The organism is Streptomyces sp. NPDC013187 (genome assembly GCF_042899705.1).
Lineage (GTDB): Bacteria > Actinomycetota > Actinomycetes > Streptomycetales > Streptomycetaceae > Streptomyces > Streptomyces hawaiiensis_A.
The window spans coordinates 277,242-392,584 of the sequence record NZ_JBIBAF010000008.1 but is presented as its reverse complement, the minus strand read 5'-3'; the positions used below and the strand labels follow the sequence as shown (position 1 = coordinate 392,584).

Genomic DNA, 115,343 nt, shown 5'->3' with positions numbered 1-115,343 from the left:
TCCTGGCTCACGGTGAGTGCGCTCATGGCGGTCTCCTATCGGTGCGTCACCGACTCCAGCATGCCGAACGGGATCGGCGAGGGTCCACCGATCCCGTTCACCCGTAAGGGGAAACCCCAGCTCAGGCGATACGTTCCAGCACCACCGGCGACGCCGTGAAGGCCGTGCCCGGGGCGGCGATGTCGTAGGAGCCCTCGACCGACTGCAGGGCGTACTCGAAGCGCTCGGGCGTGTCCGTGTGGAGGGTGAGGAGGGGCTGGCCCTCGCGCACCGTGTCGCCCGGCTTGGCGTGGAGTTCGACGCCCGCGCCCGCCTGCACCGGGTCCTCCTTGCGGGCACGGCCCGCGCCCAGGCGCCAGGCCGCGACGCCGATGTCGTAGGCGTCGAGGCGGCTCAGGACGCCGGAGGACGGGGCCTTGATGACGTGCTGCTCGCGGGCGACCGGCAGAGCCGCGTCCGGGTCGCCGCCCTGGGCCGCGATCATGCGGCGCCAGACGTCCATCGCCGAGCCGTCGGCCAGGGCCTTCGCCGGGTCGGCGTCCTTGATGCCGGCCGCGTCGAGCATCTCGCGGGCGAGCGCGATCGTCAGCTCGACGACGTCCGCGGGGCCGCCGCCCGCCAGTACCTCGACCGACTCGCGGACCTCCAGGGCGTTGCCGGCGGTCAGTCCGAGGGGCGTGGCCATGTCGGTGAGGAGCGCGACCGTCTTCACGCCGTGGTCGGTGCCCAGGCCGACCATCGTGGAGGCCAGTTCGCGGGCGTCCTCGATGGTCTTCATGAAGGCGCCGGTGCCGACCTTCACGTCCAGGACCAGCGAACCCGTGCCCTCGGCGATCTTCTTGGACATGATCGAGGAGGCGATCAGCGGGATGGCCTCGACCGTGCCGGTGACGTCCCTCAGGGCGTACAGCTTCTTGTCGGCGGGGGCCAGTCCGTCGCCCGCCGCGCAGATGACCGCGCCGGTGGTGTCGAGGACGTTCAGCATCTCCTCGTTGGACAGCAGCGCGCGCCAGCCGGGAATGGACTCCAGCTTGTCGAGGGTGCCGCCGGTGTGGCCGAGGCCGCGTCCGGACAGCTGCGGGACGGCCGCGCCGCAGGCCGCCACCAGGGGGGCCAGGGGCAGTGTGATCTTGTCGCCGACGCCGCCCGTGGAGTGCTTGTCGGCGGTCGGGCGGGACAGGGACGAGAAGTCCATGCGCTCACCGGAGGCGATCATCGCGGCCGTCCAGCGGGCGATCTCGCGGCGGTTCATGCCGTTCAGCAGGATCGCCATGGCGAGGGCGGACATCTGCTCGTCGGCGACCTCCCCGCGGGTGTACGCGTCGATGACCCAGTCGATCTGCGCGTCGCTGAGTTCACCGCGGTCCCGCTTGGTGCGGATGACGGAGATGACGTCCATGGCCATGGCTTGGCTTCCTTCCGAGGTTTCCAGAAGCCGTACGGCCCCCCTGAGCCGGTCGCGTGAGCAACTCAGAGGGGCCGCACGGAGGTTACTTGCTGAGGTGCTCCGGGCCGAAGGCCTGGGGCAGCATCCGGGACAGCGGCAGGATCCCCTCGGGGGTCTCCAGCAGCAGATCCGGGCCGCCGAACTCGTGGAGCAGCTGGCGGCAGCGGCCGCACGGGACGAGCCTGTCGCCGTTGCGGTCGACGCAGGTGAAGTGCGTCAGCCGGCCGCCGCCGGTGTTGTGCAGCTCCGACACCAGACCGCACTCGGCACACAGGCCGAGTCCGTACGAGGCGTTCTCGACGTTGCAGCCGGAGATGATCCGGCCGTCGTCGACGAGGGCCGCCACGCCGACCGGGTAGCCGGAGTACGGGGCGTACGCCCGGGACATGGCGTCCCGGGCCACCGCGCGCAGCTTCTCCCAGTCGACGTCCGGGCCGGAGACGGTCACTTGCCCTGCCCCTTCCGGTACGGCAACCCGTCCGCCTTCGGCATCCGCAGCCGCTGCGCCGACATGGCGAGGACCACCAGGGTGATGACGTACGGCGTGGCGGAGACGACCTGGTTCGGGACCTCGTCGGTGGTCGCGTACCAGGCGAAGACCAGGGCGGCGACGACCGCGGTGATCATCGCCGGGGTGTACTTCTTGCGGATCACCAGGAAGATCGCCCCGATGATCAGCAGCAGCGCGCCGAGCAGCAGCAGGGCGTGCACGTTGGCGGAGCCGCCGCGCAGGTTGAGGCTGTCGGTGTAGCCGAACAGGCCCGCGCCGAGGGCGAGGCCGCCCGGCATCCAGTTGCCGAAGATCATCGCCGCGAGGCCGATGAAGCCGCGTCCGCTGACCTGGCCCTCCAGGTAGAAGGGGTTGGCGACGATGGACAGGAACGCACCGCCGAGGCCGGCCAGACCGCCGGAGACGACGACGGCGATGTACTTGTACTTGTAGACGTTGACGCCGAGGGACTCGGCGGCGACCGGGTTCTCGCCGCAGGAGCGCAGCCGCAGGCCGAACGCGGTGCGCCACAGGATCCACCAGGTGCCGGGGATCAGCGCGATGGCGATCAGGGTCAGCCAGGAGACGTTGGTGACCAGGCCGCCGAGCAGGCCGGCGATGTCCGAGACAAGGAACCAGCCGTGGGCGTTGAGGTCCCGCAGGGCGTCGGACAGCCCCGGCACCGTGAAGTTGCCGAGGGAGTCCACCGCCGGGGACTGCTTGGCGGAGCCGCCCGTGTGGCCCTCGAAGGCGAGGGGCGCGAGGTAGCGGGTGGCACCGAGGGCGAGGATGTTGATGGCCACACCGGAGACGATGTGGTTGACGTTGAAGGTGACGGTCACGAGGGCGTGCAGCAGACCGCCGATCGCGCCGCCGAGGATGCCGACCAGGACACCGGTCCACGGGCCCCACTGGAAGCCGGCCCAGGCGCCGAACCAGGTGCCGAGGATCATCATGCCTTCGAGGCCGATGTTGACCACGCCCGCGCGCTCGGCCCACAGACCGCCCAGACCGGCGAGGCCGATCGGCACGGCGAGCTGGAGCGCGGTGGACATCTGGCTGACGTTGGTGATGCCGTCGGCGCCGGTGACGATGCGGACGATCGAGGTGAGCGCCAGGCCTCCGGCGATGACGAGCAGCAGGACGGGCCAGGACAGGCGGCGGCCGGTCGGCGCCGCGGGCTGCAGCGTGGGCTGGTTGACGTCGGTCGCGGTGGTCATCGGCCAGCCACCTCCTTCGTGTTCTGAGCGCCGAGGACGTGTCCGGCGGCGAGTTCGGCGCCGACGCGACGCTGCTGGCGGCGCAGACCCCATTCGCGGACGGCCTCGTAGGAGACGACGACCGAGAGGACGATCAGGCCCTGCATGATGACCGCGATCTCCTTGTCGTAGCCGTGGAAGTCCAGCTCGGGCGAGGCCTTGTCGAGCCAGGCCCACAGCAGGGCGGCGAAGGCGATGCCGACCGGGCTGTTGCGGCCCAGCAGCGCGATGCCGATGCCGAGGAAACCGATGCCGGTGGGGAAGTTGAGGTCGTAGGTGTGGCTGTCGCCGAGCAGGATCGGCAGGCCGGCCAGGCCCGCGATGCCGCCGGAGATCAGCATGGCGGTCAGCACCATGCGCTTGGGGTCGACGCCACTGGCCGCGGCGGCGGTCGTCGAGGCGCCGGAGGCGCGCAGGTCGAAGCCGAAGCGGGTGCGGTTGAGGACGATCCAGTAGCCGATGCCGAGCAGGACGGCCAGCAGCACCAGGCCGTAGATCTCACCGGCGTCGCCCAGGCTGATCCCGGGGATCCAGCCGGACTCGGACATCTCGCCCGTGGTGTTGTTGTTGCCGGCCTTGACGCCGAAGACGTTCGGCAGCCACAGGTAGGCGATCACGGAGGTGGCGATCGCGTTGAGCATGATCGTGGCGACCACCTCGCTGACGCCGCGGGTGACCTTGAGGACGCCGGCGATGCCGGACCAGAAGGCGCCGGTGAGGACGGCGGTCAGGAGCAGCAGCGGGACCTGCAGGGCGGCCGGCAGGTTCACATGGGCGCCGACGACGGCGGCCATCATGGCGCCGAGCTGGTACTGGCCGTCGACGCCGATGTTGAACAGGTTCATCCGGAAGCCGATGGCCACCGCGAGGGCCGCGATGTAGTACATCGAGGCCTGGTTGATGATCAGTACCTGGATGTCGGAGAAGCTCAGCTGCTCGAACATCAGGGCGAACGGCTCGAAGGGGCTCTTGCCCGAGGCGAGCAGCACGATCGCGCTCAGGACGAAGGCCACGGCCAGCGCGATGACCGGTCCGGCCACCGCCAGGAGCAGGCGCTCCTTGTCGAACTTCTTCATCAGCGGGCCTCGTCTTCCGGAGACTCGGGGGCGTCGGCCTTCGAGGTCTCGGGGGTGTCGTCGTGCTCGAGGTGCCCGGTGACGGCACCGGTCATGGCCGAGCCGAGCTCCTCGGGAGTGATGGTGGCCGGGTCGGCGTCCGCGACCAGCTTGCCGTTGTAGATCACGCGCAGCGTGTCGGACAGGCCGATCAGCTCGTCCAGGTCGGCGGAGATCAGCAGCACGGCCAGGCCCTCGCGGCGCGCCTCGCGGATGTGGTCCCAGATGGCGGCCTGGGCGCCGACGTCCACGCCCCGGGTGGGGTGCGCGGCGATGAGGAAGCGCGGCTTGTGGCTCATCTCGCGGCCGACGATCAGCTTCTGCTGGTTGCCGCCCGACAGGGAGGCCGCGGTGACGTCGATGCCGGGGGTGCGGACGTCGTACTCGGTCACGATCCGGCGGGTGTCCTCCTGGGCCGCCTTGGGGTCCAGCCAGACGCCCTTGGCCAGCGGCTTCTCGGTGACGTGGCCGAGGATGCGGTTCTCCCAGAGGGGTGCCTCCAGCAGGAGGCCGTGGCGGTGCCGGTCCTCGGGGATGTAGCCGATGCCCTGTTCCCGGCGCCTGCGGGTGGGCCAGGCGGTGATCTCCTCGTCGGCGAGCCGGATGGTGCCGGAGTCGGCGGCCCGCAGGCCGATCAGCGCGTCGACGAGCTCGGTCTGGCCGTTGCCCTCGACGCCGGCGATGCCGAGGACCTCGCCCGCGTGGATGGTGAAGCTGATGTCGTCCAGGAGGGCCTTGCCACCGGGGGCCGCGAGGCGCAGCTCGTCGACGGTGATGACCGGGCGGTCGGTGACCGTGGACTCGGCCGTCTCGGGCGTGGGCAGCTCGCTGCCGACCATCATCTCGGCGAGCTGACGGGGCGTCGTCTCGGAGGGGACGGCGGTGCCGACGGTGGTGCCGCGGCGGATGACGGTGATCTCGTCGGCGACGGAGAGCACCTCGCCGAGCTTGTGGGAGATGAAGATGACCGACAGGCCCTCGGAGCGCAGTTCGCGCAGGTTGACGAAGAGCGCGTCGACCTCCTGCGGCACGAGCACGGCGGTCGGCTCGTCGAGGATGAGGGTGGTGGCGCCGCGGTAGAGGACCTTGAGGATCTCCACGCGCTGGCGGGCGGCGACACCGAGCTCCTCGACGAGGAGGTCGGGCTCGACGCCGAGGCCGTAGCGCTCGGAGAGCTCCTTGATCTTGCGGCGGGCCTTGGCGCCGATGCCGTAGAGCTTCTCGCTGCCGAGGACCACGTTCTCGAGGACCGTGAGGTTGTCGGCGAGCATGAAGTGCTGGTGGACCATGCCGATGCCGCGGACGATGGCGTCGGCCGGAGAGGAGAAGCTCACCTGCTCGCCGCCCACGGCGATGGTGCCCTCGTCCGGCTTCTGCATGCCGTAGAGGATCTTCATCAGCGTGGACTTGCCGGCGCCGTTCTCGCCGACCAGCGCGTGCACGGTGCCCTTGCGGACGCTGAGGTGGATGTCGTGGTTGGCCACGACTCCGGGGAAACGCTTGGTGATCCCGGCGAGTTCGACGGCGGTCACCGATTCGTTGACCGCCGCTCCGGCCGGAGGGCTGCTGGACGCGTTGATGGCGCACTCTCCTGGGGACGGGGGCCGTCTACGCGCGTAGCGCCCCTACGGCATACAAAGGGGCCGACGCCCCGCGGCGACGGGGCACGAGGAGCAGCTCCCCGTACCCCGTCGAGCGGACGTAACCCCGGGGGTTACCGCCTGCTTCGAGGCAGTCGCTCGTCAGCTGCTCTTGACCTTGATCTCGCCGCTGATGATCTTCTCCTTGGCCGTCTTGATGGCTGCCTGGAGCTCGGCGTCGTCCGCGAACTTCGGGTTGGAGTTCGACAGGCTCACCTCGCCGGACTTCAGATCGCCACGAACGATACCGGTCTCGGGCTTGCCGTCCTCGACCGACTTCGCCAGGTTGTACACCGCCTTGGCGACGTCCTTCATCGCCGACGTCAGGATGGAGTCCTTGTACTTGGCAAGGGCTTCCTGCTGGTACTGGTCGGAGTCGACACCGATGGCCCACACCTTCTCGGTGGCGGCGGCCTCGATGACACCCTGGCCGGACAGACCGGCGGCCGCGTAGACGACGTCGGCCTTCTTCTCGATCTGCCCCTCGGCGGCCGTCTTGCCCTTGTCGGGGCTGGCGAAACCGCCCTCCTCGGCCGTCTGCGTCAGGTACTGCGAGAGCACCTTGACCTTGGGGTCGGTGTCCTTGACGCCCTGCGCGAAGCCCGCCTGGAACTTGTGGATCAGCGGGATGTCCACGCCGCCGACGAAGCCGACGACCTTCGTCTTGCTGGTCTTGGCGGCGGCGACACCGGCCAGGTAGGAGGCCTGCTCCTCGTTGAAGACCAGGTCGGCCACGTTCTTGGTGTTGATCGTGGCGTCGTCGACGATGCCGAAGGTGGTCTTCGGGAACTTCTCCGCGGCGGCCTTCACGGCGGCGGCGTACGCGTAGCCGACACCGACGACCGGGTTGTAGCCCTGCTTGGCCAGGGAGACCAGGCGCTGCTCCTTGTCGGCGTTCGTCTCACCCTCGGTCGGCTCCACGTCGGCCGTCTGGTACCCGAACTCCTTCTTCGCCTGCTCCAGGCCCGCGTAGGCGGCGTCGTTGAAGGACTGGTCGCCCTTGCCGCCGACGTCGTAGGCGATGGCGAGGCCCTTGTCGCCCTTCGAGTCCGACGACCCGGCAGAGGTCGAGGTGCCGCCGCAGGCGGAGAGCGCGAGGGCCAGGGAGGCGGTCGCTGCGCCTGCGACCGTGATCCGGGAAATCCGGCGCATGTGTGGTGCTCCTGTCGTACAACCGAGGTGCACAGCGCCGGACGGTTCAGCTTCAGCGCTGGCTTCGCCGCAGATTAACGCGCGTAGACCTGCCTGAAAACCCCTTCTGTCCACCTTGTTATGCGCCCGTGGCCAAGCCATCACCCGGGCTTGGCCGGGGCGTTGCCGACCGCAAACGGAGAGTGGCGCTGGGTGATCCGATCGCGGGAGAGCCGGGACACGCGAAGCGGGCGGGCACCCCGTGGGTGCCCGCCCGCTTCGGCTGGTCAGACCGGTCGGATCACTCGGTGTTGACCTTGATCTTGCCGTCGATGATCTCCTGCTTGGCCTTGTTCACCGCGTCCTGGAGACCCGCGACCTTCGCGTACTGCGGGTTGGACTCCGACAGGCCCACGCCGTTGACCTTCAGGTCGAAGGTCTGGGTGCCGGTCAGCGGCTTGTCGTCGTGGACCGACTTGGACAGGGCGTAGACCGCGCCGCCGACGTCCTTGAGCGCGGAGGTGAGGATGTAGTTCTTGTACGGCGCCAGGGCGGCCTGCTTGTACTGGTCGGAGTCGACGCCGATCGCCCAGACCTTCGCCTTGGCGGCGGCCTCGATGACACCCTGGCCGGACAGACCGGCGGCCGCGTAGAGCACGTCGGCCTTCTTCTCGATCTGGCCCTCGGCGGCGGCCTTGCCCTTGTCGGGGCTGGAGAAGCCGCCCTCCTCGGCCGTCTGCGTCAGGTACTGCGACAGGACCTTCACCTTGGAGTTGGTGTCCTGCACGCCCTGCTTGTAGCCGGCCTCGAACTTGTGGATCAGCGGCACGTCGACACCGCCGACGAAGCCGACGACGTTGGTCTTCGTGGCCTTGGCCGCGGCGACACCGGCGAGGTAGGAGGCCTGCTCCTCGGCGAAGACGAGGGAGGCGACGTTCTTGCCCGGGACGACGGAGTCCACGATGCCGAAGGTGGTCTTCGGGTACTTGGCGGCCACGGCCTTCATCGCCGGGCCGTAGGCGAAGCCGACACCGATGACCGGGTTGTAGCCCTGCTTGGCCAGCGACGCCAGGCGCTGCTCCTTGTCGGCGTTCGTCTCGCCCTCGGTGGGCTCGATGTCGGCCGTCTTGTAGCCGAACTCGTCCTTGGCCTTGGTCAGGCCGGCGAAGGCGGCGTCGTTGAAGGACTGGTCGCCCTTGCCGCCGACGTCGTACGCGATGGCGACACCGCGGTCGCCGCTGTCGCTGTCGCCGCTGTCACTGCTGGTGCCGCCGCATGCCGTGGCGACGAGCCCGAGCGACGCGACCCCCACCGCGACCCGGGTCAGTTTGGAAATCCGACGCATCTGAAGCTCCCCATTCTCCAAAGCCCCGCAGTGGGTGCTCGGTTCGGCGCACATTAACGCGCGTAGACACTCCTGGGAACGGTTCGCCGCGGGGCCGTTATCCATTCGTGCCGATGGCCGGTTACGCCCTTGTGAACCACGGGATCGAACGGGGTCGAAAGGTGTAGTCGGGAACACGGCGCGTGCCTACCTCGTGACGCGCACCAGGGTGCCGTGCGGCTGCGCCGCTCGCAACCGGAGGGTGTGCGGGTGGCCGGTCGGGGGCCCGGGGGTGTGGCTGCCCGGGGGTGTGGCCGCCCGGGGGTGTGGCCGCCCGGGCCGCCCGGGTCGTGGGGCGCGAGGTCGTCGGGTCTGGAGGGCCCGAGGTCGTCGGGTTCGCGCGGCGCCGTCGTGGCTTTTCGCGCAGTTCCCCGCGCCCCTGACAGGCTCGCCGCGTCCCCGAGGCTCCGCGCGGCGCCGTCGTGGCTTTTCGCGCAGTTCCCCGCGCCCCTGACAAGCTCGCCGCGTCCCCGAAGCTCCGCGCGGCGCCATCGTGGCTTTTCGCGCAGTTCCCCGCGCCCCTGACAAGCTCGCCGCGTCCCCGAAGCTCCGCGCGGCGCCATCGTGGCTCGTCGCGCAGTTCCCCGCGCCCCTGACAAGCTCGCCGCGTCCCCGAAGCTCCGCGCGGCGCCGTCGTGGCTCGTCGCGCAGTTCCCCGCGCCCCTGACAGGCTCGCCGCGTCCCCGGAGGTCCGTGCGGCGCCGTCGTGGCTTTTCGCGCAGTTCCCCGCGCCCCAAAAAAGGCACGACCGCCCCCGCCTGGAAGAAGGGCGGGGGCGTCTCCGAGAGGGACGGCCTAGCGGAGGCCGTTGACCAGGGCCGCTGCTGTGAAGAGTTCCACTCCTACCGTGATGGCCGACTCGTCGACGTCGAAGTCGCCCTGGTGGAGGTCGCGGACATGGCGTTCGCCGGGGGTGCGGACGCCCAAACGGGCCATCGCGCCGGGGACGTGCTCCAGGTACCAGGAGAAGTCCTCGCCGCCGAGGCTCTGCTCGGTGCCCTCGACGGACTCGACCCCGCGCCGGGCGATCATCGCGTCGCGCAGCAGCTCGGTGACGCCGGGCTCGTTGACCACGGGCGGCACGCCGCGCACGTAGTTGATCTCCGACTTGGCGCGGTGCAGGTTGGCGATCTCGTCGATGGCCGCGACCACGACGTCGGGGGCCCGCCGCCACGCCTCCAGGTCGAGGCAGCGCACGGTGCCGGAGAGTTCGGCGTGCTGCGGGATCACGTTCGGCGCGTGCCCGGACTCGACGCGGCCCCAGGTGATGGCGAGCCCGCTGCGGCTGTCGAAGCGGCGGCCGACCAGCGCGGGTACGTCGGTGACGACGCGGGCGGCGGCGGTGACCAGGTCGGTCGTGAGGTGGGGGCGGGCGGTGTGGCCGCCCGGGCCTTCCAGGCCGATCTCCAGCCGGTCGCAGGCGGAGGTGATGGGACCCTCGCGGAGCCCGATCTTGCCGGCGTCCACCCGGGGGTCGCAGTGCACGGCGATGATCGCGCCGACACCTTCCAGCGCCCCGCACTTGATGACATCGGCGGCACCGCCGGGCAGCACCTCCTCGGCGGGCTGGAAGATCAGCCGGACGGGGCGGGGCAGGGCGCCCCGGCGGTGCAGTTCGGCGAGGACCAGACCGGCGCCGAGCACGACGGTGGTGTGCACGTCGTGACCGCAGGCGTGCGCACGGTCGGGCACGGTCGAGCGGTAGGGGCACTCCGCCTTGGTGTCCGGAATGGGCAGGCCGTCGATGTCGGCCCGCAGGGCGAGCATGCTGGGACCGCCGTCCCACTGCTCGCCCTCCACGCCGATGTCACAGACGAGTCCGGTCCCCACGGCGAGGACGCGCGGCTTGAGGCCGGCCCGCTCGAGCCGCTCCTTGATCGCGGCGGTCGTGCGGAACTCCTGGTTGCCGAGCTCCGGGTGCATGTGGATGTCGCGCCGGAACGCGATGAGCTCGGCACGCAGAGCGTCGGGCAGTGCACCGGGGAGCACGGCTCCGCCGGGAAGATCGACCTCGGACTCCAGTGACATCAGTGGCTTCACCCTTTGAAGGGTAGGGCGCCCGGGCGGTCGACCGACCCTGGATCAACAAAACTTCAACCCGATAGGGGAAGAAAATATGATCGCCCGGCGCATAGCTATCAAGTGAGATGGGTAAACTCGCCCGCCTTTTGGGCCGGACCGGGCCATCCACCCCCCGGAGTGTGACTTCGACCACATCGACGCCACCACTCCGGTATCCAACCATCCTCTCCACGGATACCACGCCGTGCGCGGCGAACACCGGCGTGTTCATCTGCCGGACGCGCGCCCCCGCTAGTGTGCGCTTCGTGCGCGCCCCCGAGTTTGTCGAGTCCACGCAGGCCTCGTACGACGCCATCGCCGAGGCCTATGCCGCCGAGCACCCCGACAGCCTGGCCGGAAGACCGCTGGAGCGGGCGCTGCTGTCGGCCTTCGTGGAGCTGGTCCGGGAGCCGGGGGTGCCCGGGCGGCCGCCGGTCGCGGACCTCGGCAGTGGGCCGGGGTACGTGACGGCGCGGCTGCACGAGGCCGGGCTGCCGGTGTTCGGGGTCGACGCGTCGCCCCGCATGGTGGCCCTGGCCCGTAGGACCCACCCGGAGCTGCGCTTCCACGTCGGTTCGATGACCGCCCTGGACCTGCCGGCGGCGGCGCTCGGCGGCATCGTCGCGCTCTACTCGATCATCCATGTGCCGGACGATCACCTGCCGTCCGTCTTCGCCGAGTTCCGCCGCGTCCTGTTGCCGGGGGCGCCGGTGCTGCTCGGCTTCCAGTCCGGGGTCGAGGACGGGCATCTGCGCCTGACCGAGCGCTTCGGGCAGGAGATCTCGCTCGACTGCTACTGGCGCACGCCGGACACCGTCGTCGAGCACCTCACCGGGGCGGGCCTCGACCTCCGCGCCCGCGTCCTGCGCGAGCCGGAGGCCGGGGAGAAGCTGCCGCGCGCGTTTCTGCTCGCGCGCAGGCCGCCGGTGGACGGGGTGCCTGCGGCGGAGGCGTAGGGCCTGCCGTCCGCTCCGGCGGCCAGCCCCGGCCGGGGTTCCTATCCGGCCGCCACCGCTCCCGGTGTCCCGGTCGGGCCCGGCAGGCCTGAGGTGGAGGGTGGGGCGGTGCAGCGTGCCGCGCCCGCCGGTCCCGTGGGGTCGGCCGGCTCAGCCGTGCCCGGGTGCGGCGGGCCCGGAGGAGGCACCGGGGCCGTCGGCGACAGCCGGTGCACGTCCCGGGCCGTTCCCGTCACTCCGGACAGGAAGCCCTGGGCGCGTGGGGAGGCGTTCTCGGTCAGCCAGGCGGGGTCGATGTCGCAGACCGCGACGCGTACCTCCGTGCCGGACAGGGCGAGAGGGAGGGTGTGGACGACGGTGGAGGGGAAGCTGAGGATCGTCCGGCCGATGGGCCCGCGGCGGGCGATCAGTTCGAGGGGGAGTTCGGGGCGGACGATCTCCAGGCCCGTCGCGACCGCGAGGCGGTGCAGCTTGTCCGTGCTCTCGCGGCGGTGGGCGAAGTAGCGGGTGGCGCCGTGGGCCCTGGCCAGGGCGTGGACGGCCTCCAGATAGTGGCCGTCGTCGACCACGCCGGTCTCCACCAGGGACGTGCCGACCAGGTCGGCTCCCTTGGTGATCCGGGGCGGGCCGAAACGGGCCCGGGTCCAGGCGAAGGCGTTGGCGCTTACCGTGACGCCCGGCGGGGTCTCCTCCATCGGCATGGAGGAGAAGATCTCGATGCGACGGCGGTCGCCGGGGGTCAGCCGACGGCGGGCCGAGGCCGACACCGGCGCGAAGACCACGTCCCGCGGGCCGGGGCGGCCGCCCTTGCGGTGCCAGCGCACCAGCCGCTCACCACGGGCCAGCTGCCCGACGAACTCCATCGTCGCCGTGCCGTCGTCGACGACGACCAGGTCACGGGCACGGGTGATCGTCAGCAGCAGCTGGACGTAGCGGGAGAAGGGGTCCCCCAGCACGATCCGGCGTGCCCTGCGGAGCAGGCCGGTCAGGCCACCGATGGTCTGGAAGGGCGCCAGCGGCCCGCCGCGCGCTTCCTCCCAGCGGACCTGGTGCCCCTCGTCGCGGGCCAGGTCGGACATCCGCCGCAGCTGGCCGCGCGTCATCGGGTCGACGGGCGACAGCACCACGAGGGTGAGCCCCACGCCGGGGGCGTGCGCGTGCGCCCACTCCAGCACGTTCAGCAGCTGTACCGGGCTCTCGACGAAGGCGAGAGTGTGGGGGCCGGCGTTCCCGGCGCGGGGGCTCATCGACGTACGACCGTCCCGTCGTAAGGGGGGTTGTGGGGGTGGTGCGTTCAGACGCCGACCGGCTCGCCCGCCGCCGTGGCGATCTCCGCCTCGGCGACCACACCGGCGACGCGGCGCAGCTTCTTCATCGGGCCCAGCTCGGACTCGTAGACCTTCTTGACGCCGTCGCCGAGGGAGGCCTCGATGGTGCGGATGTCGCGGACGAGGCGCGTGAGGCCCTGCGGCTCCACGGAGGCGGCCTGGTCGGAGCCCCACATGGCGCGGTCGAGGGTGATGTGGCGCTCTACGAAGGTGGCGCCGAGGGCGACGGCGGCGAGGGTGGTCTGCAGGCCGGTCTCGTGGCCGGAGTAGCCGATCGGGACGTTCGGGTACTCGGCCTGGAGGGTGTTGATGACCCGGAGGTTGAGCTCCTCGGCCTTCGCCGGGTACGTCGAGGTGGCGTGGCAGAGCAGGATGTTCTCGCTGCCCAGGACCTCGACGGCGTGACGGATCTGCTTCGGCGTCGACATGCCGGTGGAGAGGATGATCGTGCGGCCGGTGGCGCGCAGGGCGCGCAGCAGCTCGTCGTCCGTGAGGGAAGCGGAGGCGACCTTGTGGGCGGGGACGTCGAACTTCTCCAGGAAGGCGACGGCCTCGGTGTCCCACGGGGAGGCGAACCAGTCGATGCCCTTCTTCTTGCAGTAGGCGTCGATCTGGCCGTACTCCTCCTCGCCGAACTCCACGCGGTGGCGGTAGTCGATGTACGTCATGCGGCCCCAGGGGGTGTCGCGCTCGATGTCCCACTGGTCGCGCGGGGTGCAGATCTCCGGGGTGCGCTTCTGGAACTTGACCGCGTCGCAGCCGGCCTCGGCGGCGGCGTCGATGAGCTTGAAGGCGTTCTCGATGTCGCCGTTGTGGTTGATGCCGATCTCGCCGGTGACGTAGACGGGGCGGCCGGGGCCGGCCTCGCGCGAACCGAACTTGCGGATGCGGGAGTTGTTGCTCATGGCGAAGAGTTCCTTACTTGGTGAGGGAATCGAGAGAGGGGCCGAGGATCCAGCTGGCGATCTCCCGGATCGCGCCGTCACCGCCGGGGACGGTGGTGACCGCGCGTGCGGCGCCGCGCACGACGTCGTGGGCGCTCGCGACCGCCACGGGCCAGCCCACGAGGGCGAAGCACGGGAGGTCATTGACGTCGTTGCCGACGTAGAGCACGCGCTCCGGCGCGATGCCCTGCTCCTCGCACCACTGCTTCAGCGCGAGGTCCTTGCGGTCGATGCCGTGCAGCACCGGGAGCTTGAGCTTCCGGGCCCGGGCGGCGACCACAGGGTTCTGTTCCGTGGACAGGATCAGCATCTTCAGCCCGCTGTTACGGAGGGCTGCGATACCGAGTCCGTCCCCGCGGTGCACGGAGACGAATTCCCGTCCGTCGGAGTCGACCAGCACCCGGTCGTCGGTCTGGGTGCCGTCGAAGTCGAGGACGACCGCGTCGATGTCGTCGGCGGTCGGGAGGGCGCCGGGGCGGTCCGCGTCGAAGAGCGGCGCGAGGGCCCGGGCGCGGGCGAGGTCGTGCGGGTCGTCGATCTCCAGCACGCGGGCCGGATCGGTCCGGACGAGTTCGGTGTGTCCGAAGAAGCGGTGCTGGTGCTTGCGGAAGCCCGCCGCGTCCATCGCGTAGGCGGCGCCGGTCTCCAGCAGGTCCTGGGGGCGGTCCTGGCGGCGGGGCCGGAAGGACTTGTCGTGGTTGACGCCGTAGCCGCCGGTCACCTCCCCGGCGGTGGCCTCGGTGTCGGCGTCCCTCCAGATGAACCCGTGGAACGGCGCCACGGTCACCGCGGTGTCGGCGCCGTTCTCGGCGATCGCGCCCGCCACCCCGTCGATGTCCTCGCGGACGATGAACGGGCTGGTGCACTGCACGAGCAGGACCACGTCCACCGGCGCCCCGTGCAGGGCCTCGTGGGCGTCCATGGCGTGCAGGACGGCGGCCTCGGAGGTGGCGGTGTCGCCGGCGATGGCGGCGGGCCGCAGCACGACCTCGGCACCGGCCTCGCGGGCGGCGGCCGCGATGGCCTGGTCGTCGGTGGAGACCACGACGTCCGTCACCAGCCGGGTCGACCGGCACTCGCGCACCGCCCGCGCCACCAGCGGGACACCGCCGACGGGCAGGAGGTTCTTCGCGGGCACGCCCTTGGAGCCGCCGCGCGCGGGGATCACCGCGAGCACGCGGCGCACGGAGGCGCCTCGGCCCGCTTGCGGATGGGACATGGGGTCTACTCCTTGGGCTGGGGTCTCGGGGCGGCTCACAGCTCCCCCATCCGCCGGATGACGGGCGCCACGCGCTGCACGCCGTGGCGGTAGGCGCCGCGCGCCGCCCGGCGCACGATCTGGCGGACCGGTCCGGGGTCCTTGTCGGCGGCGGGCGCGCCGGGCAGCGGGGTGCCGTCCGGGCCGAGGTGGTGGCGGGCGAGGATCCCGGGCAGATAGCCGGGCGCGGTGACGGGGGTGTAGTACGGGGTCAGCGGGGGCAGGCCGCCGGGCCGGTCGAGCAGCTTCGCGATGCGCTCGCGGGCCGCGTCGAAGGCCGAGTCGTAGCTGCCGTCCGCGGCGACGCCCTGCCGGGCGACCCATTCCTCGTCGGGCACGGGCCGGTGCCCGGCGTCGAGCTGGTCCCAGGAGGCGAGGCAGCCGGAGCCCACGAAGTGGTGGTTGCCGAGCGACTCGCGGATGCCGAGATCCGTCAGCACGACGGTCGGGATACGGCGGTGCAGCGACTCCAGGGCGGCCGTGGAACTGACCGTCACCAGCAGGTCGGTCCGGTCCAGGACCTCACCCATGTTGCCGTACACCAGGCTGAAGTTGGCGGGCGGATCGAGGCGCTGCACCAGCTTCTGGTACGGCAACTCCTCGATGTGGGTGGTGTGTTCGCCCGGCTTGGAGCGCAGCTTCAGCAGCACCTGCCGTTCGGGGTGCCTGCGGGCGTGCTGCACCAGCCGGTTCAGCAGGTACGTGCGGTCCTTGCGGCTGTCCGGGACGGAGGGCTGGGCGGCGAAGACGACCGTGTAGGGCCTGCGCCCTTGCTTCGCAGACGGGTCGTGTTCACCTTCGTACGGCGCGCCGCCGAGGAAGGGCAGGGCCACCTCGGTCACCGCCGAGGCGTCCGCGCCGACCCCTTCGTAGACGGCCCGGAAACGGTCCGCGTCCTGGCGGGAGTTGGCGAGGACCAGGTCCGCGCCGTGCCGCAGCAGCAGGCCGTCGGCGAGCTTCTCGTAGACGACACCGACGTAGCCGGTGACGACGACGGGCCGGGAGGCGCGGTGCTCCCAGACGCGCGCCAGGCCGTGCAGCATCGCCTGCACACCACCGCCGACCAGGGAGAGGACCAGGACGTCGTAGGTGCCCTCGGCCATGGCGCGCAGGAACTCGACGGCGGTGACCTCCCGCAGCGAGTCGGCGCGCACGCCCACTTCCTGAAGCTGGCGCGGGGTGGGCGTCGCCCGGCCGCGCAGCAGGAATCCGTCGAGGAGGGGGCCGGCTTGCGCGGCTTCGCGCGGTGCGGCTTCCATGGACGGTCCCGGGGCGATGCGGTCCGCGGTCAGCGCACCCCATTTCCATCGGGTGTCGCTGTCCGCGAGGACGGCGATTCGCGGGCGCTTCGGTGTACTTGCTGGCACGTCGAAGACGCTAGGAAGCGAATCCTAGGTATGGCGGAACCGCGACTCAACGAAAAGTTAACAACAGCCCACCGAGAGCCGAACTGGCCTGCCGGAAGGCGGGAAGTACACGCGGTGCACCGTTCTGACACATTGAGTTCACCCGGTGTACCTTCATCGGAAAGTTCAGCTGCCGGGCGGCCTCCTAACGTTTTGCGGGTGCCTAAGCTTTCCGTGATCGTGCCGTTCTACAACGTGCAGCAATATGCCCCGGACACCCTCAGAAGCCTTCGGTCGAACGCCGACCGAGATTTCGAGTTCATCCTGGTCGACGACCATTCCAAGGACGAAACTCCGGCCATTCTCGAACGAGCGGCCGAGGAGCTTTCGGATGTGGCCCAGGTGCGGTACATCCGCCATGAGCGCAACGGCGGGCTCGCCACCGCGCGCAACACCGGCCTGGACGCGGCGCAGGGCGAGTACCTGACGTTCCTGGACGGTGACGACTGGCTGGCCCCCGGCTACCTCGCCGAACTGGTGTCCGCGATGGACGACTTGGGGTGCGACTTCGTGCGCACCGACCATGTGCAGGCCACCGCGCGCGCCCGTTCCGTGCACCGGGTCCCGGTCGGACGGCGCTGGGAGGCGTTCGACCCGCGGGAGGCGATCCTCCCCGCCCACCGCTCCACCTCCGTCGACTACGCCTACGCCTGGGCCGGCGCCTATCACCGCCGCCTGGCCGACAGGGGCGTGCTCCACTTCACCGACGGGCTGCGCACGGCGGAGGACCGGCCGTGGATCTGGAAGCTGCACCGCGAGGCGGAGTCGTTCGCCGTGGTCAGCCTGCTGGGCGTGTTCTACCGGCGCGGGGTGGCCTCGTCCCTGACGCAGATCGGCGATGTGCGCCAGCTCGACTTCATCCGCGCCTTCGACCAGGTGATCGAGGAGACGGCCGCGGACCGTGACGCCGACCGGCTGCTGCCCAAGGCGGTGCGGACCTACTGCGCGATCATCGCCCACCACCTCTCCAACGAGGACAGGTTCGAACCGGCCGTGGCCAGGCAGCTGCGGTCGATGAGCGCGGCGGCCATCAAGCGCATGCCGCAGGACGCACTCACCGACGCACTGGAGGCCATGGACATGGACCGCTCGTCCAAGCTGCGGCGGCTGCGACGCCGGGTGACCACGACGGGAGCGGCCGCCTGATGCCCGGGACCACTCAGATCTTCTGCGCGTCGACGCTGTACGGCGTCGCCACCCTGGCCGCCGCGATCGACTCCGACCTCTTCGAGGAGCCCGACCGCCGGGTGCTGCTGGTGTTCAACAACTCCGCGACCCCGGAGACCACTCCGGCCCTCGACGAGATGCCCGGCTTCGCGCCGCTGCGCGAGCACTTCGACGAGGTGCTGTCCTGGAACGAGGCCATCCGCCCCTTCCACCCCGGCGCGTGGACGCCGCGCGCCGACGACGTCCCGCTCTTCGAGCGCTACCTGCGGCTGCTGTGGGGCCTCGGCGACGACCGGGTGAGCCTGGTGCTGGAATCCATCCAGGTGGCTCCCGCCCTGACGGTGGCCCAGCTGTTCACCGACGCCCCCGTCGACGTCTACGCCGACGGACTGATGAGCTACGGCCCCACCCGCAACAAGCTCGACCCGCTGGTCGGCACGCGGGTGCGCAGGCTGCTGCACCTGGACCTGGTGCCGGGGCTCACACCGATGCTGCTCACCGAGTTCGGCGTGCCGGCGCACCTGGTGCCGACGCCGGCGTTCCTGAAGGTGCTCGGCGAGGTCACCGAGACCGTGCCCGAACTGCCCGCCCCGCCCGGCGACTCGGCGCTGCTGCTCGGCCAGTACCTCTCCGCGCTGAACATCCTCTCCCCCGAGGAGGAAGAGGACCTGCACGTGCGGATGATGCGGGGCGCCGTAGCCCGCGGCCACCGCACGGTCGTCTTCAAGCCCCACCCGACCGCACCGGCCCGCTACAGCCGCGCCCTGGAGACCGAGGCCGAGAAGCTCGGCGTCGACCTCACGGTCCTGGACACGCCCGTGCTCGCCGAGGTGCTGTTCGACCGGGCCCGGCCCGCGCTGGTCGTCGGCTGCTTCTCGACCGCGCTGTTCACGGCCTCCGCCTTCTACGACCTGCCCGTCGCCCGCATCGGGACCGAGCTGCTGCTGGAGCGGCTGACGCCGTACCAGAACAGCAACCGGGTTCCGACCGCCCTGGCGGACGCGCTGCTGCCCGACCTCGAGAGCGGCCAGGACGGTGACCTCCTGCCGGCCGAGCGGCTGTCCGCCCTCGTCACGGCCCTCGGATTCACCATGCAGCCGCAGATCTACCCGGACCTGCGCCCGCAGGCCGAGCAGTTCCTCGCCCGGCACCTCGGCCCGCGCACCCGGCGCTACTTCAAGAAGCGCCGCCTCACCGCGCTCGGGCTGCCCGGGGGCATTCCGCAGCGACTGGCGTTCCTGCCGCGCAATTCCACGGCACGCCGGGTGGTCCGGCGGGCCCGGGCCCTGCGCAAGGCGGTGCGCCGCTGAGCCGGTCCCGCCCGGGGGCCCGACCGGCCCCGGCGACATCCAGATGAACCCATGGGGACCGGCAGGCGAAGCCTGTCGCCATCGAACGTAATTCCGTCAACTCTCGTCCTAGGGTGACAGGCGCCCGCCCACAGGCGGCTCAGGCGAAGGACATACGAACCACACAGAGGTTTCCAGCGTGACCGAGACGGTCGTCAGCACCCGCAAGCCACAGCCCGGCGTCGCCGTGCTGGTCGAACCACCGGGCGCCACGACCGTCCCACGGCGCAGAAACGACTCCGCCGGGCGGCTGCGCGCCCTCGACGGACTGCGGCTGGTGGCCGCGCTGATGGTGGCGCTGTACCACTACGGCGGGCGCGGTGGTGAGGTCGCCCAGGCCTGGGGCACCTCGCCCCGAGACCAGTTCCCCACCCTGCACACGCTGTTCGCCTACGGCTGCCTCGGCGTCCAGGTCTTCTTCGTGATCAGCGGGTTCGTGATCTGCATGAGCGGCTGGGGCCGTCCCCTGAAGTCGTTCTTCGCCTCCCGCGCCTCCCGGCTGCTGCCCGCCTACTGGGCGGCGGTCCTCATCGTCACGGCGGTGTTCGCGCTGCCGGTGGTCGCCTACCAGGCCGTCTCACCCAGCGACGCCCTGGTCAACCTGACCATGCTCCAGATGCCGCTCGGCGTGGACCGGGTGCTCGGGGTGTGCTGGACCCTGTGGGCGGAGGTCCGCTTCTACGCGCTGTTCGCGCTGTGCGTCGTGCTGCCCGGGGCGAACCGCCAACGGGTGATCATGTTCTGCGCGGGCTGGACGCTGGCCGCGGTGATCGCCGAGAACGCGAACATGCCGCTGCTCGACATCGTCCTGATGCCCGAGTACGCGCCCTTCTTCATCGGCGGCGTCGGCCTCTACCTCGTGCACCGCGACCGGCGGGACGTCTACGGGTGGGGCATCGTGGCCGTCAGCTGGCTGATCGGCCAGCACTACGCGGTGCAGTCGCTGTGGCACGCCCCCGACCCGGAGGCCTTCTCCTACCGCTCCTCGTTCGGGATCGTCGCCGTCGTCACGTTCGGCTTCGTGGCGGTCGCCGCGATCGCGCTCGGTCTGCTGAGCCGGGTGAACTGGCGGTGGCTGACGGTGGCGGGCGCGCTGACGTACCCCTTCTATCTGGTCCACGAGCATCTCGGCTGGGTGGTGATCCAGGCCCTGCACCGCGGTCTGGGGCTGGCGTCCGGGGTGACCTTCGTACTGACGGTGGCGTCAATGCTGCTGCTGGCGTGGTTGCTGCACAAATATGTGGAGAAGCCGCTGACGCCCCGGCTGCGGGCGGCCCTGACGAAGACCCGCTGACGCTGTTCACGGGACGTTCAGCCGGCCGTCGATCGGGGCAACGCTCAGAGAGAAGGCTCGTCCCATGACCCACGCACAAGCGACCGACACGCACCCCGGCGAACTCGCCGACGTCCCCGGCTGGTTCCCGGCCCTGGACCAGACGCTGTTCACCTGGTTCCTCGAACAGCAGAAGAAGTCCGGCATAAAGGGTGACCTGCTGGAGCTCGGCGTCTACCTGGGCAAGAGCGCGATCCTCCTCGGCCACCACCTCCAGGACGGCGAGCGGTTCACCGTCTGCGACCTGTTCGAGGGCGACGCCCCGGACGAGGCCAACAAGGCGGAGTCCTCGAAGTCGTACGCCTCCCTCACCCAGCAGGCGTTCGAGCGGAACTACCTCTCCTTCCACGACACCCTGCCCACGGTGATCACCGGCCCCAGTTCCCTCGTGGACGAGAAGGTGTCCCCGGACTCCTGTCGCTTCATCCACATCGACGCCTCCCACCTGTACGAGCACGTGCACGGTGACATCGGCGCGGCCCACGACATCCTGCTGCCCGAGGGCGTCGTGGTCCTGGACGACTTCCGGTCCGAGCACACCCCGGGTGTCTCGGTCGCCGCCTGGGAGGCCGTCCTCAACCGCGGTCTGCGCCCGATCTGCCTCAGCACACAGAAGATGTACGCCACCTGGGGCGACCCCGAGCCGCTCCAGGAGGAACTGCTGGCGATGCTGCGGCAGCGCTCGGACGTCGGGCTGAGCGTGCAGGAGGCGGCCGGGCACCGGCTGATCCGGACCCGCTCCCGGGGCATGAAGCCACCGGCCTTCCCGCCCTCGCGGCACTACGTGGAGCCCGCACCGGCGGCCGCCCCCATGGCCACCGAGACGCGGGCGGCCCGCCCGGCCCGCCCCGCCCCGTCCAGGGCCCGCCGGCTCGCCAAGGACCTGCTGCCGCCCCTCGTCACCCGGGCCGTACGGCGGGCCCGCGCGAAACGGTCCACAGTGGCGCACGCAGCGGATCGTGCGGGCGCGGCTGGAGGAGCTGGGCGGTGAGGTGGCGTTCGGCCGGGAGGTCGTCGGGCTGACGCAGGACGCGGACGGGGTGCGTGCGGAGTTGGCCTCGGGCGAGGCCGTCACCGCCCGGTACGCCATGGCGGCGGACGGTGGCCGCTCGACCGTGCGCAGGCTGCTCGGCATCGGCATGACGGGCGAGCCGGTCGGCCCGAACCCGACGCTGGTGGCGGTCGTCCGGATCAGCGGCCTGGGCCGGGACGACTGGCAGGTCCTCCCGCCCGGTGCGGGCGGCGGCTTCCTCGCGATCTGCCCGCTGGCCGGCACCGAGGACTTCCAGCTGATGGCGCAGTGCCCCGACGGGACGGCCCCGGACCTCTCATTGGAGGGCGTCCGCAAGGTCGTCGCCGCGCGGTCGCACCTCGCAGCGGGATCCGTGACGGAGCTGCGCTGGGCCTCGGACTTCCGCCCCCCGGGCGGCCCTGGCGGACCGCTTCCGTTCCGGGCGGGTCTTCCTCGCCGGTGACGCGGCGCACGTGCACTCCCCCGCCGGCGGCCAGGGCCTCAACACCAGCGTCCAGGACGCCTACAACCTGGGCTGGAAGCTGGGCGCGGTGCTGCGCGACGGCGCGGACCCGGCCCTGCTCGACTCCTTTACGGGCCCTGCACCGGCCGTGTACGGGCCCGGCCTGTACCTCGTCCGCCCCGGAGCGCTATGAACTCGCAAGCGACAGCTTCACCGCGAACCCGAGGAACAGCGCACCGGCCGCCGAGGTCGCCCCCGCCGACAGGCGCCTGCGTCGGCGGAAGGCGGCGGCCAGCCGGGTGCCGCCGAATATCAGCGCGCTGAGGTAGAGCACGCTGGCGAACTGGGCGAGGGCGCCGAGGACGACGAAGGACAGGGCGGGGTAGGCGTAGCCCGGGTCCACGAACTGCACGAAGAAGGCGACGAAGAAGAGGATCGCCTTGGGGTTGAACAGGCTGACGACGAAGGCACGGCGGAAGGGCCGCTCCTCGGCGGGCACGGACGCCTCGTCACCCTCGGCCCGCTCCCCACGGGTCCGCCACATGCCCCACGCGGCCCGCAGCATGCCGATGGCCAGCCAGGTCAGATATCCGGCCCCCGCGTACTTGACGACGGCGAACAGCACGGCGTTCGCCTGGAGCAGCGAGGCGACCCCGGCAGCGGACAGCGTCATCAACACCGTGTCCCCGCACCAGACTCCGGCCGAGGCGGTGTACCCGGCGCGCACGCCACGGCGGGCGGCCACGGACAGCACGTACAGCGAGTTGGGACCGGGCAGCAGAATGATCAGGACGAGGCCCGCCAGGTAGGTGGGCAGATCGACGACACCGAACATGCGAATGAGTTTCGCACGCGGGTCTGACATCGCCCGGTCGCAGATCAGAAGACGTCGGACGGGACGTACGCCCCCCACACCTCGCGCAGCGCGTTGCAGACCTCGCCGACGGTGGCCCTGGCCTTGAGTGCCTCCTTCATCGGGTAGAGGACGTTGTCCTCGCCCTCGGCGGCCTTCCTCAGCGCGGCCAGGGCCGCGTCGACCGCCGACTGGTCGCGCTCCGCGCGCAGGGTGGCCAGGCGTTCGGCCTGCCGGGCCTCGATGGCCGGGTCGACGCGCAGCGGCTCGTAGGGCTCCTCCTCGTCGAGCCGGAAGCGGTTGACGCCGACCACGACCCGCTCGCCGGAGTCCGTCTCCTGGGCGATGCGGTAGGCGTTGCGCTCGATCTCGCCCTTCTGGAAGCCGTGTTCGATGGCGTTGACGGCGCCACCGAGTTCCTCGACCCTGTCCATCAGCTCCACGGCGGCGGCTTCGACGTCGTCGGTCATCTTCTCGATGACGTAGGACCCGGCGAAGGGGTCGACGGTGGCGGTCACGTCGGTCTCGTGGGCGAGGACCTGCTGGGTGCGCAGGGCGAGGCGGGCGGATTTGTCGCTGGGCAGGGCGATGGCCTCGTCGAAGGAGTTGGTGTGCAGCGACTGCGTCCCGCCGAGGACCGCGGCCAGCCCCTGCACCGCGACGCGGACCAGGTTGACCTCGGGCTGCTGGGCCGTCAGCTGCACCCCGGCCGTCTGGGTGTGGAAGCGCAGCATCAGCGACTTGGGGTTCCTCGCACCGAACTCCTCACGCATCACCCGCGCCCAGATCCGCCGCGCCGCACGGAACTTCGCCACCTCCTCCAGCAACGTCGTGCGGGCCACGAAGAAGAACGACAGGCGGGGCGCGAAGTCGTCGACGTCCATGCCGGCCGCGACCGCGGTGCGCACGTACTCGATGCCGTCGGCGAGGGTGAAGGCGATCTCCTGCGCGGGCGAGGCACCCGCCTCGGCCATGTGGTAGCCGGAGATCGAGATGGTGTTCCACTTCGGGATCTCGGTCCGGCAGTACCTGAAGATGTCCGCGATCAGCCGCAGTGACGGCTTGGGCGGGAAGATGTAGGTGCCCCGGGCGATGTACTCCTTCAGCACGTCGTTCTGGATCGTGCCCGTCAACCGGTCCGCCGGGATCCCCTGCTCCTCGGCCACCAGCTGGTACAGGAGCAGCAGCAGGGCCGCCGGGGCGTTGATCGTCATGGACGTCGAGACCTGGTCCAGCGGGATCCCGCCGAACAGCACCCGCATGTCCTCGATCGAGTCGACGGCCACCCCCACCCTGCCGACCTCGCCGTGGGCGATCGGCGCGTCGGAGTCGTGGCCCATCTGGGTGGGCAGGTCGAAGGCGACCGACAGCCCCGTCGTGCCGTGGGCGATCAGCTGCCGGTAGCGGGCGTTGGACTCCGCGGCCGTGCCGAAACCGGCGTACTGGCGCATGGTCCAGGGGCGGCCCGTGTACATCGACGGATACACACCACGGGTGTACGGGTACGCCCCCGGCTCCCCCAGCTTCTCCTCCGGATCCCAGCCCTGGAGGTGCTGCGGACCGTAGAGCGGCTCGATGGGCAGTCCGGACTCCGACTCACGCGCCATGGTGGGTTGCCTCCCGCAGAGCAGTGACCTCGCTCACCACCATGCCCCCTGGTTCGCGACGGGTCACGCCCGGGGAACATCTCAGGTGACATCCGGGCGTGCCGGTGAGACGAGCGGGGGGCCGTGTGCGTAGTACGGGCATGGGGAGAGCGTTCGTAGCGGGAGTCGCCGTACTGGCCGCGCTGACCGGCTGCACGGTGCAGACGCCCGACGGCGAGGGCAAGCGCCGCTCGCCGGTGCACATCGAGCTGCCCGGCAGCACCCCGTCCCCCGGCAGCACCCCGTCCCCGGGCCGTACGCCGGCCGGTGGCGGCGCCACGCCGCGTTCCGCGCCGCCTTCGGGCGACGGCAAGCCCCGCGCCGCTCCCACCCCGCCCCGCGTGCTGTGGTCACGCGGCGACACCGGCCGCGACGTCCGGGAGCTCCAGGCCCGGCTGCGCCAGGTCGCCTGGCTCTTCGAGGGGCCGACCGGGACGTACGACGAGCCGACGCAGCGGGCGGTCAGCGGCTTCCAGGGCAAGCGCGGGCTGCCGCGCACCGGGAGGGCCGACGCCGTCACCTGGCAGCGGCTGCTGGGCATGACGCGCGAGCCGGGCCGCTGGGACCTTTATCTGATGGGCGGCCAGTCGGCCGACCCGCCGGACGCGCGCTGCCGGTCCGGCCGGGTGCTGTGCATCGACAAGACCAGCAGGACGCTGCGCTGGATGGTCGACGGGCGGACGGTGTCGACGATGGCGGTCCGCTTCGGTTCGCGGGGCACGCCGACCCGGGAGGGCGTCTTCTCCGTCTACTGGAAGTCCCGCGACCACGTCTCGACGCTCTACGACTCGCCCATGCCGTACGCGATGTTCTTCAGCGGCGGCCAGGCCGTGCACTTCTCGGCGGACTTCGCCGCCCGGGGCTACGCGGGCTCCTCGCACGGCTGCGTCAACGTACGGGACGAGGCGGCGATCGCACGGCTGTACGCGCAGGTCCGCAACGGCGACAAGGTCGTCGTGTCCTGGTGACAGCGGGGAGAGGAAGTTGGGGCGCGGGCGGGACCGGGGGAACGTGTCCCGCCCGCGCTCAGTGCACGAGCCGTAGGTACGGGGGGAACCCCGGCTCTGTGCGACGGCCGATGACCAGTCGGCTCACTCATTACTGCGCCGGGGCGGCCGAAAACGTCACACCCATCGGCCGAACCATTCTCACGGGATACGAAACCCCAGGTCACAGCGGTGCGAGAGGGGTTCTGTCCGTCCGGAGCCGACCGCGGTCCGCGCCCGCACCGTCGTCGTCACCTTTCCGGGACCGCTTCTGCGCCTTCGGGTCGGCCTGCTGGTCGGCCTTCCGCTCGGCCTTGCCCTGCTTCCCGTCCTGCTTCCCGTCCTGCTTCCCGTCCTGCGTGCGGTCCTGCTTGCGGTCCTGCTGCCGGTCCCGGTCCGCGCCCTTGCCCTGGTGGTGTCCCTGGTCCGCGCGGTCGTCGTTGCGGGGCTCCTTCGAGCGGGGACCCGCCGAGGACAGGACGTCCTTGCAGAACCTCCACACCCGCAGGTCGCCCGCCGCGTCCCGCAGGGCTCGCCTGCGGTCGGGGTCCGGCCGTTTTCCGTCGCGCAGGTCTCGGCAGGCCGCGGTGATCTCGCTTCGGTGGCCGCCGGAGCGGTCCTTGTGCTCGTCCGGCGCCGGGGCGGCGTCGTCGCGCTGCTCGCCCCGGCCCTGAGGAGGGGCGTCGTCAGGTGCGGAACCGCCCTGAACGGCGTCGCTCGGCGACGGAGACACCAGCGGGCGCTCCGGAGGGGTGACGGGGGCCGAGACGGAGGCGCCGGGCTGGGGCTCGTCTTGCCCGAACGGCGCCCTCAGGACTCCGGTTCCGGCCGCGAGGGCGACCCCGCCGGCCATGCCGACGGCCAGCGCGGCGGCCATGGCAAGGCGTACGGGGCGGGCCCAGCGGGGCGGCGAAGCGGTGCCGGTGCCGGTGTCACCGGGGGTTCCGATCCGGACCAGCCCTGCGTCGGCGACGGGGGCGGCGGCCTGTCCCCCGGTGTCCGTACGGGCTGCGGCCGCGTCGGCGCGTTCCGCGCGGACCTTGCGGAAAGCGGCCACCGCGGCGGCCTCACCGGGAAGTTCATCGCTGGTCAGCGGGGGTACGGCGGACAGCGCGCCGAGGGCTTTGGCAAGGTGTTCGGCCTGCTCCCGGCCGGCGCCTTCGACAGCTCCGGGTGGCTCTCCGCTCAGCAAACGCTCCGCCGTTTCGCGGTCCAGCCACCTGTACTGCTCGTCGGCCATCACACATCCTTCTGCGTCCGCGCGACGCTGTGCGTCACACCTGCGGACGTCACCGCACCACCGCGCGGTTCTCTCTGGGGCGGCAGGGCGTCGAGCACCCCGGCCGATTCCGGATCGGCCTGCGGGTCGTCGCCGAGCAGTTCGGCGAGCCGCTTCAGGCCCCGGTGCGCCGCCGTACGGACCGCGCCCGGGCGCTTTCCGAGCGTCTCGGCTGCGGTCTTCGCGTCGAGCCCCACCACCACACGCAGCACGACCGCTTCGGCCTGGTCCTGCGGCAGCCGGGATATCAGAGAGAACGCGCCGTTCGTGGCGAGCGCCTCGATGGCCTCGCCGGCGGTGTCCGACTCGGCGGCCCGGCCGGTCAGCTCGGTCTCGTCGCCGCCGATCGCGGGCCGGCGCCCGCGCATGCGTATGTGGTCCAGTGCGCGGTTGCGGGCGATCCGGGCGGCCCAGCCGCGGAAGCGGTCCGCGTCGCCGGTGAACCGCTCCAGATCGCGGGCTATCTGGAGCCACGCCTCGGACGTCACGTCCTCGGCGTCGGGGTCGCCGACCAGCGTCCGTACGTAACCGAGCAGCCGCGGATGCACGGTGCGGTACACAGTCCGGAACGCGTTCTCGTCTCCGTTCTGTGCCGCGCGCACCGCGGCGGTCAGCTCCGCGTCGTCCCCCAGCACCGCACCCCTTATGCGCCTAAACCGGCGCCGCTTTCGCGGACCGGGTTCTCGCCGTCGTGGTTCCTCAATCATTGGTCGCGGTATCAAGACCGCAGGTGGTCGCGGTGGTCGTACCGCCTTCGCGTTGGCGCGAATGGCACGTTACGACCTGAAACCACTCCCCGTCCATGTCCGTCCAGGATGCAACTAAGCCGTGACGCGGAGGGGTGTGACAGAAAACGCACACCGGGCGCTGTAGGGAGTACGGGCCGCCGCGCGGCCCGTGCCGCGCGACGGCCGGGGCCTCTCCTGTGGGGGGTGGCGGCCTCGGCCGTTGCCATGGCGGGGAGCGGGAGGGTTCGCGGCATCACTCTTGCCATGACGGACCGCCTTCGCAAAGTCCGCTACGGGTGACGGCCGTTGGGCCGGGAGCGCTTGTCCTCGCTCCGGCTCTTGCCCGCGCCGGTGTCCGCGCTCTGGTCCGACTCGTGGTTCGACCCGTTGCCCGCGCCGTTGTTCGCGGTGGGCGCGACGTCGTTCCCGGCGGCATCGCCGTTCCCGGAGCCACCGTCCTTGTCCTGCGGCTCGTCCAGTTGTCCGGAGCAGTACGCAGTGACGTTGCTCTCACCGCCCGCGGCGGCCACGAGACGCCGCCAGGCCGACGCCTCCATCGCCTTGCCCCGTTGCCGGACCTCCTCGTAGGCGCGGCACTGCGCCTCGGTGTCCTGGGCGGGGGCCGGCCGCCCGGAGTGCGCCGGGGCCGAGCCGGGGCCGGCGCCGGGGCTGTGGCTGCCGCCGGGAGGCTGTCCCGCCGGGTCGCGCGGGGTGCTGCTCGGGGCGGGCCTGCGCTCCGGTGTGTCCTTCGTGCCTTCCTGCGGCGATCCCGCCACGCCGATCGCCGCCACGGCGACGCCGCCCAGCGTGAGGCTGGCGAGCAGCACGGAGAGTGTCGTCCTCAGGGACCGCCCCAGGTGACGCCGCTCGCGGGCGCGCCAGTCGTCCCGGCGGCGGGTACGCGTGCGCAGGGCCCCGGCGTCGCGGGCGGCCAGGAAGGCGGCCACGGCCCGCTGCTCGGCCTCGGCGTCGACACCGTCGCGGACGAGGGAGGCGACGAGCAGCGCCTCCACGCCGGAGTCGAGGAGGGCATGGCGGGAACCACGGCCGGAAAGCCCGCCGTCGCTCGGCCGTTCACCCATGTCCGTTTCCGTCCCTGCTCGATCCGATCGATCCCGTTGCCACTCCGGCACCGGGCCCCAGTACGTCCCGCCGGTCCGCCCTGTTCAGGGCGCCGAGCCCGCGCGACCCTGCGCGGCCACCAGCGAAACCACCGGTTCCGCTACGTCGACTCACCCAGCGTCCGGGGAGCCTCATCCGTCACTCTCTCCGCGCCCAGTTGCCCGGCGAGGCGTTTCAGACCCCGGTGGGCCGCCGTGCGTACGGCACCCGGCCGCTTGCCCAGGACCCGCGCGGCGGCAGGGCCGTCGAGGCCGACCACGACCCGCAGCAGCACGGCCTCGGCCTGGTCCCGCGGCAACCCCCGGACCAGCTCCAGGGCGTGGGCGGTGGAGATGGCCTCCAGCGCCTGGTCGTGCGTGCTCTGCGGTCCGGGCAGTTCCAGGACGTCCTGCTCCAGCGCGGACGAGCGCGGCCGTACCCGCTGCCGGCGCAGGTGGTCCAGCGCCCGGTGCCGGGCGATGGTGGCCGTCCAGCCGCGGAAGCCGGCCCCGTCGCCCCGGAACCGCCCGAGGTCCCGGGCGATCTCCAGCCAGGCGTCGGACGCCACGTCCTCCGCGTCGTCCCCGACCAGGCCGCGCAGATAGCCGAGCAGTCCGGGCTGCACGAGCCGGTAGGCGGCCGCGAAGGCCGCCTCGTCACCCTGCTGGGCCCGCGCGACGGCCGCGCCCAGTTCCCCGTCGTACGCCTGCCCGCGCCGGGGCTGTGCTCCCTGACCCAAGTACCGTCCTCGTCCGTGCCGAGTGCGCGCCCTCCCACGGTGATCAGCGCCGGTCCGCGCGGAAGTGTCACAGCGCGTCAGGCGGCGGGGGCGACGACCGTTCGGGTCAACCCGGCCCGCCGTCCTCGGGAGCCCGGCCTCGCGGAGGTTTCGGCCAAGTGACGTACCGGGGAGCTCTGCTCGCGATGCCACCGCTCACGAAAGGCGAGCGCCGTATGACACACCGCCTCCTGCGCACCGCCGTCGCCACCGCCCTGGCCCTCGGTGCCCTCGGCCTGACCCAGCCCGCCCGGGCCACCCCCTCGGACGGTGTGCACACCGTCCCGGTACCGGACGGCGACCCCCACGACAGGTCCCTCGCGCCGCGCACCACCGAGCCGTTCAGCCTGATCGGCATCAGCTGGGACGACCCGGACGCGGTTTTCGACGGCACCGCCCAGGTGCGCACGCGCTCCCGGGAGAGCGGCGCGTGGACCGCGTGGCGCCCCCTGGACACCGAGGGCCGTACGCCCGAGACCGGCCCCGACCGCGACCGGGCCGGCGTGCGCGGCAGCACCCAGCCGCTGTGGACCGGGCCCTCGGACGGTGTCCAGGTGCGCGTGACGGGCTCGCGCCTGCCGGAGGGCCTGCGGGTCGAACTGGTCGACCCCGACGCCGCATCGGACGCCGTGCACACGGCGACCGTCGAGCCGGACGTGGCCGGGCCGGCCGCCGGCCCGCTCGCGGCCCCGCGTCCCACCGTGACGTCGCGCTCCGCCTGGGGCGCCGACGAGTCCCTGGTGAAGGACCCGCCCACCCTGACGGGCGACACGAAGGCGATGTTCGTCCACCACACGGCGGGCACCAACGACTACACCTGCTCCCAGTCGGCGTCGATCGTGCGCGGTGTGTTCCTCTACCACGTGCAGAGCAACGGCTGGAACGACATCGGCTACCACTTCCTCGTCGACAAGTGCGGCACCGTCTTCGAGGGACGTGCGGGCGGCATCGACAAACCCGTCCTCGGCGCGCACACCTACGGGTTCAACACCGCCACCAGCAGCGTCTCGGTGCTCGGCGACTACTCCACGGCGGCCACGAACGCCGCCGTGCGCGAGTCGGTCGCGAAGGTCGCGGCGTGGAAGCTCGGCCTCTACGGCATCGATCCGACCGGGTCGGTCGTGCTGACCGCCGGCGTCGACAACGGCAAGTACAAGCTGGGCCAGAAGGTCACGTTCCACCGCATCTCCGGCCACCGCGACGGCTACCCGACCGAGTGCCCCGGACAGAACCTCTACGACGACCTGCCCGAGATCCGCACCCTGGCCGCGAACGCCGCGACGACGGCCGCGCCCGCCGCCGAGCCGCCCGGCGGCCCCCTGGACGAGGGCGCGGTCGTGGGCGCGGTCGAGGGTGTGATCGAGGGCGCGGTCGAGGGTGCCAGTGGGGACGTCCGCGCCCGCTGACGCTAACGCCGGGGCGCGGCGCTCATCGCGTCCCGGCACAGCAGCCGCAGCGATCCATGGCCTCCGTAGCACCGGCGGGCCTCGTCGATGGGGTCCCACAGGCGCCCGTCGGGGGTGCGGATCCAGTGGTCTCCGCCGGTCGCCCACCACTCGGCACCGGTCTGACGCGCCATCACCTCACCCGCGTACGCGCCGAAGCCGCGCAGCACCTGCTGGACCGCCGCGTCGGGCGCTCCCTCCCGCCGTATCCCCTCGATCATCCGGTCGATGCTCCACAGGCTCTGCGCCGAGTAGTCGAGGCGCAACCGTGCTCCCTCGCGCATCGTCGCCACTGTGTCCGCCGCCCATCGCAGCGGCTTCGCAGCCGCCGATGGCCTGGTCTCCGCTTGAGTCGTCACATCCGGGAAAGCGCTGCGGCGAAGCGTTTCGTCACCCGGAATCGGCGGCTTCCCCGAAGCGGCGCAGGACCGCCCCACCTCACCCAAGGGACAGTCACAGGACTCTTCCAGGAACGGGGTTTAGGGATCCTTCAGGCCGCGCGACCCGGACGGGCATGGTGAAAGGACTCCTCAGGCCGGCCGGGCCGTCGGCGGCGACGCCCTTCAGCCCCGCTGCCGGCTCCGGCGGGACACCACCGCGCGCAGGACCCGCCGCCCCTCGACCGACAACTCCAGGGCCCGGCGCAGGCCGGCCGGGCCATGTCCGGCCAGGACCTCCAGGACGATGACCTGGCGGCGCAGTTCGGCGGCGACGAGGGGCGACATGCCCTCCGTACGGCCCTCGCGGCGGGAGTCGACGGACGAAGCCTCGTCCGCGGCGGTGTCCAGGAGCCGGTGGATCTGGAGGGAGGCGACAGAGCAGGCGTCGGCCCACACCCGGACCGCGGCGGCGGACCGCTCGGCGGGAGCCGCCTCGAGCATCCGGCGGGCGAGCACGACCGCCTCGTCCCCGGCGCCGGCCGTGTCCAGCTTGCCGCGCGCCTGCTCCAGCCGCTCGCCCCACTCCTGGGCACCGGCGCCGTCGCTGAGACTCGCCCACACCGGCCTGAGGACCTCGTCGTCGCCGCCCAGCAGGGGCACGCACCGATCCAAACAAGCCAGCCCGCTCGCGGCCAGCCCGCGTTCGTCGGCCTGTGCGATCAACTCCACCAGGCTCATCCACGCCTCCCTCCGCGGGCCTTCTCCGGGGCCCGATCAGGCCGCTACCAGCCTCGCCCCTCACGGAACCCGCACTTCCCCTTACTGCGTGCGACGGCCCCGGAGTGTCACAGGGGCACCACGCCCAGTCTGTCGAGGAAGCGGAACAAGAGGTTTTCGGCCAGAGGATCGGGGTCTGAAGTCAGTACGGCCACGAGGGCGTCGGCGTTCACCTCACGCCCGGCCTCGGCGGCCCAGCGCACGGCGCGCTCGGCGGCGTCGCCGGGGTCCAGGAAGTAGTCCTCCAGCGTGAGGCCCTCCCGGCCCGCCCCCAGGTACCCGGCCATCGCGGAGCGCGCCAGGCAGGTCGTCCACGTCCCGCTCTCCGGCGCCGCGGCCTCCAGCACGACGCACTCGCTGTTCATGACGTACCCGAAGAGCGCCGGCGCCCCGGTCTCCCGGGCCAGGGCGTTCATGTTCCCGATGTCGCCGTCGCTGCTCGGGTACTCCCACACCTGCCATCCGCCCGGCGTCGAGGCGCGCTGCGTCGGACCGTCCCCGGCCCCCGCCAGCGCGTCCAGCTCCGGCAGCGGCCGCTCCCCCCGGCCCACCACGAAATATCCCCAGTAGCCCATGTCCCGGTCCCCCCCGGCATGTTCGATTGCGGTCGCGTCAGAAGACCACCACAGCCGTACGGGAGTTCGCAGCCGTATGGGCCAATTCGTGCCGGGTCAGCCGAGCCTGTCCGCCAGCGCCCGGAACTCCGCCCAGGACAGCTCCGGCTCGCCCGGGTCCCAGAGCTTCTGGACGGTCGCCCGCAGCGGCATCCGGATCCCGGCCGCCACCTGGTCCTCGGTCTGGGAATTCGCGAGGTCGCACCACACCGCGAAGGATCCGCCGAGGATCTGCCCGTCGTAGCGCGCCGGGACGGCCGCGGTGCCGCGCAGCACCCGGGGCGTCCACTGCTCGTAGATCCGCTGCCCCGTCGGGTAGACGAAGGTCTGCGGCTCGCCGAGCACGTAGTACAGGAACTCGTCGTTGTAGTTGATCACCTTGCGGCCCGCCTCCAGGTACTCCAGGGGAGCCCGGGCGCCGATCTCCTTGCCCGTCCAGTAGGCGACCTGGATGCCCTTGGCGGCCTGGACGGAGGTGCCGCGGAAGAAGCCGTCGTTCCACGCGCGCGGGACGCGCTGATGCTTGCGTACGGTGTCGGCCCGGTCGTTCAGCCAGCCGGTGGTGAGGTCGGCGACCGTCGCGCCGGAGCCGTACCTCTCCCGGGCGGCGGCGGCCAGCTGCGGGAACGACGCCTCCGGGTTCGACCGGGTCAGCGCCTGGTACTCGTCACCGCCGAGGTGCCACGGCCCGCCGGGGAAGAGGTCCGCGTACTCGTTCAGCAGGTCGTCGACGATCTCGGCGCTCTCGGCCTTGGAGATGTCGATGGCGCCCTGCACCGGCGAGCCCTGCGCGCTGCGCAACTGCAGGTCGGGGTGGGCGTCGAGGACCGCGCCGAGGTGCCCGGGTGAGTCGATCTCGGGGACGATCGTGATGTGCCGGCTCCGCGCGAGGTCGATGATCTTGCGCACCTGGGCCTTGGTCAGGTGCTGCTGCGAGACGATCTCGGGATGGGAGGAGGACTCGATCCGGAAGCCCTGGTCGTCGGAGAAGTGCAGCCCCAGCTGGTTGAACTTCAGGTCGCCCAGTTCCCGGATCCGGTCCTCGATCCAGCCGGCCGTGAAGTTCTTGCGCGCGATGTCCAGCATGAAGCCGCGCTGCGGCTTGGCCGGTTCGTCCTTCACGACCCCCTCGGGGGCCGTGCCGCCGTCGTGCGTCTCCTGCTTCAGCGTGCGGGTGCCGTAGAAGACCCCGGCGTCGGAGGGCCCGTTGATCTCCACCCGCCCGTCGCGCACGGTCATCACGTACGACTCCGGGTTCGCTCCCTCGTCGCGGTTCAGCCCCAGCCGCAGGTCCCCGGCCCGCTTGTCGCTCTTCTCGCCGGCGTACGCCATACCCAGCTCGCCGGCGACCAGCCGCCCCTCGTCGGCCAGCGCCGGGTCGTCCACGACCACCCGGTTGCCCTTCTCGGGCTGCCAGCCCGGACCGCGCGCCGGCTCGTGGTCGCGCACGGCGGGGATGGTGCGGGGCGTCTCGGACAGGGGGTAGGAGCGGGTCGGGCTGGGGGTCGGGGCCCCCTCCGACGCCTGGTCCCCGGGCGCGGCCGCGGTGGCCCCCTGCGAGGATCCGGCCTCCGAACCGGTGGGCCCGCCGTCACCGCCCGAGGCCGCCCAGAGCCCGAGACTCACCCCGGCCGCGACCACGACCAGGGCTACAGCCATGGCCACGACCAGCACCTGCCGCTGTTTCTCCTGCTTCGCCGAAGTCCGGCGCCTGTGCTGACTCACTCAGCCAACCTAAAACCCCGGGCCGCCCCGCGCGCGTCCACCACGCGTGCCGAAGCTCTCCCTCCCGGGTGAAATTCGTGCATCCTTCGGACACGTCACGGTCGTACTCGATAGCGTGACGTCACATCTCTCACAACTTGCCCTGCCGACACACGTGACGCCCACGAGGACCCACGCTGCCCGCGCACCATCTCCCAGATCTCCCCGGCCGACTCGACATACCGGTGGAGCACTTCAACGCCGCCTCCGAGGAGGACCTGGAGCAGGCCCTCCTCTCCTGCCTGCGCAGCCTCCGCTGGGCCCGGCGCGTCGCGGACCACCGCCCCTACCCGGATCTGGAATCCCTGCTGGCCGCGGCGGACGAGGCCGCTTACGACCTGGCCTGGCCCGACCTCACGGAAGCGCTGGCGGCCGAGCGCCTGCCCCCGCTCCCGCCGGACACCTACTCCGCTGCCCACACCGCCCTCAGCGCGGCGCACGCCGCCTACGAGGCCCGCTTCGGACACGTGTTCGTCATCTGCCTGGACGGCCTGTCCCCCTCGGAGACCCTGGACCGCCTCCTGGAGGCCATCCGGTCACGATTGACGAACGATCCGGAGGAAGAGCGAGGGGTGGTGGCCGACGAACTCCGGCGCCTCGCGAGGGAACGGTTGATCAGCGCCCTGAGGGGCGCGGGGCCGTGTTGACTTGCGGCTACCGCCGCGTGGGCGCGAGCAACCACTGACGACTCGCACCCGGCGTCCCGGAAACACCCCCCGCCCCCTGAGCCGCACTAGCCCACCAGTACCTCATTGCGTGCCAGTTTGATCACACCCAGGGACCCCGGCGCAGCCCGGCCGCAGCGCCTCGCTACGATGCTGGGGGCCGGTGGACCGTACCCGGCCGGGCCCGACCGACACACCAAGCCGGCGCGGCCCCAATCCCCGCTCCCGGAGGAAACTTCCGTGCCGGCTGGAACGCTGTACCGCGGCCGGGAAGGAATGTGGTCCTGGGTGGCTCACCGAGTCACCGGCGTCCTCATCTTCTTCTTCCTGTTCGTCCACGTGCTGGACACCGCTCTCGTCCGTGTGTCCCCTGAGGCCTACGACACCGTCGTGGCCACGTACAAGACGCCGATCGTCGCGCTGCTGGAGTACGGCCTCGTCGCCGCCATCCTCTTCCACGCGCTCAACGGTCTGCGCGTCATCGCTGTCGACTTCTGGATCAAGGGCGCCCGCTACCAGAAGCAGATGCTCTGGACCGTCGTCGCCCTGTGGGTCGTGCTGATGCTCGGGGCCATCTACCCCGTCCTCGGCCACGCCGCTCGTGAACTGTTCGGGAGCTGACGCCAATGTCCACGTCTGAGAAGACCGCCGCCGGCGTCGGCCCCGTCGAGGGCGGCGCCGTCTACACCGTCGACAACCCGGCGCCCTTCATCGAGGCCCCGCGCCAGCGCACCAAGAAGACCCCGAAGAGCACCCGGGGCAACTTCGAGCTGGCCGCCTGGCTCTTCATGCGTCTGTCGGGCGTCGTGCTGGTCGTCCTGGTCCTCGGCCACCTGCTGATCCAGCTCGTGCTGGACGGCGGCGTCTCCAAGATCGGCTTCGCCTTCGTGGCGGGCCGCTGGGCGTCCCCGTTCTGGCAGGTCTGGGACCTGCTGATGCTGTGGCTCGCCATGCTGCACGGCGCCAACGGCCTGCGCACGGTCATCAACGACTACGCGGAGCGCGCGAACACCCGGCTGTGGCTCAAGGGCCTGCTCTACACGGCCACGGTGTTCACCATCCTGCTGGGCACGCTGGTGATCTTCACCTTCGACCCGAACATCCGCTAGGCACGGGGCTGCGAGAATCATGAAGATCCACAAGTACGACACCGTCATCGTCGGCGCCGGTGGCGCGGGCATGCGCGCGGCCATCGAGTCCACCAAGCGCAGCCGCACCGCGGTCCTGACGAAGCTGTACCCCACCCGCTCCCACACGGGCGCCGCGCAGGGCGGCATGGCCGCCGCGCTGGCCAACGTGGAGGAGGACAACTGGGAGTGGCACACCTTCGACACGGTCAAGGGCGGTGACTACCTGGTCGACCAGGACGCCGCCGAGATCCTGGCGAAGGAGGCCATCGACTCGGTCCTCGACCTGGAGAAGATGGGCCTGCCGTTCAACCGCACACCGAACGGCACCATCGACCAGCGCCGCTTCGGCGGTCACAGCCGCAACCACGGCGAGGCCCCGGTCCGCCGCTCCTGCTACGCGGCCGACCGCACCGGCCACATGATCCTCCAGACGCTGTACCAGAACTGCGTCAAGGAGGGCGTGGAGTTCTACAACGAGTTCTACGTCCTGGACCAGCTGATCACCGAGGTCGACGGCGTCAAGAAGTCGGCGGGCGTCGTGGCGTACGAGCTGGCGACCGGCGAGATCCACGTCTTCCAGGCGAAGTCCGTGGTCTACGCGTCCGGCGGCTGCGGCAAGTTCTTCAAGGTGACGTCCAACGCGCACACGCTGACCGGTGACGGCCAGGCGGCCGTCTACCGCCGCGGGCTGCCGCTGGAGGACATGGAGTTCTTCCAGTTCCACCCGACCGGCATCTGGCGCATGGGCATCCTGCTGACGGAGGGCGCCCGCGGTGAGGGCGGCATCCTCCGCAACAAGGACGGCGAGCGCTTCATGGAGAAGTACGCGCCGGTCATGAAGGACCTCGCGTCCCGTGACGTCGTGTCCCGCTCCATCTACACGGAGATCCGTGAGGGCCGCGGCTGCGGTCCCGAGGGCGACCACGTCTACCTCGACCTCACGCACCTCCCGCCGGAGCAGCTGGACGCGAAGCTCCCGGACATCACGGAGTTCGCCCGCACCTACCTCGGCATCGAGCCCTACACGGACCCGATCCCGATCCAGCCCACCGCGCACTACGCCATGGGCGGCATCCCGACGAACGTCGAGGGTGAGGTCCTGGCGGACAACACCACGGTCGTCCCGGGCCTGTACGCGGCCGGCGAGGTCGCCTGCGTGTCCGTGCACGGCGCCAACCGCCTCGGCACGAACTCGCTGCTGGACATCAACGTCTTCGGCAAGCGCGCGGGCATCGCGGCCGCGGAGTACGCGCAGAAGGCGGAGTTCGTCGAGCTGCCGGAGAACCCGGCCGAGCTCGTGGTCGAGCAGGTGGAGCGGCTGCGCGACGCCACCGGCAACGAGCGGGTGGCGGAGCTGCGGCGCGAGCTGCAGGAGACCATGGACGCCAACGTCATGGTGTTCCGCACCGAGCAGACGATCAAGACGGCGGTCGAGAAGATCGCGGAGCTGCGCGAGCGCTACAAGAACGTGGCGATCCAGGACAAGGGCAAGCGGTTCAACACGGACCTGCTGGAGGCCATCGAGCTGGGCAACCTGCTCGACCTCGCCGAGGTCATGGCCGTCTCCGCGCTCGCCCGCAAGGAGTCCCGCGGCGGTCACTACCGCGAGGACTACCCGAACCGCGACGACGTCAACTTCATGCGGCACACCATGGCGTACCGCGAGGTCGGCGCCGACGGTTCCGAAACCGTCCGTCTCGACTACAAGCCGGTCGTCCAGACCCGCTACCAGCCGATGGAGCGTAAGTACTGATGGCTACCCCTGTTCTGGACAAGGAAGACGCGGCCGGCAAGCCCGAGCCCGGTTTCGCCGACTCCCCCTACATCACGGTCACCTTCCGCATCCGCCGCTTCAACCCGGAGGTCGCGGCGGAAGCGGTGTGGGAAGACTTCCAGGTGGAGATCGACCCCAAGGAGCGTGTCCTCGACGCCCTCCACAAGATCAAGTGGGACCTGGACGGCACGCTGACGTTCCGCCGCTCCTGCGCGCACGGCATCTGCGGCTCGGACGCCATGCGGATCAACGGCAAGAACCGTCTGGCCTGCAAGACCCTGATCAAGGACATCAACCCCGAGAAGCCGATCACGGTCGAGGCCATCAAGGGCCTCACGGTCCTGAAGGACCTCGTGGTCGACATGGAGCCGTTCTTCCAGGCGTACCGCGACGTCATGCCCTTCCTCATCACGAAGGACACGAACGAGCCGACGCGTGAGCGTTTCCAGACGGCCGAGGACCGCGAGCGCTTCGACGACACCACGAAGTGCATCCTCTGCGCGGCCTGCACCACGTCGTGCCCGGTCTTCTGGAACGACGGCCAGTACTTCGGCCCGGCCGCCATCGTCAACGCGCACCGCTTCATCTTCGACTCGCGCGACGAGGCCGGTGAGCAGCGTCTGGAGATCCTCAACGACCGCGACGGCGTGTGGCGCTGCCGCACGACCTTCAACTGCACGGACGCGTGCCCGCGTGGCATCGAGGTCACGAAGGCGATCGCCGAGGTGAAGCGAGCGCTGATCACGCGCCGCTACTGACTCGACCGCTTGCGCTGGAGGGCCCTGTTCCCGGTTTCACACCGGGGCGGGGCCCTCTGGCATATGCCACACCTTCGGGTGACTGAGTCCGGGACGGACACTGGGGCGGTGTCCGACCTACGATGATGCTCTCGACACCAGTTCCCAGGAGGCACCTGATGTCCGCAGCTTCCGTCGAGCAGCCCTTCCACGACGAAGAGCCGGTCACCCTCACGACCATCGCCGACGAGATCATGGAGCGCCATCCGGGCTACCGCGTCGAGATCATCGGAGGCCATCTCCTCGTGACCCCGTCCCCGGACGCACCTCATGCTCGCGCTCTGACCAAACTCATGCGGCCGTTCATCGCGGCCGGGTTGGACGACGGCGAAACCGAAGTCCTCCAGAACGTCGGCCTATGGCTCCCCACCGGCGCCGAGGACTACGCCATCCCCGACCTCGTGGTGGTGGACGCCGACATCGACGACCACCTCGTCGAGAACAACGCCTACGATCCGGCCTGCTTCCGTCTCGTCCTGGAAGTCACGTCCGGCAACTGGAAAGACGACCTCAAGACCAAGGTCGCCGCCTATGCCGAGGCCAAGGTCCCGGTCTACGTCGTCGTGGACCGCAAGCACCAGCGCCTCCACGTCCTCACCGACCCGGCGGGAAGCGGCTACGAGAACCACCGCCCCCACGCCCCCGGCGAGCTGGTTACTCTCCCGGACTCCATCGGCGCGAAGGTGACCCTCGACGCGACGGAGATCCTCAAGGCGGGCCGGCCGAAGACGAGCGACTGAACTGACGGGCGCCCTCTTCGACGTCGACTGGCCCCAGGCCGACCGGGGCACGCCCCATCGACCCGACCAGCTGGGAAGATCTCGACCTCGACACGGACACCGCCGCCATTGCCACATCGGCGTCACCGACACCGTCTATGTGCACGTCCGGCTCCGCCTCCAGCGCGACGCCATCGCCACCCTCGGCACCGCGCTCGGTAGCCCGGAGACCACCGAGACGGCGCGCTTCGACGGCGATGAACCGCCACCCTGCAACGCGCTCGTCCGCTGACGTTGCCGTCTGCCGTCTGCCGTCCTCTCACTCGGTTCAACCTATCCGAGTGAAGAAGTATTACTCGCTGGGATTCTATAGGAAGCTGCGAGATTCTCATCGAAGAACACGATCAGCTCATCGGGCATATACGTGAACCCCTCCCCCTCAGCCGCACCTAGCGCAATAACCAGGCTTGACTTATTGGAAAATCTGAGGCGATACGCCCAGGGCATTTCAGGGCAATCTTCGTTGGGAATGTGCCAGGCAGGGATGATTTCCACAATATCCGCCCCAAGGAACCTCTCCCAATCGACATGATCGCTCACGTCGACAGCGTCCCCTGGCAAGTCGGCGTCCGACTCTCCAGGTTCCCTGAGCTCGATCGCCATCCCTTCGTTGAGACCATCCATCGCCCAGGACAGGGACAGTCCAGCCCCGGTGCTCATGACCAGATCAACGGCCATGTCGACTTCATGAGCACGATCCTCCCTGTGCCCTTCGGGCCAGGTTTCCCCTTGCGGCACTACGTAGCGGACCGCACTCACAGACGCCCCCGCGATCGCACCCCGAAGGTCAGCGAGACTAGCGTCGCCGCGCGCCTTTGCATCCCACGGCTCGATTAGCAACATGCCTAGTACCGCCCGAAGTATTGGAACTGTCCATTTGCGTCGAAGGTCGCACCGATCCCCCGCCCGCCAGCAGGGTCCGGCATGATATATCGCGTTCCGCCCGCGAAGTTTCCAGAATTGACAGCGGACCTTGAGGTTTGCGGATTGGTCGGAATGTCGTCCAACAAATCCTGCCCGGCAGTCTTCAACTCCTTGCCGGGAACCACAGGAAGATCGCCGCGGTTCATATGCTTCTGGTATTCACGCCCTGCATGAGTCGTCTTCCCCTTGGCTGGACGCATTCCACTCTGCGAAAGCGCATCCAGATCAGGGCAGCCTCCGGAGTTATGCACGAGCACGGGAGTATCGCCCGCCAGCACATAGTACGTATGCAGGTCATCAACTGTCAGGTTGTACGTACGTGCCCGCTTCGTGAATGACCGGTTGCCCGTGACGATGACGGTGTCGCCGTCGTCGGTGCGCAGGGTCGTGCCCGGTTTCAGATCGCCTGCTTCGATCCAGTCCCGTTGTGACGGCGACCAGAAGGGGTGCTCGTAGGTGGCGATGAGTTTCTCGACGCCGTCCTCAGTGGCGATGGACAGTTCATTGAAGAACTTGTCACCCTCGGTCCGGATGAGCCTGGTCACCTTGCGGGGGCCGGTCTCACCGGTTTCCGGATCGGTGGCCTGGACCATGTCGCCGACTTCGATGTCTTCGATGTCTTTGCTGGTGCCGTTCGCCATAAGGACGTCGGTACCGGCCAGGAAACATCTAGCGCAGCCGGCCGCCGCCCCCTTGGCGGCCCTGCCTCCGGGGAGGAAGGCGTACGGGAGGGTTTCCCACCGCTTGCCCCGCTCGTAGGACTCGGCGTCGTTCTGACATTTCTTGAAGTTCTGGAGACAGTAGTTGGCGGCGATGCGCTTGGCCTCTGCGACGTCGTCGCTCTTCAGCAGGAACTTGTACGCCAGGCGGCAGCCTTCCCGCCCGAAGCACACGTTGTTGGTGCCGCTCTCCTCGACGATGGGCGTTTGCCAGTACGTCCCGTTCGGGAAGCGGCCGTTGGGACCGTACTCGTAGAAGAGGTCCAGCAGCCGCTGGACGTTGTTCGTGACCGGAGTATGCGTCTGCACCCATCCGGGCTTCGCCTTGCAGCTGTAGTAACAACCACCCGGCCCCGTGCCTCCGCGAGGGACGCCGGGCCCCTTGGGGTTCTGCGGCCCCGTCGGGCCGCCGTCGCGGCGCGGCTCGCTGTGGCCCGTTCCGTCGTCGATCCACAGGCCCGTGGGATCCGAGTGCGACACCGGGCTGTTGTTGGAGTAGGCGTACCCGTTCATCTGCAGCGGGTCGGCTATGTCGATGACCGGGTCGGCCGAGAGGAAGCGGCCCGAGGTCTGGTCGTACTCGCGGGCGCCTATGTGCGTCAGGCCCGTGGCCGTGTCGTCGATGCCGACGCCCAAGTAGCCGCGCTTGTTGGGCCACGTGGAGGGCTTCGCACCGCGGGTCTCGCCGTACGGCTTGAACGCGCGGCGGGTGACCGCCTGGCCGGCGGCGAGGTCGACCGACGTGTTGGCCGTGCCCAGGTGGTCGGTGAGCAGCGTGCTGACCTTGTGGCCCGTCGTCGAGCCGTTGGTCGTCGTGCGGACCACCGACGGCGCGCCGGACTGTGCGTAGGAGCGGGACGCGCGGGTGATCGTGCCTGAGGCGTTCGTCGTCAGTTCGGCTTCGCCCAGGTAGAGCGTCGAGCCCGACGGTGAATTCTCCAGCAGGCGGTTGCCGTCGGCGTCGTAGACGTACGTCGTCTTCTTGCCGTCGTCCGTGATGGAGTCGAGCTTGTTCTCCGGCGTCCAGTCCAGGGTCTGCGTGGTGTTGTACAGGTCTCGGGCTGTGGTGTTGCCCGTGGCGTCGTAGGTGTAGGCGCTGTCCTTGCCGGTGGGCGTGGAGCTGATCCACGTCATCGTGTGCGGCTGGGACTTGTACGACGTCGTGCCGCTGCCTGCGACCGTCTTGCCGTAGCCGTAGGAGTAGGTGACGTTCTTCGTCGCGTCGGCCGGATCGTGCTCCGTGAGCGTCGCGCGGTTGCCGACCCAGTCGAAGGTGGTCGACTGGTGGTAGGCCGTCGCGTTCGTGGCCACCGTGTCCGGGGCCGGGGCTGACGCGGCGAGTGTCGAGGCGAGGGAGTCGTCGGGGGACGAGGCGTCCGATTCCGCGTCCGCGGCGTCCGCGACCGGGCCCGAGGAGGTCGCGTAGGTGGTGCGGTGACCCCACGCGGTACCGTTCGCCGACTTGCAGCCCGTACCGCCGCCGGTCGGCTCGATCTTCGACGTCCAGGCGTGGGCCAGTTCGCCCAACACGTCGTACGTGAAGCACTGGGTGTCCCACGTGCTGCCCGTCGCCTCGCTGAGCTTGCGTGCGTTGGAGGTGATGGTGCCGGTCGCGTCGTAGGAGTAGTAGCTGTCCGTGATGCGGTGCGGGCCCGCCGTCTCACGGTCCGCCACCGTGCGCTGGAGGCGGCCGGTGTGCGGGTCAACGAAGTTGGTGGTCCAGACGCGGTTCGGCTGTGCGCCTGAGACCGTGCGCAGCACCTCGCCGTAGGGCGAGTACGTGGCGTCGGCGGTGTACCAGGTCAGGCCCGAGGTCGACTCCGGCATGCCGTCGCCGTTGTAGCGCGTGACGACCTTTTCCCTGGCCAGGCCGCCGACGGCCGGGAGGGTCACCGACTGGGGCTTGCCGGTGGGCGTGTACGTGTAGGCGTACGCGTAGGTGCCGGCGAGGCCCGCAGTCATGGAGTTGGCCGGGACGACCGTCTCACTGCCTGCGACTCGGTACTCGGAGTCGTATCCCGTGACCCGGTTGACGTAGTCGCCGTTGGCGGTGTGCCGCTTGCTCGTTGCCGGTTGGCCGAGGCCTCCGGGCGCATCGTCGTAGGTGTACTCCTTGACAGGGGTGGCGCTCGCCGAACCCTGCCGGACGTATCTGGGCCTGCCGAGGATGTCGTACTCGGTGTAGGTCTCCTGACCGCGCGCGTTGCGGACGCGGTTCGGCCGGTCCGCAGCGTCGTACCAGGTGTCCGTGGTCCCCGTGTCGGGATCGGTGGCGGACGTCACCCGGCCGCGGGCGTCGTAGGTGTAGGACCAGACGTTGCCGGCCGGGTCGGTGACCTTGTCGCGGTTGCCTCGTGCGTCGTAGCTGTAAGTGGTGGTGCGGCCCGCGGTGGCACTGGAGGCGTCCTGGGTGAAGTGCTTGACGGAGGTGGTCCGGCCGAGGGCGTCGAAGTAGGTGCGTGTGCGAGGGGCCGTGGAGCCGGGCGGGTTCACCGTCTTGCTAACGGCGTCGTAGAAGGTGAAGGTCGCGTACTTGTATCCGCCGCCTTGGTAGACGGAGGCACGGGCCTCACGCTCCAGGCCGTCGTAGCGGTACTGGGTCCAGGACGGGATCAGCGACGTGGATCTGGGCCTGAAGAGCGCCGTGTCCGGTTCACCCTTGGCCAGGTAGGCGCCGGTCTTCTCGGCGACCAGGCCGTGGTCGTTGTATTTGGTGTCGACGATGATCCGGCCGGGGCCGTGGGCCTCGCCCTGCTTCTGGACTTCACGTGCCAGTCCGTCGTAGAGCGTGACCTCCTGACTGTAGGAGCCGTCGTCCTTGAGGGTTCCCACCGTCACCGCGGCGGGCTTGTTCGCGCTGGATGTGGCGATCGCCGGCTGATACGAGACGACGACGCTCGGCGACTTGCCCCCGGAGGCGCGGGAGGCCGTCCAGCCCTTCACGAGACGGCCGAGCGCGTCGTACTCGCTGCGTGTCGTGCGGCCGTTGGCGTCGGTGACCGTCAGCGGCAGGCCCCGGCCGGGGTCGTAGGTCGTGCTGACGGTGTGGCCCTTGGCGTTGATCGTCTTTGTCGTGGTGACCGGGCCACCGGTCTCCGGCGTGTATCTCGTCTCCGAGGTGCCCGCGCCGGGCTTGGTGACCGTACGGACGCGCCCGAGGTCGTCGTACGTGGTCTCGGTGGCGACCGAGTAGGAGGTGCCCGTACCGTCGGTCTCGGCCACGGTGGTGGGCGAGCCCTTGGTCGGCGTCGCCCCGTAGGCGAGCTTGTCGTAGCTGTACTGCCGGGCCGACTTCAGCTGGGTCGCGGGATCGGCGGAGGCGTATCCGGCGCAGGACGTGCCGGTGGTGCGCTCCTCCTTGGGGCGGCCGATGAGCCAGGCCGTCGTGTTGTGCACGTAGGTGGTCTTGGTGCAGGTCTGATCCGAGAAGGTCTCGGCTGAGCCGCTCGGCTTCACGACGGCTGTCTCCACCTGGACGGGCAGGCCGTAGGTGTCGTCCGGCGTCGTGAGGGTGCGTACGGCGCGCCAACTGGAGCCGACCGTCTGGATTTCGTCCGACCGCTTCGTGCCCGTGCGGTGCGCGAGCAGGGGATCGGCGGTCGTCCCGTCCTCGTTCTCGCGGGAGCGGGACGCGGTTTCCTTCGACCAGGGGTAGTTCAGCGTGCGCGTGAGGACCTCGCCACCCGAGTCGGAATAGGTGATGGCCTCCGCGGTCATGCCGGCGTACTGGGGAGCATCGTCCGCGAGGAGGGTGTAGGTGTTCGTGGAGTCCTTGACCGCTCCACCCGTGCCGAGGAAGTACCGTGTCACCGACCGCGACTGGGACTGCGGCACGCCCGGCTCGGAAGTGAGCTTGCTGCCCTTGGTGACCGTGACCTGCCGGTGTCCCCGCCAGTCGCTGTACGTCCGCAGAGCGGGGCGCGTGAACTCGTCGTCGCTCTTGGCCCACGCCGGGCCCGAGTACGAGTACATCGTGACGGTCGGTTTGCTGTGCGAGGTGACCTTGTCCGTCTCGGTCACGGACGCGACGACGTACTTGTTGAACCAGGACTTCGCCGGGGTCTTCTCGTCGCCGTCGGGCGACCAGCGCACCGGGTAGCAGGTGCCGTTGTTCTCGCCCTTGTCCTCGGAGGGTTCACTCGCGCACCCGCCGGTGTATTCGACCTCGATGTCGCCGCCGTGCTCGGTGGAGACCGTCCCGATGCGGGGGCGGGTGAAGGGAGGACGCTGGTCGCTCTTGCCGGAGAGCACCAGGTTGGGCAGCTGGCGGTCCTTCAGCCGGGCACGCAGGGGTGACGAGGCGCCGACCGTGTAGGGGGCGAAGCTGATGCCGTCCTTCGACTGGAGGGTGCCGGTGGTGTCGCCCGGGCCGTACCCGGTGCGGGTGATCGAGTTGAGCCAGAGGCCGGGTGACGTGTCGTACCAGTCCCCCGGGAACGACTGGTGCAGGGTGTACGTGTCCACCTTGCCGAGGCCGGTCTGTCCGGGGCGTGCGGCCTTCGTGGTCACCGTGTCCAGGCGGAGTTGCGTCCAGAACGAGGGGAACGACGGGCAGAGCTTGGAGGTGGACTTGCAGTTGAGGTTGCCCGGCGTGTCCCACCAGGGCCGGTACGCGCCCGGGTCGTCGGTCTTGGCGAAGTTGGCCGCGTCGCACGCCGACTCGGACCTCAGGCACCGCTGCTTCGCGCCGAAGGTGACGGTGGCCGACGGCGTGGTGAGGGTGTCCGGGCGCATGCCGTACTCGATCGAGGCCGGGTAGGCGTAGCGGTCGTACTGCTCCGGCGACTTGAACTTCTTGCGAACGGCGTAGTGGTTCGTCTCCTGCTTCCAGTTGACGACCATCGTGTTGCCGTTGACATCGACGACCTTGTCGAGGCCCCAGCGCCAGGCCTGCTGCTTGCCGGAGCCGCAGCGCGAGTCGGCGAAGGCATCGGCGTGACACGGTTCTCCGGGGTGGTTGCCGAAGACCGGCACGGTGGAGACGGAGGACGTGTCGGCGTGACCCCCGCCGACGCTGTTCTGGCCGTAGTAGTACTTGGTGCCGTCTGTCGTGGTGACGACCCAGTACTCGCCGTTGTTGTCGCCGTTGCTGCCGCCGACGCGGTGCTCGAACCCGCCCTGCAGGACCCTCGTTCCTTCTGTACGGATGCGCGGCCGCCGGCTCTCATATCGCGCCCCCTGAATCTCCACAGGGTGACGACGGATCCCTCATGGGTCATCATCGGCTCGCCCGGCCGCGCCCAGTCGCACGCCGGATTCCAGGGGGAACTACGGGGGAAGGGAACCCGCCCGATGACGCGCAACTGGCGCCTGAGGCCCGGCCGTCGAGGCGGTGTGGTGCTGCTCGCCGCCGCGGTCGCCACCACCGGCATCGTCTACACCGGAGTACGGCCGGACGGCGGTCCCGCTCAAGACGGCCGCGACCACAGGTCGGGCGCGAGCTCCGTCACGGAAGTCACCGCCCTCAAGCAGGCGGCACGGACCGGGAAGCCCGTCGAGGTCACCACCGAGCGCACCGCCCACTCCACCACATGGGCACGGCCGGACGGTCAGATGGCCAAGCAGCTGTACTCCGCGCCCATCCGGGCCAAGGTGGGCGGCGAGTGGAAGAAGATCGACGCGAGTCTGCGTCGCACAGGGACCGGGTGGGAACCGAAGGCCACCAACACCCGCATGGTCTTCTCACCGGGATCCGCTGAGCAGGACGGGCAGCGGGCGTCCCGCTCCACGGCGCGCCGTGTGTCACTGGTGAGGCAGACCGCTGCGGACGTCGCCGAGAATCCGCTGGTCACTCTCTATGTCGGCGGCAGCGGCGAGTACAAGATCCAGCTCACCTGGCCCGGCCCCGTCCCGACGCCGGTCATCGACGGCAACCGCGCGCTGTACCCGGAGATCTTCCCCGGCGGAGACCTCGTGCTCACCGCCGACGACGACGGCTTCGGCCAGCTGGTGGTGCTGAAGAACCGTCAGGCCGCCTCCGACCCGCACGTCAAGCGCCTGGTGTACGGCCTGCACTCCGCCCAGCTCTCCTTCCGCCTCGACCCGGTGACCGGGATCGTCAGCGCCGAGAACGCCGATGACGAAGAAGTCGCCATGTCGCCCACCCCGCTGATGTGGGACAGCAGTGGGCAACCGGCCGTCACCGACGGCGGCGTCGGGGCGACGGCTCAGCCGAGCGAGCCCGAGTCGCCCGGTCCGACGGACCTCGGGGAATTCCCCGATGACAGCCCGGCCCCCAGCGCCGAAGAGGACGCCGTCGAGTCCGACGAGCAGAGCGACACCGACGTGGAGATTCTGCCGTCGGCGAGCGACGGCTCCGTCCCCGAACCGTCCGGGTCACCGCTGCCCTCCGCGCCGGCGGAGACGACACCGGCACCGGCGCCGTCAGGTGCCGCCGCGACCCTGGGTCTGGCCTCGCTGGAGGGCCCCTCTCCGGACTCGCGGGGTGAACTCGTCGAAGCGGATCTTTCCACGGGACAGTGGACGCTCACGCCGGACGAGGACTTCCTCGCCGACCCGGCCACCACCTATCCGGTGTTCGTCGACCCATCGGTCAAGAAGCAGATCCAGAACTGGACCACCGCCTACAACCGCCACCCCAACGCCACGTTCTACAACGGCAAGGGCTTCAACAAGGGCGGCACTCACGAGGCCCGGGTCGGCTTCGAGTCCGACACGTGGGGCACCTCCCGGTCGTTCTTCAACATGTACTTCGACAAGGACCTGAAGGGCACGAAGATCACCAAGGCCACGCTGCGTGTCCTGGAGACCTACTCCTGGTCCTGCAGCGCCCGCTCGATGAGCGTGCACCTCACCGGCGAGATCGACTCCCACACCAACTGGAAGAACGCCCCCAAGCTCCACGACGGCAACAAACTGGCGACCAAGAGCTTCGCGCACGGCTACAAGTCCGGCTGCCGGGACGCCTTCGAAGGCTTCGACGTGAAGAAGGGCGCGCAGAAGGCAGCCGACCGGGGGGACGACACCATCACCTTCGGCCTGCGCGCCCGCGACGAGAAGTCGCAGTACGCATGGAAGAAGTTCCAGGCCAACGGCGATTACCCACCCATCCTCGAGCTGGTCTACAACCGCCGGCCGTCGATCGTCACGAACTCGCTGGACATCGGCCCGGACGGCAAGTGCACCACCACCAAGCCGTACGTCCGCATGGGCTCCGGTGCCCTGACCTTCACCGCGAAGGGCACGGACAAGGACAAGAACCTGGACCACCTCGACTTCGACCTGTGGCCGACCGGGCAGTGGGACTCCGCCGGGGATCTGCTCGGCTCGACCGGGAAGGTGTCCGTCGGGGGCGACACGGGGACGGCCCTGCGGTCGACGAAGGAGTTCTCCACGAGCAAACTCAAGAACGGAACCACCTACTCGTGGCGGGTCCGGGCGATCGACGACGCCGGTACGACGTCGTCGTACTACCCGGTCAAGGCACCCTGCCGGTTCGTACTGGACACGTCCGCGCCTCGACCGCCCGTGGTCACGTCCGCCGACTATCCCAACGCGGACGGCAACCAGAACGGCTTCGGAAACGACGCCGAGGACACCAACTGGTCGGCCAAGAAGTTCGGCACGCCGGGGTCGTTCACCGTGCGCGCGCTGAACAGCGATGTCGTGCGCTACGAGTACGGCTTCAACTCGGCCTCGTACACCGGCAGCGTAGGCCGGACCAACGGCGCGGCGACGAGCGTGAGTGCCGCTCTGTCCGGGGCCAAGCCGCCCGCCGCAGGGCCCAACGTCCTCTACGTGCGTACCGTCGACGGCGCGGGGAACCAGTCGGATCCCACGAAGTACTTCTTCTACGTCTCGCCACGGGATCAGGCCGACAGCCCCGGTGACTTCACCGGAGACAAGCTGCCCGATCTCATGGTCGTCACCGAGGGCGGCAACCTGGCCATGTACCCCTCGCAGGCCGACAAGGACGATCTCACCAAGGGCACCGGTGACCTGGACTACTCGATGGCCGGGGCCTACCGGTCGAACCCCGACAAGGACCCCAACGGCGACGACCTTCCTCCGTATGTCCCGGCGCCGTCAGGGCACTTCAAGGGAGCCCTGATCACCCACAACGGTGACATCTACGGCGGTGACGGCCTCCAGGACCTCGTCGTGCGCCTGTCCGGCAAGCTCTGGGTCTACCCCGGGGACGGCTACGGCGCCGTCAACGTCGACCGGCGACAGGAGATCCTGCTGCCCGAAGGGGCTCCCAGCCCTGCCGGATTCACGCAGATCGTCTGCGCGGGAGACGTCACGGGAGATGGCCGCCCCGACTTCTTTGCCACAGTGCGCAACAGCGCCGGCACCGACGACGAACTGTGGGTCCTCACCGGCTACCACGGCGCGACGGTGGACCAGGCCGTCCGCCTCAACTCCTCCGCCTGGAAGGAGCGCGACCTGGTCATCGCCCAGGACGTTTCCGGTGACGGCGTGACCGACCTCGTCTACCGGTCGGACGTCTCCGGAAAGTTGTGGCTCCGCAAGGGCATCGCCGCTTCCGGTGGCGGGGTCGATCTCGACTCGCTGGCGACAGCGGCGGACTCCTCCGGCGGTGCGGACAACGAGTACGGCGCCTCCGGCTGGGCGAGCAGCGCCAAGCCTCATCTGATGGGCACGCCGAGTGCCAACGGCGACACGGTTCCCGACATCTGGGCCGTCCTGGCCGATGGATCCGTGCGATTCCATGCAGGCGGCAAGACCGCGCTGAGCGGCTCGGGCACGGAGGTCATCGCCCGGGCCGACTACTGGAAGACCCGTATCGGCATCGGGTGACGTCGCTGCGTCATGAACCGGGGTCGACTTCTGCGAAGTCGGCCCCGTTCCTCGTTCACAGCTTGGCCTGACGGTCCCCTCCGGCGCCAGCAGGCCGTTCCCCGCGAAGGCCCGCTCGACCAGGGCCGTCTGGGTCTCGGGGTCGATCCGGCGGGGCTGCGCACCGCGTGCCGTTCAAGACGCGCTCGGTGTCCCGCGCGGCATTGTGTTGAACATGTTCAAAAGTAGGTCTAGAGTCATGCCCGACAGCGTTTTGAACGTGTTCAAGAAGGGTGGGGCTATGGACCGCACGGTCATCGCCTACGTCATCTACCTGCTGGTCAGCATCGGTCTGACCGTCTGGGTGGCCCGGACGCTCAGCCACAACGGGAAGGTCTTCCTCGCCGACGTGCTGCACGGCAACGAGAAGCTCGCCGACGCCGTCAACCACCTGCTGGTGGTCGGCTTCTACCTCGTCAACCTCGGGTTCGTCGCGCTGTACCTGAGCGACGACGAGACCATCACCGACGCGCGCGGCATCTTCGAGGCCCTGTCGACCAAGCTCGGCGTGGTGCTGCTGGTGCTCGGCGTGATGCACCTGGCCAACGTCTACGTCCTCAACCGGATCCGGCGCCGGGGCGCCATGGAGCGGGAGCAGGTGCCGCCGGTGCCGCCGCAGGGCTGGGTCGCCCCGCAGCCGCAGGCCTGAGCGGAGGCCCACGTGAGCACCACCGGCACCGGCACCGGCACCGGCACGACCGGAACGACCGGAACGACCGGAACGAACAGCACCGGCACACACGCGGCCCCTCCCGTCCGCCGGCTCACCGTCCTGTACGACGCCGAGTGCTCCCTGTGCGCGTTCCTGCGCGACTGGCTGCGGCAGCCGAAGCTGGTGCCGCTGGAGCTGGTCCCGGCCGCCTCCGAGGAGGCACGGCGGCGCTTTCCCGGCCTCGACCACGGCGCCACCCTCGACGAGATCACCGTCGTCGGCGACGCCGGGCAGGTCTACCAGGGCCCGGCCGCCTGGGTGGTCACCTTGTGGGCGCTGCGCGAGCACCGGCCGCTCGCCCATCGGCTGAGCACCCCGTCCGGCGCCCGGCTCGCCAAGGGCGCGGTGCTCGCCGCCGCCAAGTGGCGCGGGGCGCAGTGGCACGGGCGGCAGCGCGGCGGGGCGCAGTGGGGCGGCCGGGTCTACCGGCGGGCGGACGGCTGGTCGTACGACCCGGACAGCGGCTGGAGCTACACCGCGCCGGGCTGTGCCGACGGCACCTGCGCCCCCCGGTAGCCGCACCCGTGCTGACGTTAGGCTCTCTTCCCGTGTCCGCGAAGAACGACGGCCCCGACGACGGCGCCCTCCCCACCAAGTCCGAGCAGACCCGCGCCCTGATCCTGGAGACGGCCATGCGGCTGTTCCAGGAGCGCGGCTACGACAAGACGACGATGCGGGCCATCGCCAAGGAGGCCGGGGTCTCCGTCGGCAACGCGTACTACTACTTCGCGGGCAAGGAGCATCTGATCCAGGGCTTCTACGACCGGATCGCCGCCGAGCACCAGGTGGCGGTCCGGGAGATCCTGGACCGCGAGCGCGACCTGGAGGCCCGCCTCGCGGGGGTGCTGCGGGCCTGGCTCGACATCGCCGCGCCCTACCACGAGTTCGCGGTGCAGTTCTTCAAGAACGCCGCCGACCCGGACAGCCCGCTCAGCCCCTTCTCCCCCGAGTCGGAGCACGCGCGCGAGGAGGCCATCAGCGTCCACCGGGAGGTGCTCGCCGGGGCCACGAAGACAAAGGTGCCCGAGGAACTGCGGGACATCCTGCCCGAGTTGATGTGGCTGTCCCAGATGGGACTCGTCCTGTACTGGATCTTCGACCGCACCGAGGGGCGCGAGCGCAGCTACCGGCTGGCCGAGCGCGGCGCCCGGCTCACCGCGCGGGGCGTAGCCCTGGCCCGCTTCCGGGTGCTGCGGCCGCTCGTGCGTGAGGTGCACGAGCTGTTCACGGAGTTCCTGCCGGGGATGACGAACGCCATCCCCGACCCGGCGGCCCGGCGACGCACCGACTCCTGACCCGGCGGCCCGGCGACGCACCGGCTCCTGACCCGGCGGCGCACCGACTCCCGACCCGCGGGGCGGCCGTCGGAGCGGCCCGACCGGCGGGGCGGGCCGTCAGAGCGGCGTGAGGCTCCACAGGCGGAACACGCCCGTGCCGTCCGAGAGGTACTGGCCACCGCCGACGTCCTCGGTGGTGACGACGTACTCCTTGGCCTGCCACAGCGGCAGCACCGGGACGTCCTCTGCGACGGTGTCCTGCACCGAGCGGAAGTCCCGCTCGGCCTCGGTCCGCTCGGCGAAGCGCCGGCTGTCCTTGATGAGCCGGTCGACCGTCTTGCTGCTGTAGCCGGTGTTCATGGCGCTGCCGGTGCCGACGAGCGCGGCGCCGAAGGTGTCCGGGTCGGGGAAGTCGGCGACCCAGCCGACGGCGTACGCGTCGAGCTTGCCGGTCGCCCACTGCTTCTGGAAGGCGGTCCACTCGTAGCCCTTGAGGGTGACCTGGAACAGGCCGCTCGCCTCCAGCTGCTTCTTGATCGCGGCCGCCTCCTGCTCACCGGCTCCGCGCCCCTCGGCGTAGCCGTAGGTGAAGCGCACCGGCAGGCTCACGCCGGCCTTCGTGAGGAGCTGCCGGGCCTTGTCCGGGTCGGGCTTCGGGTAGTCGTCGAAGAACGAGGCGGTGTGCCCGGTCAGGCCTGCCGGGATCAGGGAGTACAGCGGGTCGACGGTGCCGTCGTAGACCGTGGCGGCCAGCTCCTCGCGGTCGATCAGCCAGGCCATGGCCTGCCGGACCTTCGGGTCGTGCAGCGGCTTGCCCGCGCGGGTGTTGAAGTACAGGTTGCGGGTCTCCGAGCCGTCCGCCTCGTAGACGTGCTGGGCGGGGTCGCTCGGGTTGAGTCCGGCGAGGACGCCGGGCGGCAGCTGGTCGGTAGCGACGTCGACCTGCTTGTCCTTCCAGGCGGTGTCCAGGGCCTGGGGGGTCGCGTAGTAGCGCAGGTCGACGGGCCGGCCGGTGCCGCTGACGGCACCCCGGTAGTGCGGGTTGGGCGCGAGGACCGCCTCGTGGTCCTTCGTGTACGAGGTCAGGGTGTACGGGCCCGTCCCGTCGGCACCGGCGTCGGTACGCAGCTTGCCGGCCGGGTACGCGGTGTGGTCGACGATCGAGCCGGCGCCGGTGGCCACCTTGAAGGGGAACGTCGCGTCCGGCGAGGTCAGATGGAAGGTGACGGTCATGCCGTCGGCGTCCACGGAGCCGAGCGTGCCGAGCAGGGACGCCGGGCCGACGGGGGCCTTGATCCTCAGGATCCGGTCGAAGGAGTACTTCACGTCCTCGGCGTTCATCGCCCGGCCGCCGGGGAAGGTGAGGCCGTCGCGCAGCTCGCAGCGGTACGTGGTGAGGTCGCCGTGGACGAACGCGCAGCTCTTCGCCGCGTCGGGCACGGGGGCGGTGCCGCCGGGCGCGAAGGTCAGCAGCGACTGGAAGACGTTGCTGAACAGCGCCCAGGAGCCCGCGTCGTAGGCGCCGGCGGGGTCGAGCGAGGTGACGCCGTCCGTCGTGCCGACCGTGATGGTCTTCCCGTGGCCCTGCGACGGCAGGAACTGCCAAGCGCCCACGCCCGCGGCGGCCAGGACCAGCAGCCCCGCGAGTATCCGTATGCGAACCGATCGCATCGGCTTCGCCCTCCCCAGACCCCTGAAGGCCCTTGTGCGTATGCCACACCCCTTTGCGGCGGGCTCACCCAATCACAGGTTTTTGAGCAGGGGGAAGGGAGATCTGATGAGTTGGGAAAGAACTTACCGATGCGCCGTTCGGTCCGGTTTCACAGCGTTCTCACAGCGTCCCGGCGGTCAGGCCTGCGTCGACGCGAGCTCGATGACGGTGATGTCCGAGGGTGCGCCCACCCGGGTGGGCGGGCCCCAGGCGCCGGCGCCGCGCGAGACGTAGAGCTGGGTGTCGCCGTAGCGGTCCAGGCCCGCGAGGGTGGGGTTGGCGCCGGCGGCGATGAGGTTGCCGGGCCAGAGCTGACCGCCGTGGGTGTGGCCGGAGAGCTGGAGGTCGACGCCGTGCTCGACGGCGTCGTGGATCTGGACGGGCTGGTGGGCGAGCAGCACGCACGCGCGTGCGGTGTCCCGGTCGCCGAGCGCCTTCGCGAAGTCGGGGCCCTGGCCCTCGTCCTCGCCCGCCACGTCGTTGACTCCGGCCAGGTCGAAGTACGGCATCTCCCTGCGGGCGTTCTCCAGGGGGTTGATGCCCAGGCGTCGGACCTCCTCGACCCACTGCTCGGCGCCGGAGAAGTACTCGTGGTTGCCGGTGACGAAGTAGGAGCCGTGACGGGCCCTCAGCTGGGCGAGCGGGGCGGCCGCCGGGCCCAGGTCCTTCACACTGCCGTCGACCAGGTCGCCGACGACCGCGATCAGGTCGGGCTGGGTCCCGTTGATCGTGTCGACGACCTTTTGTGCGAAGCCGCGGCCCAGGACCGGGCCGAGGTGCACGTCACTGACCACGGCGATCCGGTACCCGTGCGCGGCGCGCGGCAGCTTGGCCAGGGGCACGGTGACCCGCTTGACCTTCGGCCCGCGCAGCACACCGTAGGTCCCGTAGCCCACGGTGCCGACGGCAGCGGCCGCGGCGGCCCCGGCGACGACCCGGGAGACGAAGAGGCGGCGGGAGGGGCCTGCGGGAGCGGCGGGGGCGGGGTCCGCGGTGGTGAGCCGCTGGGGCGCGCCCGCGGTGCCGGAGACGCCATCGGTGCTGGTCGTGCCCTGGGTGGCGGGTGCGCCCTCGGTGCCGGGTGCCGGGTCGGTCTGCGGGTGAGGGGGCGTCGCAGGGGTGCCGTGGTCGGGCCGGGAGGCGGCCGCGGGTGCTGTCGCGGGCTCGGGTGCGGGCGTCGCGGCGGTGGGTGCGCCGGTGCCGCTCCCCCGGGCGGCCTGGTCCGTCCGTCTCGCCCGGTGTTCGAGGAAGCGGCGCAGGAGGGGGCGGACGATCTCACCGGCCACCACCGCCAGCAGCAGGTATATCGACAGGGCCAGCCACAGGAAGCCCGGCCAGGCCAGCACCTGCTGGAGCCAGAAGGGGGCGCCGGAGCGTTCGGCGACCAGGGCGGTGATCGCGAGGACCCAGCCGCCCGCGATGAGGACCGCGCCCGCGCGGCGGACGAGACCGGGACCGCTGGTCGTGTCGTGGAACAGGCGGCGCCACACGTACCAGTTGGCCGTCACGACGACGGCCAGGACCAGACTTGCGACGAGTACGAAAACGATGACCACGGTGTCGTGTCTCCCGATCGCCCTATGACGTCCGGCGCAGTGCGCGCAGACCACGCAACCCGATGGCCCCGACGACCGTCCCCAATACGAAGGAGACGACGGCGAGCAGCAGATGCACCCAGAAGTAGGCCGTGGGACGGCCGTCGTCGAAGGCGAGCCCGCTGCCGTCCGCGACCAGGTTCTTGACGAAAGTGATCCAGATGACCCAGCTCCACACCCCGAAGGCGAGCAGGAACCAGGAAACGGGGCGGCTGAGCTTCATGCACCCAGTATCGCCAGGCCGTGTCCGGTTCCGTTCGCGGGGTGGGGGCGGAGGCGGGACTTCCCCCCGTACGGCATGTACGTTTCCGACCGTGCCCGCTCCGAAGCAGACCACCAGGCGATCCCTGCTGGTCACCTCCGCCGTCCTGTCGTCCCTCGCCCTGGCCGCGCCCGCCGCCGTCGCCGCCCCGAAGCCCTCGGGCAGCCCGTCGGCGAGCGCGAGCCCCTCGGCCACTCCCCCGGCGTCGATGTCGACGGTGGGCGGCGCCCGGCTCGGCAAGCCGGGGACGCAGGTGAACCTGGCGAGCGGTGTGCCGGTGCTGCCGAAGGACCTGAGCGCCCGCTCCTGGATCGTGGCCGACGCCGAGTCCGGCGATGTGCTGGCCGCGCACAACGCGCACTGGCGCCTCGCACCGGCGAGCACGCTGAAGATGCTGTTCGCGGACACGCTGCTGCCGAAGTTCCCGAGGGACACCCAGCACAAGGTCGTGCCCTCCGACCTGGCCGGCATCGGCCCCGGCTCCTCCATGGTCGGGATAAAGGAGGACGAGACGTACACGGTCCACGACCTGTGGCTGGGCGTCTTCCTGCAGTCCGGCAACGACGCCGTGCACGTGCTGTCCGCGATGAACAAGGGCGTCGAGAACACCGTGAAGGAGATGAACGAGCACGCCGAGGAGCTCCAGGCCCTCGACACGCACGTCGTCAGCCCGGACGGTTACGACGCCGAGGGGCAGGTGTCGTCGGCCTACGACCTGACGCTGATCGCCCGCTCCGGCATGCAGAAGAAAGACTTCCGCGAGTACGCCTCGACGGTCACCGCGAAGTTCCCGGGCCAGACGAAGAAGGACAAGAAGGGCAAGAAGGTCCGTAAGCCCTTCGAGATCCGGAACACCAATCGGCTGCTGGCCGGTGACGTGGACCTGGACGTCTACCAGGGCATCGCGGGCGTCAAGAACGGCAACACCACCAACGCGGGCGCCACCTTCACCGGCGTCGCCGAGCGCGGCGGCAAGGTGCTGCTGGTGACGGTGATGAACCCGGAGAAGCCCGAGCACAACGAGGTCTACAAGGAGACGGCCCGGCTGTTCGACTGGGGCTTCAAGGCGGCCGGGAAGGTGCAGCCGGTGGGTGAGCTGGTGCCGCCCAAGGGTGCCGCCCAGGCCGGTGACCAGCTCGGCGCGAACCCCTCCGGCGAGGCCGGCGGTTCCGGGGACGGCGGCAGCGGCACGGCCGGGACCGGCGCGAAGCCGGTGGCGGGCGCCCCGGTCGCGGACGGCTCCAGCGGCATGGGGACCGCGCTCGGCATCACGGGTGGGGTGCTGGTGCTGCTCGCGGGCGCCGCCTTCCTCGTCAACCGCCGGTGGCCGCTGCCGGATCTGGTACGCCGCCGGACCCGGCCGTGAGGTTCGGGACCTCGTCCGCCTTGCTCTGCGTCGCCGTCCAGGCGGCGCAGAACAGCACCAGTTTCGAGGTGAAGTTGATCCACAGCAGCAGGGCGACCGGCACCCCGAACGCGCCGTACATGCTCTTCGTCGCCACGCCCTGCAGATAGCCGCTGAGCAGCAGCTTCAGCAGTTCAAAACCGATCGCGCCGGTCAGCGCCGCCACGACCAGGCGGTGGCGGGTCGGCTCGACGCCGGGCAGCAGCGTCAGGACGTAGAGCAGGAGCAGGAAGTTCGCGAGCACGGCGATCAGGAACGCGGCGATGTGCAGCAGGACCCCGCCCCAGCCGCCCTCGTCGATGCCGGCTTCCCCGGTGATCCAGCCGATCATCGCGGAGGCGACGGCGGAGGCGGCGATGGTGACGAGAAGCGCGCCGCCGAGGCCGAGCAGGACCCCCGCGTCCTTGCCGTAGCGTAGGGCGGGGTTCTCCTCGTCCTCGTCGTCGAGGTCCCACACCGCCCGCAGGCACTCGCGCATCGAGCCGGCCCAGCTGACGCCCGTGAAGAACAGCAGGGCGCCCGCGATGAGCCCGATGGTGCCGGCGTTGTCCACGAGACCGGCGATGTCCAGCTGGTCGGAGATGCCGGGGACCTGCTCGGCGAGCTTGTCCTGGAGCTTCTCCTCCTGTCCCGTGCTCAGCGTGGCGGCGGCGATGGTGGCGGACACCGTCAGCAGCGGGAACAGCGCGACGAAACTCCGGAAGGTCATCGCGGCGGCCAGCCGCGTCCACTTCACGCGGTCGAGCCGCTCGTACGACCGCCACGCGTGGGTGATCATCAGCCGCTCCGCCCACGGCCCGATCACCGGGAGTCTTTTCAGCCAGTCCATGATCCGACCCTGCCCTCCGCCCGGAACACCCATGTGCGGGTACCCCAGAACCGCAGGACTGTGGCCAGCGCCATACCGATGACCGCGCCGGAGACGGTGTCCGCGCGCTGCGAGGTGAGCCCGAGGCCGTAGTGACTGACGGCCAGGCAGAGCAGTTGCACGGCGGCTCCGGCGAGGTTCACCGCGAAGAACACGGCGTACGCCCGCAGACCCGGTGCGTGTGCGGTGCGGTACGTGCCGAGGGCGTTGCCCGCGTAGGCGACCGTGCAGGCGGCCAGGAAGGACAGGGACTTGGCGGTGATCGGGTCGACTCCGGCGGGGCCGCGCAGGGCGGTGAACAGGGCGAGGTCGACGGCGTAGGCGAGGAGACCGACGGTGGCGAAGCCGAGCAGTTCCCGGCGGCCCGGGAGGGTGGGGCTCCGCCACGTGCGCGTGGTCACCAGTTGGCCACGGCCAGGCCGTACATCGCCACCCAGGCGATGCCGATGAGTGCGAGGGCGCGGTCGCCCAGGACGACGTCCTCGGGTTCGCCGGCCGTGCCGCGGTCGGCGAAGACGGCGTACCTGAGGATCGCCAGGATGAAGGCGACCATGGAGAGTTGGCGCCACGGCAGCACGCTGGTGTGCGGGACGCCGCCCTCCTCCATGGCCCACAGGCAGTAGCCGAGGACGGCGACACCGGCCGCGAGCTGCCAGACGAAGCGGAGGTAGCCGGTGGTGTACTCGGTGAGCAACGCCCGTGTGGCGCCCGCCTTTCCGGCCATCTGGACGGCTTCCGAGTAGCGCTTGGCCGACACCATGAACAGCGCGCCGAAGCCGGTGGTGATCAGGAACCAGCGCGAGAGCGGGATGCCGAGGGCCAGTCCGCCGACCATGGCCCGCATCAGGAAGCCGGTGGTGATGACGGCGAGGTCGACGACCAGGACGTGCTTGAGGCTGATGCAGTAGGCGAGTTGCATGGCGAGGTAGGCGGTCAGCAGGGTGGCGACGGCGGGGCCGCACAGCCAGGCCGCGGCGGCGGGCGCGAGGACGCCCAGGCAGCCGCCGACGGCGTAGGCGACGGGCACCGGGACCTGTCCGGCGGCGATCGGGCGGTGCCGTTTGGTGGGGTGGGCGCGGTCGGCGTCGGCGTCGCGGGCGTCGTTGACGAGGTAGACGGCGGCGGCGCAGGCGGTGAAGAGGCAGAAGACGAGGGCGAGTCGAAGCAGCGCGTGCCGGGAGAAGAGCTCTCCGGCGGCGGCCGGGGCGGCGACCACGAGGACGTTCTTGACCCACTGCTTGGGGCGCGCGGTCCTGAGGAGACCGGCCAGGAGACCACCCTTGTGGGGTGGTGCGGGCCGCTCCTCGTGGGTGCGCTGCCGCAGGACGGCCGTCTCAGTCATGGTGGGCGCCTTCCCGCATCCAGCGGGCGCCGAGCCGGGCCGTGAGGGCACCGAGGGCCGCGCCGGCGGCGATGTCCGTGGGGAAGTGGACTCCGGCGACCAGCCGTGAGACGCACACCAGGCCGGCGAGCGGCGGGACCGCGTGGGCGCCCAGGGTGCCGAAGGCGACGGCCGCGGCCGCCGCGGAGGCGGCGTGCGAGCTGGGGAAGGAGTGCCGGCCGGCGGTGCGCACCAGGGGCTCGACGTGCGCGGGGCGCGGTCTGCGCACGACCCGTTTCACCCCCATGCTGACCAGGTGCGCCCCCGCGGTCAGTGCGGTGCCGCGCAGCCAGGCGCCGCGTCGCCCGCCGTCGACGGCGGCTCCGGTGAGCCCCGCCGCCAGCCACAGCGCCGCGTGCTCCCCCGCCCAGGACAGGGCACGAGCGGCGCCTGCCACGCGTGAGTCGGTGCCGCACTCCCTGAGCGCCGAAACGATCCGGTGGTCCATGTCGTGCAGGTCGTCGAGGTCGTCCATGTGGACTCACTGTTCACGCCCTTCAGGCCTGAACTCCGGCAATATTGAGCGACATCCCATTAATCACCCATTTCGGGGAGGGATGCCATGTTCGCTAACTATTCGCCCACAGTAGGGCGATACGGTCACAGACATGTCTGCCGACACCGATTCCGACCCGGACGTCATGGGCCTGGACCACACCACCGTCACGGGCTGGGGCCGCACCGCCCCCACTGCCGCATGGGTGGTCCGCCCCCGGACGTACGAGGAGGCCGCGGCGGCCGTCCGGGACTGCGGGGCACGCGGCGGGATCCCCCGGGGCCTGGGACGGGCGTACGGGGACGCGGCGCAGAACGCGGGCGGGTCCGTGCTCGACATGACGGCCCTCGACCGGGTGCACGCGATCGACGCCGACGGCGGCACCGTGCTGTGCGACGCGGGCGTCTCCCTGCACCGGCTGATGGAGGTGCTGCTGCCGCTCGGCTGGTTCGTGCCGGTCACCCCCGGCACCCGCTACGTCACCGTCGGCGGGGCGATCGGCGCCGACATCCACGGCAAGAACCACCACGTCTCGGGCTCCTTCGCACGGCACGTGCTCGCCCTCGAACTCCTCACCGCCGACGGCGAGATCCGCACGGTGGTCCCCGGCACGCCGCTGTTCGACGCGACGGCCGGCGGCATGGGCCTGACCGGCGTGATCCTGACCGCGACGATCCGGCTCCAGCCGGTCGAGACGTCGCTGATGTCGGTCGACACCGAGCGGGCGACGGACCTCGACGACCTGATGGCCCGGCTCGCGGCCACCGACCACCGTTACCGCTACTCGGTCGCCTGGATCGATCTGCTGGCCCGGGGCGCCGCCACCGGGCGCGCGGTCCTCACCCGCGGCGACCACGCCCCGCTGGACGCTCTCCCCGCACGCCTGCGCCGGGACCCGCTCGCCTTCCGGACCCCTCGCCTCCCGGCCGCCCCCGCGATCCTCCCCGAGGGCCTGCTCAGCCGGACGACGGTGGGCCTGTTCAACGAGCTCTGGTACCGCAAGGCCCCTCGCGCGCGGACCGGCCGGCTCCAGCGCATCTCCGGCTTCTTCCATCCCCTGGACGGCGTGCCCCACTGGAACCGCGTCTACGGCCGCGGCGGCTTCGTGCAGTACCAGTTCGTCGTCGGCTACGGCCGCGAGGACGCCCTGCGCCGCATCGTGCGCCGCATCTCCGAACGCCGCTGCCCGTCCTTCCTGGCCGTCCTCAAGCGCTTCGGGGAGTCCGACCCGGGGTGGCTGTCCTTCCCCGTGCCGGGCTGGACGCTGGCGCTGGACATCCCGGCGGGCCTGCCCGGCCTCGGCGCGTTCCTGGACGAGCTGGACGAGGAGGTCGCCGCCGCGGGCGGGCGCGTCTACCTCGCCAAGGACGCCCGGCTGCGCCCGGAGCTGCTCGCGACGATGTACCCGCGCCTCGACGACTTCCGCGAGCTGCGCGACCGACTGGACCCGCACGGGGTGTTCGTGTCCGACCTGGCCCGCCGCCTCAGTCTGTGAGCAACCTCTAGGAGCTGCTGTCATGAAGGACGCCTTCGGCCTCCCCCAGTCCCTGCTCGTCCTCGGCGGCACGTCGGAGATCGCGCTGGCCACCGCCCGCCGCCTGATCGCCCGCCGCACCCGCACGGTCTGGCTGGCCGGCCGCCCCTCCCCCGCCCTGGAGGAGGCCGCCGGGCAGCTGCGCGGGCTCGGGGCCGACGTGCACACCGTCGCCTTCGACGCCCTCGACCCGGCCTCCCACGAGGCCGTGCTCGGCAAGGTCTTCGCCGAGGGCGACGTCGACATGGTGCTGCTCGCCTTCGGGCTGCTCGGCGACCAGGCCCGTGACGAACGGGAGCCGGAGGCGGCGGTGCGGGTCGCGCAGACCAACTACACCGGCGCGGTCTCGGCGGGTCTGGTGTGTGCCCGCTCGCTGCAGTCCCAGGGGCACGGCTCGCTGGTCGTGATGTCCTCCGTCGCGGGCGAGCGGGCCCGCCGCGCGAACTTCATCTACGGCTCCAGCAAGGCCGGCCTCGACGCCTTCGCGCAGGGCCTGGGCGACGCGCTGCACGGCACGGGCGTGCACGTCATGGTCGTACGCCCCGGCTTCGTGCGGACGCGGATGACCGCCGGGCTGCCCGAGGCGCCGCTCGCGACCACGCCCGAGGCGGTCGCGACGGCCGTGGAGCTGGGGCTGCGGCGCCGTTCGGAGACGGTGTGGGTGCCGGGGACGCTGCGCGTGGTGATGGCGGCGCTGCGGCACCTGCCGCGCGGGGTGTTCCGGCGGCTGCCGGTCTGACCCCGAAGGCGGGTCAGCGGATGGGGACGGAGCCGCGCTCCACCCGCCCGGCCTGCGGGGGGACCACCGAACCGCCGAAGGGGAAGTCGCGGAGCTTGCGCCAGACGCCGTCGGCGCCCTGCTCGTAGAGGGCGAAGCCGGTGCAGGGCCACTCGGCCTCGTAGCCGGAGAGCTCCTCGAAGGCGCGGTCCATGGCCGCCTCGTCGATGCCGTGCGCCACGGTGACGTGCGGGTGGTACGGGAACTGCAGTTCGCGGTTGACCGGCCCGGCGGGGTCGCGGACCTGCTGCTGGAGCAGCGTGCAGGCCTCCGCGCCGGCGGCGACCCGGACGAACACCACCGGCGACAGCGGGCGGAAGGTGCCGGTGCCGGACAGCCGCATGGGGAACGTGCGGCCGGCCGCGGCCACCTCGGCCAGGTGCGCCTCGACGGCCGGCAGGGCGCTCTCGTCGACCTCTGTCGGCGGCAGCAGGGTGACATGCGTGGGGATGCCGTGAGCAGAGGCGTCGCCGAAGCCCGCGCGCAGCTGCTGGAGCTCGCTGCCGTGAGGCTCCGGGACCGCGATCGAGACACCGATCGTTACGGTCCCCACGTCGTCTCCTGTCGTGTCAGTGTGGCCGCTGATACGACCACCCGGTTATCGACTGTACGGCCACGACCGGGTTACGGGCAGGCGCAACCGGAGTGATGTACAGCGCTGTTCGGTGGTACGGGGGTGTGCGGGGGCCGGTTCAGTGCTTGGCGGGCAGGAAGCCGACCCTGTCGTAGGCCTGGGCGAGGGTCTCCGCGGCGACCGCGCGGGCCTTCTCGGCGCCCTTGGCCAGGATCGAGTCGAGCGTCTCGGGGTCGTCCAGGTACTGCTGGGTGCGCTCCCGGAACGGCGTCACGAAGTCGACCATGATCTCGGCGAGGTCCGTCTTGAGCGCGCCGTACATCTTGCCGGTGTACTTCTCCTCCAGCTCGGCGATGCTCTCGCCGGTGAGGGTCGAGTAGATCGTCAGGAGGTTGCTGACGCCCGGCTTGTTCTCGGCGTCGTAGCGGATCACCGTGTCGGTGTCGGTGACGGCGCTCTTGACCTTCTTGGCCGTGGCCTTGGGCTCGTCGAGGAGGTTGATGAGGCCCTTCGGCGTGGACGCCGACTTACTCATCTTGATCGACGGGTCCTGAAGGTCGTAGATCTTCGCCGTTTCCTTGAGGATGTACGGCTTCGGGAGGGTGAAGGTCTCGCCGAAGCGGCCGTTGAAGCGCGTGGCGAGGTCGCGGGTGAGCTCGATGTGCTGGCGCTGGTCCTCGCCGACCGGGACCTCGTGGGCCTGGTAGAGCAGGATGTCCGCGACCTGCAGGATCGGGTACGTGAACAGGCCGACCGAGGCGCGCTCGGCGCCCTGCTTGGCGGACTTGTCCTTGAACTGGGTCATCCGGCCGGCCTCGCCGAAGCCGGTGAGGCAGTTCATGATCCACGCGAGCTGGGCGTGCTCGGGGACGTGGCTCTGCACGAAGAGCGTGCAGCGATCCGGGTCGAGACCCGCCGCGAGGAGCTGGGCCGCGGCCAGGCGGGTGTTCGCGCGCAGGTCCTTCGGGTCCTGCGGGATGGTGATCGCGTGCAGGTCGACGACCATGTAGAACGCGTCGTGGGTCTCCTGCAGGGCCACCCACTGGCGGACGGCGCCGAGGTAGTTGCCGAGGTGGAACGAGCCGGCGGTGGGCTGGATCCCGGAGAGCACGCGAGGTCGGTCAGAGGCCATGTTCACCATTCTCTCAGGTCCCGGGGGCCGATCCGGAACCGGCCGGAAACAGACGCAATCCCGTTCGGCCCCGGCGGTGTAACAAGGGTGTGGGGCACGGGAGGGGCGCGGCCCTTGCCGTGTCCGGCGCGGTGCGGACGCGGTACGGACGGGGAGGGGGACCGATGCGGGCACGGGGCCGGGCGGGGAGAGTGCGGGGCCGGGGCGGGGTGGTGCGGCGAGTGGTCGCGGTGGCGGTGGCGGGCGCGCTGGCGGGGTGTGTGGCGGTCACGTCCGCCGTGGCCCTCCCGGTGCGGCCGCGGGACGTCCCGGACGTGGCGATGGTCGTCGCGGGGGGCACGGGACGGACGACGGCGGTGCGCTCGGGACAGCCGGCCTTCGCCCGGCTGTGGCAGCTGCTCGAGCCCACTTTCAGGGGGACGGAGCGGGTGCCGGAGGAGTGGACGGCGGGGAACTTTCCGCAGGTGAGGCTGACGGTGGTCTGGGGGCTGTCCGGGGTCGGCGGCTGGCCGAGCACGAACCGGCCGCCGGGCGGGGACGTGGCCGTCGAGCAGCAGGACCAGCTGGTGGTGGCCGAGGACGGCACACCCTGGGTGCGCTCGGATCCGGCGCCCGCCGTGGAGGACGACGACATCCGCTGGCACCGGGCGTCGCGGTCGCTCTTCGACCGGCTGGACCGGACCCGGCTGCTGGGTGACCTGGAGGGCGGGCCCGTGGCGAGCACGGCCGACGCCGCGGACCCGGACGGGCCGGTGCGGGGTGTCCGCTGGGTGGTGGCGGCAGGGGCGCTGGGGCTCGCGGCCGGTGCCGGCGGCACCCTGCTGATACGCCGCGCGGCGGCCCGGCGGGAAGCCGGACCGCCGCGGGAGGAGCCGCGTCAGGTGCTGATCGACCTGGACGACTGACGGGCCGCGGGCGTCAGCCCGGCCCTGGACCGGGTGACGGGTCGCCCGCGTCAGCCCGGGCCTGGACAGGTGACGGGTCGCCCGCCTCAGCCCGGGCCTGGACGGGTGACGGGTCGCCCTCCTCAGCCCGGGCCTGGACAGGTGACGGGTCGCGGGCGTCAGCCCAGGTCGATCTCCGGGTACAGCGGGAAACCGGCCACGAGGTCGGTGGCGCGGCGGGAGATCTCGTCGGCGATCTTCGCGTCCAGGACGTGGGCCGCCTTGGAGGGGGCGCCCGACTTGGTCGTGCCCGGCTCCGTGGTGGTGAGGACGCGGTCGATGAGGCCGGCGACCTCGTCCATCTCGGCGGTGCCCAGGCCGCGCGTGGTCAGCGCGGGCGTGCCGATACGGATGCCGGAGGTGTACCAGGCGCCGTTCGGGTCGGCGGGGATGGCGTTGCGGTTGGTGACGATGCCCGACTCCAGCAGGGCCGCCTCGGCCTGGCGGCCGGTGAGGCCGTAGGAGGAGGCGACGTCGATCAGGTTCAGGTGGTTGTCCGTGCCGCCGGTCACCAGGGTCGCGCCGCGACGCATCAGGCCCTCGGCGAGCGCGCGGGAGTTGTCGACGATGCGCTGGGCGTAGTCGCGGAAGGACTCCTGGCGGGCCTCCGCGAGAGCGACCGCCTTGGCGGCCATGACGTGCGGGAGCGGCCCGCCGAGGACCATCGGGCAGCCGCGGTCGACCTGGTCCTTCAGCGAGTCGTCGCACAGCACCATGCCGCCCCGGGGGCCGCGCAGCGACTTGTGGGTGGTGGTCGTCACGATCTGGGCGTGCGGGACCGGGTCGAAGTCGCCGGTGAGGACCTTGCCCGCGACCAGGCCGGCGAAGTGCGCCATGTCCACCATGAGCGTCGCGCCGACCTCGTCGGCGATCTCCCGCATGATCCGGAAGTTCACCAGACGGGGGTACGCGGAGTAGCCGGCGACGATGATCAGCGGCTTGAACTCGCGGGCGGAGGTGCGCAGCGCCTCGTAGTCGATGAGCCCCGTGGCGGGGTCGGTGCCGTAGGAGCGCTGGTCGAACATCTTGCCGGAGATGTTCGGGCGGAAGCCGTGGGTGAGGTGGCCGCCCGCGTCCAGGGACATGCCGAGCATGCGCTGGTTGCCGAAGGCCTGACGGAGCTCGGCCCAGTCGGCGTCCGTGAGGTCGTTGATCTGGCGGACGCCGGTCTTCTCCAGGAAGGGCACCTCGACGCGGGCGCCGAGGACGGCCCAGAAGGCGACCAGGTTGGCGTCGATGCCGGAGTGCGGCTGGACATAGGCGTGGCGGGCGCCGAAGAGCTCCTTGGCGTGCTCGGCGGCGAGGGACTCGACGGTGTCGACGTTGCGGCAGCCGGCGTAGAAGCGGCGGCCGATGGTGCCCTCGGCGTACTTGTCGCTGAACCAGTTGCCCATCGCCAGCAGCGTGGCCGGGGAGGCGTAGTTCTCCGACGCGATCAGCTTGAGCATCTCGCGCTGGTCGGCGACCTCCTGGCCGATGGCGTCCGCCACGCGGGGTTCGACGGCGCGGATCACGTCGAGGGCGGCGCGGTAGGCGGTGGAAGCGGTGGAGAGGGGCTCGGCTGACATGTGTGGACCTCCGGACGTTGCGTTCAGCGTTCACGGTACGGCCCAGGCGCACGGCTCTCTCTGCTCGGGCCGCTCCCCGATGGTTGGTCCCATCCCAGCGCGCCAGTCACGGCCCGGGGATCAGCCTACCGGGTGGGCCCGGGGGGCGTCTGCCGGGTTGGTGAGCGTTGCCGAGTGCGGGCGCGTCGTGGCTTGTCGCGCAGTTCCCCGCGCCCCTGGGTGCGTTCCCCTGAGCTCCGTTTACAAGATCACGTGCGGCAGGAAGCGGGCGTACTCGTCGGTGATCAGGCCCGACGACTCGCGGATGCCCAGGCCCGCCGACTCGTTCTCCACTACCCAGGCGCCCAGGACCACGCGGTTGCCGTCGAAGTCGGGGAGGGGGGCCAGTTGCTGGTAGCAGCAGGGCTCGTCGCGGACGGTGGGGGTGGATCCGGGGTCGTGGATCGTGACGCCCGCGCCCTCTCGGCCCAGGAGGGGCTTGGCCACCCAGCCCTCGGTGGACAGGGCGCGGGGGCCGTCCAGGTAGGCGGGGAGCAGGTTCGGGTGGTCGGGGTACAGCTCCCAGAGGATCGCCAGGAGCGCCTTGTTGCTGAGGAGCATCTTCCAGGCCGGCTCTATCCACAGGGTGGAGCCGGTGCCGCCGCCGTTGTCGAGGGTGTCCAGGACGTGGTCCGCGAAGCGGTCGGTGGTGAGCCACTCCCACGGGTAGAGCTTGAAGATGCTGCGGATGAAGCGGAGGCGGTTGTCGACGAAGCGGCCGGAGAGGCGGTCCCAGCCGATCTCCTCCATGGCGATCCAGTCGGTGGCCATGCCCGCCTGCTCGGCCGTCTCCTTGAGATAGGCGACCGTCATCATGTCCTCGCCGAGTTCGTCGGCGGAGGAGTACGCGAAGTACAGGGGGCTGCCGGGCGGGAGGAGGGCGGCCTGCTTCCGCCACGCGTCGATGAGGCGTTCGTGCAGGGAGTTCCACTGGTCCGCGCCGGGGAAGCGGTCCTCCATCCAGAACCACTGGGGGGACGCGGCCTCGACCAGCGAGGTGGGGGTGTCGGCGTTGTACTCCAGGAGCTTGGCCGGGCCGGTGCCGTTGTAGCGGAGGTCGAAGCGGCCGTAGACGGAGGGGAGTTCGGCTCGGCGCTGCCAGGCCTCGGCGACCGTGCGGGCCACCCGGGGGTCGGTGATGCCGAGGTCGGCGAAGCGGTCCTCGGTGACGATGTGGTCGGCCGCCGCCAGGCACATGCGGTGGAGGTCCTCGACGACCTCCTCCAGGGCCTCGATCTCCTCCAGCGAGAAGACGTAGTACGCGCTCTCGTCCCAGTAGGGGCGCAGGGAGTCGTCGGGGTAGCGGGTCAGGGGGTAGATCAGGCCCTGTTCCTCGACGGTCTGCTGCCAGCCGGGGCGGGGCTCCATGGTGCGGCGTTCCATCGCTGCGTCCGCCCGTCAGCCGCCGCCGCTGCCGGAGCCGGAGCAGCCGAAGCCGCCCCGGTCGACGGCTTCGTCGCGGCTGAAGGTGCCGTGATCGGCCCAGCCGCCGCTGACGTCGGCGTCGTAGTACCAGTCGGCGTCGGTGCTCTTGGTCTTGCCGGTCTTCTTGCGGCCCTTGCCGGAGGAAGAGTACGTGCCGGACGAGCAGTTCTTGTCGGCGACGATCTTGTAGCCGTTGATGTAGTCGTAGCTGTCCCGGTCCACGCAGCGGCGGTCCGGGTCGGAGCCGCAGGCGGACAGGGCCGCCGCGAGGACGCCCATGCCGCCCAGCACCACCGTGCTCGAGCGCAGCCGTCGCCGTGTTTCGGCCATGTGCGTGTCTCCCCGTGTCTCCCCGTAGTGCACTGACAGACGGTCAGCCTAGAGATCGGTGAGGACGGGCGCGCATGGCCCCCCGTGCACGACCGCTCGCCTACTGTCAATTTGTGATTTTTGGAATGGTGTGCGCCCTTGGTGCGGCGGTCTGCTTCGGTACGGCGACGGTGTTGCAGGCGATCGCCGCGCGGTCGGCGGCGGCGACCGGGCCGAGCGGGGACGTGGCGCTGCTGTGGCGGGCGCTGCGGCAGTGGCGGTATCTGGCCGGCCTCGCGCTGGACGGGCTCGGCTTCGTGATGCAGATCCTGGCGCTGCGGTCGGTGCCGATCTACGCCGTGGGGGCGGCGCTGGCCGCGAGCCTCGCGGTGACGGCCGTGGTCGCGGCGCGGCTGCTCGAGGTGCGGCTGAGCCGCGTCGAGTGGGCGGCGGTGGCGGTGGTGTGCGCCGGGCTCGCGCTGCTGGGGCTGGCGTCGGGGGCCGAGGGCGACGAGCCGGGGCCGGGCTGGCTGCCGTGGGCGATGCTCGGGGCGGCGGCCGGGGTGCTGCTGCTCGGAGCGGCGGCCGGGCGGCTGCCGGAGCGGGGGCGGGCGCTGACGCTCGGGCTGGGGGCGGGGCTGGGGTTCGGGGTGGTGGAGGTGTCGGTACGGCTGATCGACGGCTTCTCGGCCGGTGAGCTGTTCCCGAACCCGGCGACCTACGCGCTGCTGCTCGGCGGCGGGGCGGCGTTCCTGCTGCTCACCACGGCCCTGCAGCGCGGGTCGGTGACGACGGCGACGGCCGGGCTGGTGCTCGGGGAGACCGTCGCGCCCGCGCTGATCGGTGTGGTGTGGCTCGGGGACCGTACGCGGCCGGGGCTGGGGTGGCTGGCGATCCTCGGCTTCGCGGTGGCGGTGGCGGGGGCGCTGGCGTTGTCGCGGTTCGGGGAGGCACCGGTGGCGGCGGAGGAGAGCGCCGTGGCACAGCGGTGAGGGGCGGCGCTTTCCGGCTGCCGAAAGTCCGCACCTTCGGGGGTGATCTTGCGAACGGCCGGAAAATTGTTTGTTGAATCTTGAACGCGGGGTGAGCGCTTTCCGTAAGGGACGGCGTGACCAGTAATCCCGTCACGGTCACCGTGGCCTATCGCGTGTCTCCGGGCCGTGCGGCCGACTTCCACTCCTGGGGGTGGGCCATGCTGGGCGCGACCGCGCAACAGCCGGGATTTCTGGGGGGTGGAGTACTTGTCGACGGAGGGGCGGAGTGGCATGTCGTCTATCGCTTCGCCAGCGAGGGTTCGGCCCTGGCCTGGGAGAAATCAGACTCTCGGGAACGGTGGGACGCCCGGCTGGAGGGGGTCGCCCGGGAGGCGGAGCGCCGGAGGGTGCCGGGCGCCCGGGCCTGGTTCGACGCGCAGACGCTGACACCCGCGCCGCCCGCGCCGCCGTCGAAATGGAAACTGTGGTTCGTGAATATGAGCGCGGTTTTCCCGCCGGTGCTCCTGTTCAATCTGACGGTTCTCCCCTATCTCGGTGACCTCAATGCGCTGTTTCGCACGCTGTTGCTGTGTCTGTGTGTGACGGCCCTTGTCACCTGGATTCTCATGCCCCGGCTCCAGCGTTTCTTCAGGAAATGGCTGTACCCGTCGCTCCAGGCACTGCGCGGCCGGCACAAACGCCGGGCCACATAGGCCCGCGAACGAACAGAGGGAGGTGGGCGGGTGAAGACCCTGCTCATCGACAATTACGACTCGTACACGTACAACCTGTTCCAGCTGATCGCCGAGGTCAACGGCGAGGAGCCGGTGGTGATCCGGAACGACGCGCCCGTCGAGGGTCTTCCCGACCTCCGGGCGTTCGACAACCTCGTCGTGTCCCCCGGCCCCGGGCACCCGGGCGAGGCGCGTGACTTCGGCATCGGGGGCAGGTTGCTCGCGACCTCCCCGGTTCCGGTGCTCGGCGTGTGCCTGGGGCATCAGGGCATCGCCCTCGGGGAGGCCGGTCTGGTGGGGCCCGCGCCGGAGCCGCGGCACGGGCATCTGTCCACGGTCCGGCACGACGGACGGGACCTGTTCCACGGGCTGCCGCAGCACTTCACCGCCGTCCGCTACCACTCCCTGGCCGTGCGCGAGCCGTTGCCGGAGACGCTGGAGGCCACGGCCTGGTCCGAGGACGGCGTCCTGATGGGGCTCCGGCACCGCAGACGGCCGCTGTGGGGAGTGCAGTTCCATCCGGAGTCGGTCCTCACGGAGTACGGGCACCGCATGCTCGTCAACTTCCGCAATCTCACCGCCGAGCGGGCCGGCAAACTGCGCCCGAAGAACACGGCCGTGCCGTCGCACGAGGGGATCCGGCGGCGGCCCGGCGTCCCGGAGTGCGACACGGGGGTGTGGTGGGCCGGGGCGGCCCCCTCGGACACCGGGCGCCGGCGCAAGCCCGCGACGGCGGCCGTCTTCCAGGTCGCCGCGGTCTCCCAGGCGGCCGCCGTCCCCCTCAGCGCGGCGAAGGCCTCGGGCGAGGCCGCTTCGGCCCACAAAGGCGTCCCGGGCGCAGGACAGGGCGAGGCCGCTTCGGCCCACAAGGGCGTCCCGGGCGCAGGACAGGGCGAGGCCGCTTCGGCCCACAAGGGCGTCCCGGGCGCAGGGCAGGGCACGTCCGTCGGGGTCGGTGTGTCCGGCGGCGTCCACGCGCCCTCCGTCGGCTTCCCCCGGCCCCGTCGTCCCGGGCGGGTCGGGTATCGGCTGCACACCCGGCGGATCAGCGGTGCCGTCGATGCGGAGGCGGTCTTCGGGCGGATGTTCGCGGGGTCGCCGCGGTCCTTCTGGCTGGACAGCTCGCTGGTCGAGCCGGGACGGTCGCGGTTCTCGTTCCTCGGGGACGACCAGGGGCCGCTCGCCGAGTTCGTGCGGTACGACGTCGCCGCCGGGCTGTGTGAGATCGAGCGGGCGGGCCGGCCGGTGCGGCGGGTCAAAGCGAGTGTCTTCGACTACCTCAAGCGGCAGTTGACCTCCCGCCGGGTGGACGCGACCGGCCTGCCGTTCGACTTCACCGGCGGTTACGTCGGCTACTTCGGCTACGAGATGAAGGCCGACTGCGGGTCGGCCAACCGGCACCGCTCCCCCGCCCCGGACGCCGCCTGGCTGTTCGCCGACCGGGTGATCGCGGTGGACCACGAGGAGGGCTTCACCTACGTCGTGTGCCTGGCGGAGGACACCCCGCAGGCCGCGCGGGAGGCCGCCGACTGGCTGGACGGGGTGCTGGCCGGCCTCTCCTGCGTGGCGACGGAGCGGCCGCCGCTGCCGGGGCCGCCGGCCCCGGCCGACCCAGGCGCCGCCGAGCCGTGGCTGGTGCGCGACCGGGCGACGTACCTGGCGGACATCGAAGTCTGCCGGCAGGCGCTGCGGGCGGGCACCAGCTACGAGGTCTGCCTGACGAACGCCGCCCGGCTGCCCGCTCCGCCCGACGCGCTGGAGTTCTACCGGACGCTGCGCCGTGACAACCCGGCCCCGTACGCGGCGTTCCTGAGGTTCGGGGAACTGGAGGTGGCCGGTTCCTCACCCGAGCGGTTCCTGCGGATCGGCCGGGACGGCACCGCCGAGGCCCGGCCCATCAAGGGCACGGCGCCCCGGGGCGACGGGCCGGAGGAGGACGCCCGGCTGCGGGACGCGCTCGCGTCGGACGCCAAGACCCGGGCCGAGAACCTGATGATCGTCGACCTGCTGCGCAACGACCTGGGGCAGGTCTGCCGGACCGGGACCGTACGGGTCCCCCGGCTGATGGCCACGGAGACGTACGCCACCGTGCACCAGCTGGTGTCGACCGTGGAGGGCAGGCTGCGGCCCGGTACGGACGCGGTGGACTGCGTGCGGGCCTGCTTCCCGGGCGGGTCGATGACCGGCGCGCCGAAGCGGCGCACGCTGGAGATCATCGACTCGCTGGAGACGGAGGCCCGCGGCGTCTACTCCGGCGCCCTCGGCTACTTCGGGTGCGGCGGCGGAGCGGACCTCAGCATCGTGATCCGGACCGCCGTCTTCGCCGCGGGCCAGGTGCACCTGGGGGCGGGCGGCGCGATCGTGCTCGGCTCCGATCCGGAGGCCGAGTACGAGGAGATGCTGCTGAAGACGGCGGCCCCGATGCGGGCCCTCCACCGGCACACCGACGACCGGATGCGCCGGCAGCCCCCGCCGGGGCAGAAGGCCGGTGCGGCCGGGGAGGCCCGGCGATGACCAGTCCGCAGGTCACCTTGAGCCCGGCCGGGACCGAAGCGCCCGGGAACCTCGCGGCCCACCTGGCGGAACTCGCCGAGCGGCGCGGTTGGACCGGGCGGACCGCCTTCCACCAGGGGCACCGGGCCTGGACCCACGGTGAGGTGCACCGCCTCGCCGCCCGCGCGGCCACCGTGCTGGCCGGCCACGGGGTGCGCCCCGGCGACCGTGTGCTGCTCGCGCTGCCGGACTCCCTCGCCTGGGTGACGGCCTTCCTCGCCACCGCCCGGCTCGGGGCCGTCGCGGTGCTGGTCAACCCCGAACTCCCGGTCGCCGACCACGCGTTCATGGCCGAGGACACCGACGCCGTGCTGTGTGTGACGGGACCGGGCCTGGAGGGGCGGTTCGCCGGCCGGGCGGGGCTCGGCGCCGACCAGCTGATGGCCCTCGCCCCCGCCGCCGAGCCCGCCCCCGCGCACCAGGTCGACGCGCACAGCCCGCTCTACGTGCAGTACACCTCCGGCACCACGGGCCGCCCCAAGGGCGTCGTGCACACGCACGGCGATCCACGCACGTACCACGACCTGGTCGGGCGGCGGGTGCTGCGGATCACGGCGGAGGACGTCACCCTGTCGGTGTCGAGGCTGTTCTTCGCCTACGGGTTCGGCAACGCGTTCGTCTTCCCGCTGTTCTCCGGCTCGTCCGCCGTTCTGGTCGGCCGGCGGCCCTCCCCTGCGGCCGTCGACGAGCTCGTCGCCCGGCACCGGGTGACGCTGCTGTACTCCGTGCCGTCCGCGTACGCGGCGCTGGTCGCCGAGCGGGGGCACGGGCACTTGGGCTGCTTCGCCTCGGTGCGGGCCGCGGTGTCGGCCGGTGAGGGGCTGCCGGAGGGGCTGGCCCGGCAGGTGACCGCGCTGCTGGGCGCGCCGGTGCTGGAGCAGATCGGCTCCACCGAGGCCGGTCACGCGTTCTGCGCCAACGGCTTCGCCCACAACCACCCGGGCACCGTGGGGCTTCCCGTCCCCGGCTTCGAGGTGGAGCTGCGCGACCGCGACGGGCGGCCGGTGCCGGACGGCGACGAGGGCGAGATGTGGGTGCGCGGGCCGACGGTGACGCCCGGCTATCTCGGCCGGCCCGGGGAGACCGCCCGGATCCTCGTGGGCGGCTGGCTGGCCACGCGGGACCGGGCCCGCCGGGAACCGGACGGCACGTACCGGCATCTGGGGCGGGTCGACGACATGGAGATGGTCGGCGGCATCACCGTCTCCCCGCTGGAGGTGGAGGCCGTGCTGCGCGGCCATCCGGCGGTGCGGGAGGTGGCGGTCGCGGCGGTTCCCGACGGGCGCGGCGTGAGCCGGCTGCGGGCCTTCGTGGTCCCCGTAGGGCCCGTACGGGACGGTCTGGCCGACGAGTTGACCGGCGTGGCGCGCGAGAGCCTCGCCGCGTTCAAGGTCCCCCGCAGCGTCAGCTTCGTCCCGTCGCTGCCCCGTACTCCGACCGGGAAGCTCCGCCGCCATCTGGTCCGCGAGGGCGCCTGGTGAACACCACCACGGAGAGGAACGACCCCATGAGACAGCACCTGCTCGCCGACCGAGGGTTCTATCTGGGGCCGGTCTTCCGGCGTGCTGCCGACCGGCACGGGGCGGTCTTCGTGACCCTCGACCGGCCGCTGGACGTCGCCCCCTCCCTCGGGGTCGACCTGAGCTACACCGTGCTGGCCGAGGTGGTCGAGGAGCTGTCGGGCCGGCTGTGGGAGGCCGGGGTACGGCCCTCGGAACAGGTCGTCGTGCACAAGGCGGACAACGTCGACATCATGCTGCTGACCTGCGCCGTCTCCCGTATCGGAGCGGTGCCCGTGCTGCTGTCGCCCGCGCTGGCCCCGGAGGTGGCGGGGCAGCTCCTCGCGCGGCTGCGGCAGCCCTGGCTGGTCACCGACGCCGCGACGCTGGACGGCCTGCGGGACGTCGCCCTGTCCGGGCTCGTGCGACGGACGCTGTCCGTGGACGACGCACCGCGTGCCGAGCCCCTGGCGAAGTACACCGGCGCCGAACCGCCCCCGCCCGTCCGGCTGCACCCCCGCGAACCCGCCCTGATCACCCACAGTTCGGGCACCACCGGCGTCCCCAAGCTGGCCGTGCACTGCGCGCGGACCATGTGGAACCGGCTCGTGCCGCAGCAGGTCATGGGCCGGCCCACCCGGGGTGAGACCGCCGCGCTGCACATGTCGTTCGTGCACTCGCGCTTCTACCATCTGCTCGGCGTGCTGCTGCACTTCGGCAGCCCGCTCGTGCTGATCACCGACCCGGACCCGGCCGCGGTCGGCCCACTGCTGGTCCGGCACCGGCCCGGCATCGTGGAGACGCATCCCAACACGTTCGTGCTGTGGGAGGAGCTGGCCGGCGCGCCCGGGGCGCCGCTGTCCCGGGTCCGGTCGTACGGCTCGACGTTCGACGCGATCCATCCGCGCACCGTGCGGCGGCTGCTGGACGCCTCGCGGCGCCGTACGCCGTGGCTGATCCAGCTGTACGGGCAGAGCGAGACGGGCCCGGTGGCGTTCCAGGTGGTGACCCGGCGCAGTGCGGCCCGGGCGGACGGCCGCCGGGTCGGGTTCGGGATACCCGGCTTCACCCGGGTCCGGGTGACCGACGCCGAGGGCGCGCGGGTCCCGCCCGGCACCCCGGGCCGGATCGAGGCGCGCACGCGGGGCCGGATCCTCACCTACCTCGGGATGCCCGACCGTTACGGCCGTCAGCTCACCGACGGCTGGTGGGAGATGGGTGACATGGGCTACCGGAACCGGCTGGGCGCGCTGTACCTGATCGACCGTGAGGTCGACCGGATCGACGCGGTGCACAGCAACCTGGAGGTCGAGGATGCCCTGATGTCCCGGCTGGAGGAGTTGCGTGAGGTCGTGATCGTGCCGGGGGCGGACCGCGAGCCGGTGCCGGTGGTGTGCGTGCGCGGCGAGCGGCCCCTGGACCCGGAGCGCTGGCGGCGGGCCACGGCCGGGCTGCCGCCGATGGCAGAGCCCCGGCAGTGGCGCTTCGAGGAGCTGCCGATGACGGCGACCTGGAAGGTGAAGCGGGTGGAGATCGCCCGGATGCTCACCGAGGGTGTACGGGCATGACCCCGGTCGTGGTCGTGGGCGCCGGGCCGGTGGGACTGTCGGCGGCCCTGGCGCTGCGGGCGCACGGCCTGCCGGTCACGCTGCTGGAGGCCGATCCGCAAGGACGTGAACGGCCGGGCAGCCGGGCCCTGTTCGTGCACCGGGAGACCCTCGCCCTGCTGGACGCGATGCTGCCCGGCCTCGCCGCCGAGATCACCTCGTTCGGGCGGACCTGGCACACCAGACGCACCCTCTACCGGGGCCGTGAGGTCTACGCCCGGACGTTCCCGGCCCCGTCCGGCCCGCCGCCCTTCACCAGCCTGCGCCAGACCGACACCGAGCGGTTCCTGCGCGCGGCCTGTGCGCGGACCGGGGTCGACTTCGTGTGGGACGCCCGCGTGACGGGCGTGCACAGCACGCGGAGCGGGGTCCGGCTGACGGACGCGGCCGGGCGGGAGTGGAGCGCTTCCCGTGTCGTCGCCGCCGACGGGGCCCGCTCAGCGGTCCGGCACGCGCTGGGCATCGAGCTGGAGGGCACCCGAGGCGAGGGCTTCCACGTCGTCGTGGACGTCGCCGATGTGCCGGGCGCCGAGCCGCCGTGGGAGCGGGTCTTCCACTACGAGCATCCCGGGGCGGGCGGGCGCAGCGTGATGCGGGTGCCGTTCACCGGGGGTTTCCAGATCGACCTGCAGTGCCGCGACGGGGACCGGCCGGAGGAGTTCGGCACCGAGGAGGCCGTACGGCGCTGGCTGCCCGCGATCGTCGGGGACGGTTACGGCGACCGGATCCTGTGGGTGTCCACGTACCGCTTCGTGCGCAAGGTGGCGGCCTCGTTCACCGATCCGCACCGGCGGGTGCTGCTGGCCGGTGAGGCGGCGCATCTCTTCCCGCCGTTCGGTGCCCGTGGCATGAACAGCGGGATCGCGGACGCGGCGGCCGCCGCCGAGGCGATCGCCGCCGGGACCGGTGAGGCGGTCGCGCACTTCGCGGAGGTGCGGCGCGCGGCGGGCCTGTTCAACAGCGCGGCGGCCGGTACGGCCCTGGATCATCTGCGGCCGCGCCGCCGGGCCGTCCGGGTCAGGCAGCGGGCCGCGGCGGCCCTGGCGCCGGTGCTGCCGTGGTGTGGATCCTGGCTGGAGCACGCGCCGTACGGGCCCCGGCACGGGGCGCCCGCGGTCGCGGGCCGCACGTACTGAGGAGGACCCTCGTGGTGGGGAGACCGGCGGTGGCGCGGGCGGCACGCAGGGAGGAGGACCTCGTGGTGACGGGACCGGTGCTGGCGGAGGGCCTGTGGGTGTGGACACCCGGCGGGGGGCCGGCCCCGGCTGCGGAGCGGACGGACGGGGGACGGCTGCTCGTGGCGGACTCCTGGCTGCTGCGCGAGGGCCGGGTGCGGGCCTTCGCCCGGCACCGGGAGAGGTTCTCGCGGTCCTGCGGTGACTGCGGCGGGCCCGAGCCGCGCCGGCTCGCGGAGTTCTGGCGGGACGTGACCGCCGCCCTGCCGCGCACCGGGATGTGGTTCCCCCGGGTGGAACTGGCGGCGGGGTCCCTGGAGTTGCGGCTGCGCTTGCGGCCCGCCCCGCCGCTCGGCACCGGGGTGCGCCTCTGGGCGGCGGGCCAGTCCGATCCGCGGACCGTGCCCCGCCGCAAGGGCCCGGACCTGGACACCCTGGCCCGGGTGCGCCGCCGGGCCGCGGGCGAGGGTGCGGAGGAGGCGGTGCTGATCGCCCCCTCGGGCGCGGTCCTGGAGTCGGCCACCGCGGGTGTCCTGTGGTGGGAGGACGACACCCTGTGCCTGCCCCCGCCGCGGCTGCCCGTCCTGCCGAGTGTGACGGCCGGGCTGGTCCAGGAGCGGGCGCTGCGCTCGGGGTTCCGGATCGCGCACCGGGAGCGGACCGTGGCCGAACTGGACGGTCGTGAGGTGTGGCTGGTGAACGCGTTGCACGGCATCCGGCCGGTGACGGGCTGGATCGGACGGCCCATGCGGGTCCCTCCGGTGGAACGGGCCGGGGAATGGCGGACCTGGCTGGACGGGATGATGGAGCCGCTGCCGTCCGAGTGAATTGCGCGGGAAACAGCGACGCCGGGTCGCATTCGACCCGGCGGGCTTTTCCTGCTGCCATTTTCAGTTTTTCGGGACCATGCGCGTCGTTATCGCGATGCGGTTGTATGCGTTGATGACGGTGGCCGCCCAGATGAGGGCCGCGATCTGGTTCTCGTCGAATACCGCGGCCGCCTCGGCGTAGACCGCGTCCGGGACCCGGCCGTCGTGGACGAGTGTCACGGCCTCGGTCAACGCCAGGGCGGCACGCTCGCGTTCGGTGAAGAAGGGCGTCTCCCGCCAGGCGTTCAGGGTGTGCAGGCGCCGCTCGGTCTCACCCTGTTCGCGGGCGTCCCTGGTGTGCAGGTCGAGGCAGAACGCACAGCCGTTGATCTGGGAGGCGCGGATCCGGACCAGTTCCAGCAGTTCCGGTTCGAGCTTGGCGTCCTGGGCCGCGGAAACGGCGGCGGCATGCAGGGAACCCATGGCCGCGGAGACGTCGGGGGTGATTTCCTTCAGGGCGACGCGGGATATGGGGGAACGTTCATTCATGGGGTGACCATATCCTTCGGACGGCATTCCCGAGGTGAATTCACGCGTTTATCCTGGCAGTACCGCACACAGCGCTTCCAGGGCCCCCGACCAGGCGTGGTCCGGCGGTGTGCCGTATCCGACGACCAGGGCGTCGACGGGCTCGGCCCGCGCGCCGGGGCGGGTGTAGCGGGCGAGTCCGTGCAGCGCGAGCCCCCGCCAGTGCGCCGCCTGGACCACCGACTGCTCGGTGCCCGGCGGCAGTCGCAGCAGGACGTGCAGACCGGCCGCGATGCCGCTGACGCGGGCTTCCGTGGCCCGGGCCGTGACGGCGGCGACCAGGGCGTCCCGGCGGCGCCGGTAGCGCAGGCGGGTCGCTCGGACGTGCCGGTCGTAGGCACCGGACGTGAGGAACTCGGCCAGGGTCAGCTGGTCCAGTACCCCGCACGTGTCGACGCCGCCCTTGGCCGCCGCGACCTCCTCCGCGAGGCCCGGCGGCAGCACCATCCAGGCCAGCCGCAGCCCGGGCGCGAGGGACTTGCTCGCCGTGCCCAGGTGGACCACCCGGTCGGGGTCCAGGCCCTGGAGCGCGCCCACGGGCTGGCGGTCGTAGCGGAACTCGCCGTCGTAGTCGTCCTCCAGCACCAGCCCGCCGGTGCGCCGGGCCCAGTCCACGACGGCCGTGCGGCGGTCGCGGTGCAGAGGCACGCCCATGGGGAACTGGTGGGCGGGGGTGAGGAGGACCGCGTCGGCTCCCGGCAACCCGGCCGGGTCCGTGCCGAGCCGGTCGAACGGCAGCGTGGCGGTGCCCAGGCCGGAGCCGGTCAGGATCCTGGCGTGCACGTCAAGGCCGTACGACTCGACCGCGACGGTCCGCGCCCCGCGCGCCCGCAGAACCGTGCCGAGCAGCTTCAGGCCGTGCGCGAACCCGGAGCACACCACGATCCGTTCGGGGTCGGCGCGCACGCCCCGGGCCCGGGAGAGGTACCCGGCGAGCGCGGCCCGCAGCTCGGGACGGCCCCGCGGGTCGCCGTAGTCGAGGGCGTGGTGAGGGGCGGCGGTCAGGGCGCGGCGGGCCGCCTTGAGCCACTGCGCGCGCGGGAAGGACGTGAGATCCGGACTGCCGGGGCGCAGATCGTAGGCCGGGCGGGCCGGAGTGCGCGGGTGGGGTGCGGTGCCGGTGGGCGGGACGACCCTCCGCTCGGCGACCCGGGTGCCCGAGCCCTGCCGGGCGGTGAGCCAGCCCTCGGCGACCAGGTCGGCGTAGGCGTCGGCGACGGTGTTGCGGGCGATCCCCAGGTCGGCGGCGAGTGCGCGGGAGGACGGCAGCCGGGTTCCGGGGGCCAGCCGCCCGGAGCGCACGGCCTCACGCAGGGCGTCGGTCAGCCCCCGGCGCAGCCCCGGCCCGGTCGGCTCCACATGCAGGTCGAGGCCCGGAATGGCCCAGGATTCCGCCATGGAAATGGACCATACTCCTGGGCTGCTTGCTTCCTAGAGTCGAGGGCATGACGACGCACACCGACGAAACGACACCCCCGGAAAGCGTGGAGTACGCCCCCGAACAGCCCGCCCGCCTGGAGTGGGCCAAGCACGTGCCCGAGGTCTACAAGGCGATGGTCCGGCTCGACGTGGCGGCCCGGCGGGGCCTGGACCCCAAGCTGCTGGAGCTGGTGAAGATCCGCGCCTCGCAGATCAACGGCTGCGCGTTCTGCCTCGACATGCACAGCAAGGACGCCCTCGCCGCCGGGGAGAGCGTCGAGCGGATCATCCAGCTCGGGGCATGGGAGGAGTCGCGGCACTTCTACACCGCGAAGGAGCTCGCGGCGCTGGAGCTCACGGAGGCGGTGACGGTCCTGACGCACGGTTTCGTGCCGGACGAGGTCTACGACAACGCCGCGAAGCACTTCGAGGAGGCCGAGCTGGCGCAGGTCATCGCCGCGATCACGGTGATCAACGCCTGGAACCGGTTCGGGGTGACCTGCCGTATGGCGCCGGGGCACTACGAGCCGGGGCAGCACAAGTGACGGCCGGGAGGGCACGCACGACGGGCGAGGCCGGTGTGTTCCGCGCCCTGCACCACCACCGGGCGCCCGGCGATCCCCTCGTGCTGCCCGGCCCGTGGGACGCGGCCAGTGCGCGGGTGTTCGCCGAGGCCGGGTTCCCCGCGCTCGCCACGCCCAGCGCCGGGGTCGCCGCCTCCCTCGGGTACGAGGACGGTCAGGTCCCGGCCGACGAGATGTTCGCGGCGGTCGCCCGGATCGTCCGGGCCGTGGACGTGCCGGTGTCGGCGGACGTGGAGGGCGGCTACGGGCTCGCCCCGAAGGACCTCGTGGAGCGGCTGCTGGAGGTGGGGGCGGTCGGGTGCAATCTGGAGGACTCCGAGGACGGGGTGCTCAAGGAACCCCGCGCACACGCCGACTGGCTGGCCGAGGTGCGGGAGGCGGCCGGTGACCGGCTGTTCGTCAACGCCCGCATCGACACCTTCGCCCGCGGGGTCGACGATCCCGAACGAGCCATCGAGCGGGCCGCGTTGTACGTCGCCGCCGGGGCCGACTGCGTGTACCCGATCGGGGCTCCGCCGGAGATCCTGCCGCTGCTGCGGGCCGGGATCCAGGGGCCGATCAACGTGGGGGCGCCGGTCGAGGGTGGCCCCTCACCCGCCGAACTCGGCGCGCGAGGGGCCACCCGGATCACCTTCGGTCCTGGACTCCAGCGGCGGGCCGCCCGGGCCCTGCGGGAGATCGCCGACCGTCTGGCCTAGAGGACGTCAGGACAGCCACTTCTTCCACGTGGACTTGTGGCTGTCCACCCACTTCTTCGCCGCGTCCTGAGGCGTCATCTTCTTGTCGGCGATCATCAGGGAGACCTCGTTCTGGTCCTCGGTCGTCCACTTGAACTTCTTCAGGAACGCCGCCGCCTTGCCGCCCTTCTTCGCGAAGTCCGCGTTGAGGTACTTCTGCAGCGGAGTGTGCGGGTAGGCGCAGGCGACCTTCTCCGGGACGGCGTCGCAGCCCTCCTTGTACGGCGGCAGCTTCACCTCGGTCATCGGGACCTTCTTGAAGAGCCACTGCGGGGAGTACCAGTAGGTGAGGAAGGGCTTCTTCTCCTTGGCGAACTGCTTCATCTGCGTGATCTGCGCCGCCTCGGAGCCGGCGAACACCACCTGGTAGTCCAGCTTCAGGTTCTTCACCAGCGCCTTGTCGTTGGTGACGTAGGACGGCGAACCGTCCATCAGCTGGCCCTTGTTGCCGCTCTCCGGGGTACGGAAGAGGTCGGCGTACTTGTTGAGGTTCTTCCAGTTCGTGATGTCCGGGTGCTTCTTGGCGAGGTACGTCGGGACGAACCAGCCGATGTGCCCGGTGACGCCGAGTTCACCGCCGGGCGCGATCGTCTTCTTGTCCTTGACGTACCGCTGTTCCTGCTCGGGGTGGCCCCAGTCCTCCAGGAGCGCGTCGACGCGGCCCTGGCTGAGGGCGTCCCAGGCGGGCACCTCGTCGACCTGGACGGTGTCGACGCGGTAGCCCAGCTCGTGCTCCAGGAGGTACTGGGCGACGGCCACGTTGGACTGGGCGCCCACCCAGGACTGCACGGACAGGGTGACGGTCTTGGAGCCCTGCGCGTTGGCGAAGGGCGAGGCCTGCTTGGTCATGTCGGCCGCGCCGCAGCCGGTGAGCAGTGCCAGGGAGCTCGCCGCGGCGATCACGGCAGTCTTGCGGACTCGCATGTCACGCTCCCTTCTTCGCACGGCGTTCGGTGGGCTGCGTCACCCGGTCGAGCATCAGGCCGAGGCAGACGATCGCGCCGCCGGCCACCAGACCGGTCGCCAGGTCGCCCTGGGCGAGACCGAAGACGACGTCGTAGCCGAGGGCGCCACCGCCGACCAGGCCGCCGATGACGACGACGGCGAGGACCAGGACGAGGCCCTGGTTGACGGCGAGCAGCAGCGCCGGACGGGCCAGCGGGAGCTGCACCTGCCGCAACTGCTGCCAGCTGGTCGCGCCCAGCGAGCTGGACGACTCCATCGCGGCCGGGTCGACCTGGCGCAGGCCCTGGGTGGTGATGCGGACGACGGCCGGCAGGGCGTAGACGATCGCCGCGGCGACGGCCGGGGCGCGGCCGACGCCGAACAGGGCGACGACCGGGATCAGGTACACGAACTGCGGCATCGTCTGGAACACGTCGAGGACCGGGCGCAGCGCCCGCTCCAGGCGGTCGCTGCGGGCCGCGGCGATACCGACGGCGAAGCCGACGACCAGGGTGACGGCGACGGCCGCGAGGACCTGGGAGAGGGTGTCCAGGGACGGCTTCCAGACGCCGAGGACACCGATCGCGGCCATGGCGAGGACGGCGGTGAGCGCGGTGCGCCAGGTGCCGATGACCCAGGCCAGGGCGGCGACGATCAGCAGGACGCCCCACCAGGGCAGCGCCTGCAGGCCGTCGCGCATCGGGTCCAGGACCCAGGTGGTGAAGTGGCCCGCCCAGTCGGCGGTGCCGCCGACGACGGGGACGCCCGAGTACAGGTGCGCGGTCATCCAGTCGACGGCGCGGTTGACGGGCTCGGCGATGCCGACGACCCAGGACTCGGGCCATTCGAGGCGGCCCGCGAGCCGCCCGGCGACCGCCACGACGACGACGCCGGCCAGGGCGTAGAGCCAGCCGCGTCCGCTGTGCGGCTCGGGTTCGGCGCCGAGCTTCTCCCCCGCCGCGCCGGTGACGCGGTCGAGGACGACGGCCAGCAGCACGATCGGAATGCCGGCGGCGAGCGCGGCGCCGACGTCGACCGACGCCAGGGCCTGGTAGACGCGGTCACCGAGACCGCCCGCGCCGATGACGGCCGCGATGACGGCCATGGACAGCGCCATCATGATCGTCTGGTTGAGGCCGAGGAGGAGTTCCTTGCGGGCCAGCGGGATCCGGGCGGTCAGCAGGCGCTGGCGCGCGGTGGAGCCGAGCGACTCGACGGCCTCCAGCACCCCCTTGTCGGCGCCGCGCAGACCGAGCGAGGTCAGGCGGGCCATGGGCGGGGCGGCGTAGACGACGGTGGCCAGGACGGCCGCCGGGACGCCGATGCCGAAGATCAGCACGACCGGCAGCAGGTAGGCGAAGGCGGGCAGCACCTGCATGGTGTCCAGGACCGGGCGCAGGACGCGGTCCATCCGGTCGGACAGCCCGGCGGCGAGACCGAGCGCCGCGCCGACGACGACGGACGCGAGGACCGCGACGACCATCAGGGCGAGCGTCTGCATGGTCGGCACCCACATGCCGAGCAGCCCGCAGGCGAGGAACGCGGCGGCCGTGCCGAGCGCCAGCTTCACGCCCGCCACGCGCCAGGCGACCAGCGCGCCCAGGGCCGTGACGCCCGCCCAGCCGACGGCCAGGAGGGTGAGGTAGACGGCCCGTACGGCGATGACGACGACGTTGCTGACGTGGCCGAAGAAGTAGAGGAACAGCGGGTGGCTGTCGCGGTTGTCGATGATCCAGTCGCTGGCCTTGGCGAGCGGCTGGGAGAAGTCGACGGTCAGGGCGCTCGGCCAGGTGCCGCTCGCCCAGCGGGCGTTGACCAGGGGTACGAGGATCGCGGCGGCGACGGCGAGCAGCAGCAGCTTGTGGACGGCCCGGTGCTTGAGGAAGGCGGGCAGGCCGACGCGCGGCGGGGACGCGGTGATGGTCGCCATCACACCGCCTCCTTGGGCTGCTGCGTCCCGGGCGGAGCGGGCTGCTCCGTCCCGGCGACGACACCGAGCAGCGTGTCGGAGTCGACCACGCCCACGCACCGGCCCTTGTCGACGACCCGGGCCGGAGCGCCGGCGCGGGCGACCGCCTCGATCGCCTCGGACACCGTCGCGTCGGGGCGCACGGCCGGTCCGCTGCCGTCCTGGTCCGCCGCGGGGCGGCGCATGGCCGTGCGGACGGTGAGGACCTGCTCGCGCGGGACGTCCCGGACGAACTCGCGGACGTAGTCGTCGGCGGGAGCGCCCACGATCTCCTCGGGGGTGCCGAGCTGGACGATCCGGCCGTCGCGCATCAGGGCGATGCGGTCGCCCAGCTTGAGCGCCTCCTGGAGGTCGTGCGTGATGAAGACCATCGTGCGGCCTTCCTCGTGGTGCAGCCGGACGACCTCCTCCTGCATGTCCCGCCGGATCAGCGGGTCGAGCGCGCTGAACGGCTCGTCGAAGAGCAGCACTTCGGGATCGGCGGCGAGCGCGCGGGCCAGACCGACACGCTGCTGCTGGCCGCCGGAGAGCTGGCCGGGGCGGCGGTGCTCCATGCCTTCCAGACCGACCTTGGTGACGACCTCGGCGGCCCGCTCGCGCCGCTCGGCCTTGCCCATGCCCTGGATCTCCAGGCCGTAGGCGACGTTGTCGAGGACCGAGCGGTGCGGCAGCAGGCCGAAGTGCTGGAAGACCATCGCGGCGCGGTGGCGGCGCAGTTCACGCAGCCGGGAGCGGTCCATGGCGCGGACGTCCTCGCCGTCGATGGCGATGGTGCCGGCCGTGGGCTCGATCAGCCGGGTCAGACAGCGCACCAGCGTGGACTTGCCGGAGCCGGACAGGCCCATGACGACGAAGACCTCGCCCTTGCGCACGTCGAAGCTGACGTCCCGGACGGCGGCCGTGCAGCCGGTGCGGGAGCGCAGTTCGGCGGGGTCGAGTGCGGTGAGCTCGGGGTCGCCGGGAACGCGGTCGGCCTTGGGGCCGAACACCTTCCACAGGCCCTCCACCGAGAAGACGGGGGCTGTGTCCATGGTCTGCTCCGTGGGGGGTTCGAGGGTCGCGGTCACTTGGAACCACCACCGATCAGCTCGGCGGCCTTCTCACCGACCATGAGGACTCCGATCATCGGGTTGACGGTGGTCATCGTGGGGAACACGGAGGCGTCGGCGATGCGGATGCCCTCCAGGCCGCGGATGCGCAGCTCCGGGTCGACGACGGCCGACCGGTCGTCGTCGGCGCCCATCTTGCAGGTGCCGGCGGGGTGGTAGACGGTGTGCGCGACCTTGCGGGCGTACTCGCTGAGCTCCTCGTCACCGGTGACGTCCGGGCCGGGGGCGACCTCGCGCTTGAGCCAGCCGGCCAGGGGCTCGGTCTTGGCGATCTCGCGGGCGATCCTGATGCCGTCGACGAGGGTCTTGCCGTCGTAGTCGTCCTCGTCGGTGAAGTAGCGGAAGTCCAGGGCGGGCTTGACCTCGGGGTCGGCGCTGGTGAGGTACAGCCGGCCGCGGCTCTTCGGCTTGGGGATGTTCGGGGTCATGGAGACGCCGAACTCCGGCCGCCGGTAGCCCAGTCGCTCCGGGTTGTCCGTGAAGGGGATCTGGTAGAAGTGGAACATCAGGTCGGGGTGGGCCAGTTCGGGGTCGCGGCGCACGAACAGGCCCGCGTCGGAGTCCATCGCGGAGTTCTCCGGGATGGGGCCGTTGGTCTCCCAGACGATGACCGACTCGGGGTGGTCGAGCAGGTTCTCGCCGACGCCCGGCAGGTCGTGCGTGACGGGGATGCCGAGCTTCTCCAGGTCGGCCTTGGGGCCGATGCCGGAGTGCATCAGCAGCCGGGGGGAGTCCACGGCGCCGGCGCACAGCAGGACCTCGTTGCGGGCCTTGACGAGGATCTCCTCGCCGTCCTTGGTCCGCACGTGCACGCCCTCGGCGCGGTTGCCGTCGAGCTGGAGCTTGTACGCCCAGGTCTCCAGCAGGATCGTCAGGTTGGGCCGCTCGTCCATCACCGGGTGGAGGTAGGCCACCGACGCGGAGGACCGCTTGTTGTTCTCGGGGTGGTAGGCGAGGTCGAAGAAGCCGACGCCCTCGGTGAACGGCTTCTTGTTGAAGCCGTCGACGCGCGGCACGCCCAGGGCCTCCTGGGCCGCGTCGACGAAGTCGCGGGCGATGGCGTTCCGGTCCTTCTCGTCGACCGGGACGATGTTGTTCTTGAGCCGGGCGAAGTACGCCTCCATCTGCACCGCGCCCCAGCCCTTGGCCCCGGCGGCCTCCCACTCGTCCCAGTCGGCGGGCAGCGGCTTGAAGGCGATCAGGGTGTTGTGCGAGGAGCAGCCGCCCAGGACGCGGGCCCGGCTGTGCCGGATATGCGAGTTTCCGCGTGGCTGTTCGGTGGTCGGGTAGTCGTAGTCGAGCTCGCCGCCGAGCAGGCCCATCCAGCGGCGCAGGGTCAGCACGTCATCGCGTCCGACGTCGCTGGGGCCGCCCTCGATGACGGCGACGGTGACGTCCGGGTTCTCGGTCAGGCGGGAGGCGATTACGGAACCAGCGGTTCCGCCGCCTATCACGACATAGTCGTACTCATGACTGGTGTGGGACATGGCGTACTTGCTCCAGTGGGGATGAAGTGAACGGGCTCGGGGACGGGGACGTTCAGCCCGGGGTGTGGGGGTCAGCCCGGGATGAGGGGTCGGCGGCCCGGCGGGAGCGGGGGGTCAGCCCGCGAACCAGCGCACCGGCTTGGGAGCGAGGTTCTGGTAGACGTGCTTGGTCTCCCGGTACTCGGCGAGTCCGGCGGGGCCCAGTTCGCGGCCCACTCCGCTCTTGCCGAAACCGCCCCACTCCGCCTGCGGCAGGTAGGGGTGGAAGTCGTTGATCCAGATCGTGCCGTGGCGCAGCCGGCCGGCCACGCGGCGGGCGCGGCCCGCGTCGGCGGTCCAGACGCCGCCCGCGAGGCCGTACTCGGTGTCGTTGGCGAGGGCTACGGCCTCGTCCTCGGTGCGGAAGGTCTCGACGGTGAGGACCGGCCCGAAGACCTCCTCCCGGACGACGCGCATCTCGCGGTGGCAGTGGTCGAGGACGGTCGGCTCGTAGAAGTAGCCGTTCTCCGGGCGCTGCGCGGACGGCTCGGGGCGCTTGCCGCCGGAGCGCAGCACCGCGCCCTCCTTGAGGGCGGACTCGACGTACATCTCGACCTTGGCGCGCTGCTGCTCGGAGACGAGCGGCCCGCACTCGACGCCGTCCTCGGTGCCGCGGCCGAGGCGGATCTTCTCGGCGCGCCGGGCGAGTTCGGTGACGAAGCGGTCCCGGACCGATTCCTCGATGATCAGGCGGGCGCCGGCCGAGCAGACCTGGCCGCTGTGGATGAAGGCGGCGTTGAGGGCCTGGTCGACGGCGGTGTCGAAGCCCTCCTCGGTGGCGCAGGCGTCGGCGAAGACGACGTTGGGGTTCTTGCCGCCCAGTTCGAGGGCGACCTTCTTGACGGTGGGCGCGGCGGCCTGGGCGACCTTGGTGCCGCTGACCAGGCCGCCGGTGAAGGAGACCAGGTCGACGTCGGGGTGCTCGGACATACGCGCGCCCACCGAGTGGCCGGGACCGGTGACGATGTTCGCGACGCCCTCGGGGAGTCCGGCCTCGACGAGCAGCTCGATGAGCGCGATCGTCGTCATCGGCGTGATCTCGCTCGGCTTGATGACGAAGGTGTTGCCGGCGGCGAGGGCGGGGGCGACCTTCCAGCTGGCCTGGAGCAGCGGGTAGTTCCAGGGCGTGATCATCGCGCAGACGCCTATCGGCTCGTGCACGACGACGCTGTGGATGTCGGGCGAACCCGCGTCCACGACCCGGCCCGGGGCCTCTCCGGCGACCAGGTCGGCGAAGTAGCGGAAGGCGTCGGCGACGCAGTCGATGTCGACGCGGCCCTCCTCGACGGTCTTGCCCGCGTCCTGCGCCTCCAGCCGGCCGAGCTTCTCGCGGTCCCGGACGAGGAGATCGGCGACGCGCCTCAGCAGCGCGGCCCGCTCGGTGACGGGCGTGTGCGGCCACGGGCCCTCGTCGAAGGCGCGCCGGGCGGCGGCGATCGCCAGGTCGGTGTCCTTCTCGTCGCCCTCCGCGACCACGGCGAAGGGCAGGGCGTCCGCGGGGTCGAGGATCTCGCGGGTGGCCCCGGAGGTGGCCGCCCGCCACTCTCCTCCCGCATGGATGGTTTCACGCGCCTGAAGTTCGGTACTTTCCGCCATGATCGCTCTTCGCCTTCCGTTCCTGATCAGCGCCCCTGTGTCACATTCGTGTCACTAAGAGACCGAGTTCGCCTGCCCTACTCCCGCAATTGCATGCGCACCCATGGCCGAAAGTGCGCTGTGTCACGGGAGATGCGGGCAAATCACCGCAAACCAACCATGAATCAGGTACGTGGGCGTCACACCGAGCGAGGTCGGAGGAGGTCCGGGGGTGGAAAGCCCGCAGGCCCCGCACCGGAAGCAACCGGTACGGGGCCTGCGTACGAACGCGGAGAGGCTCCGGTCAGATGAGGCCGAGGCCGCGGACCGCCTCGCGCTCCTCCTCGAGCTCCTTGACGGAGGCGTCGATCCGGGCGCGGGAGAACTCGTTGATGTCCAGGCCCTGGACGATCTTGTACGTGCCGTTCTCGGTGGTGACGGGGAAGGAGGAGATCAGGCCCTCCGGGACGCCGTAGGAGCCGTCCGACGGGATGCCCATGGAGGTCCAGTCGCCCTCGGCGGTGCCGTTGACCCAGGTGTGGACGTGGTCGATGGCGGCGTTGGCGGCCGACGCGGCGGAGGACGCGCCACGGGCCTCGATGATCGCCGCACCGCGCTTGGCGACGGTCGGGATGAAGTCCTCGGCCAGCCACTTCTCGTCGTTCACGACCTCGGCGGCGTTCTTGCCGGCGACCGTGGCGTGGAAGATGTCGGGGTACTGGGTGGCGGAGTGGTTGCCCCAGATGGTCAGGCGCTTGATGTCGGCGACCGTCGAGCCCGTCTTCTTCGCGAGCTGGGTCAGCGCGCGGTTGTGGTCCAGGCGGGTCATCGCGGTGAACCGCTCGGCCGGTACGTCCGGCGCGGCGGCCTGGGCGATCAGCGCGTTGGTGTTGGCCGGGTTGCCGACGACCAGGACCTTGATGTCGTCCGCGGCGTGGTCGTTGATGGCCTTGCCCTGCGGCTTGAAGATGCCGCCGTTGGCCTCGAGCAGGTCGCCGCGCTCCATGCCCTTGGTGCGCGGGCGGGCGCCGACCAGCAGACCGACGTTGGCGCCGTCGAAGGCGACGTTCGGGTCGTCGGTGATCTCGATGCCCTGCAGGAGCGGGAACGCGCAGTCGTCCAGCTCCATGGCCGTGCCCTCGGCCGCCTTCAGGGCGGGCGTGATCTCCAGCAGGCGCAGCTTCACCGGCACGTCCGCGCCGAGCAGCTGACCGGAGGCGATGCGGAAGAGCAGGGCGTAACCGATCTGGCCGGCCGCGCCGGTGACGGTGACGTTCACGGGAGTGCGGGTCATGGCGTTCTCCGTATGACAGCTGGCGGTGGGGCGGGGTCCCTGCCCCGGACGTTTGATCGATCTCTTGGCGTCAAGAGATCCATCCAGCGGTCAGGCTATCGCGCATCCGGGATCCCGGACGTCCGGGTCGGTGTGGCCCGGCCCACAACGCCGTCCGGGCTCGTACGCATGTGCCCGCCCCCATGCAAGAGGCGGCCGCCCGTCCGGGAGAGGAGGACGAAGGCGGCCGCCTGGGGGATACCGACCATGCCGGACTCCCGTGGGGGTACGGTTCACGTGCCCCGGATTCCGGCGGCCATTCCACCCTTTCGGAATTTCTCCGCCGGGCCCGGGTCGGCGGGTGCGATCCCCGTCGCCCCTCATCGGTATCTCTCCGCCCGGCGGCCCCGGGTCAGCAGGCCGCCCTGTCGCCCCCCCACGGGGATTCCTCCGCCCGGCCCGGGTGAACCGGTGCCGCCCTGTCGCCCCCCTCAGTCGGTGCAGCCCTGCTGTCCGGCCGTCAGCGTCGCGCAGGCCTTGGCGTCGGCGGCATTCTTCACGGCCACCATCGGGGTGTAGGCGATGCTGTCCCCGGCCGCGGTGATGCTGCCGGTCTGCTTCGCCTTGCCCGAGCTGATCCGGACCTCGTCGCCCTGGGCGGCCTGCGTGATACGTCCCCAGGCCGCTTTGCAGGTCTTGCTGTAGCGGACCTCGACCGTGGTCGTGCCGACGGTCGCCGTCTGCGCGGTGGTCACCAGGTCACCGCTGCACCCCATGGCCTCCGCGTCCTTGCCGGTGCAGTCGGCGCCGCTGCACTTCACGCCGGGTGGCAGCTTCGGGTCGCTGCTGACGGTCGGCGAGGGCGACGGTGCGCCGCCCTTGACCTCGTCGTCGCCACCGCCGCCGGTCAGGTAGAACGCGCCGGCGATCACCACGAGCACGCCCACGACACCCGCGACGAAGGTCACCGTCCGCTTCTTGCCCGCGGCGGCGGAGGCGGAGGCCGTGCGGCGCGTCCCCCCTGCACCACCGGCCCCGCCCGCACGGGACGGGACAGCGTCCTGCGGTTCGCCGTACGAGCCCGCCCCCGCACCGGGAGTCCGGCCGGGGCCGCCGGGCGACCCGGCGGAGGTTCCGGGACCCGAGCCGGGCCGAGCTACCCTGCCCGTGCCGGAACCGGCGGAGCGCCCGCCCGTCGGCGACGGGCCCTGGTACCCGGCCAGTCCCCACGAGTTGACCTCGGGCTCAGCGCTTCGGCCGCCGCGCCGCAGATCAGAGCCGGTGGAGTCCTGGACCTCCGGGGCCGTCGGCTGGGGCGGGACGGTCGGGGCCACACCAGCGGGTCCCGCGATGCCCGGCGTGACCGTGGTGCCGCCGCTCCTGCGGGTGGGCCCGCCGCTGCCCGCGGAGGCCGCTCCGCCGTCACCCGCAGAGGCCGCCTTGCCACCCGCCGAGGCCGCCGAGGCCGTCTTGCCACCGGCCGACGCCGACTTGCCACCGGCCGAGGGGTCGCCGAAGTCCTGCCCGCCGAACTCCCCGAGCGCCGCGCGCGCCTGGGAGATCCGGATGGCCTCCATCGTCATGTCGTGCCGCATCTCCGAGCGGCTCCAGGCACGCTCGGCGAGCTCCCACATCGTGGTCAGGTGCACCGGGTTGGTGCCGGTGACTTCGGCCAGGGCCACGATCGCGCCCTTCGGGGCGAGCAGCCGGCCGTTCAGGTAACGCTCCCACGACGTCTTGCTGTAGCCCGTGCGGTCCGCGACCGACGCGATGCTCAGTCCACCGCGGTCCACGAGCCTGCGCAGCTGGCTGGTGAACTCCCTGATCTGTGGATCGAGCTCATCCGGCAAGGCCTTCCAACGAGGCATTGCTCCCCCTCTTCCCCCCGAAACGTGCTGATATTTCTCGCGCTGTTCGCCCCACGCGTGGCGGCCTCGGCCGAGTCCCCGTTCTGGATACCCACAGGGATGCGCCCGGTCAGGATCTCAGTTCCCTGACGAAGGGCGCACAGGAGCATGGTGACCGCGCGCGATACACCCTGGACCGTCCCGATTGTCCATGCCAACCCCGCTGTCGCACCACTTTGTGTGGTAATGGAAGCGAGACGTACCGGAACTGTCACTTCCGTGCCACAGCGCACTGACAGCCGTTGAACAGGCCGTTCGCGGTGCAGGAAGGTGGGGCGTGGCGGCGGCCCGTCCTTCCTCGGGGGAGAGGACGGACCGCCGTCCTCGTCATTCGTTGGTGACCGTGAAGTGCAGGGTGTCCTTCAGGAACGGGATCTGCAGCAACGGCTTCGGCTGTGCCATCAGCGCCAGCATGACGATCACCAGGCCCAGCAGGGCGTAGGTGACGATGTCCGTGAAGCGGGAGCGGACGGCGAGCATGCCGACGTCCGGCAGCAGCCAGCGCATCACGCCACCGCCCAGCAGGGCGACGCCGATCAGCAGCGTCCCGAGCCGGAACTGGCCGAACGCGGTCACCAGCAGTCCGACCCCGGCCAGCCCCAGCACGGCGAGCACGGGCCACTGCCGCGCCGGCGCGGGAGCGTCCCGGGGCGCGGCCCGGCCGCCGCCCTCGGGCCGCGCGGTGTCCTTGGTGAACAGCGGGAAGCGCCGGGTGACGCGCCGCGGCCGCCCCTCGGCGTCGGGCGCGCTGACGGGGTCCCGGACGGTGAGCTCCTCCGGCGACTCGTGCCCGCTCGGGGCCTCGTGCCCGCTCGGGGCCTCGTGCCCGCTCGGGGCCTCGTCCCTGTCCGGGGCCTCGTGCCTGTCCGGGGCTGTGCGCCCGCCCGTGGGATCGTGCCCGCTCGTCGGCTCGTGCCCGCTCGTCGGCTCGTGCCCGCTCGTCGGCTCGTGCACGCTCGTCGGCTCGTTCCCGGTCTCGGCCTCACGCCCGCCAGGGGCCTTGTGCCCGCTCGGGACCTGGTGCTCAGCCGGCACTGCGCTCCGCCGCCTCGACCACGTTGACGAGCAGCTGGGCACGGGTCATCGGGCCGACTCCGCCGGGGTTCGGGGAGATCCAGCCGGCGACCTCGGCGACGTCGGGGTGGACGTCGCCCACGATCTTGCCCTCGGCGCTGCGCGAGACGCCGACGTCGAGGACGGCGGCGCCGGGCTTCACGTCCTCGGCGCGGATCAGGTGGGCGGAGCCGGCCGCGGCGACGATGATGTCCGCGCGCTTGAGGTGCGCCGACAGGTCACGGGTGCCGGTGTGGCACTGGGTCACGGTCGCGTTCTCGCTGCGGCGGGTGAGCAGCAGCGGCATCGGCCGGCCGATGGTCACACCGCGCCCCACGACCACGACCTCGGCGCCCTTGATCTCCACTCCGTAGCGGCGCAGCAGCGTCAGCACGCCGTTCGGGGTGCACGGCAGCGGGGCGGGCTCGTTGAGGACGAGGCGCCCCAGGTTCATCGGGTGCAGCCCGTCCGCGTCCTTGTCCGGATCCATCAGTTCGAGGATGCGGTTCTCGTCGATGCCCTTGGGCAGCGGCAGTTGCACGATGTACCCGGTGCAGGCCGGGTCCTCGTTCAGCTCGCGGACGGCCGCCTCGATCTCCTCCTGGGTAGCCGTGGCGGGCAGTTCGCGCTGGATGGAGGCGATGCCCACCTGCGCGCAGTCGCGGTGCTTGCCGGCGACGTACTTCTGGCTGCCGGGGTCTTCCCCGACCAGGATCGTGCCGAGGCCGGGCGTGACGCCCTTCTCCTTCAGCGCCGCCACGCGGGCGGTCAGATCGGACTTGATCGCGGCTGCGGTGGCCTTGCCATCGAGAATCTGGGCGGTCATGGCCCCATCCTCGCGGATGACCCCGCCGCGGTTCCAATCCGCCCGCAATCCGGGCACCGGGGGCTCCCCCGTCCCGTATCCGCCCATGATCGGCGATGTTGCACTTGCACAACACATCGGGAATGCGGCTGGACAAGCCGGTCAGTGGTGCAGAACGATGACACGACAAGTGCCGCGGGCAGTTCAACGGGGGGACGGTCGCAATACTGAAGGTTTTCCTCCGTGCGGATGTCACGCGTCGTCCCCGCACCAGGACCAACGGAGGAAAGTCCCCCATGAGCTACGGCGACCCGAACAACCCCTACGGCGCTCCCCAGGGGCAGCAGCCGCAGCAGCCGGGCTACGGTTACCCGCAGGACCAGGGGCAGGCTCCCGGTTACGGCTACCCGCAGGCCCCTCCGGTGTCCCCCTACGGCGGCCCCGCCGCGCCGACCACGATGCCCGGCTCGGTGAGCGCGGCCCGCGTGATGATGTGGGTCATCGTCGGTCTGCAGGTCGTCGCCGTGGTGATCCTCGGGATCGGTGCCGCGGCCATCAACGCCGCGAAGGACGACGCGACCGTGCAGGACAACCCCGCCCTTCAGGACCTGGTCGGTGACTCGACCGGCCTGATCTGGGGCTACGTGGTGTTCGGCCTGGCCTGGCTGGTGTTCGCGGCCGTCCTGGCGACGAAGTTCAAGAACGGCGGCAACGGCGCCCGGGTCACCATCCTGGTCTTCGCCATCATCACGGCGGTCCTCGGCATCTACCCGTTCCTCCTCATCGGCCTGGTGCACACCGTCCTGGCCATCCTGGTCGCGGTGTTCGTCGGCAACGCCAACGGCAAGGCCTGGTTCAACCGCCCCCGTTACTGAGCGGGCCCGGTCGACAGGACCGGTTCACGCCAATCACTTTCAAGGGCCGTGTCTCACCCGTACGAGGGGGGCACGGCCCTGGTGCGTCGCCCTAGTCTGACGGTGGTAGCTGTTCAGGCACGGGGAGAGCACCTTGTACAGCAGCGTCGTGGTACCTCCGCCGACCACGGAGGACGAGCGAAACCGCACCCCCCTTGACATCACACCCGGTGAACGACCCGCCCGCGGCGGACCCGCACGCGGCGCCCCCGGGCTCCTCGGCCGGCCCGGCCGGGCCGGGGCGATCCGGTGACCGAGGCGTACGCCGTACCCGTGCCCAAGGGCTATCGGGTCGGCGTCTGGGAGGTCCGCGAACCCATCGCGACGGGCGCCTTCGGCAGTGTGTACGCGGCCCGGCGCGTCGGTGACGGCTCCGGCACCGGCACCGGCACTCGACTGCCGCCCACGGCCGCGCTGAAGTTCCTGCCCACCGGGACGGCCACGCCCCGCCGGCTGACCCACCTGCGCGAGCTGATCGAGCGGGAGGTCGAGCTGTACCGGCGGCTGCGGCATCCGCGGCTGGTGCGGATGTACCAGACGCTGACGGTCGACGATCCGGCCCGCCCCGGCCTGGACGGCGCCACCGTCCTCGTCCTGGAGAAGGCCGAGGGCTCCCTGTCGGCGCTGCTCGCCGCCACGCCCCGGCCCGCCGCGGGCCCCGCGCTGCTCGCGCAGATCGCCGAGGGCATCGCCCAGCTGCACGACGCCGGCTGGGTGCACGGCGACCTGAAACCGGCCAACGTGCTGCTCATGGCGGACGGTTCGGTGCGCCTCGCCGACTTCAACATGGCCGCCGAGCTGGAGGGCACCCACGCCTACACGCCTGCCTTCTCCACCCCCGACTACACCCCGCCGGAACTCCTGTGGACCGAGATCGGCGAGCGCGGCCGCCGCATCCGCCCGTCCGCCGACATCTGGGCCTTCGGTGTCCTCGCCCACCTCGTGCTCACCGGCTCCTTCCCACTGCCCGGGGCCACCCCGGCCGCCCGCCGCGACGCGGCCGCGGCGTACGCCCGCGGTGCCGACGAACTGCGACTGTCACCCGAACTGCCCGATGCCTGGCGGGAGATCGTGCGCGCCTGCCTGACCCGGACGCACCAGCAGCGCATCGGCGGCGCGGCGCTGGCGCGCCGGGTGACGTCGGCCGCCGGCCCGGGCGGTCGCGCCTTCCGCCTGCCCCGTCTGCGACCCACCCGCCACCGCCCGCGCCGCAGGTCCGTCGCGGCCGTCCTGGCCGGGGCGGTGACGGCCCTGGCCGCCCTCGCCTACGGCATCAGCGTCTGGGCCGGTGCCGGGGCCAGCGGCGGCAGCGGCGGCAGCGGCTCCGGCGCGACCGCGAACGTCTCCGCGGCCGCGTACGGCGCCTCCGAACTCCGCACCGACCGGGGCGTTCCGCCCGCCTACCGGCTGCTGATCGTCGAGACGGCGCACGACTGCGACCAGAAGGAGGTCACCCCGGTCCTGATCGCCGCCATGCTGAAGGTCGAGAGCGACTTCGACCCGGACCTCTCGGACCCCGACCACAACGAGTACGGCATCGCCCGCTGGACGCCGCGCGTCCTGCGCTGGTGGATGAACGAGGACGGCACCCCCGGCGAGACGGTCCCCCAGCCTCCCTTCCCGCCCGCCGAGTCCATCCCGGCGATGGGCCGCTACCTGTGCTGGATCGCCCCGCGCCTGCACGAGGGCCTGCCCGGTGACCGGCGGGTCCTGATCGCCGCCGCCTACCGCACGTCGTACCGGACGGTGAACGCGACGGGCGGCGTACCCCCGGACGTACGCGCCTACGCCGACCGCGTCGCCCACTTCCTGAAGGAGTACGCGCCCGAGGGCCGGAAGTGACCCCACCGTCGCTGTCGTCGACGTGCCGTCACCGATGAGGTGGTGGGCCGTCACAGGTGATGTGGCGGACCGTCACAGGTGATGTGGTGGGCCGTCACAGGTGATGTGGCGGACCGTCACAGGTGATGTGGCGGACCGTCGTAAATGACCGGACCGGTCGGATGGAACATGCGAACATGCTCTCGATTCCCATCAGTTGGAGAGAGGTTCACGCATGAGACTCACCCGCGGTGCCCTGCTCGTCGCCGCCGGCGCCCTTGCCCCCGCCCTCCTGTTCACCACTCCGGCCTTCGCCACGGGCGCGGCTCCCGCGACCGCCGCGGTGGCGGCGGTCCCGTCGGACGGCACGCCGGTGGACGAGATGTCCCTGGACGACCTCCGGTTCGCCATCGTCCGCATCCTGGCCGACCCGGACTCGGGCCGCCGCGTCGCCCGCGAGGCCAACGCGGCGCTCGACGGCACCGTGGAGGACATGCGCGAGTTCCTGAAGACGGGCTACCGCCTCGCCCAGGCCGAGGACGACCGCGTCGCCATCGCCCGCATCATCGGCGACCCCGACTCCGGCCGCGGCGTCAAGCGCGAAGCCAACGAGGCCCTCGACATCAACACCCCCGAAGCCCTGCGTGCCTTCCTGGAGACGGGCTACCGCCTCGCCCAGGCCGAGGACGATCGCGTCGCCATCGCCCGCATGCTGGCCGACCCGACGATCAGCGCGGCGCTCCGCGCGGCCGCCGAGGACGTCATCGACGGCACTCCGGAGGAGGTGCGGTACTTCCTGGAGGTCGGACGGTACGAGGTCGACGGCTGACGCGACGCCGACGGCTGACGTGTGACCCGACGGCTCGCACTTGGCCGGCGGCTGGCGCGTGACTTGCGGCTCTCACTTGGCCGACGGCTGACGCGTGGCCCGCGGCTGACATACACGGAGCGGGCCGGCGTGGTCGCCGGCCCGCTCCGTCACCGACGGCTCAGTGGAAGAAGTGCCGCGTGCCGGTGAAGTACATCGTGACGCCGGCCTTCTGCGCGGCCTCGACGACCAGCTCGTCACGGACGGAACCGCCGGGCTGGACCACGGCCTTGACTCCGGCGGCGGTGAGGATCTCCAGGCCGTCCGGGAAGGGGAAGAACGCGTCCGACGCGGCGTACGCGCCCGCGGCGCGCTCGGCACCGGCCCGCTCGACGGCCAGCTTCGCGGAGTCCACCCGGTTGACCTGCCCCATGCCGACGCCCACCGAGGCACCGTCCTTGGCGAGCAGGATCGCGTTGGACTTCACCGCGCGGCATGCCTTCCAGGCGAAGGCCAGCTCGGCCAGCTCGTCGGCGCTCAGCGCCTCGCCGGTCGCCAGCGTCCAGTTGGCCGGGTCGTCGCCGTCGGCCTGGAGGCGGTCGGTGACCTGGAGCAGCGCGCCGCCGTCGATGGGCTTGACCTCGACGGGGGCTGCGGGCCCGTCGGCGCAGCGCAGCACGCGGATGTTCTTCTTCTTGGTGAGGGCCTCCAGGGCACCCTCCTCGTAGCCGGGCGCGACGATGACCTCGGTGAAGATCTCCGCCACCTGCTCCGCCATCTCCTTGCTGACCGGGCGGTTGACGGCGATCACGCCGCCGAACGCCGACAGCGGGTCGCAGGCGTGCGCCTTGCGGTGCGCCTCGGCGACGTCCGCGCCGACGGCGATGCCGCAGGGGTTGGCGTGCTTGATGATCGCGACACACGGCTCGGCGTGGTCGTACGCGGCACGGCGGGCGGCGTCCGTGTCCGTGTAGTTGTTGTACGACATCTCCTTGCCGTGCAGCTGCTCGGCCTGGGCGAGGCCGCCGCCCGCGGCGGAGCCGCTCATCGACGCTGTGGAGACGTAGAGGGCCGCGGGCTGGTGCGGGTTCTCGCCGTAGCGCAGGGTGTGCTCGCGCTCCCAGGTCGCGCCGAGGAAGTCGGGGAACTGCGACTCGTCCACGGGCGCGTAGGAGGAGGCGAACCAGGAGGCGACTGCTACGTCGTAGGCGGCCGTGTGCTGGAAGGCCTCGGCGGCGAGCCGCTTGCGGGTGGCGAGGTCGAAGCCGCCGTTCTGGACGGCCTTGAGCACGTCGGCGTAGCGGGCCGGGCTGGTGACGACCGCGACCGAGGGGTGGTTCTTGGCGGCGGCGCGGACCATCGAGGGGCCGCCGATGTCGATCTGCTCGACGCACTCGTCGGGCGAAGCGCCGGAGGCGACGGTCTCGCGGAACGGGTAGAGGTTCACGACGACGAGGTCGAACGGCTCGACACCCAGCTCGGCGAGCTGCTCGCGGTGGCTGTCCAGGCGCAGGTCGGCGAGGATGCCCGCGTGCACGCGCGGGTGCAGCGTCTTGACCCGGCCGTCCAGGCACTCGGGGAAGCCGGTGAGCTCCTCGACCTTGGTGACGGGGACGCCGGCAGCGGCGATCTTCGCGGCGGTGGAGCCGGTGGAGACGAGCTCGACCCCGGCCTCGTGGAGTCCGCGCGCGAGGTCCTCGAGCCCGGTCTTGTCGTAGACGCTGACGAGCGCCCGGCGAAGGGGCCGCTTGTTGCTCTCGGCGGTCACTGGATAACTACCTTTCGTCCCTCAATGCGATAGCCGTTGCGGGCGAGGCGCCCCACGACCTCGACGAGCAGCCTTCGCTCGACTTCCTTGATGCGCTCGTGCAGAGCGCCTTCGTCGTCCTCGTCCCGGATCTCCACCACGCCCTGCGCGATGATCGGCCCGGTGTCGACGCCGTCGTCGACGAAGTGGACGGTGCAGCCGGTGACCCTGGCGCCGTACGCGAGCGCGTCCCGCACGCCGTGGGCTCCCGGGAAACTGGGCAGCAGGGCGGGGTGCGTGTTGACGAACCGCCCGCCGAACCGTGCGAGGAACTCCTTGCCGACGATCTTCATGAACCCGGCGGAGACGACGAGGTCGGGCTCGTACGCGGCGACGGCCTCGGCGAGGGCGGCGTCCCACTCCTCCCGGCTGCCGTGGTCCTTGACCTTGCACACGAAGGTGGGCAGCCCCGCGCGCTCGGCACGCGCCAGCCCCTCGATGCCCTCGCGGTCCGCGCCGACGGCCACGACCTCGGCCCCGTACGCCTGCGCGCCGACGGCGGCGATCTCGTCGAGCAGCGCCTGCAGGTTGGTGCCTGATCCGGAGACCAGCACGACGAGGCGCTTGGCGCGCGGGGCCACGGGCTTGGCGGCCACGGTGGAGGCCTTTCTCGGGGGAGCGTCTGTCCAGGGTGACCGGCACGCGATGCTTTGTGCATTCATACGAATGCGTTGCGTCCCCGGATACGGGGAAGCCTACGAACCGGCCGACCGTCAGCAACGATACCGGCACACCGGACGGCCCCCACGGGACGGGGGCTGGGCCGGGAGGTAGCGTCTGGACGGAGCCGGTTCGGGAACGACGTCCGGACGTGGTGCGTTCAGGAGGTGACGGACCCGGGTCCGACGCCGTTCCGTCCTGTCCACTCATTCCTCCTCACCAACGGGAAGACGCTCACTTGATGCCGGACCGCAGCCTGCGACTCCTCACGTTCCCCCAGCTGTCGCCGCAGGGAGGGGAGCGCGGCGCCGTGCTGCTGCGGGAGCGCCCCAGCTCACCGCCCGACGCACCTTCGGGCGGCGACGGCGGGGAGAGGCGGGGCCGCGGGTCCCAGGAGGACAACCCCTTCGCCCCGCCGCCCGAGGGCACGCCTGACCGGCCCTGGCAGCCGCGACGCCCGTCGGGAGAGGACTCCCCGGACGCCCAGGACGGTGGCGGGCGTGACCGCGCCCCCTGGGGCAGCCAGTGGAGCGACCAGCAGCCCGGCCGCTCCCCCGGCGGTTTCGGTGAGCGTCCCCGCAGCGGGTCCGAGGGCCAGGGCGGCGGCCCCCAGAGCGGTGGCCCGAACACGCGCTGGGATCCGACGGATCCCGCGCAGCGCCGGGCGCGCTACGCCCTGCTGTCAGGCATGTGGGCCTTCTTCTTCGCCCTCTTCAGCTGGCCGTACGTGGCGCTGCTGCTCGGCGCGCTCGCCCTCTACTGGGCCATCAGCTCCCTGCGCGCGGGGCCCCGCAAGGCCGACCCGGACTCCCCCGCACCCGAGCAGCAGGGCGGCGGCCGCCCCCAGACGACGGCGGCGGTGAGCGGCCTGGTGACGGCGTCCCTGGCGATCGCCCTGGTCGCCGCGTCCTTCACGGCACAGCTGGTCTACCGCGACTACTACACGTGCACCAACGACGCCCTCACGAACGAGGCGAAGCAGTCCTGCTCCAAGCTTCTGCCGGAGGAGCTCCGGGGGTTCCTGGGGACGAACGGCTGACGCTTCAGCCGTTTTCCGGCGGGGAGGACCGGTCGGGCGTACCCGGGGTTCCGTACCGGTCCGGGCCCGGGTCGTACGGCAGGAAGTCGTAGAGATCGAAGTCCTTCTCGCGGTCCGTCCCGCGGTTCCGGTCGCGGTTCGGGTCTCGGCTCCGGTCGCGGTTCGTCCCGCGGTCGCGGTTCGGGTCGCTGTCGCGGTTCAGGTCACGGTCGCGGTTCGGGGCGCGGTCCGCGTCACGCAGGCCGTACAGAGCGTCGTACTCGTAAGGCGTGTAGGGGGCGTGAAGCCCGTCCGGGGTGGGGTCCGAGGCGTGCGGCGCCGAGGTTCCGTCGGTCACCGGGGCGCCATCGCGGTCTTCTGCATCCCAGGTCCGGCTCGTTCCCCGGGCGCCCTCTGCGGCTTCCGGGCCCCCGGCCACCCCCGCGACCCCCGCTACTCCGGTGCGCGTGAACGAGCCGGGGCCGCCTCCCGTCCGGGTGCGCCGCTGCTCTCGGGCGCCTTCGCCCGCCTTCTTCCGCTGTTCGCCGATCTTCGACTCCTCCGACCCGGGCGTCCGGCACCGCCAGGCCCGGGCTCCCACCGCCGTGGGGATCGACAGCAGGCCCAGCCAGGCCAGCGTCGCGGTGGCGACCTGCCACCACACCGGGCCGAAGCGGGAAAGAACGGCGGAACCGAGCGGGCCGCCCGACAGCGCGGCCAGTACCGCGAGCACGGCCGCGCACAGGACCGACGCCAGTGCGGCGGCACGGGCGGTGCGGCCGACCGACCATGGCACGGCCCGCGTACCACCCGGTCGTGTCCCGCCGCGCTCCCCGGATGCCGCCCCCTTCGCCACCGTCCAGCCCACGACCACCCCGGCGACCAACGGCACCGCCCCGGCCGCCCAGTGCACCGGCGTCCCCTCCCCGGCCTCCGGCACCGCCGCCAGCAGCGGAAACGGCGGCAGGAAGGGGGCCGGTGCCGAGGACAGCGGGCCGACCGCATGGCCCACGCCGAGGGCGAAGCCGGGGCCGAGGGCATAGGCGGCGCCCCACACCGCCGCGTTCGGGACGAGGGCCACGCACAGCAGCAGTACGGCAAACCGCCCCGACCACCCCTCGGTCAGCCGGAGCAACCCCGCCTGGGTCGTCGCACCGTGCCCCACCAGCGACACCACCACCAGCAGCGCACCACCCCCGAGGAGCACCGCCGCCCCGGCCGCAGCGGCCCGGGCGGCGATGCCCGGGCGCCTGCCCGGACCGAGCACCAGCGGGTGCGCTCCCGACGGCAGCACGCCCAGCAGCCGGCGCAGCGGCCGGCCGGGACGGCCGTACGCCGACCACACGCCCGCCCCCGCCGCCACGACGGCGACCAGCGGAACGCACACCCCCGTCCACGCCCACGACGGCCGCAGCACACCGCCCGCGGCATAGAGAGCGGCGGGCACGGCGACGGCCAGGTAGCCGAGGACCACGCCCGCCCACGCGGTGCCGGCGGAGACCAGGGGCGGATTCGCGACCCCCTCGGCGTCCTCCTCGACGTCGTCGTCCTCGTTCCCTCCCCCGCCGTCCGTCGCGTCCCGCGCCGCCCGGTGCAGCAGCCACACCGGCAGTGCGAGCAGCAGCATGGGCGGCAGGCCGAGGGGAGCGGGGACGCCGGAGAGCGTGTCGGTGCGGACCAACTCGGCACCATGGGCCAGCAGCCACAGCGCAGCCGCCACATGCATCGCGCCACCGGGCCCGCTGTCCGGATAGGGCGAGCTGATCCACAGCAGCGTCACGAGCACGGCGAACGACGCGAGCCCGAGGCCCGCTGCGAGCGCGCCCCCCATGAAGCCGTCGCCCAGTCCGGGTGAACGGTCGCGCATTCGAGTGAGCAGGGGTGACAGCGAACGTCGGCGAGCGGTCATCTCGATCACGACCGCCATGCTCCCAACGACACGCGCTTTACCGGCGTAACAGGCGAACCTTCGCTGTGTCGCTAAAAATACGCTTATGTACTTTTCTGGACGGAGGCGAGCCCTGTGACGCAGAGCCCTGCCCTCCCGCTCCCACCGCCCAAGGAACGCCGACGCCTGCGCGAAGCCGCCTCGCTGACGCGGGCTCAGCTGGCCTCCCGGGTGGGCGTGACCAGCGAGACGGTGCGCGGGTGGGAGACCGGCCGCTCCACCCCACGCGGCCGCAAAGGGGAGAAGTACGCGCAGCTGCTCCACTCACTGGGCGGCGAGGTGGAGATGACACCTCCACAGGAGGGCGCCGTCGACTCCGGCGACCCGGAACCGTCATCCGGGGCCGCGTCCGCGCGACGGTCCGCACGGGCCCGGCGCAAGGCCGCGGCCACCGGCCGGAAACGGCCCGCCGCGAAGGACCGCGGCCGAGGCCCCGTCACCGTCCCCGACAGGAGCCACACCCCCGTCCCGCACGGACATCGCGTCATCCTCGCCGAGCGTCCGCGTACGACGCCGCCGCGTCGGCCGGACGAGGCCGTCACCGCGCTGACGCCCGATCAGGCCTTCGACGCGCTGTACGTCTTCTGCGCCCCCGCGCTCGTCCGGCAGACCTATCTGCTGACCGGCCGGCGCGGACTGGCCAGAGTGTCGGTGGAGCGGGCCTTCCAGATCGCCTGGCAGCGCTGGCCCGAGGTGGCCCGCGACCGCGACCCGGCGGGCTGGGTGCGCGCGATGGCGTACGAGTGCGCGCTCTCCCCGTGGCACCGGCTCCGGCCGCGGTTCCGGCTCCCCGAACCGCCGCCGTCCGACGCCTTCGACCGGGCGCTGATGGGCGCCCTGCTGAAGCTCCCGCCGTCCTACCGTCGCACGCTGGTGCTCTACGACGGGGTCGGACTCGGCCTGCCGGAGACGGCGGCGGAGACGGAGGCCAGCACCCGTGCGGCCGCGAACCGGCTGGTGCACGCGCGCGAGGCGCTGGCCGAGCGGCTGCCGGAGCTCGCGGACCCGGAGACGCTGCACTGGCGGCTGGTCGAACTGGCCTCCACCGAGCGACTGCGGGCCGCCAAACCGCCGGTCGTGCGCAGGGGCGGGGAACGCAGGGCCACCTTCTGGACCCGGGCCGCCATCGCCTTCACGGTCGCCCTGATCGGCACGACGGCCCTCACGGTCCGCACGGCCCCCACCCACTACGAGCCGCCGGTACCACCGGGAGAGACGGTCCAGGGCGTACCACCGCCCGTCGCGCCCGGTCCCCTGTCCGAGAAGGAGCGGAAACTGCGCGCCAAGCTGCGCGAGGAACAGCAGGGGGGACCGGACAGATTGCTCCCGCAGCCGTGGTGACGGCCGTGACGGCGGTGACGGCGGTGACGGGCCGCGACGGCGGTGACGGCCGGGACGGCGGTGACAGCCAGGACGGTGGTGACGGCCGGGACGGCGGTGACGGCCGGGACGGGGGCGGTGAGGGCGGTGACGGCGGTGAGGGCGGTGACGGCGGTCGGGGCACGGATATCGCGGCGGAGGCGTCGACACGGCGGTTGGTGCACGGATGTGGCGGTGGGGCACAGACACGGCGGTGGGCCCGCTCCCCTCAGGGAGCGGGCCCACCAGTGCGCTACGGCGTCGTTCAGCCCGGGGGCTGTCCTCAGCTGCCGAGAATGGCGCGCGCCAGCTTGGCCGTCTCGGTCGGGGTCTTGCCGACCTTGACGCCGGCGGCCTCGAGGGCCTCCTTCTTCGCGGCGGCCGTGCCGGAGGAGCCGGAGACGATGGCGCCGGCGTGGCCCATGGTCTTGCCCTCGGGCGCGGTGAAGCCCGCGACGTAGCCGACGACCGGCTTCTTCACGTTCTCCTTGATGAAGGCCGCGGCCCGCTCCTCGGCGTCGCCGCCGATCTCACCGATCATCACGATCAGGTCGGTGTCGGGGTCGGCCTCGAACGCGGCGAGCGCGTCGATGTGCGTGGTGCCGATGACCGGGTCGCCACCGATGCCGACGGCGGAGGAGAAGCCGATGTCCCGCAGCTCGTACATCATCTGGTACGTCAGCGTGCCGGACTTCGAGACCAGGCCGATGCGGCCCGGCTTGGTGATGTCGCCCGGGATGATGCCGGCGTTGGACTGGCCCGGCGTGATGAGACCGGGGCAGTTCGGGCCGATGATCCGGGTCTTGTTGCCCTTGGACACGGCGTACGCGTAGAACGCGGCCGAGTCGTGGACGGCGATGCCCTCGGTGATGACGACCGCGAGGGGGATCTCGGCGTCGATGGCCTCGACGACGGCCGCCTTGGCGAAGGCCGGCGGGACGAAGAGGACGGACACGTTGGCGCCCGTCTTCTCGATCGCCTCGGCGACCGTGCCGAAGACCGGGATGTCGTTGCCGTCGATGTCGACGGACGTGCCCGCCTTGCGGGGGTTCACGCCACCGACGATGTTCGTGCCGTCGGCCAGCATGAGCTTGGTGTGCTTCATGCCCGTGGCACCGGTCATGCCCTGGACGATGACCTTGCTGTCCTTGTTGAGGAAGATAGCCATGGCTGTTTAGTCCCTCGTCCCTTACTTCGCAGCCGCGAGCTCGGCGGCCTTGTCGGCCGCGCCGTCCATGGTGTCCACGCGCTGGACCAGCGGGTGGTTGGCGTCGGAGAGGATCTTGCGACCCAGCTCGGCGTTGTTGCCGTCCAGACGGACGACGAGGGGCTTGGTGACTTCCTCGCCCTTGTCGGCGAGCAGCTGCAGCGCCTGGACGATGCCGTTGGCGACCTCGTCACAGGCGGTGATGCCACCGAAGACGTTGACGAAGACGGACTTGACGTCCGGGTCGCCGAGGATGATCTCCAGGCCGTTCGCCATGACGGCGGCGGAGGCGCCACCACCGATGTCGAGGAAGTTGGCGGGCTTGACGCCACCGTGCGCCTCACCGGCGTACGCGACGACGTCCAGGGTGCTCATGACGAGACCCGCGCCGTTGCCGATGATGCCGACCTCGCCGTCGAGCTTGACGTAGTTGAGGTTCTTCTCCTTGGCGGCGGCCTCGAGCGGGTTGGCCGCGGCCTTGTCCTGGAGGGCCTCGTGCTCCGGCTGGCGGAACTCGGCGTTCTCGTCCAGGGACACCTTGCCGTCCAGGGCGATGACGTCACCGGAGGCGACCTTGGCCAGCGGGTTGACCTCGACCAGGAGGGCGTCCTCCTTGATGAAGGTGTCCCACAGCTTGACCAGGACGTTCACGACCTTGTCGGCGACCTCGGCCGGGAACTTGGCGGCCGCGACGATCTCGCGGGCCTTCTCCTCGGTCACGCCCTCGTTGGCGTCGATCGGCGTCTTGGCGACGGCCTCGGGGCGGGTGGCCGCCACCTCCTCGATCTCCATGCCGCCCTCGACGGACGCGATGGAGAGGAAGGTGCGGTTGGCACGGTCCAGGAGGAAGGAGACGTAGTACTCCTCCACGATCTCCGGGGCCGTCTCGGCGATCATCACCTTGTGGACCGTGTGGCCCTTGATGTCCATGCCGAGGATGTTGGTCGCGTGCTCGACCGCCTCGTCGGGGGTGCCGGCGAGCTTCACGCCGCCGGCCTTGCCGCGGCCGCCGACCTTCACCTGGGCCTTGACGACGGACTTGCCACCGAGGCGCTCGGTGGCTGCGCGGGCCGCCTCAGGCGTGTCGATGACTTCACCGGCCAGCACCGGTACATCGTGCTTGGCGAAGAGGTCCCTCGCCTGGTACTCGAACAGGTCCACGCGCTTCCGTCCCTATCAGTGATCTCGCGGTTCGTTGTCTGCGTGGGCGTGCCGCGAGGGCAACGTGACGTCCGCTGTCTGTCACAAGGGAGGCGCACACGGTGTCCGAGCGCGCGGCATGTCCGTCTCGCAGGTTATCGCTGCTTGCGGGAGGCCTCTAAATCGAGGGTCACACCTGAGCGGTGATACCTGTCACATGATGCCGCGCTCTCTGACACGGCGTGCCGGAGGTGAGGGGCCTCACCGGGCTGGGGTTGGCCCGGTGAGGCCCGCCTGACGCCCCCGAAGGAGTCTGAAGGCCCTCTTCAGGGCCTGTTCTTCGGGGCCGCGGGTCACGTGGTCCCCACCCCTATGGGAACCACTCGACCCATCCACGAGGTTTTAGGCCCGGACTGCCGACGGCTTTCGGCCGTCCGGGCGTGACGCCTCGTGAAGCACTGGGAGCGGGAGGGGTGCCGTGGGGCACCCCGGGCGGGGTCGGTCGGCCGGAGGAGCTCTCCGCCCGGGGCCGGGGCCGTGGCGGGAGACCTCGACGGCCGTCCGTGCTAGCCGGGGAAGAGGGGGATGTCCCGGTGACCGCACCCGGTAGCGGCCGGGGAGGCGCCGACACCGGCAGCGGACCCGAGCGCGAGCGGCGCCCAGGGGCTCGGGGTGACGGCGTGAGCCTCGCCGTGCCGCGCCGAGCCGCTGTCGGCCATGGACCGGTTGCCGAGCACGCCGTCGGGACGACCGCCGGACGAGTGACCGGCGGCCGGGGCACGTCCCGCGTGCGGCGAGGATCCCGGGTGACCGGGGTGGCTCAGGCGACTGGGGCGGCCGAGGTGATCTGAGTGGCCCACGTGGCGGGCAGGTCTGAGGTGGGTGGCGCGGAGGCCGTGGGGTTTCGGGCCTGCGGGGGCGGCGTGAGCGGCGTGGGACTCGTGGCCGGCGACCGGGGTGTCCGGTTTCCGGTCCTGCCGCGAGGAGCCGGCTTCAACCGCGGGCACGGTCGCCGAGTCCGGCACCGATGCCCCGCCCGGTTGGGGGGCCGCCGTGACAGGGGTTGGTGGGGCCGGCGGAGCGGGTGGAGCGGGTGGAGCGGGTGCTCCAGGGAGCTCGATGTCGGGGTCCCCGGGGAGTGGCGGCAGGTCGGGCAGCGCGGGTGAGTCGGGTAGCCCGGGCAGGGCGGGCAGCGCCGGTGCGTCCGGCAGCCCCGGCAGGGTGGACAGCGCCCGTGCGTCCGGCAGCCCCGGCGACCCGATCGGGACCGGGGGGTCTGAAACCGCCAGGAGGCCCGGAAGCGCCGGGAGGTCCGGCACCATCTGGTGCGACACCGGCCCGGGCGGCTCCGGACGCTCCACGTGCGACGGCCGCTCCCGCCGATGCGACCGCGAGGACGACGACGGCGATGACGACGATGACGGCGACAGCGACACCTTCACCTTCGCGTCCACCGGCCCCTGGCGCGCAACTCGCCCCGCCTCACCGGCTCGCCCCTCCGGCCGCACCCCCACACCGTTCACACCGTTCTCCGCATGGGCCTGCTCCCCCCACAGCAGTCCGATGAGCAGCAACCCGCCCACCAGCAGCGCCACTTGGAGCGCACGCCGCCCCGCCGCCGTGCGCAGCGTGCGCAACGCGGCTCCGGGCAGGGCTGCTGACCAGCTCAAGAGGGGAGGCTTCCTCCCGTGCGACGGAAGCGGTACCGCCCGGCCGGCACCCCGCACGGCCGAGCAGGCGCCGATCCTCGCACGGGAGTGCGGAGGTTGCGCAAGCCCTTACTGACCGATGGGCCGTCATGTCCCTTTTGCTACTCCAAGTCGGACGACGACCCATCGACACATCGTCATCTGCACCCTCACGCGGGGTACTTCACACAGAGCCCGCTACGCCGCATCCGGTATCGGCAACGGCCGCTTCTCGATCGCCGCCGCCATGACCTCCGGAAACAGATCGGGCGTGCACGCGAACGCCGGTGCCCCCAGCGCCGCGAGCGCGGCCGCGTGCTCCCGGTCGTAGGCCGGCGCCCCCTCGTCCGAGAGGGCCAGCAGCGTCACGAACTGCACGCCCGACGCCTTCATCGCGGAGACCCGCTTGAGCATCTCGTTGCGGATGCCGCCTTCGTAGAGGTCGCTGATCAGCACGACCACCGTCTCCGCGGGCCGCGTGATCTGCGACTGGCAGTACGCGAGCGCACGGTTGATGTCCGTGCCACCGCCGAGCTGCGTGCCGAACAGCACGTCGACCGGGTCGTCCAGCTGGTCCGTGAGGTCCACGACCGCCGTGTCGAAGACGACGAGTCGCGTGGAGATCGTCCGCATCGAGGCGAGCACCGCCCCGAACACCGATGCGTACACAACGGATGCCGCCATGGATCCCGACTGGTCGATACAGAGGATGACCTCCTTCTTCGTGGACCGGGTCGCCCGCCCGAATCCGATGAGCCGCTCCGGCACGATCGTCCGGTGTTCGGGCAGGTAGTGCTTGAGGTTGGCCGCGATGGTGCGGTTCCAGTCGATGTCGTGGTGCCGGGGCCGGTTGATCCGGGCGCTGCGGTCGAGGGCGCCCGTGACGGTGGCCCGGGTACGGGTGGCGAGCCGCTTCTCCAGGTCCTCGACGACCTTGCGCACGACGGCCCGGGCCGTCTCCTTCGTCGTGTCGGGCATCGCCTTGTTGAGGGACAGCAGCGTGCCGACGAGGTGCACGTCGGCCTCCACCGCCTCCAGCATCTCCGGCTCCAGCAGCAGCGTGGCGAGACCGAGCCGGTCGATGGCGTCGCGCTGCATGACCTGCACGACGGAGGAGGGGAAGTAGGTCCGGATGTCCCCGAGCCAGCGCGCCACGGACGGCGCCGACGCCCCGAGCCCCGCCGAACGGTCCCTGCCCCCCTGTGACCTGCCGTCCTTCCTGCCGTAGAGCGCGGTGAGCGCCCCGTCCATCGCGGCGTCCTGCCCCGACAGCACGCAGCCCGTACCGTCCGCCGCTTCACCGCCGAGCACGAGCCGCCACCGCCGCAGCCGCTCCTGCGCCGGGTCCGTCGTCCCGGGCGTCATCCCCGTCCTCCCTGGTGGGGCCGTTCCCACAGCGGGATCACCGGCACGGTCGTCGACGGCCGCCTTTCGGCCCGGAACCCGCCCGCCTCGGTGCCTCCCGTTTCCGGTGTCGTACTCCGCTCTCTCAGAGCCTCGGTCGTCATCCCGTCACCCCCGCCAGATGGTTGTCGGTGTTCTCGTCCACTTCGTCCAGCCCGAGCAGCAGCCGCACGACCGGCAGTACGGCGTCCGCGCGCGCCGTGTCGGGGTCGGCCGCGAACCCGGGTATGCCGGAGCCGGCGGCTGTCACACCGGCCCCGGCTCCCGGTCCGCGTCGGACCAGTTCTCCGAGGGTCCGGCGTACTCCGGGCTCGTACGCCGAGAACGTCCGCCGCAGCAGGGGCAGTACGTCCGTGAAGGCCTCGGCCGGCACCCCGGTCAGCCACGCGTCGACAAGGCCGAGCAGCCGCTCGTCGTGGACCAGGAGCATCCCGCCCCCCGAGCCCCCTCCGACGAAGCCCTCGATCCACGCGGCCGCGTCCGGCGGCGGTGTGCCCGGCGACAGGACGAGTCCCATCAGCAGTGCCGCCTCGTCCTGGGCCAGCTCCCCGTCGTCCAGCAGGAGCCGCACGGCCCGCCCCCGGATGGCCCCGGGCACGCTGTCCCGCCCGGACAGCACGCGCAGCACCGACTGCCACCGGTTTCTCAGGCGGCGGTGTCCCGCGGCGGGGGCGTCGCCCAGAAGGCCCACGGCTCCGTGCACCGCGTCCACATGGCGCCTCATCTCCTCGGCGGCGTCCCCGTCGAGCGCGGCGCAGGCCGGGGGCAGGCCGACGAAGACCCGCTCGGCCAGTCCAGCGGCGACTTCCGCCAGAGCAGCGGTGTCGGTGCCGCGCACGTCGCCGTAGCGCAGGGAGCGGACCAGGGCCGGGAGTGCCTGGGCGAGATGGCCGACGTCGGTGTCGAGGGCCGCCCGGTCGGCGAGGACCCGCATCACCGTCGGCAGCGCGTCGGGCAGTTCGGCCAGGAGGCAGTGCTCGGCGAGCGTGGTGACGTCGGCGAGGCCCTGCGCGGTGACGGCGTCCGCTTCGGCCTTGGCGGTCGCGGCGGACAGGACGGTCGTCCCCCATACCCCCGCCTCGGCGATCCGCACGGACAGCTCGGGTTCCCAGCGCAGCCGCCATGTCTCACGGAACGTGCCGGTGCTGCCGCGTGAGGCGGCCGGTTCGCCCCATGCGATGCCGAGCAGCCGCAGCCGGTGCAGCAGTCTGCTGCGGGCGGCGTCGTTGTCCTTGCGCAGGTCGAGCTCCACCTCCCGCTCCAGCGCCTCCGGCTTCAGCCGCAGCCGGCGTTGCAGCCGGGTGAGGTCCCGCTGCAACGGCACCGCCGGCGCCGACGAGGGCACCTCGCCCAGCACGTCCCCCACGACCAGCCGGTCCCGCACCAGCTCCAGCGGCACGTCGGAGCCCTCGCACATCACCGCCCGCACCGCGTCGGTCGTCTCGCTCAGGCCGGGCAGCGGACGGCCGCGCATCGCGGCGAGCGTCTCGGCCAGCCGCACCGCCTCGATGACGTGCGCGGAGGAGACGATCCGGTCCTCGGCGCGCAGCAGCCCCGCCACCTTGGTCAGCCACCGTTCCACCGGCCGGTCCGGAGCGCTGAACAAGTGCCCGTACCAGCCCGGGGAGTCGATACCGGCCCCGTACCCGCTAGCCCGGGACAGCCGACGGTGGGTCCACGGCACCCAGGTCATGTCCGCCTTGATCTTGGGCAGCCCCTTCAGCAGTGCCCTGTCGGCGGTGACGGTGGTCTTCTGCCGCAGTGCGGGCACGTGCCAGGCCCCGCAGACCACGGCGACGCCGTCCTCGAACTCCCGCTGCGCCGCCCGCACCTGGAGCCGCATGTACGCCTCCCGCACGGGGTCGCGGTCGTGTCCCCCGCTGCCGTAGGTCTCCCGCAGCGCGCTCATGGCCTCCTCGAGCGCGGTGAACGGCGCGAGGGCGTCGCCCTCCTCTGCGTCGCGGTGTTCCACGACGTCTTCCCACCACCGCTCCGGGTCGTCGTAGCCGGCGGTTCGGGCGAGCACTCCGATCGGGTCGATCCGCGGGTCGGCCGGGCCGGGACCGGTGTCCCCGTCCGCAGCCGTCTCGGCGTCCGGAGAGCGCTCGGCCCCCGCCTCGTCCTCCGGCCTCCCCCAGGCCAGCGTGTGCGTGGCAGGCAGGTCGATGAAGCGGGCCGGGACGTCGTGTTCCAGGGCCCAGCGGATGGCGACCCACTCCGGGGAGAATCCGGCCAGCGGCCAGAACGCCGAGCGGCCGGGCTCGTCCACGGCATGGGCGAGCAGTGCGACCGGTGGCCGCATCTCCTCGTCGGCGGCGAGCGGGATCAGCGCGTCGGCCTCGGGCGGGCCCTCGATCAGCACGATCCGAGGCCGGATCTGCTCCAGAGCCGCCCGCACCGCCCGCGCGGAACCCGGCCCGTGGTGCCGCACCCCCAGCAGCACCGGGCCCGCTCCGGCCCCCTGGCCCGCGGCCCCTTCCACACCGGTCACTTCATCCCACCTCCCGTCCCGTCCCGCATGAACCGTCCCGCATGTCCCGTCCCGCACGTCCTGTCCCGGACCGGGCTGTCCCGGACCGGCCGGCGGCCGCCGTCCCGCCCAACGGCGCCCTGGTCCCGGCGATCGAGGCCGTCCCGGCGTACTGGGTGGCCCGGGTGCCGACAGGCCTGCTCCGTCCCGCGTCGCTCACACGCTCACCTCGCGGCAGGCCCGGTAGAAGTCCTTCCAGCCGTCGCGCTCGCGGACCACCGTCTCCAGGTACTCCTGCCAGATGACCCGGTCCGCCGCCGGGTCCCGGACCACCGCGCCGAGGATGCCCGCGGCGATGTCGCCCGGCCGCAGCACGCCGTCGCCGAAGTGGGCGGCGAGGGCGAGGCCGCTGGTGACGACGGAGATCGCCTCGGCCGTGGACAGCGTGCCGCTGGGCGACTTCAGCTTCGTCCGGCCGTCGGCCGTGACCCCGTCGCGCAGTTCACGGAAGACCGTGACGACCCGGCGGATCTCGGCGAGCCCGTCGGGCGCGGCCGGCAGGTCGAGGGAGCGGCCGATCTGGTCGACGCGCCGCGAGACGATGTCGACCTCCGCCTCGGGGCTCTCCGGCAGCGGCAGCACCACCGTGTTGAAGCGGCGGCGCAGGGCGCTGGACAGGTCGTTGACGCCGCGGTCGCGGTCGTTGGCGGTGGCGATCAGGTTGAAGCCGCGGACCGCCTGCACCTCCTCGCCCAGCTCCGGTATCGGCAGCGTCTTCTCCGACAGGATCGTGATGAGCGTGTCCTGCACGTCGGCCGGGATACGCGTCAGCTCCTCGACACGGGCCGTCATGCCCTCCGCCATGGCCCGCATGACGGGGCTGGGCACGAGGGCGTTCCGGCTCGGTCCGTGGGCGAGCAGCTGCGCGTAGTTCCAGCCGTAGCGGATGGCCTCCTCGGGGGTGCCGGCGGTGCCCTGCACCAGCAGCGTGGAGTCGCCGCTGACCGCCGCGGCCAGGTGCTCGGACACCCAGGTCTTCGCGGTGCCCGGCACGCCGAGCAGGAGCAGGGCGCGGTCGGTGGCGAGCGTGGTGACGGCGACCTCGACGATGCGGCGCGGGCCGACGTACTTGGGACTGATCACCGTGCCGTCCGGCAGCGTCCCGCCGAGCAGGTACGTCGCGACCGCCCACGGCGACAGCTTCCAGCGGGCCGGGCGCGGACGGTCGTCCTGGGCGGCCAGCGCGGCGAGTTCCGCGGCGAAGGCGTCCTCGGCGTGCGGTCGCAACGCCTGGGTCGATTCCGTCTCCCCCGCTTCGACGGACGTCGGCTCCACGGACACAGTCATGGCAAAGTCCCCCTCCAGCTCGGCCGGTTCGGATCTGGCACCAACGTTGCACCACACCACTGACAATGCGTTCCGACCTGCGAAAACGCACTGCCGGAGCCGCTCGCCGACCCGATTGTCAGTGGCGGGATCTAACGTCGTCGGCATGACTCAGCAGGGGGTGCGCTGGACCGCGGACCAGGTGCTGGCACTGGCACCTGACGCGGCATCACGCAAAGCGGGAAGCAAACTCGGCGCGGCGGGGCCGTGGTCCGAGGCGGGGTGTTCCGACGAGGGGACGGTGTGGGGGCTGCGCAAGGGCAGCGGGAGCAAGCCGTATCAGACGATCGTCGACATCGCGGAGGCCGCGGGGCCCGCGTACAAGTGCACGTGCCCGAGCCGCAAGTTCCCGTGCAAGCACGCGCTCGGGCTGCTGTTGCTCTGGGCGGCCGACGACGCGGTGGTGCCGAGGGGGCAGGCGCCGGAGTGGGCCGGACAGTGGACGGCGGCGCGGCGCAGGCGTGCGGAGGAGAAGAAGGTCACGGACGGCTCCGGGGCGTCGTCCGGGCCGGCTGATCCGGAGGCGGCGCGGCGCCGGGCGGAGCGCCGGGCCGAACGGGTCACGGCGGGCGCGGTGGAGCTGGAGCAGCGTCTGGCCGACCTGCTGCGCGGCGGCCTGGCGACCGCGGAGCAGTCGGGGTACGGCCTGTGGGAGGAGACGGCGGCCCGCATGGTCGACGCCCAGGCCCAGGGCCTGGCAGGCCGGGTGCGGGAGTTGGGGGCGATCCCGTCCACCGGCCCGGGCTGGCCGGTGCGGCTGCTGGAGGAGTGCGCGCTGCTGCATCTCCTCGGTCAGGGGTGGCTGCGCCGCGAGCGGCTCCCGGCCGGCCTCGCCGCCACGGTCCGCTCCCGCGTGGGCCTGCCGGCCTCCGCCGACGGCCCGCCGCTGCGCGACCGCTGGCTGGTCCTCGCCCAGTACGACACGACGGACCCGCGCCTGACGACCCGCCGGATCTGGCTGCACGGCACCGACTCGCACCGCACCGTCCTGCTCCTCTCTTATGGCGCCGCGGGTCGCGCCCCGGAGCAGACGCTGCCGGTGGGACTGGCTCTGGACGCCGAGGTGGTTGCGTACCCGGGCACCGGGCAGCCGCGGGTGGCCCTGGGCGAGCAGTTCGCCCCCGCCTCGCCCTCGGCGATACGTCCGCCGGGGATGACGACGTCCCAGGCGGTGGCGCGGTACGGCCACGCCCTGCGTGACGACCCGTGGCTGGAGTCCGTCCCGGTGACGCTGGACCGGGTCGTTCCGGCCCCGGACGGCGAGTCGTGGCAGCTGGCGGACGCGGACGAGGACGCGGCGTTGCCGCTCACTCCGGCGGCGCGTTCCCGGCCGGGCCTGTGGCGGCTGGTCGCCCTCTCGGGGGGCGCACCGGTCAGGGTCTTCGGTGAATGCGGCCACCAGGGCTTCACCCCGCTGACGGCTTGGCCGGAGGGCCCGGGTGACGCGGTCGCTCTGTGCTGAGCCCACAGCAGCGATTCGGCCCGTGGCACTTCGGCCCGCCTCACCGAACCCTCAGTCACCCCATCCCTCAGACTCACCCATCCCTGACTCACGCATCCCTCAGACTCACCCATCCCTGACTCACGCATCCCTCAGACTCACCCATCCCTGACTCACGCATCCCTCAGACTCACGCATCTTTCAGGCATCACGGGAAAACCGGTAAGGGCGAGCCTTCAACTACCGGGCGCCCCACGGAAAGGAAGCTCATGACCAGGACCTCCGCTCCTGTGGACGCGCCCGGCCCGAACGCCTGGGAGGGGCTCGTCACCACCGCGCTGCTCGGCACGGACCGGCGCACCCCGCCGGGCACCGCCCCCGGCCCAGCCGCACCCACGGCCCTGCTGGACGCGGCGGCCGTGGAGACCGTACGACGACGGGCCGGTCTGTACCCGGCGCGGGCGGCCGAGCGGCCACAGCCGGCTCCGCCGGACACCCGCCCGGCACTGCCGCCGGCAGCCGCCCGCAGGCTCGCCATGCTGCTGGCCGACCGCCCCGGCCCGTCCGGCGGCGGACGGCGGGGCACCGCGCCCGACCTGACGGAACTGCTGCCCCAGTGGCTCGCGGCGGCGAACGCCCGTGGTTGTGCACCGCCTCCGCAGCTGCTTCCGGCGTTGCTGGACGCGGCCCGGGGACGCACCGACCTGCGTCCGGCGGCACTGGAGTTCGCGGGGCCCCGGGCCCTGTGGCTGGCACGGCTGAACCCGGACTGGCGGTTCGCCCTGCGCGCGACCCCGGGCGGCGGCACGGCCCTGCCGCACCCCGAGGACGGCGACGGGGTCCAGCAGCTCTGGCAGGAGGGCCTGTTCGCCGAACGGGTCGCCCTGTTGTCCGCCCTGCGTTCCCGCGAACCGGCCGCCGCACGCGACCTGCTCGCGACGACATGGGCGACAGAACGCGCCGAGGACCGGCTGATGTTCCTCGATTCGCTGCGCGCGGGCCTGGGCCCGGACGACGAGCCGTTCCTGGAACAGGCCCTGGCCGACCGCAGCCGCAACGTCCGGGCGACGGCGGCGGAACTGCTGTCGGCCCTGCCGGGTTCGGCCCTCGCAGCCCGGATGGCGGCCAGAGCGGAGGCGTGTGTGGCCATCGACCACATGCACACGCCGCGGCCTCTGCGAAGCGGCCACGAGGACGAGCGGCCCGGAGGGACCGGAGGGACCGCACCGGCTTCGCCGACCACGTCGGGCACCGGGGGCAACGCGGGCACCGGAGCCATGGAAGCCATGGGAACCGTGGGAGCCACGGAGGCCACCCCGACGATCGCCGTCGAGGCGCCGCACGAGTGCGACCCCGGGATGGAACGCGACGGCGTCGTGGCGAAGGCCCCCGCAGGACGGGGTGAACGGTCCTGGTGGCTCGGTCAGTTGGTGGAGGCGGCACCGCTCGGGACCTGGTCGCGGCGGCTCGGCGGCCGCACACCCCGGGAGATCGTGGCGCTGCCGGTGGCGGACGACTGGCAGGGAGAACTGCACGCGGCGTGGTGCCGGGCGGCGGTACGCCAGCGGGACGCCGAGTGGTCACGCGCGCTGCTCGGCGACCCGTCGGCGCCGGAAGCGGGCGGTCCGGGTGCGGTTTCCCTGGCCGAACGCGCCAAGCTGCTCGGCACGCTGGACGCCGCCGAACGGGCCGCATGGGTGGCCGGCTTCATCGGCACGC

General features: G+C 71.7%; 94 protein-coding genes, 1 pseudogene and 1 riboswitch (2 of these 96 cut by a window edge). Of the genes and pseudogenes, 39 read left to right on the top strand and 56 right to left on the bottom strand.

Annotation, left to right across the window (positions count from 1 at the left end):
• The 9 genes from ACFY5B_RS19580 to ACFY5B_RS19540 all read right to left on the bottom strand — a co-directional run.
• A protein-coding gene (locus ACFY5B_RS19580) for a Uma2 family endonuclease (protein WP_389970656.1) crosses the window boundary here: on the bottom strand, positions 1-26 show its 5' portion. Its footprint begins 559 nt before the window's first position; 26 of the gene's 585 nt are visible here — the first part of the coding sequence; the start codon lies at positions 24-26; the stop codon falls past the left edge of the window.
• Positions 27-121: 95 nt separating this feature from the next.
• Positions 122-1,399, bottom strand: a complete 1,278-nt coding sequence (locus tag ACFY5B_RS19575) for a thymidine phosphorylase (RefSeq protein ID WP_389970856.1) — start codon at positions 1,397-1,399, stop codon at positions 122-124.
• Between the two features lie 91 nt (positions 1,400-1,490).
• The gene (locus ACFY5B_RS19570; protein ID WP_389970654.1) at positions 1,491-1,895 is read right to left on the bottom strand and encodes a cytidine deaminase; all 405 of its coding nucleotides are present in this window, start codon (positions 1,893-1,895) and stop codon (positions 1,491-1,493) included.
• The gene (locus tag ACFY5B_RS19565; RefSeq protein WP_389970651.1) at positions 1,892-3,157 is read right to left on the bottom strand and encodes an ABC transporter permease; all 1,266 of its coding nucleotides are present in this window, start codon (positions 3,155-3,157) and stop codon (positions 1,892-1,894) included. The genes ACFY5B_RS19570 and ACFY5B_RS19565 overlap by 4 nt, the downstream gene beginning before the upstream one ends.
• Positions 3,154-4,272, bottom strand: coding sequence for an ABC transporter permease (locus tag ACFY5B_RS19560; protein WP_389970648.1), 1,119 nt, complete (start codon positions 4,270-4,272; stop codon positions 3,154-3,156). Before ACFY5B_RS19560 ends, ACFY5B_RS19565 begins: the two co-directional genes overlap by 4 nt.
• Positions 4,272-5,843, bottom strand: coding sequence for an ABC transporter ATP-binding protein (locus tag ACFY5B_RS19555; RefSeq protein ID WP_389970645.1), 1,572 nt, complete (start codon positions 5,841-5,843; stop codon positions 4,272-4,274). The genes ACFY5B_RS19560 and ACFY5B_RS19555 overlap by 1 nt, the downstream gene beginning before the upstream one ends.
• 210 nt (positions 5,844-6,053) lie before the next feature.
• Entirely contained in the window at positions 6,054-7,103 is a 1,050-nt protein-coding gene (locus ACFY5B_RS19550) for a BMP family protein (RefSeq protein WP_389970642.1), read from the bottom strand.
• A gap of 280 nt (positions 7,104-7,383) precedes the next feature.
• The gene (locus tag ACFY5B_RS19545) at positions 7,384-8,427 is read right to left on the bottom strand and encodes a BMP family protein (protein WP_389970639.1); all 1,044 of its coding nucleotides are present in this window, start codon (positions 8,425-8,427) and stop codon (positions 7,384-7,386) included.
• 834 nt (positions 8,428-9,261) lie between these two features.
• Positions 9,262-10,494, bottom strand: a complete 1,233-nt coding sequence (locus ACFY5B_RS19540) for a M20 family metallopeptidase (RefSeq protein ID WP_389970854.1) — start codon at positions 10,492-10,494, stop codon at positions 9,262-9,264.
• Positions 10,495-10,793: 299 nt separating this feature from the next.
• Between ACFY5B_RS19540 and ACFY5B_RS19535 the strand changes: the two genes are divergently transcribed.
• On the top strand, positions 10,794-11,483 hold the full coding sequence (locus ACFY5B_RS19535) for a class I SAM-dependent DNA methyltransferase (RefSeq protein ID WP_389970636.1): 690 nt from the start codon (positions 10,794-10,796) through the stop codon (positions 11,481-11,483).
• Between the two features lie 41 nt (positions 11,484-11,524).
• Here the strand turns inward: ACFY5B_RS19535 and ACFY5B_RS19530 are convergent, their stop codons facing one another.
• From ACFY5B_RS19530 to ACFY5B_RS19515, 4 genes are read right to left on the bottom strand one after another with little or no spacing between them, the layout of a single operon-like run.
• Positions 11,525-12,730, bottom strand: a complete 1,206-nt coding sequence (locus ACFY5B_RS19530; RefSeq protein WP_389970633.1) for a hypothetical protein — start codon at positions 12,728-12,730, stop codon at positions 11,525-11,527.
• A gap of 47 nt (positions 12,731-12,777) precedes the next feature.
• Entirely contained in the window at positions 12,778-13,716 is a 939-nt protein-coding gene (locus ACFY5B_RS19525) for an N-acetylneuraminate synthase family protein (protein ID WP_362234901.1), read from the bottom strand.
• A 13-nt stretch (positions 13,717-13,729) separates the two neighbouring features.
• On the bottom strand, positions 13,730-14,974 hold the full coding sequence (locus ACFY5B_RS19520) for a cytidylyltransferase domain-containing protein (RefSeq protein WP_389970630.1): 1,245 nt from the start codon (positions 14,972-14,974) through the stop codon (positions 13,730-13,732).
• A gap of 35 nt (positions 14,975-15,009) precedes the next feature.
• The gene (locus tag ACFY5B_RS19515) at positions 15,010-16,380 is read right to left on the bottom strand and encodes a DUF6716 putative glycosyltransferase (RefSeq protein WP_389970628.1); all 1,371 of its coding nucleotides are present in this window, start codon (positions 16,378-16,380) and stop codon (positions 15,010-15,012) included.
• A gap of 198 nt (positions 16,381-16,578) precedes the next feature.
• Between ACFY5B_RS19515 and ACFY5B_RS19510 the strand changes: the two genes are divergently transcribed.
• The 5 genes and pseudogenes from ACFY5B_RS19510 to ACFY5B_RS19490 form a co-directional block, all read left to right on the top strand.
• Positions 16,579-17,565, top strand: coding sequence for a glycosyltransferase family 2 protein (locus ACFY5B_RS19510; protein WP_389970626.1), 987 nt, complete (start codon positions 16,579-16,581; stop codon positions 17,563-17,565).
• Positions 17,565-18,896, top strand: coding sequence for an alpha-2,8-polysialyltransferase family protein (locus ACFY5B_RS19505; protein WP_389970623.1), 1,332 nt, complete (start codon positions 17,565-17,567; stop codon positions 18,894-18,896). The genes ACFY5B_RS19510 and ACFY5B_RS19505 overlap by 1 nt, the downstream gene beginning before the upstream one ends.
• A gap of 178 nt (positions 18,897-19,074) precedes the next feature.
• Positions 19,075-20,229, top strand: a complete 1,155-nt coding sequence (locus ACFY5B_RS19500) for an acyltransferase family protein (protein WP_389970620.1) — start codon at positions 19,075-19,077, stop codon at positions 20,227-20,229.
• A 64-nt stretch (positions 20,230-20,293) separates the two neighbouring features.
• Positions 20,294-21,259, top strand: a complete 966-nt coding sequence (locus ACFY5B_RS19495; protein WP_389970617.1) for a class I SAM-dependent methyltransferase — start codon at positions 20,294-20,296, stop codon at positions 21,257-21,259.
• A pseudogene (locus ACFY5B_RS19490) lies at positions 21,162-21,873 on the top strand (FAD-dependent monooxygenase); the annotation flags it as partial. The gene ACFY5B_RS19495 and the pseudogene ACFY5B_RS19490, both read left to right, overlap by 98 nt.
• A 57-nt stretch (positions 21,874-21,930) precedes the next feature.
• Here the strand turns inward: ACFY5B_RS19490 and leuE are convergent.
• Complete coding sequence (gene leuE, locus ACFY5B_RS19485; protein WP_389970614.1) at positions 21,931-22,578, bottom strand: leucine efflux protein LeuE; 648 nt, start codon at positions 22,576-22,578, stop codon at positions 21,931-21,933.
• A 44-nt stretch (positions 22,579-22,622) separates the two neighbouring features.
• A complete protein-coding gene (locus tag ACFY5B_RS19480) occupies positions 22,623-24,203 on the bottom strand; it encodes a methylmalonyl-CoA mutase (protein ID WP_389970611.1) in 1,581 nt (526 codons plus the stop codon).
• A 140-nt stretch (positions 24,204-24,343) separates the two neighbouring features.
• Here ACFY5B_RS19480 and ACFY5B_RS19475 point away from each other — a divergent pair, with 140 nt between their 5' ends.
• The gene (locus ACFY5B_RS19475) at positions 24,344-25,210 is read left to right on the top strand and encodes a L,D-transpeptidase family protein (protein ID WP_389970608.1); all 867 of its coding nucleotides are present in this window, start codon (positions 24,344-24,346) and stop codon (positions 25,208-25,210) included.
• A gap of 202 nt (positions 25,211-25,412) precedes the next feature.
• On the opposite strand, the gene ACFY5B_RS19470 is transcribed toward ACFY5B_RS19475, so the two are convergent.
• From ACFY5B_RS19470 to ACFY5B_RS19455, 4 genes are all read right to left on the bottom strand, one after another.
• Complete coding sequence (locus ACFY5B_RS19470) at positions 25,413-26,468, bottom strand: hypothetical protein (RefSeq protein WP_389970606.1); 1,056 nt, start codon at positions 26,466-26,468, stop codon at positions 25,413-25,415.
• Positions 26,468-27,142 carry an RNA polymerase sigma factor gene (locus ACFY5B_RS19465; RefSeq protein WP_389970603.1) on the bottom strand — a complete coding sequence of 225 codons (675 nt, stop codon included), beginning with the start codon at positions 27,140-27,142 and terminating at the stop codon, positions 26,468-26,470. The genes ACFY5B_RS19470 and ACFY5B_RS19465 overlap by 1 nt, the downstream gene beginning before the upstream one ends.
• Before the next feature lie 383 nt (positions 27,143-27,525).
• Complete coding sequence (locus tag ACFY5B_RS19460) at positions 27,526-28,317, bottom strand: hypothetical protein (protein WP_389970600.1); 792 nt, start codon at positions 28,315-28,317, stop codon at positions 27,526-27,528.
• Between the two features lie 140 nt (positions 28,318-28,457).
• Complete coding sequence (locus ACFY5B_RS19455) at positions 28,458-29,075, bottom strand: RNA polymerase sigma factor (protein WP_389970597.1); 618 nt, start codon at positions 29,073-29,075, stop codon at positions 28,458-28,460.
• A gap of 215 nt (positions 29,076-29,290) precedes the next feature.
• Between ACFY5B_RS19455 and ACFY5B_RS19450 the strand changes: the two genes are divergently transcribed.
• Positions 29,291-30,520 carry an N-acetylmuramoyl-L-alanine amidase gene (locus ACFY5B_RS19450; RefSeq protein ID WP_389970595.1) on the top strand — a complete coding sequence of 410 codons (1,230 nt, stop codon included), beginning with the start codon at positions 29,291-29,293 and terminating at the stop codon, positions 30,518-30,520.
• 2 nt (positions 30,521-30,522) lie between these two features.
• On the opposite strand, the gene ACFY5B_RS19445 is transcribed toward ACFY5B_RS19450, so the two are convergent.
• The 4 genes from ACFY5B_RS19445 to ACFY5B_RS19430 all read right to left on the bottom strand — a co-directional run bounded on the left by ACFY5B_RS19445 (position 30,523) and on the right by ACFY5B_RS19430 (position 33,989).
• Entirely contained in the window at positions 30,523-30,918 is a 396-nt protein-coding gene (locus tag ACFY5B_RS19445; protein ID WP_389970593.1) for a hypothetical protein, read from the bottom strand.
• A 204-nt stretch (positions 30,919-31,122) separates the two neighbouring features.
• Positions 31,123-31,677, bottom strand: coding sequence for a hypothetical protein (locus ACFY5B_RS19440; RefSeq protein WP_389970590.1), 555 nt, complete (start codon positions 31,675-31,677; stop codon positions 31,123-31,125).
• A 107-nt stretch (positions 31,678-31,784) separates the two neighbouring features.
• Complete coding sequence (locus ACFY5B_RS19435) at positions 31,785-32,291, bottom strand: hypothetical protein (RefSeq protein ID WP_389970587.1); 507 nt, start codon at positions 32,289-32,291, stop codon at positions 31,785-31,787.
• A gap of 96 nt (positions 32,292-32,387) precedes the next feature.
• The gene (locus ACFY5B_RS19430; protein ID WP_389970851.1) at positions 32,388-33,989 is read right to left on the bottom strand and encodes a glycoside hydrolase family 20 protein; all 1,602 of its coding nucleotides are present in this window, start codon (positions 33,987-33,989) and stop codon (positions 32,388-32,390) included.
• Positions 33,990-34,279: 290 nt separating this feature from the next.
• On the opposite strand from ACFY5B_RS19430, the gene ACFY5B_RS19425 reads away from it, so the two are divergent.
• From ACFY5B_RS19425 to ACFY5B_RS19395, 7 genes are all read left to right on the top strand, one after another.
• Positions 34,280-34,741: a 2-oxo-4-hydroxy-4-carboxy-5-ureidoimidazoline decarboxylase gene (locus ACFY5B_RS19425; protein ID WP_389970584.1), complete on the top strand. Its 462-nt coding sequence runs from the start codon at positions 34,280-34,282 to the stop codon at positions 34,739-34,741.
• 258 nt (positions 34,742-34,999) lie between these two features.
• Positions 35,000-35,380: a succinate dehydrogenase, cytochrome b556 subunit gene (gene sdhC, locus ACFY5B_RS19420; RefSeq protein WP_031107855.1), complete on the top strand. Its 381-nt coding sequence runs from the start codon at positions 35,000-35,002 to the stop codon at positions 35,378-35,380.
• 5 nt (positions 35,381-35,385) lie between these two features.
• Complete coding sequence (locus tag ACFY5B_RS19415; protein ID WP_033311431.1) at positions 35,386-35,868, top strand: succinate dehydrogenase hydrophobic membrane anchor subunit; 483 nt, start codon at positions 35,386-35,388, stop codon at positions 35,866-35,868.
• A gap of 19 nt (positions 35,869-35,887) precedes the next feature.
• Complete coding sequence (sdhA, locus tag ACFY5B_RS19410) at positions 35,888-37,642, top strand: succinate dehydrogenase flavoprotein subunit (RefSeq protein ID WP_107455799.1); 1,755 nt, start codon at positions 35,888-35,890, stop codon at positions 37,640-37,642.
• Positions 37,642-38,421 carry a succinate dehydrogenase iron-sulfur subunit gene (locus tag ACFY5B_RS19405; protein ID WP_030842154.1) on the top strand — a complete coding sequence of 260 codons (780 nt, stop codon included), beginning with the start codon at positions 37,642-37,644 and terminating at the stop codon, positions 38,419-38,421. Before sdhA ends, ACFY5B_RS19405 begins: the two co-directional genes overlap by 1 nt.
• 158 nt (positions 38,422-38,579) lie before the next feature.
• Complete coding sequence (locus ACFY5B_RS19400) at positions 38,580-39,200, top strand: Uma2 family endonuclease (protein ID WP_389970579.1); 621 nt, start codon at positions 38,580-38,582, stop codon at positions 39,198-39,200.
• Between the two features lie 139 nt (positions 39,201-39,339).
• A complete protein-coding gene (locus ACFY5B_RS19395; protein WP_389970576.1) occupies positions 39,340-39,471 on the top strand; it encodes a hypothetical protein in 132 nt (43 codons plus the stop codon).
• A 41-nt stretch (positions 39,472-39,512) separates the two neighbouring features.
• Here the strand turns inward: ACFY5B_RS19395 and ACFY5B_RS19390 are convergent, their stop codons facing one another.
• The gene (locus tag ACFY5B_RS19390; RefSeq protein WP_389970573.1) at positions 39,513-39,917 is read right to left on the bottom strand and encodes a hypothetical protein; all 405 of its coding nucleotides are present in this window, start codon (positions 39,915-39,917) and stop codon (positions 39,513-39,515) included.
• 167 nt (positions 39,918-40,084) lie between these two features.
• Positions 40,085-46,072 (bottom strand): polymorphic toxin-type HINT domain-containing protein, encoded by a 5,988-nt coding sequence (locus ACFY5B_RS19385; RefSeq protein ID WP_389970570.1) that lies wholly within the window; start codon positions 46,070-46,072, stop codon positions 40,085-40,087.
• A 102-nt stretch (positions 46,073-46,174) separates the two neighbouring features.
• Here ACFY5B_RS19385 and ACFY5B_RS19380 point away from each other — a divergent pair, with 102 nt between their 5' ends.
• From ACFY5B_RS19380 to ACFY5B_RS19365, 4 genes are all read left to right on the top strand, one after another.
• Positions 46,175-49,663, top strand: a complete 3,489-nt coding sequence (locus ACFY5B_RS19380) for a DNRLRE domain-containing protein (RefSeq protein ID WP_389970567.1) — start codon at positions 46,175-46,177, stop codon at positions 49,661-49,663.
• Between the two features lie 280 nt (positions 49,664-49,943).
• A complete protein-coding gene (locus ACFY5B_RS19375) occupies positions 49,944-50,351 on the top strand; it encodes a hypothetical protein (RefSeq protein WP_389970564.1) in 408 nt (135 codons plus the stop codon).
• A 123-nt stretch (positions 50,352-50,474) separates the two neighbouring features.
• Positions 50,475-50,930 (top strand): thiol-disulfide oxidoreductase DCC family protein, encoded by a 456-nt coding sequence (locus ACFY5B_RS19370; protein ID WP_389970848.1) that lies wholly within the window; start codon positions 50,475-50,477, stop codon positions 50,928-50,930.
• Positions 50,931-50,962: 32 nt separating this feature from the next.
• The gene (locus ACFY5B_RS19365) at positions 50,963-51,709 is read left to right on the top strand and encodes a TetR/AcrR family transcriptional regulator (RefSeq protein ID WP_053674623.1); all 747 of its coding nucleotides are present in this window, start codon (positions 50,963-50,965) and stop codon (positions 51,707-51,709) included.
• 99 nt (positions 51,710-51,808) lie between these two features.
• Here ACFY5B_RS19365 and ACFY5B_RS19360 read toward each other — a convergent pair whose 3' ends face one another.
• The 3 genes from ACFY5B_RS19360 to ACFY5B_RS19350 all read right to left on the bottom strand — a co-directional run bounded on the left by ACFY5B_RS19360 (position 51,809) and on the right by ACFY5B_RS19350 (position 55,220).
• Positions 51,809-53,362 (bottom strand): ABC transporter substrate-binding protein, encoded by a 1,554-nt coding sequence (locus ACFY5B_RS19360; RefSeq protein ID WP_389970560.1) that lies wholly within the window; start codon positions 53,360-53,362, stop codon positions 51,809-51,811.
• Positions 53,363-53,539: 177 nt separating this feature from the next.
• Complete coding sequence (locus ACFY5B_RS19355; RefSeq protein WP_389970557.1) at positions 53,540-54,958, bottom strand: metallophosphoesterase; 1,419 nt, start codon at positions 54,956-54,958, stop codon at positions 53,540-53,542.
• Positions 54,959-54,980: 22 nt separating this feature from the next.
• Positions 54,981-55,220, bottom strand: coding sequence for an SCO4848 family membrane protein (locus tag ACFY5B_RS19350; protein ID WP_033311445.1), 240 nt, complete (start codon positions 55,218-55,220; stop codon positions 54,981-54,983).
• A gap of 91 nt (positions 55,221-55,311) precedes the next feature.
• On the opposite strand from ACFY5B_RS19350, the gene ACFY5B_RS19345 reads away from it, so the two are divergent.
• Positions 55,312-56,625, top strand: a complete 1,314-nt coding sequence (locus ACFY5B_RS19345; RefSeq protein ID WP_389970554.1) for a D-alanyl-D-alanine carboxypeptidase family protein — start codon at positions 55,312-55,314, stop codon at positions 56,623-56,625.
• Here ACFY5B_RS19345 and ACFY5B_RS19340 read toward each other — a convergent pair.
• Genes ACFY5B_RS19340 through ACFY5B_RS19325 form a run of 4 tightly spaced genes read right to left on the bottom strand, consistent with a single transcriptional unit; the run spans position 56,573 to position 59,388 of the window.
• Positions 56,573-57,493 (bottom strand): YihY/virulence factor BrkB family protein, encoded by a 921-nt coding sequence (locus ACFY5B_RS19340; RefSeq protein ID WP_389970551.1) that lies wholly within the window; start codon positions 57,491-57,493, stop codon positions 56,573-56,575. The genes ACFY5B_RS19345 and ACFY5B_RS19340 overlap by 53 nt on opposite strands.
• The gene (locus ACFY5B_RS19335) at positions 57,481-57,933 is read right to left on the bottom strand and encodes a GtrA family protein (RefSeq protein ID WP_389970548.1); all 453 of its coding nucleotides are present in this window, start codon (positions 57,931-57,933) and stop codon (positions 57,481-57,483) included. The genes ACFY5B_RS19340 and ACFY5B_RS19335 overlap by 13 nt, the downstream gene beginning before the upstream one ends.
• Positions 57,930-58,874, bottom strand: a complete 945-nt coding sequence (locus ACFY5B_RS19330) for a decaprenyl-phosphate phosphoribosyltransferase (protein ID WP_389970545.1) — start codon at positions 58,872-58,874, stop codon at positions 57,930-57,932. Before ACFY5B_RS19330 ends, ACFY5B_RS19335 begins: the two co-directional genes overlap by 4 nt.
• Positions 58,867-59,388, bottom strand: coding sequence for a phosphatase PAP2 family protein (locus ACFY5B_RS19325; protein WP_389970542.1), 522 nt, complete (start codon positions 59,386-59,388; stop codon positions 58,867-58,869). Before ACFY5B_RS19325 ends, ACFY5B_RS19330 begins: the two co-directional genes overlap by 8 nt.
• Positions 59,389-59,521: 133 nt before the next feature.
• On the opposite strand from ACFY5B_RS19325, the gene ACFY5B_RS19320 reads away from it, so the two are divergent.
• Together ACFY5B_RS19320 and ACFY5B_RS19315 are read left to right on the top strand one after the other, a co-directional pair.
• Positions 59,522-60,904 (top strand): FAD-binding protein, encoded by a 1,383-nt coding sequence (locus ACFY5B_RS19320; protein WP_389970539.1) that lies wholly within the window; start codon positions 59,522-59,524, stop codon positions 60,902-60,904.
• Between the two features lie 22 nt (positions 60,905-60,926).
• A complete protein-coding gene (locus ACFY5B_RS19315) occupies positions 60,927-61,682 on the top strand; it encodes a decaprenylphospho-beta-D-erythro-pentofuranosid-2-ulose 2-reductase (protein WP_104777784.1) in 756 nt (251 codons plus the stop codon).
• 13 nt (positions 61,683-61,695) lie between these two features.
• On the opposite strand, the gene ACFY5B_RS19310 is transcribed toward ACFY5B_RS19315, so the two are convergent.
• Together ACFY5B_RS19310 and trpS are read right to left on the bottom strand one after the other, a co-directional pair.
• Positions 61,696-62,274: a 2'-5' RNA ligase family protein gene (locus ACFY5B_RS19310; RefSeq protein WP_389970536.1), complete on the bottom strand. Its 579-nt coding sequence runs from the start codon at positions 62,272-62,274 to the stop codon at positions 61,696-61,698.
• 139 nt (positions 62,275-62,413) lie between these two features.
• The gene (gene trpS / locus ACFY5B_RS19305; RefSeq protein ID WP_033311646.1) at positions 62,414-63,427 is read right to left on the bottom strand and encodes a tryptophan--tRNA ligase; all 1,014 of its coding nucleotides are present in this window, start codon (positions 63,425-63,427) and stop codon (positions 62,414-62,416) included.
• 164 nt (positions 63,428-63,591) lie between these two features.
• Between trpS and ACFY5B_RS19300 the strand changes: the two genes are divergently transcribed.
• Positions 63,592-64,332 carry a hypothetical protein gene (locus ACFY5B_RS19300; RefSeq protein WP_389970534.1) on the top strand — a complete coding sequence of 247 codons (741 nt, stop codon included), beginning with the start codon at positions 63,592-63,594 and terminating at the stop codon, positions 64,330-64,332.
• Positions 64,333-64,490: 158 nt separating this feature from the next.
• Here the strand turns inward: ACFY5B_RS19300 and ACFY5B_RS19295 are convergent, their stop codons facing one another.
• From ACFY5B_RS19295 to ACFY5B_RS19285, 3 genes are all read right to left on the bottom strand, one after another.
• Positions 64,491-65,939 carry a glycine hydroxymethyltransferase gene (locus ACFY5B_RS19295; protein WP_389970531.1) on the bottom strand — a complete coding sequence of 483 codons (1,449 nt, stop codon included), beginning with the start codon at positions 65,937-65,939 and terminating at the stop codon, positions 64,491-64,493.
• 33 nt (positions 65,940-65,972) lie between these two features.
• Positions 65,973-66,059: riboswitch (ZMP/ZTP riboswitch) on the bottom strand.
• Positions 66,060-66,179: 120 nt separating this feature from the next.
• The gene (locus tag ACFY5B_RS19290; RefSeq protein WP_389970528.1) at positions 66,180-67,361 is read right to left on the bottom strand and encodes a glutathionylspermidine synthase family protein; all 1,182 of its coding nucleotides are present in this window, start codon (positions 67,359-67,361) and stop codon (positions 66,180-66,182) included.
• A 15-nt stretch (positions 67,362-67,376) separates the two neighbouring features.
• Positions 67,377-67,733, bottom strand: coding sequence for a hypothetical protein (locus ACFY5B_RS19285; protein WP_389970525.1), 357 nt, complete (start codon positions 67,731-67,733; stop codon positions 67,377-67,379).
• A gap of 125 nt (positions 67,734-67,858) precedes the next feature.
• Between ACFY5B_RS19285 and ACFY5B_RS19280 the strand changes: the two genes are divergently transcribed.
• The 7 genes from ACFY5B_RS19280 to ACFY5B_RS19250 all read left to right on the top strand — a co-directional run bounded on the left by ACFY5B_RS19280 (position 67,859) and on the right by ACFY5B_RS19250 (position 77,081).
• On the top strand, positions 67,859-68,704 hold the full coding sequence (locus ACFY5B_RS19280; RefSeq protein WP_389970522.1) for a hypothetical protein: 846 nt from the start codon (positions 67,859-67,861) through the stop codon (positions 68,702-68,704).
• A 116-nt stretch (positions 68,705-68,820) separates the two neighbouring features.
• A complete protein-coding gene (locus ACFY5B_RS19275) occupies positions 68,821-69,399 on the top strand; it encodes an antibiotic biosynthesis monooxygenase (protein WP_389970519.1) in 579 nt (192 codons plus the stop codon).
• Positions 69,400-69,429: 30 nt separating this feature from the next.
• Positions 69,430-71,934: an aminodeoxychorismate synthase component I gene (gene pabB, locus ACFY5B_RS19270; RefSeq protein WP_389970516.1), complete on the top strand. Its 2,505-nt coding sequence runs from the start codon at positions 69,430-69,432 to the stop codon at positions 71,932-71,934.
• Complete coding sequence (locus ACFY5B_RS19265) at positions 71,931-73,454, top strand: AMP-binding protein (protein ID WP_389970513.1); 1,524 nt, start codon at positions 71,931-71,933, stop codon at positions 73,452-73,454. The genes pabB and ACFY5B_RS19265 overlap by 4 nt, the downstream gene beginning before the upstream one ends.
• 26 nt (positions 73,455-73,480) lie before the next feature.
• Complete coding sequence (locus ACFY5B_RS19260; RefSeq protein ID WP_389970510.1) at positions 73,481-75,040, top strand: class I adenylate-forming enzyme family protein; 1,560 nt, start codon at positions 73,481-73,483, stop codon at positions 75,038-75,040.
• The gene (locus ACFY5B_RS19255; RefSeq protein ID WP_389970507.1) at positions 75,037-76,215 is read left to right on the top strand and encodes an FAD-dependent oxidoreductase; all 1,179 of its coding nucleotides are present in this window, start codon (positions 75,037-75,039) and stop codon (positions 76,213-76,215) included. The genes ACFY5B_RS19260 and ACFY5B_RS19255 overlap by 4 nt, the downstream gene beginning before the upstream one ends.
• A gap of 65 nt (positions 76,216-76,280) precedes the next feature.
• On the top strand, positions 76,281-77,081 hold the full coding sequence (locus ACFY5B_RS19250; protein WP_389970845.1) for an aminotransferase class IV: 801 nt from the start codon (positions 76,281-76,283) through the stop codon (positions 77,079-77,081).
• A 63-nt stretch (positions 77,082-77,144) separates the two neighbouring features.
• Here ACFY5B_RS19250 and ACFY5B_RS19245 read toward each other — a convergent pair whose 3' ends face one another.
• Positions 77,145-77,612, bottom strand: a complete 468-nt coding sequence (locus ACFY5B_RS19245) for a carboxymuconolactone decarboxylase family protein (RefSeq protein WP_389970504.1) — start codon at positions 77,610-77,612, stop codon at positions 77,145-77,147.
• Positions 77,613-77,660: 48 nt separating this feature from the next.
• Positions 77,661-79,049, bottom strand: a complete 1,389-nt coding sequence (locus tag ACFY5B_RS19240) for a PLP-dependent aminotransferase family protein (protein ID WP_389970501.1) — start codon at positions 79,047-79,049, stop codon at positions 77,661-77,663.
• 47 nt (positions 79,050-79,096) lie between these two features.
• Between ACFY5B_RS19240 and ACFY5B_RS19235 the strand changes: the two genes are divergently transcribed.
• Both ACFY5B_RS19235 and ACFY5B_RS19230 read left to right on the top strand, forming a co-directional pair.
• Positions 79,097-79,615 carry a carboxymuconolactone decarboxylase family protein gene (locus ACFY5B_RS19235; protein WP_389970499.1) on the top strand — a complete coding sequence of 173 codons (519 nt, stop codon included), beginning with the start codon at positions 79,097-79,099 and terminating at the stop codon, positions 79,613-79,615.
• The gene (locus ACFY5B_RS19230; RefSeq protein WP_389970496.1) at positions 79,612-80,352 is read left to right on the top strand and encodes an isocitrate lyase/phosphoenolpyruvate mutase family protein; all 741 of its coding nucleotides are present in this window, start codon (positions 79,612-79,614) and stop codon (positions 80,350-80,352) included. Before ACFY5B_RS19235 ends, ACFY5B_RS19230 begins: the two co-directional genes overlap by 4 nt.
• A 6-nt stretch (positions 80,353-80,358) precedes the next feature.
• Here ACFY5B_RS19230 and ACFY5B_RS19225 read toward each other — a convergent pair whose 3' ends face one another.
• From ACFY5B_RS19225 to ACFY5B_RS19185, 9 genes are all read right to left on the bottom strand, one after another.
• Positions 80,359-81,315 (bottom strand): ABC transporter substrate-binding protein, encoded by a 957-nt coding sequence (locus tag ACFY5B_RS19225; RefSeq protein WP_389970493.1) that lies wholly within the window; start codon positions 81,313-81,315, stop codon positions 80,359-80,361.
• A gap of 1 nt (position 81,316) precedes the next feature.
• On the bottom strand, positions 81,317-83,266 hold the full coding sequence (locus ACFY5B_RS19220; RefSeq protein ID WP_389970490.1) for an ABC transporter permease: 1,950 nt from the start codon (positions 83,264-83,266) through the stop codon (positions 81,317-81,319).
• Positions 83,266-84,336: a glycine betaine/L-proline ABC transporter ATP-binding protein gene (locus tag ACFY5B_RS19215; protein ID WP_389970487.1), complete on the bottom strand. Its 1,071-nt coding sequence runs from the start codon at positions 84,334-84,336 to the stop codon at positions 83,266-83,268. Before ACFY5B_RS19215 ends, ACFY5B_RS19220 begins: the two co-directional genes overlap by 1 nt.
• 32 nt (positions 84,337-84,368) lie before the next feature.
• Complete coding sequence (locus tag ACFY5B_RS19210) at positions 84,369-85,901, bottom strand: GMC family oxidoreductase (RefSeq protein WP_389970484.1); 1,533 nt, start codon at positions 85,899-85,901, stop codon at positions 84,369-84,371.
• A 114-nt stretch (positions 85,902-86,015) separates the two neighbouring features.
• Entirely contained in the window at positions 86,016-87,536 is a 1,521-nt protein-coding gene (locus ACFY5B_RS19205; RefSeq protein ID WP_389970481.1) for an aldehyde dehydrogenase family protein, read from the bottom strand.
• A 283-nt stretch (positions 87,537-87,819) separates the two neighbouring features.
• Entirely contained in the window at positions 87,820-88,809 is a 990-nt protein-coding gene (locus ACFY5B_RS19200; protein WP_389970478.1) for a malate dehydrogenase, read from the bottom strand.
• A 470-nt stretch (positions 88,810-89,279) separates the two neighbouring features.
• Positions 89,280-90,656, bottom strand: a complete 1,377-nt coding sequence (locus ACFY5B_RS19195; protein WP_389970475.1) for a DUF2690 domain-containing protein — start codon at positions 90,654-90,656, stop codon at positions 89,280-89,282.
• A gap of 366 nt (positions 90,657-91,022) precedes the next feature.
• Positions 91,023-91,649: a DUF3017 domain-containing protein gene (locus ACFY5B_RS19190; protein WP_389970472.1), complete on the bottom strand. Its 627-nt coding sequence runs from the start codon at positions 91,647-91,649 to the stop codon at positions 91,023-91,025.
• A 70-nt stretch (positions 91,650-91,719) separates the two neighbouring features.
• Positions 91,720-92,574, bottom strand: coding sequence for a bifunctional methylenetetrahydrofolate dehydrogenase/methenyltetrahydrofolate cyclohydrolase (locus tag ACFY5B_RS19185; protein WP_351646172.1), 855 nt, complete (start codon positions 92,572-92,574; stop codon positions 91,720-91,722).
• Between the two features lie 275 nt (positions 92,575-92,849).
• On the opposite strand from ACFY5B_RS19185, the gene ACFY5B_RS19180 reads away from it, so the two are divergent.
• The 3 genes from ACFY5B_RS19180 to ACFY5B_RS19170 all read left to right on the top strand — a co-directional run bounded on the left by ACFY5B_RS19180 (position 92,850) and on the right by ACFY5B_RS19170 (position 96,117).
• Positions 92,850-93,428 carry a hypothetical protein gene (locus ACFY5B_RS19180; RefSeq protein ID WP_389970469.1) on the top strand — a complete coding sequence of 193 codons (579 nt, stop codon included), beginning with the start codon at positions 92,850-92,852 and terminating at the stop codon, positions 93,426-93,428.
• A 288-nt stretch (positions 93,429-93,716) separates the two neighbouring features.
• Complete coding sequence (locus ACFY5B_RS19175) at positions 93,717-95,309, top strand: protein kinase (RefSeq protein ID WP_389970466.1); 1,593 nt, start codon at positions 93,717-93,719, stop codon at positions 95,307-95,309.
• Between the two features lie 214 nt (positions 95,310-95,523).
• Positions 95,524-96,117, top strand: a complete 594-nt coding sequence (locus tag ACFY5B_RS19170) for an ALF repeat-containing protein (protein WP_389970463.1) — start codon at positions 95,524-95,526, stop codon at positions 96,115-96,117.
• A gap of 160 nt (positions 96,118-96,277) precedes the next feature.
• Here ACFY5B_RS19170 and purH read toward each other — a convergent pair whose 3' ends face one another.
• Both purH and purN read right to left on the bottom strand, forming a co-directional pair.
• A complete protein-coding gene (purH, locus tag ACFY5B_RS19165) occupies positions 96,278-97,864 on the bottom strand; it encodes a bifunctional phosphoribosylaminoimidazolecarboxamide formyltransferase/IMP cyclohydrolase (RefSeq protein WP_389970460.1) in 1,587 nt (528 codons plus the stop codon).
• Positions 97,861-98,499: a phosphoribosylglycinamide formyltransferase gene (gene purN, locus ACFY5B_RS19160; RefSeq protein WP_389970457.1), complete on the bottom strand. Its 639-nt coding sequence runs from the start codon at positions 98,497-98,499 to the stop codon at positions 97,861-97,863. The genes purH and purN overlap by 4 nt, the downstream gene beginning before the upstream one ends.
• Before the next feature lie 305 nt (positions 98,500-98,804).
• On the opposite strand from purN, the gene ACFY5B_RS19155 reads away from it, so the two are divergent.
• Positions 98,805-99,602, top strand: coding sequence for a hypothetical protein (locus ACFY5B_RS19155; protein WP_389970454.1), 798 nt, complete (start codon positions 98,805-98,807; stop codon positions 99,600-99,602).
• 4 nt (positions 99,603-99,606) lie between these two features.
• Here ACFY5B_RS19155 and ACFY5B_RS19150 read toward each other — a convergent pair whose 3' ends face one another.
• A complete protein-coding gene (locus ACFY5B_RS19150) occupies positions 99,607-101,508 on the bottom strand; it encodes a DUF6350 family protein (RefSeq protein ID WP_389970451.1) in 1,902 nt (633 codons plus the stop codon).
• A 96-nt stretch (positions 101,509-101,604) separates the two neighbouring features.
• Between ACFY5B_RS19150 and ACFY5B_RS19145 the strand changes: the two genes are divergently transcribed.
• On the top strand, positions 101,605-102,870 hold the full coding sequence (locus tag ACFY5B_RS19145; protein ID WP_389970448.1) for a sigma factor-like helix-turn-helix DNA-binding protein: 1,266 nt from the start codon (positions 101,605-101,607) through the stop codon (positions 102,868-102,870).
• Positions 102,871-103,171: 301 nt separating this feature from the next.
• On the opposite strand, the gene sucD is transcribed toward ACFY5B_RS19145, so the two are convergent.
• The 5 genes from sucD to ACFY5B_RS19120 all read right to left on the bottom strand — a co-directional run bounded on the left by sucD (position 103,172) and on the right by ACFY5B_RS19120 (position 112,144).
• Complete coding sequence (sucD, locus tag ACFY5B_RS19140) at positions 103,172-104,056, bottom strand: succinate--CoA ligase subunit alpha (protein ID WP_031132986.1); 885 nt, start codon at positions 104,054-104,056, stop codon at positions 103,172-103,174.
• Positions 104,057-104,077: 21 nt separating this feature from the next.
• Positions 104,078-105,256 carry an ADP-forming succinate--CoA ligase subunit beta gene (gene sucC, locus ACFY5B_RS19135; RefSeq protein ID WP_389970445.1) on the bottom strand — a complete coding sequence of 393 codons (1,179 nt, stop codon included), beginning with the start codon at positions 105,254-105,256 and terminating at the stop codon, positions 104,078-104,080.
• Positions 105,257-107,121: 1,865 nt separating this feature from the next.
• On the bottom strand, positions 107,122-108,288 hold the full coding sequence (locus ACFY5B_RS19130; protein ID WP_389970442.1) for a VWA domain-containing protein: 1,167 nt from the start codon (positions 108,286-108,288) through the stop codon (positions 107,122-107,124).
• A 139-nt stretch (positions 108,289-108,427) separates the two neighbouring features.
• Positions 108,428-110,818: a DUF5682 family protein gene (locus ACFY5B_RS19125; RefSeq protein WP_389970439.1), complete on the bottom strand. Its 2,391-nt coding sequence runs from the start codon at positions 110,816-110,818 to the stop codon at positions 108,428-108,430.
• 195 nt (positions 110,819-111,013) lie between these two features.
• Complete coding sequence (locus ACFY5B_RS19120; RefSeq protein ID WP_389970436.1) at positions 111,014-112,144, bottom strand: AAA family ATPase; 1,131 nt, start codon at positions 112,142-112,144, stop codon at positions 111,014-111,016.
• Positions 112,145-112,289: 145 nt separating this feature from the next.
• Between ACFY5B_RS19120 and ACFY5B_RS19115 the strand changes: the two genes are divergently transcribed.
• Together ACFY5B_RS19115 and ACFY5B_RS19110 are read left to right on the top strand one after the other, a co-directional pair.
• Positions 112,290-113,645, top strand: a complete 1,356-nt coding sequence (locus ACFY5B_RS19115) for an SWIM zinc finger family protein (RefSeq protein WP_389970433.1) — start codon at positions 112,290-112,292, stop codon at positions 113,643-113,645.
• Positions 113,646-113,893: 248 nt separating this feature from the next.
• On the top strand, positions 113,894-115,343 hold the 5' portion of the coding sequence (locus tag ACFY5B_RS19110; RefSeq protein ID WP_389970430.1) for a DUF5691 domain-containing protein. 320 nt of this gene lie beyond the right edge of the window; 1,450 of the gene's 1,770 nt are visible here — the first part of the coding sequence; its start codon is at positions 113,894-113,896; its stop codon lies beyond the right edge, outside the window.

Bases quoted from the DNA above. Each gene is read 5' to 3' on its own strand.
- ACFY5B_RS19300 (WP_389970534.1), top strand. From the start codon at position 63,592: ATGCGGGCACGGGGCCGGGCGGGGAGAGTGCGGGGCCGGGGCGGGGTG.
- ACFY5B_RS19330 (WP_389970545.1), bottom strand. From the start codon at position 58,874: ATGACTGAGACGGCCGTCCTGCGGCAGCGCACCCACGAGGAGCGGCCC.
- ACFY5B_RS19550 (WP_389970642.1), bottom strand. From the start codon at position 7,103: ATGCGCCGGATTTCCCGGATCACGGTCGCAGGCGCAGCGACCGCCTCC.
- ACFY5B_RS19380 (WP_389970567.1), top strand. From the start codon at position 46,175: ATGACGCGCAACTGGCGCCTGAGGCCCGGCCGTCGAGGCGGTGTGGTG.
- ACFY5B_RS19210 (WP_389970484.1), bottom strand. From the start codon at position 85,901: ATGTCCCACACCAGTCATGAGTACGACTATGTCGTGATAGGCGGCGGA.
- ACFY5B_RS19255 (WP_389970507.1), top strand. From the start codon at position 75,037: ATGACCCCGGTCGTGGTCGTGGGCGCCGGGCCGGTGGGACTGTCGGCG.
- ACFY5B_RS19350 (WP_033311445.1), bottom strand. From the start codon at position 55,220: ATGAAGCTCAGCCGCCCCGTTTCCTGGTTCCTGCTCGCCTTCGGGGTG.
- ACFY5B_RS19120 (WP_389970436.1), bottom strand. From the start codon at position 112,144: ATGACTGTGTCCGTGGAGCCGACGTCCGTCGAAGCGGGGGAGACGGAA.
- ACFY5B_RS19415 (WP_033311431.1), top strand. From the start codon at position 35,386: ATGTCCACGTCTGAGAAGACCGCCGCCGGCGTCGGCCCCGTCGAGGGC.
- ACFY5B_RS19480 (WP_389970611.1), bottom strand. From the start codon at position 24,203: ATGGCGCGTGAGTCGGAGTCCGGACTGCCCATCGAGCCGCTCTACGGT.
- ACFY5B_RS19390 (WP_389970573.1), bottom strand. From the start codon at position 39,917: ATGGCCGTTGATCTGGTCATGAGCACCGGGGCTGGACTGTCCCTGTCC.
- ACFY5B_RS19220 (WP_389970490.1), bottom strand. From the start codon at position 83,266: ATGGCGACCATCACCGCGTCCCCGCCGCGCGTCGGCCTGCCCGCCTTC.
- ACFY5B_RS19400 (WP_389970579.1), top strand. From the start codon at position 38,580: ATGTCCGCAGCTTCCGTCGAGCAGCCCTTCCACGACGAAGAGCCGGTC.
- ACFY5B_RS19290 (WP_389970528.1), bottom strand. From the start codon at position 67,361: ATGGAACGCCGCACCATGGAGCCCCGCCCCGGCTGGCAGCAGACCGTC.
- ACFY5B_RS19460 (WP_389970600.1), bottom strand. From the start codon at position 28,317: ATGGGTGAACGGCCGAGCGACGGCGGGCTTTCCGGCCGTGGTTCCCGC.
- ACFY5B_RS19525 (WP_362234901.1), bottom strand. From the start codon at position 13,716: ATGAGCAACAACTCCCGCATCCGCAAGTTCGGTTCGCGCGAGGCCGGC.
- ACFY5B_RS19565 (WP_389970651.1), bottom strand. From the start codon at position 3,157: ATGACCACCGCGACCGACGTCAACCAGCCCACGCTGCAGCCCGCGGCG.
- ACFY5B_RS19505 (WP_389970623.1), top strand. From the start codon at position 17,565: ATGCCCGGGACCACTCAGATCTTCTGCGCGTCGACGCTGTACGGCGTC.
- ACFY5B_RS19315 (WP_104777784.1), top strand. From the start codon at position 60,927: ATGAAGGACGCCTTCGGCCTCCCCCAGTCCCTGCTCGTCCTCGGCGGC.
- sdhA (WP_107455799.1), top strand. From the start codon at position 35,888: ATGAAGATCCACAAGTACGACACCGTCATCGTCGGCGCCGGTGGCGCG.
- leuE (WP_389970614.1), bottom strand. From the start codon at position 22,578: ATGTTCGGTGTCGTCGATCTGCCCACCTACCTGGCGGGCCTCGTCCTG.
- ACFY5B_RS19430 (WP_389970851.1), bottom strand. From the start codon at position 33,989: ATGGCTGTAGCCCTGGTCGTGGTCGCGGCCGGGGTGAGTCTCGGGCTC.
- ACFY5B_RS19200 (WP_389970478.1), bottom strand. From the start codon at position 88,809: ATGACCCGCACTCCCGTGAACGTCACCGTCACCGGCGCGGCCGGCCAG.
- ACFY5B_RS19360 (WP_389970560.1), bottom strand. From the start codon at position 53,362: ATGCGATCGGTTCGCATACGGATACTCGCGGGGCTGCTGGTCCTGGCC.
- ACFY5B_RS19545 (WP_389970639.1), bottom strand. From the start codon at position 8,427: ATGCGTCGGATTTCCAAACTGACCCGGGTCGCGGTGGGGGTCGCGTCG.
- ACFY5B_RS19155 (WP_389970454.1), top strand. From the start codon at position 98,805: ATGCCGGACCGCAGCCTGCGACTCCTCACGTTCCCCCAGCTGTCGCCG.
- ACFY5B_RS19435 (WP_389970587.1), bottom strand. From the start codon at position 32,291: ATGGGCTACTGGGGATATTTCGTGGTGGGCCGGGGGGAGCGGCCGCTG.
- ACFY5B_RS19235 (WP_389970499.1), top strand. From the start codon at position 79,097: ATGACGACGCACACCGACGAAACGACACCCCCGGAAAGCGTGGAGTAC.
- ACFY5B_RS19245 (WP_389970504.1), bottom strand. From the start codon at position 77,612: ATGAATGAACGTTCCCCCATATCCCGCGTCGCCCTGAAGGAAATCACC.
- ACFY5B_RS19130 (WP_389970442.1), bottom strand. From the start codon at position 108,288: ATGACGCCCGGGACGACGGACCCGGCGCAGGAGCGGCTGCGGCGGTGG.
- ACFY5B_RS19470 (WP_389970606.1), bottom strand. From the start codon at position 26,468: ATGGCCGACGAGCAGTACAGGTGGCTGGACCGCGAAACGGCGGAGCGT.
- ACFY5B_RS19440 (WP_389970590.1), bottom strand. From the start codon at position 31,677: ATGAGCCTGGTGGAGTTGATCGCACAGGCCGACGAACGCGGGCTGGCC.
- ACFY5B_RS19495 (WP_389970617.1), top strand. From the start codon at position 20,294: ATGACCCACGCACAAGCGACCGACACGCACCCCGGCGAACTCGCCGAC.
- ACFY5B_RS19325 (WP_389970542.1), bottom strand. From the start codon at position 59,388: ATGGACGACCTCGACGACCTGCACGACATGGACCACCGGATCGTTTCG.
- ACFY5B_RS19530 (WP_389970633.1), bottom strand. From the start codon at position 12,730: ATGAGCCCCCGCGCCGGGAACGCCGGCCCCCACACTCTCGCCTTCGTC.
- ACFY5B_RS19170 (WP_389970463.1), top strand. From the start codon at position 95,524: ATGAGACTCACCCGCGGTGCCCTGCTCGTCGCCGCCGGCGCCCTTGCC.
- ACFY5B_RS19320 (WP_389970539.1), top strand. From the start codon at position 59,522: ATGTCTGCCGACACCGATTCCGACCCGGACGTCATGGGCCTGGACCAC.
- ACFY5B_RS19185 (WP_351646172.1), bottom strand. From the start codon at position 92,574: ATGACCGCCCAGATTCTCGATGGCAAGGCCACCGCAGCCGCGATCAAG.
- ACFY5B_RS19450 (WP_389970595.1), top strand. From the start codon at position 29,291: ATGACACACCGCCTCCTGCGCACCGCCGTCGCCACCGCCCTGGCCCTC.
- sucD (WP_031132986.1), bottom strand. From the start codon at position 104,056: ATGGCTATCTTCCTCAACAAGGACAGCAAGGTCATCGTCCAGGGCATG.
- ACFY5B_RS19225 (WP_389970493.1), bottom strand. From the start codon at position 81,315: ATGCGAGTCCGCAAGACTGCCGTGATCGCCGCGGCGAGCTCCCTGGCA.
- ACFY5B_RS19115 (WP_389970433.1), top strand. From the start codon at position 112,290: ATGACTCAGCAGGGGGTGCGCTGGACCGCGGACCAGGTGCTGGCACTG.
- ACFY5B_RS19180 (WP_389970469.1), top strand. From the start codon at position 92,850: ATGAGCTACGGCGACCCGAACAACCCCTACGGCGCTCCCCAGGGGCAG.
- ACFY5B_RS19205 (WP_389970481.1), bottom strand. From the start codon at position 87,536: ATGGCGGAAAGTACCGAACTTCAGGCGCGTGAAACCATCCATGCGGGA.
- ACFY5B_RS19375 (WP_389970564.1), top strand. From the start codon at position 49,944: ATGGACCGCACGGTCATCGCCTACGTCATCTACCTGCTGGTCAGCATC.
- ACFY5B_RS19295 (WP_389970531.1), bottom strand. From the start codon at position 65,939: ATGTCAGCCGAGCCCCTCTCCACCGCTTCCACCGCCTACCGCGCCGCC.
- ACFY5B_RS19475 (WP_389970608.1), top strand. From the start codon at position 24,344: ATGGGGAGAGCGTTCGTAGCGGGAGTCGCCGTACTGGCCGCGCTGACC.
- ACFY5B_RS19150 (WP_389970451.1), bottom strand. From the start codon at position 101,508: ATGGCGGTCGTGATCGAGATGACCGCTCGCCGACGTTCGCTGTCACCC.
- ACFY5B_RS19540 (WP_389970854.1), bottom strand. From the start codon at position 10,494: ATGTCACTGGAGTCCGAGGTCGATCTTCCCGGCGGAGCCGTGCTCCCC.
- ACFY5B_RS19260 (WP_389970510.1), top strand. From the start codon at position 73,481: ATGAGACAGCACCTGCTCGCCGACCGAGGGTTCTATCTGGGGCCGGTC.
- ACFY5B_RS19240 (WP_389970501.1), bottom strand. From the start codon at position 79,049: ATGGCGGAATCCTGGGCCATTCCGGGCCTCGACCTGCATGTGGAGCCG.
- ACFY5B_RS19280 (WP_389970522.1), top strand. From the start codon at position 67,859: ATGGTGTGCGCCCTTGGTGCGGCGGTCTGCTTCGGTACGGCGACGGTG.
- ACFY5B_RS19340 (WP_389970551.1), bottom strand. From the start codon at position 57,493: ATGGACTGGCTGAAAAGACTCCCGGTGATCGGGCCGTGGGCGGAGCGG.
- ACFY5B_RS19520 (WP_389970630.1), bottom strand. From the start codon at position 14,974: ATGTCCCATCCGCAAGCGGGCCGAGGCGCCTCCGTGCGCCGCGTGCTC.
- ACFY5B_RS19285 (WP_389970525.1), bottom strand. From the start codon at position 67,733: ATGGCCGAAACACGGCGACGGCTGCGCTCGAGCACGGTGGTGCTGGGC.
- ACFY5B_RS19560 (WP_389970648.1), bottom strand. From the start codon at position 4,272: ATGAAGAAGTTCGACAAGGAGCGCCTGCTCCTGGCGGTGGCCGGACCG.
- ACFY5B_RS19195 (WP_389970475.1), bottom strand. From the start codon at position 90,656: ATGCCTCGTTGGAAGGCCTTGCCGGATGAGCTCGATCCACAGATCAGG.
- ACFY5B_RS19215 (WP_389970487.1), bottom strand. From the start codon at position 84,336: ATGGACACAGCCCCCGTCTTCTCGGTGGAGGGCCTGTGGAAGGTGTTC.
- ACFY5B_RS19575 (WP_389970856.1), bottom strand. From the start codon at position 1,399: ATGGACGTCATCTCCGTCATCCGCACCAAGCGGGACCGCGGTGAACTC.
- ACFY5B_RS19405 (WP_030842154.1), top strand. From the start codon at position 37,642: ATGGCTACCCCTGTTCTGGACAAGGAAGACGCGGCCGGCAAGCCCGAG.
- trpS (WP_033311646.1), bottom strand. From the start codon at position 63,427: ATGGCCTCTGACCGACCTCGCGTGCTCTCCGGGATCCAGCCCACCGCC.
- ACFY5B_RS19265 (WP_389970513.1), top strand. From the start codon at position 71,931: ATGACCAGTCCGCAGGTCACCTTGAGCCCGGCCGGGACCGAAGCGCCC.